This window comes from Pectobacterium quasiaquaticum, from assembly GCF_014946775.2.
GTDB classification, from domain to species: domain Bacteria; phylum Pseudomonadota; class Gammaproteobacteria; order Enterobacterales; family Enterobacteriaceae; genus Pectobacterium; species Pectobacterium aquaticum.
In genome coordinates, this window is the sequence record NZ_CP065177.1 from 3,109,677 (window position 1) to 3,225,019 (window position 115,343).

The 115,343-nt window shown below is 52.5% G+C and carries 103 protein-coding genes and 1 riboswitch (1 of these 104 only partly in view); of the genes, 58 read left to right on the top strand and 45 right to left on the bottom strand.

The annotated features are described in order from the left end of the window. Nucleotides 1–309, top strand: partial view of a hypothetical protein gene (locus IG609_RS14255; RefSeq protein ID WP_193400116.1) — the 3' portion only. Its footprint begins 291 nt before the window's first position; the window shows 309 of its 600 coding nt (coding positions 292–600); its start codon lies beyond the left edge, outside the window; it ends in the stop codon at nucleotides 307–309. Nucleotides 310–331: 22 nt separating this feature from the next. On the opposite strand, the gene ubiF is transcribed toward IG609_RS14255, so the two are convergent. Continuing rightward, entirely contained in the window at nucleotides 332–1,498 is a 1,167-nt protein-coding gene (ubiF, locus tag IG609_RS14260) for a 3-demethoxyubiquinol 3-hydroxylase (RefSeq protein ID WP_193400114.1), read from the bottom strand. Nucleotides 1,499–1,726: 228 nt separating this feature from the next. On the opposite strand from ubiF, the gene miaB reads away from it, so the two are divergent. The 9 genes from miaB (at nucleotide 1,727) to IG609_RS14305 (ending at nucleotide 11,217) form a co-directional block, all read left to right on the top strand. Then, nucleotides 1,727–3,151 (top strand): tRNA (N6-isopentenyl adenosine(37)-C2)-methylthiotransferase MiaB, encoded by a 1,425-nt coding sequence (miaB, locus tag IG609_RS14265; protein WP_039466670.1) that lies wholly within the window; start codon nucleotides 1,727–1,729, stop codon nucleotides 3,149–3,151. 257 nt (nucleotides 3,152–3,408) lie between these two features. Further along, the gene (locus tag IG609_RS14270) at nucleotides 3,409–4,467 is read left to right on the top strand and encodes a PhoH family protein (RefSeq protein ID WP_193400112.1); all 1,059 of its coding nucleotides are present in this window, start codon (nucleotides 3,409–3,411) and stop codon (nucleotides 4,465–4,467) included. Then, nucleotides 4,464–4,943, top strand: coding sequence for an rRNA maturation RNase YbeY (gene ybeY, locus IG609_RS14275; protein ID WP_193397485.1), 480 nt, complete (start codon nucleotides 4,464–4,466; stop codon nucleotides 4,941–4,943). The genes IG609_RS14270 and ybeY overlap by 4 nt, the downstream gene beginning before the upstream one ends. Nucleotides 4,944–5,071: 128 nt before the next feature. Beyond that, on the top strand, nucleotides 5,072–5,950 hold the full coding sequence (gene corC, locus IG609_RS14280) for a CNNM family magnesium/cobalt transport protein CorC (protein WP_039301990.1): 879 nt from the start codon (nucleotides 5,072–5,074) through the stop codon (nucleotides 5,948–5,950). A gap of 7 nt (nucleotides 5,951–5,957) precedes the next feature. Next, a complete protein-coding gene (lnt, locus tag IG609_RS14285; RefSeq protein WP_193397603.1) occupies nucleotides 5,958–7,487 on the top strand; it encodes an apolipoprotein N-acyltransferase in 1,530 nt (509 codons plus the stop codon). A gap of 451 nt (nucleotides 7,488–7,938) precedes the next feature. Further along, nucleotides 7,939–8,835 carry an amino acid ABC transporter substrate-binding protein gene (locus IG609_RS14290; RefSeq protein WP_102116690.1) on the top strand — a complete coding sequence of 299 codons (897 nt, stop codon included), beginning with the start codon at nucleotides 7,939–7,941 and terminating at the stop codon, nucleotides 8,833–8,835. Between the two features lie 238 nt (nucleotides 8,836–9,073). After that, nucleotides 9,074–9,814 carry an amino acid ABC transporter permease gene (locus tag IG609_RS14295; protein ID WP_010285409.1) on the top strand — a complete coding sequence of 247 codons (741 nt, stop codon included), beginning with the start codon at nucleotides 9,074–9,076 and terminating at the stop codon, nucleotides 9,812–9,814. Nucleotides 9,815–9,817: 3 nt separating this feature from the next. Beyond that, nucleotides 9,818–10,492: a glutamate/aspartate ABC transporter permease GltK gene (gltK, locus tag IG609_RS14300; protein WP_116163021.1), complete on the top strand. Its 675-nt coding sequence runs from the start codon at nucleotides 9,818–9,820 to the stop codon at nucleotides 10,490–10,492. Then, entirely contained in the window at nucleotides 10,492–11,217 is a 726-nt protein-coding gene (locus IG609_RS14305) for an amino acid ABC transporter ATP-binding protein (RefSeq protein ID WP_193397486.1), read from the top strand. Before gltK ends, IG609_RS14305 begins: the two co-directional genes overlap by 1 nt. Nucleotides 11,218–11,265: 48 nt before the next feature. Here IG609_RS14305 and IG609_RS14310 read toward each other — a convergent pair whose 3' ends face one another. After that, nucleotides 11,266–11,748, bottom strand: coding sequence for a zinc ribbon-containing protein (locus tag IG609_RS14310; protein WP_193397487.1), 483 nt, complete (start codon nucleotides 11,746–11,748; stop codon nucleotides 11,266–11,268). 310 nt (nucleotides 11,749–12,058) lie between these two features. Here IG609_RS14310 and leuS point away from each other — a divergent pair, with 310 nt between their 5' ends. From leuS to lipA, 13 genes are all read left to right on the top strand, one after another. Next, nucleotides 12,059–14,641 carry a leucine--tRNA ligase gene (gene leuS, locus IG609_RS14315; protein ID WP_193397488.1) on the top strand — a complete coding sequence of 861 codons (2,583 nt, stop codon included), beginning with the start codon at nucleotides 12,059–12,061 and terminating at the stop codon, nucleotides 14,639–14,641. A 14-nt stretch (nucleotides 14,642–14,655) separates the two neighbouring features. Then, a complete protein-coding gene (gene lptE, locus IG609_RS14320) occupies nucleotides 14,656–15,210 on the top strand; it encodes an LPS assembly lipoprotein LptE (protein ID WP_039275328.1) in 555 nt (184 codons plus the stop codon). Continuing rightward, nucleotides 15,207–16,232: a DNA polymerase III subunit delta gene (holA, locus tag IG609_RS14325; protein ID WP_193400110.1), complete on the top strand. Its 1,026-nt coding sequence runs from the start codon at nucleotides 15,207–15,209 to the stop codon at nucleotides 16,230–16,232. The genes lptE and holA overlap by 4 nt, the downstream gene beginning before the upstream one ends. After that, nucleotides 16,199–16,888, top strand: a complete 690-nt coding sequence (nadD, locus tag IG609_RS14330; protein ID WP_193397490.1) for a nicotinate-nucleotide adenylyltransferase — start codon at nucleotides 16,199–16,201, stop codon at nucleotides 16,886–16,888. The genes holA and nadD overlap by 34 nt, the downstream gene beginning before the upstream one ends. Before the next feature lie 194 nt (nucleotides 16,889–17,082). Further along, entirely contained in the window at nucleotides 17,083–17,400 is a 318-nt protein-coding gene (gene rsfS, locus IG609_RS14335) for a ribosome silencing factor (protein WP_010284049.1), read from the top strand. A 1-nt stretch (nucleotide 17,401) separates the two neighbouring features. Next, nucleotides 17,402–17,872, top strand: coding sequence for a 23S rRNA (pseudouridine(1915)-N(3))-methyltransferase RlmH (rlmH, locus tag IG609_RS14340; RefSeq protein WP_005976291.1), 471 nt, complete (start codon nucleotides 17,402–17,404; stop codon nucleotides 17,870–17,872). A 33-nt stretch (nucleotides 17,873–17,905) separates the two neighbouring features. Next, entirely contained in the window at nucleotides 17,906–19,810 is a 1,905-nt protein-coding gene (gene mrdA, locus IG609_RS14345) for a peptidoglycan DD-transpeptidase MrdA (RefSeq protein WP_102116697.1), read from the top strand. Between the two features lie 9 nt (nucleotides 19,811–19,819). Beyond that, a complete protein-coding gene (gene mrdB / locus IG609_RS14350; protein WP_102116698.1) occupies nucleotides 19,820–20,932 on the top strand; it encodes a peptidoglycan glycosyltransferase MrdB in 1,113 nt (370 codons plus the stop codon). Nucleotides 20,933–20,945: 13 nt separating this feature from the next. Next, entirely contained in the window at nucleotides 20,946–22,070 is a 1,125-nt protein-coding gene (rlpA, locus tag IG609_RS14355; RefSeq protein WP_193397491.1) for an endolytic peptidoglycan transglycosylase RlpA, read from the top strand. Between the two features lie 166 nt (nucleotides 22,071–22,236). Beyond that, entirely contained in the window at nucleotides 22,237–23,448 is a 1,212-nt protein-coding gene (gene dacA, locus IG609_RS14360; RefSeq protein ID WP_010284040.1) for a D-alanyl-D-alanine carboxypeptidase DacA, read from the top strand. 149 nt (nucleotides 23,449–23,597) lie between these two features. Then, entirely contained in the window at nucleotides 23,598–23,861 is a 264-nt protein-coding gene (ybeD, locus tag IG609_RS14365; protein ID WP_102116700.1) for a DUF493 family protein YbeD, read from the top strand. 159 nt (nucleotides 23,862–24,020) lie between these two features. Next, nucleotides 24,021–24,704, top strand: coding sequence for a lipoyl(octanoyl) transferase LipB (gene lipB, locus IG609_RS14370; protein ID WP_193397492.1), 684 nt, complete (start codon nucleotides 24,021–24,023; stop codon nucleotides 24,702–24,704). Between the two features lie 227 nt (nucleotides 24,705–24,931). Next, the gene (gene lipA, locus IG609_RS14375; RefSeq protein WP_193397493.1) at nucleotides 24,932–25,897 is read left to right on the top strand and encodes a lipoyl synthase; all 966 of its coding nucleotides are present in this window, start codon (nucleotides 24,932–24,934) and stop codon (nucleotides 25,895–25,897) included. Between the two features lie 82 nt (nucleotides 25,898–25,979). Here lipA and tatA read toward each other — a convergent pair whose 3' ends face one another. After that, on the bottom strand, nucleotides 25,980–26,177 hold the full coding sequence (gene tatA / locus IG609_RS14380) for a Sec-independent protein translocase subunit TatA (RefSeq protein ID WP_193397494.1): 198 nt from the start codon (nucleotides 26,175–26,177) through the stop codon (nucleotides 25,980–25,982). Between the two features lie 230 nt (nucleotides 26,178–26,407). Further along, nucleotides 26,408–26,511, top strand: a riboswitch (Fluoride riboswitch). An 84-nt stretch (nucleotides 26,512–26,595) separates the two neighbouring features. Here tatA and crcB point away from each other — a divergent pair. Further along, a complete protein-coding gene (gene crcB / locus IG609_RS14385; RefSeq protein ID WP_193397495.1) occupies nucleotides 26,596–26,979 on the top strand; it encodes a fluoride efflux transporter CrcB in 384 nt (127 codons plus the stop codon). Between the two features lie 81 nt (nucleotides 26,980–27,060). Here crcB and cspE read toward each other — a convergent pair whose 3' ends face one another. Continuing rightward, nucleotides 27,061–27,270: a transcription antiterminator/RNA stability regulator CspE gene (gene cspE / locus IG609_RS14390; RefSeq protein ID WP_005976270.1), complete on the bottom strand. Its 210-nt coding sequence runs from the start codon at nucleotides 27,268–27,270 to the stop codon at nucleotides 27,061–27,063. A 217-nt stretch (nucleotides 27,271–27,487) separates the two neighbouring features. Here cspE and IG609_RS14395 point away from each other — a divergent pair, with 217 nt between their 5' ends. Then, nucleotides 27,488–28,192, top strand: coding sequence for an aspartate/glutamate racemase family protein (locus IG609_RS14395; protein ID WP_193397496.1), 705 nt, complete (start codon nucleotides 27,488–27,490; stop codon nucleotides 28,190–28,192). Nucleotides 28,193–28,362: 170 nt separating this feature from the next. On the opposite strand, the gene ypfM is transcribed toward IG609_RS14395, so the two are convergent. Next, the gene (gene ypfM / locus IG609_RS20645) at nucleotides 28,363–28,422 is read right to left on the bottom strand and encodes a protein YpfM (RefSeq protein WP_145962348.1); all 60 of its coding nucleotides are present in this window, start codon (nucleotides 28,420–28,422) and stop codon (nucleotides 28,363–28,365) included. Nucleotides 28,423–28,655: 233 nt separating this feature from the next. Between ypfM and IG609_RS14400 the strand changes: the two genes are divergently transcribed. The 4 genes from IG609_RS14400 to IG609_RS14415 are packed head-to-tail and all read left to right on the top strand — an operon-like array spanning nucleotide 28,656 to nucleotide 31,030. Beyond that, nucleotides 28,656–29,033, top strand: a complete 378-nt coding sequence (locus tag IG609_RS14400) for an ArsC family reductase (protein WP_193397497.1) — start codon at nucleotides 28,656–28,658, stop codon at nucleotides 29,031–29,033. 1 nt (nucleotide 29,034) lies between these two features. After that, a complete protein-coding gene (dapE, locus tag IG609_RS14405) occupies nucleotides 29,035–30,162 on the top strand; it encodes a succinyl-diaminopimelate desuccinylase (protein WP_193397498.1) in 1,128 nt (375 codons plus the stop codon). Beyond that, nucleotides 30,159–30,833 carry a M15 family metallopeptidase gene (locus IG609_RS14410; protein ID WP_193400108.1) on the top strand — a complete coding sequence of 225 codons (675 nt, stop codon included), beginning with the start codon at nucleotides 30,159–30,161 and terminating at the stop codon, nucleotides 30,831–30,833. Before dapE ends, IG609_RS14410 begins: the two co-directional genes overlap by 4 nt. A gap of 2 nt (nucleotides 30,834–30,835) precedes the next feature. After that, entirely contained in the window at nucleotides 30,836–31,030 is a 195-nt protein-coding gene (locus IG609_RS14415; RefSeq protein ID WP_010309028.1) for a YpfN family protein, read from the top strand. A 92-nt stretch (nucleotides 31,031–31,122) separates the two neighbouring features. Here the strand turns inward: IG609_RS14415 and IG609_RS14420 are convergent, their stop codons facing one another. From IG609_RS14420 to dapA, 8 genes are all read right to left on the bottom strand, one after another. Continuing rightward, complete coding sequence (locus IG609_RS14420; protein WP_193397500.1) at nucleotides 31,123–32,793, bottom strand: methyl-accepting chemotaxis protein; 1,671 nt, start codon at nucleotides 32,791–32,793, stop codon at nucleotides 31,123–31,125. A gap of 275 nt (nucleotides 32,794–33,068) precedes the next feature. Next, a complete protein-coding gene (gene ypfH, locus IG609_RS14425) occupies nucleotides 33,069–33,686 on the bottom strand; it encodes an esterase (protein WP_193397501.1) in 618 nt (205 codons plus the stop codon). Nucleotides 33,687–33,850: 164 nt separating this feature from the next. Then, nucleotides 33,851–34,078 (bottom strand): DUF1272 domain-containing protein, encoded by a 228-nt coding sequence (locus tag IG609_RS14430; protein ID WP_193397502.1) that lies wholly within the window; start codon nucleotides 34,076–34,078, stop codon nucleotides 33,851–33,853. Nucleotides 34,079–34,125: 47 nt separating this feature from the next. Continuing rightward, nucleotides 34,126–36,168: a tRNA(Met) cytidine acetyltransferase TmcA gene (locus tag IG609_RS14435; protein WP_193400107.1), complete on the bottom strand. Its 2,043-nt coding sequence runs from the start codon at nucleotides 36,166–36,168 to the stop codon at nucleotides 34,126–34,128. 17 nt (nucleotides 36,169–36,185) lie between these two features. Beyond that, nucleotides 36,186–36,638 carry a DUF441 domain-containing protein gene (locus IG609_RS14440; protein WP_039482881.1) on the bottom strand — a complete coding sequence of 151 codons (453 nt, stop codon included), beginning with the start codon at nucleotides 36,636–36,638 and terminating at the stop codon, nucleotides 36,186–36,188. A 219-nt stretch (nucleotides 36,639–36,857) separates the two neighbouring features. Then, nucleotides 36,858–37,571 (bottom strand): phosphoribosylaminoimidazolesuccinocarboxamide synthase, encoded by a 714-nt coding sequence (gene purC, locus IG609_RS14445; RefSeq protein WP_010286515.1) that lies wholly within the window; start codon nucleotides 37,569–37,571, stop codon nucleotides 36,858–36,860. 147 nt (nucleotides 37,572–37,718) lie between these two features. Continuing rightward, the gene (gene bamC / locus IG609_RS14450; protein ID WP_193397504.1) at nucleotides 37,719–38,756 is read right to left on the bottom strand and encodes an outer membrane protein assembly factor BamC; all 1,038 of its coding nucleotides are present in this window, start codon (nucleotides 38,754–38,756) and stop codon (nucleotides 37,719–37,721) included. A 16-nt stretch (nucleotides 38,757–38,772) separates the two neighbouring features. After that, on the bottom strand, nucleotides 38,773–39,651 hold the full coding sequence (gene dapA, locus IG609_RS14455; protein WP_193397505.1) for a 4-hydroxy-tetrahydrodipicolinate synthase: 879 nt from the start codon (nucleotides 39,649–39,651) through the stop codon (nucleotides 38,773–38,775). Nucleotides 39,652–39,950: 299 nt separating this feature from the next. On the opposite strand from dapA, the gene IG609_RS14460 reads away from it, so the two are divergent. From IG609_RS14460 to arsC, 4 genes are all read left to right on the top strand, one after another. Continuing rightward, a complete protein-coding gene (locus tag IG609_RS14460; RefSeq protein ID WP_193397604.1) occupies nucleotides 39,951–40,502 on the top strand; it encodes a glycine cleavage system transcriptional repressor in 552 nt (183 codons plus the stop codon). 75 nt (nucleotides 40,503–40,577) lie between these two features. After that, nucleotides 40,578–41,045, top strand: a complete 468-nt coding sequence (gene bcp / locus IG609_RS14465; protein ID WP_010286501.1) for a thioredoxin-dependent thiol peroxidase — start codon at nucleotides 40,578–40,580, stop codon at nucleotides 41,043–41,045. 169 nt (nucleotides 41,046–41,214) lie between these two features. Next, entirely contained in the window at nucleotides 41,215–42,678 is a 1,464-nt protein-coding gene (gene bepA / locus IG609_RS14470) for a beta-barrel assembly-enhancing protease (RefSeq protein WP_193397506.1), read from the top strand. 14 nt (nucleotides 42,679–42,692) lie between these two features. Next, nucleotides 42,693–43,079: an arsenate reductase (glutaredoxin) gene (gene arsC / locus IG609_RS14475; RefSeq protein ID WP_193400105.1), complete on the top strand. Its 387-nt coding sequence runs from the start codon at nucleotides 42,693–42,695 to the stop codon at nucleotides 43,077–43,079. 61 nt (nucleotides 43,080–43,140) lie between these two features. Here the strand turns inward: arsC and hda are convergent, their stop codons facing one another. From hda to upp, 3 genes are all read right to left on the bottom strand, one after another. Beyond that, on the bottom strand, nucleotides 43,141–43,848 hold the full coding sequence (gene hda, locus IG609_RS14480; protein ID WP_005976214.1) for a DnaA inactivator Hda: 708 nt from the start codon (nucleotides 43,846–43,848) through the stop codon (nucleotides 43,141–43,143). Nucleotides 43,849–43,948: 100 nt separating this feature from the next. Then, nucleotides 43,949–45,238 carry a uracil permease gene (uraA, locus tag IG609_RS14485; protein WP_010286494.1) on the bottom strand — a complete coding sequence of 430 codons (1,290 nt, stop codon included), beginning with the start codon at nucleotides 45,236–45,238 and terminating at the stop codon, nucleotides 43,949–43,951. 351 nt (nucleotides 45,239–45,589) lie between these two features. After that, a complete protein-coding gene (upp, locus tag IG609_RS14490) occupies nucleotides 45,590–46,216 on the bottom strand; it encodes a uracil phosphoribosyltransferase (RefSeq protein ID WP_010307474.1) in 627 nt (208 codons plus the stop codon). A gap of 338 nt (nucleotides 46,217–46,554) precedes the next feature. Here upp and purM point away from each other — a divergent pair, with 338 nt between their 5' ends. Then, nucleotides 46,555–47,592, top strand: a complete 1,038-nt coding sequence (gene purM / locus IG609_RS14495; RefSeq protein ID WP_010286490.1) for a phosphoribosylformylglycinamidine cyclo-ligase — start codon at nucleotides 46,555–46,557, stop codon at nucleotides 47,590–47,592. Beyond that, the gene (gene purN / locus IG609_RS14500; protein WP_193397508.1) at nucleotides 47,592–48,230 is read left to right on the top strand and encodes a phosphoribosylglycinamide formyltransferase; all 639 of its coding nucleotides are present in this window, start codon (nucleotides 47,592–47,594) and stop codon (nucleotides 48,228–48,230) included. Before purM ends, purN begins: the two co-directional genes overlap by 1 nt. A 727-nt stretch (nucleotides 48,231–48,957) precedes the next feature. On the opposite strand, the gene ybbP is transcribed toward purN, so the two are convergent. Both ybbP and ybbA read right to left on the bottom strand, forming a co-directional pair. Next, the gene (gene ybbP, locus IG609_RS14505; RefSeq protein ID WP_193397509.1) at nucleotides 48,958–51,387 is read right to left on the bottom strand and encodes a putative ABC transporter permease subunit YbbP; all 2,430 of its coding nucleotides are present in this window, start codon (nucleotides 51,385–51,387) and stop codon (nucleotides 48,958–48,960) included. Next, on the bottom strand, nucleotides 51,384–52,115 hold the full coding sequence (gene ybbA, locus IG609_RS14510) for a putative ABC transporter ATP-binding protein YbbA (RefSeq protein ID WP_005976200.1): 732 nt from the start codon (nucleotides 52,113–52,115) through the stop codon (nucleotides 51,384–51,386). Before ybbA ends, ybbP begins: the two co-directional genes overlap by 4 nt. Between ybbA and tesA the strand changes: the two genes are divergently transcribed. The 3 genes from tesA to IG609_RS14525 all read left to right on the top strand — a co-directional run bounded on the left by tesA (nucleotide 52,038) and on the right by IG609_RS14525 (nucleotide 54,491). Continuing rightward, on the top strand, nucleotides 52,038–52,721 hold the full coding sequence (gene tesA, locus IG609_RS14515) for a multifunctional acyl-CoA thioesterase I/protease I/lysophospholipase L1 (RefSeq protein ID WP_193397510.1): 684 nt from the start codon (nucleotides 52,038–52,040) through the stop codon (nucleotides 52,719–52,721). The genes ybbA and tesA overlap by 78 nt on opposite strands. 28 nt (nucleotides 52,722–52,749) lie before the next feature. Next, nucleotides 52,750–53,520, top strand: a complete 771-nt coding sequence (locus IG609_RS14520) for an SDR family oxidoreductase (protein ID WP_193397511.1) — start codon at nucleotides 52,750–52,752, stop codon at nucleotides 53,518–53,520. A gap of 110 nt (nucleotides 53,521–53,630) precedes the next feature. Beyond that, nucleotides 53,631–54,491 carry a co-chaperone YbbN gene (locus IG609_RS14525; protein ID WP_193397512.1) on the top strand — a complete coding sequence of 287 codons (861 nt, stop codon included), beginning with the start codon at nucleotides 53,631–53,633 and terminating at the stop codon, nucleotides 54,489–54,491. 445 nt (nucleotides 54,492–54,936) lie between these two features. Here the strand turns inward: IG609_RS14525 and IG609_RS14530 are convergent, their stop codons facing one another. Continuing rightward, nucleotides 54,937–56,130, bottom strand: coding sequence for a nicotinamide mononucleotide deamidase-related protein YfaY (locus tag IG609_RS14530; protein ID WP_193397513.1), 1,194 nt, complete (start codon nucleotides 56,128–56,130; stop codon nucleotides 54,937–54,939). Nucleotides 56,131–56,349: 219 nt separating this feature from the next. Here IG609_RS14530 and tyrP point away from each other — a divergent pair, with 219 nt between their 5' ends. Then, entirely contained in the window at nucleotides 56,350–57,558 is a 1,209-nt protein-coding gene (gene tyrP / locus IG609_RS14535) for a tyrosine transporter TyrP (protein ID WP_193397514.1), read from the top strand. A 143-nt stretch (nucleotides 57,559–57,701) separates the two neighbouring features. On the opposite strand, the gene IG609_RS14540 is transcribed toward tyrP, so the two are convergent. The 7 genes from IG609_RS14540 to menF form a co-directional block, all read right to left on the bottom strand. Then, nucleotides 57,702–58,241, bottom strand: coding sequence for a YfaZ family outer membrane protein (locus IG609_RS14540; RefSeq protein WP_193397515.1), 540 nt, complete (start codon nucleotides 58,239–58,241; stop codon nucleotides 57,702–57,704). A gap of 222 nt (nucleotides 58,242–58,463) precedes the next feature. Then, nucleotides 58,464–59,888: an o-succinylbenzoate--CoA ligase gene (gene menE / locus IG609_RS14545; RefSeq protein WP_193397516.1), complete on the bottom strand. Its 1,425-nt coding sequence runs from the start codon at nucleotides 59,886–59,888 to the stop codon at nucleotides 58,464–58,466. Beyond that, the gene (gene menC / locus IG609_RS14550; protein WP_193397517.1) at nucleotides 59,876–60,847 is read right to left on the bottom strand and encodes an o-succinylbenzoate synthase; all 972 of its coding nucleotides are present in this window, start codon (nucleotides 60,845–60,847) and stop codon (nucleotides 59,876–59,878) included. The genes menE and menC overlap by 13 nt, the downstream gene beginning before the upstream one ends. Continuing rightward, nucleotides 60,847–61,704, bottom strand: coding sequence for a 1,4-dihydroxy-2-naphthoyl-CoA synthase (menB, locus tag IG609_RS14555; RefSeq protein ID WP_010301311.1), 858 nt, complete (start codon nucleotides 61,702–61,704; stop codon nucleotides 60,847–60,849). The genes menC and menB overlap by 1 nt, the downstream gene beginning before the upstream one ends. Before the next feature lie 5 nt (nucleotides 61,705–61,709). Further along, nucleotides 61,710–62,540, bottom strand: coding sequence for a 2-succinyl-6-hydroxy-2,4-cyclohexadiene-1-carboxylate synthase (gene menH, locus IG609_RS14560; protein WP_193397518.1), 831 nt, complete (start codon nucleotides 62,538–62,540; stop codon nucleotides 61,710–61,712). Further along, nucleotides 62,528–64,210 (bottom strand): 2-succinyl-5-enolpyruvyl-6-hydroxy-3-cyclohexene-1-carboxylic-acid synthase, encoded by a 1,683-nt coding sequence (gene menD, locus IG609_RS14565; RefSeq protein ID WP_193397519.1) that lies wholly within the window; start codon nucleotides 64,208–64,210, stop codon nucleotides 62,528–62,530. Before menD ends, menH begins: the two co-directional genes overlap by 13 nt. Nucleotides 64,211–64,376: 166 nt before the next feature. Beyond that, nucleotides 64,377–65,699 (bottom strand): isochorismate synthase MenF, encoded by a 1,323-nt coding sequence (menF, locus tag IG609_RS14570; protein WP_193397520.1) that lies wholly within the window; start codon nucleotides 65,697–65,699, stop codon nucleotides 64,377–64,379. Between the two features lie 343 nt (nucleotides 65,700–66,042). Here menF and IG609_RS14575 point away from each other — a divergent pair, with 343 nt between their 5' ends. The 3 genes from IG609_RS14575 to rcsB are packed head-to-tail and all read left to right on the top strand — an operon-like array spanning nucleotide 66,043 to nucleotide 70,572. Next, nucleotides 66,043–67,212 (top strand): MFS transporter, encoded by a 1,170-nt coding sequence (locus IG609_RS14575; RefSeq protein ID WP_193397521.1) that lies wholly within the window; start codon nucleotides 66,043–66,045, stop codon nucleotides 67,210–67,212. A 16-nt stretch (nucleotides 67,213–67,228) separates the two neighbouring features. Then, nucleotides 67,229–69,913, top strand: a complete 2,685-nt coding sequence (gene rcsD, locus IG609_RS14580; RefSeq protein ID WP_193397522.1) for a phosphotransferase RcsD — start codon at nucleotides 67,229–67,231, stop codon at nucleotides 69,911–69,913. Between the two features lie 8 nt (nucleotides 69,914–69,921). Then, nucleotides 69,922–70,572 (top strand): response regulator transcription factor RcsB, encoded by a 651-nt coding sequence (gene rcsB, locus IG609_RS14585; RefSeq protein WP_102116730.1) that lies wholly within the window; start codon nucleotides 69,922–69,924, stop codon nucleotides 70,570–70,572. Between the two features lie 37 nt (nucleotides 70,573–70,609). Here rcsB and rcsC read toward each other — a convergent pair whose 3' ends face one another. Then, on the bottom strand, nucleotides 70,610–73,465 hold the full coding sequence (gene rcsC, locus IG609_RS14590) for a two-component system sensor histidine kinase RcsC (RefSeq protein ID WP_193397523.1): 2,856 nt from the start codon (nucleotides 73,463–73,465) through the stop codon (nucleotides 70,610–70,612). 115 nt (nucleotides 73,466–73,580) lie between these two features. Continuing rightward, nucleotides 73,581–76,220 carry a DNA topoisomerase (ATP-hydrolyzing) subunit A gene (gyrA, locus tag IG609_RS14595; protein WP_193397524.1) on the bottom strand — a complete coding sequence of 880 codons (2,640 nt, stop codon included), beginning with the start codon at nucleotides 76,218–76,220 and terminating at the stop codon, nucleotides 73,581–73,583. 261 nt (nucleotides 76,221–76,481) lie between these two features. Between gyrA and ubiG the strand changes: the two genes are divergently transcribed. The 6 genes from ubiG (at nucleotide 76,482) to IG609_RS14625 (ending at nucleotide 82,852) form a co-directional block, all read left to right on the top strand. Further along, on the top strand, nucleotides 76,482–77,201 hold the full coding sequence (gene ubiG / locus IG609_RS14600) for a bifunctional 2-polyprenyl-6-hydroxyphenol methylase/3-demethylubiquinol 3-O-methyltransferase UbiG (RefSeq protein ID WP_193397525.1): 720 nt from the start codon (nucleotides 76,482–76,484) through the stop codon (nucleotides 77,199–77,201). 349 nt (nucleotides 77,202–77,550) lie between these two features. After that, nucleotides 77,551–79,836: a class 1a ribonucleoside-diphosphate reductase subunit alpha gene (nrdA, locus tag IG609_RS14605; protein WP_193397526.1), complete on the top strand. Its 2,286-nt coding sequence runs from the start codon at nucleotides 77,551–77,553 to the stop codon at nucleotides 79,834–79,836. 123 nt (nucleotides 79,837–79,959) lie between these two features. Beyond that, a complete protein-coding gene (gene nrdB, locus IG609_RS14610) occupies nucleotides 79,960–81,090 on the top strand; it encodes a class Ia ribonucleoside-diphosphate reductase subunit beta (RefSeq protein WP_193397527.1) in 1,131 nt (376 codons plus the stop codon). A 3-nt stretch (nucleotides 81,091–81,093) separates the two neighbouring features. Next, complete coding sequence (yfaE, locus tag IG609_RS14615; RefSeq protein WP_102116736.1) at nucleotides 81,094–81,354, top strand: class I ribonucleotide reductase maintenance protein YfaE; 261 nt, start codon at nucleotides 81,094–81,096, stop codon at nucleotides 81,352–81,354. Nucleotides 81,355–81,482: 128 nt separating this feature from the next. Next, complete coding sequence (locus tag IG609_RS14620) at nucleotides 81,483–82,397, top strand: SPFH domain-containing protein (RefSeq protein ID WP_039274670.1); 915 nt, start codon at nucleotides 81,483–81,485, stop codon at nucleotides 82,395–82,397. After that, nucleotides 82,397–82,852 carry an NfeD family protein gene (locus tag IG609_RS14625; RefSeq protein WP_193397528.1) on the top strand — a complete coding sequence of 152 codons (456 nt, stop codon included), beginning with the start codon at nucleotides 82,397–82,399 and terminating at the stop codon, nucleotides 82,850–82,852. The genes IG609_RS14620 and IG609_RS14625 overlap by 1 nt, the downstream gene beginning before the upstream one ends. Nucleotides 82,853–82,908: 56 nt before the next feature. Here the strand turns inward: IG609_RS14625 and cueR are convergent, their stop codons facing one another. After that, nucleotides 82,909–83,310, bottom strand: a complete 402-nt coding sequence (gene cueR / locus IG609_RS14630) for a Cu(I)-responsive transcriptional regulator (protein ID WP_193397529.1) — start codon at nucleotides 83,308–83,310, stop codon at nucleotides 82,909–82,911. A 116-nt stretch (nucleotides 83,311–83,426) separates the two neighbouring features. Between cueR and copA the strand changes: the two genes are divergently transcribed. The 3 genes from copA (at nucleotide 83,427) to ybaK (ending at nucleotide 87,692) form a co-directional block, all read left to right on the top strand. Then, complete coding sequence (gene copA, locus IG609_RS14635) at nucleotides 83,427–86,150, top strand: copper-exporting P-type ATPase CopA (RefSeq protein ID WP_193397530.1); 2,724 nt, start codon at nucleotides 83,427–83,429, stop codon at nucleotides 86,148–86,150. Nucleotides 86,151–86,324: 174 nt separating this feature from the next. Beyond that, nucleotides 86,325–87,143, top strand: a complete 819-nt coding sequence (locus IG609_RS14640; RefSeq protein WP_193397531.1) for a TraB/GumN family protein — start codon at nucleotides 86,325–86,327, stop codon at nucleotides 87,141–87,143. Between the two features lie 69 nt (nucleotides 87,144–87,212). Further along, nucleotides 87,213–87,692, top strand: coding sequence for a Cys-tRNA(Pro)/Cys-tRNA(Cys) deacylase YbaK (gene ybaK / locus IG609_RS14645; RefSeq protein WP_014914564.1), 480 nt, complete (start codon nucleotides 87,213–87,215; stop codon nucleotides 87,690–87,692). Between the two features lie 108 nt (nucleotides 87,693–87,800). Here the strand turns inward: ybaK and IG609_RS14650 are convergent, their stop codons facing one another. The 7 genes from IG609_RS14650 to IG609_RS20480 all read right to left on the bottom strand — a co-directional run bounded on the left by IG609_RS14650 (nucleotide 87,801) and on the right by IG609_RS20480 (nucleotide 97,422). Continuing rightward, the gene (locus tag IG609_RS14650; RefSeq protein WP_193397532.1) at nucleotides 87,801–89,183 is read right to left on the bottom strand and encodes a glycoside hydrolase family 28 protein; all 1,383 of its coding nucleotides are present in this window, start codon (nucleotides 89,181–89,183) and stop codon (nucleotides 87,801–87,803) included. Between the two features lie 281 nt (nucleotides 89,184–89,464). Further along, nucleotides 89,465–90,466, bottom strand: coding sequence for a GTPase (gene yjiA, locus IG609_RS14655; protein ID WP_193397533.1), 1,002 nt, complete (start codon nucleotides 90,464–90,466; stop codon nucleotides 89,465–89,467). Between the two features lie 16 nt (nucleotides 90,467–90,482). Next, the gene (locus IG609_RS14660; protein ID WP_005976130.1) at nucleotides 90,483–90,686 is read right to left on the bottom strand and encodes a YbdD/YjiX family protein; all 204 of its coding nucleotides are present in this window, start codon (nucleotides 90,684–90,686) and stop codon (nucleotides 90,483–90,485) included. Between the two features lie 145 nt (nucleotides 90,687–90,831). Beyond that, a complete protein-coding gene (locus IG609_RS14665; protein ID WP_193397534.1) occupies nucleotides 90,832–92,985 on the bottom strand; it encodes a carbon starvation CstA family protein in 2,154 nt (717 codons plus the stop codon). Between the two features lie 310 nt (nucleotides 92,986–93,295). Continuing rightward, nucleotides 93,296–95,302 (bottom strand): discoidin domain-containing protein, encoded by a 2,007-nt coding sequence (locus IG609_RS14670; RefSeq protein WP_193400103.1) that lies wholly within the window; start codon nucleotides 95,300–95,302, stop codon nucleotides 93,296–93,298. A gap of 229 nt (nucleotides 95,303–95,531) precedes the next feature. After that, nucleotides 95,532–97,181, bottom strand: coding sequence for a bifunctional UDP-sugar hydrolase/5'-nucleotidase UshA (ushA, locus tag IG609_RS14675; RefSeq protein WP_193397536.1), 1,650 nt, complete (start codon nucleotides 97,179–97,181; stop codon nucleotides 95,532–95,534). Nucleotides 97,182–97,290: 109 nt separating this feature from the next. After that, the gene (locus IG609_RS20480; protein ID WP_264177015.1) at nucleotides 97,291–97,422 is read right to left on the bottom strand and encodes a hypothetical protein; all 132 of its coding nucleotides are present in this window, start codon (nucleotides 97,420–97,422) and stop codon (nucleotides 97,291–97,293) included. 428 nt (nucleotides 97,423–97,850) lie between these two features. On the opposite strand from IG609_RS20480, the gene ybaL reads away from it, so the two are divergent. After that, nucleotides 97,851–99,536, top strand: coding sequence for a YbaL family putative K(+) efflux transporter (ybaL, locus tag IG609_RS14680; protein WP_193400101.1), 1,686 nt, complete (start codon nucleotides 97,851–97,853; stop codon nucleotides 99,534–99,536). A gap of 103 nt (nucleotides 99,537–99,639) precedes the next feature. Here the strand turns inward: ybaL and hemH are convergent, their stop codons facing one another. The 8 genes from hemH to IG609_RS14720 form a co-directional block, all read right to left on the bottom strand. Further along, nucleotides 99,640–100,602: a ferrochelatase gene (hemH, locus tag IG609_RS14685; RefSeq protein WP_193397538.1), complete on the bottom strand. Its 963-nt coding sequence runs from the start codon at nucleotides 100,600–100,602 to the stop codon at nucleotides 99,640–99,642. A gap of 226 nt (nucleotides 100,603–100,828) precedes the next feature. After that, nucleotides 100,829–101,473: an adenylate kinase gene (gene adk, locus IG609_RS14690; RefSeq protein ID WP_010303043.1), complete on the bottom strand. Its 645-nt coding sequence runs from the start codon at nucleotides 101,471–101,473 to the stop codon at nucleotides 100,829–100,831. Between the two features lie 263 nt (nucleotides 101,474–101,736). Beyond that, the gene (gene htpG, locus IG609_RS14695) at nucleotides 101,737–103,620 is read right to left on the bottom strand and encodes a molecular chaperone HtpG (protein ID WP_180774649.1); all 1,884 of its coding nucleotides are present in this window, start codon (nucleotides 103,618–103,620) and stop codon (nucleotides 101,737–101,739) included. 180 nt (nucleotides 103,621–103,800) lie between these two features. Further along, nucleotides 103,801–104,406, bottom strand: coding sequence for a recombination mediator RecR (gene recR, locus IG609_RS14700; RefSeq protein WP_102116749.1), 606 nt, complete (start codon nucleotides 104,404–104,406; stop codon nucleotides 103,801–103,803). After that, nucleotides 104,406–104,735, bottom strand: coding sequence for a YbaB/EbfC family nucleoid-associated protein (locus tag IG609_RS14705; protein WP_193400099.1), 330 nt, complete (start codon nucleotides 104,733–104,735; stop codon nucleotides 104,406–104,408). The genes recR and IG609_RS14705 overlap by 1 nt, the downstream gene beginning before the upstream one ends. A gap of 40 nt (nucleotides 104,736–104,775) precedes the next feature. After that, nucleotides 104,776–106,842: a DNA polymerase III subunit gamma/tau gene (gene dnaX, locus IG609_RS14710; RefSeq protein ID WP_193400097.1), complete on the bottom strand. Its 2,067-nt coding sequence runs from the start codon at nucleotides 106,840–106,842 to the stop codon at nucleotides 104,776–104,778. 74 nt (nucleotides 106,843–106,916) lie between these two features. After that, nucleotides 106,917–107,471 carry an adenine phosphoribosyltransferase gene (gene apt, locus IG609_RS14715; protein WP_193400152.1) on the bottom strand — a complete coding sequence of 185 codons (555 nt, stop codon included), beginning with the start codon at nucleotides 107,469–107,471 and terminating at the stop codon, nucleotides 106,917–106,919. A 217-nt stretch (nucleotides 107,472–107,688) separates the two neighbouring features. After that, nucleotides 107,689–108,084, bottom strand: a complete 396-nt coding sequence (locus IG609_RS14720) for a DUF454 family protein (RefSeq protein WP_102116751.1) — start codon at nucleotides 108,082–108,084, stop codon at nucleotides 107,689–107,691. Between the two features lie 208 nt (nucleotides 108,085–108,292). Between IG609_RS14720 and priC the strand changes: the two genes are divergently transcribed. Continuing rightward, on the top strand, nucleotides 108,293–108,829 hold the full coding sequence (priC, locus tag IG609_RS14725) for a primosomal replication protein PriC (RefSeq protein ID WP_102116752.1): 537 nt from the start codon (nucleotides 108,293–108,295) through the stop codon (nucleotides 108,827–108,829). Nucleotides 108,830–108,866: 37 nt separating this feature from the next. After that, on the top strand, nucleotides 108,867–109,037 hold the full coding sequence (rsmS, locus tag IG609_RS14730; protein WP_193397540.1) for a pleiotropic regulatory protein RsmS: 171 nt from the start codon (nucleotides 108,867–108,869) through the stop codon (nucleotides 109,035–109,037). A 56-nt stretch (nucleotides 109,038–109,093) separates the two neighbouring features. On the opposite strand, the gene acrR is transcribed toward rsmS, so the two are convergent. Then, nucleotides 109,094–109,735, bottom strand: a complete 642-nt coding sequence (gene acrR / locus IG609_RS14735; RefSeq protein ID WP_102116754.1) for a multidrug efflux transporter transcriptional repressor AcrR — start codon at nucleotides 109,733–109,735, stop codon at nucleotides 109,094–109,096. A gap of 165 nt (nucleotides 109,736–109,900) precedes the next feature. On the opposite strand from acrR, the gene IG609_RS14740 reads away from it, so the two are divergent. From IG609_RS14740 to ykgO, 4 genes are all read left to right on the top strand, one after another. Then, nucleotides 109,901–111,094, top strand: a complete 1,194-nt coding sequence (locus tag IG609_RS14740; protein WP_193397541.1) for an efflux RND transporter periplasmic adaptor subunit — start codon at nucleotides 109,901–109,903, stop codon at nucleotides 111,092–111,094. A gap of 28 nt (nucleotides 111,095–111,122) precedes the next feature. Beyond that, entirely contained in the window at nucleotides 111,123–114,251 is a 3,129-nt protein-coding gene (locus IG609_RS14745) for an efflux RND transporter permease subunit (protein WP_193397542.1), read from the top strand. A gap of 232 nt (nucleotides 114,252–114,483) precedes the next feature. Further along, nucleotides 114,484–114,732 carry a type B 50S ribosomal protein L31 gene (locus tag IG609_RS14750; protein ID WP_102116757.1) on the top strand — a complete coding sequence of 83 codons (249 nt, stop codon included), beginning with the start codon at nucleotides 114,484–114,486 and terminating at the stop codon, nucleotides 114,730–114,732. A 17-nt stretch (nucleotides 114,733–114,749) separates the two neighbouring features. Continuing rightward, complete coding sequence (gene ykgO / locus IG609_RS14755) at nucleotides 114,750–114,893, top strand: type B 50S ribosomal protein L36 (protein ID WP_072012464.1); 144 nt, start codon at nucleotides 114,750–114,752, stop codon at nucleotides 114,891–114,893. The last annotated feature ends 450 nt before the right edge of the window (nucleotides 114,894–115,343 follow it).

A 115,343-nucleotide genomic window follows, 5' to 3' on the forward strand; every position in this document is an offset into this window, starting at 1 on the left:
ATTGGGTCGGTAGAGAGTAAAAGCCAACAGCTTAATGGAATCTTGCTACTCAACGCCGCGTCAGAATCCGCAGAAGCAACAAGACAGAATCTGCAAATCGTTACAGCCGCATTTTCTGCGCTATTGGGTGAGAACACGTCATCAGGTGAAAATAGTATCGAAAGCCCTGAAGTGACCGAGATGATGTTCGGCCTGCTTCATGATAGTCAGGCCTCAGGTAAAGGCGTTCGGCAGATAGGACATGTTCGCTTTACAGCAACGACTAATGAGGACACCGATATTATCTTCACCGCCGAGCCCGTGCTGTAGCGGGCGGCGTCCTCATTATTCATCAGACGCCAATGGCATATTTCAATGCGCGCTGTTTTAACACGCCAGCGCGCTGTGCAACCATCAGCGCCATATTGCGCGCAAAGCTCAGCGGCGGTAACGCATTACTGAACGCGTTATAGAAGAGGTCCATCCCGCTTTGCATCATCAGATTATCCGGCATACGGCGGCACTGATAGCGGCGTAACACGCGCTCAGAAGCCCATCCTTCTCCTGCATTACGCGCATTAATTAACTCGTCCAGCAGCGCCTCAACGTCGCGATACCCCAGATTAACCCCCTGCCCTGCCAACGGATTGATAGTATGCGCGGCATCACCCAACAGCACCAAGCCTGGCTTGATATAGGTTTGTGCATGGCGTCTGACCAGCGGGAATGACCCAGCGGAGAGCGCCTTAACCGTGCCCAATCGCTCAGGAAACGCAGCCGCAATTTCTTTATCCAATTGTGTAAGCGGCATCGCCTGAAGCTGATGAATACGCTGCGGACTGTCGTACCACACCAGCGATCCCCACTGGTCAAACAGCGGCAAAAATGCACGCGGGCCGCTTGGCGTAAACTGTTGCCAGGTCACATCCTGCTGGGGCTGCGAGGTCTCAACGCCGATCAACATACAAGACTGACGGTACTGCCAGCCGTTGATACCAATCCCCGCCCACTGGCGAACCTGAGAATTCGCGCCATCGGCTCCAATCACCAGCGAAGCCATCAGTTGCTGCCCATCGGCAAGCTGTAAGCACCAGCCATCATCGGTGCGTTGCAGGTTCTGCGGCGTAGCTGGGCAATAGCATTGGCAGCGTTCCTCTTCCTGCAAACTTTCCCAGAGCGCCCGTTGCAGCACGCGGTTTTCCACCATAAAACCCAGCTCGGGCAGGTGAATGTCGGCAGCATCGAAAACGACTCTAGCATTCGCCCATTCCCAGGTTTCCAACCGACGGTAAGGCGCGCTGCGCATCTGCTGCACTCGCTGCCATGCGCCCAGTTCTTTCAATAGCGCAACCGACGCATAGCCAATCGCCGAGATCCGTAAATCAGGCGGACTGGCGGCATCAAACGGCGTCGGCATTTCCTGCTCAACCACGGCAACCTGAAATCCTTGCTGTGCCAACCCAAGCGCCGCGGCCGCGCCGACCATACCACCGCCAACCACAATCGCATCGTAATGCATATTGGCTTTATCCTCTCTGGTTCTGATTTATTCACACCAGTAAAAATGCATGAAAATAGTGTACTGGATTTACGGGTAATTTTTCAGAAAAGCCGCATTTTTATAGAAAGTAAGGCGTTATCAAATCAGCGTGGTTTCCGGCGCTGGTCACAACGTCGGCGAGCGATTACAATACCAACCCCAAATGAGGGGGAATCTTTCTTATCCGCACTGAGTAATGGTAAGTCGATGACAAAAAAACTGCATATTAAAACCTGGGGCTGTCAGATGAATGAGTACGATTCATCGAAGATGGCTGATTTACTGGGAAGTACGCACGGCTATGAGCTGACTGAAATCGCTGAAGAAGCCGATGTCCTGCTGCTCAATACCTGTTCGATCCGTGAAAAGGCGCAGGAAAAGGTCTTCCATCAACTTGGCCGTTGGAAAACGCTGAAAGATCTCAATCCTAACCTGATTATTGGTGTTGGTGGCTGCGTGGCCTCACAGGAAGGCGCGCATATTCGTGAACGTGCGCACTACGTTGACGTTATTTTTGGCCCGCAAACCTTGCACCGCCTGCCGGAAATGATTAATCACGTACAGGGCACCCGTAGCCCTATAGTGGATATCAGTTTCCCTGAAATCGAAAAATTCGACCGCCTGCCAGAGCCACGAGCCGAAGGGCCAACCGCTTTCGTCTCCATCATGGAAGGCTGCAATAAATATTGCACATTCTGCGTGGTGCCTTATACCCGCGGCGAAGAAGTCAGCCGCCCGTGCGATGATGTGTTGTTCGAAATCGCTCAACTGGCCGCGCAGGGCGTGCGTGAAGTCAACCTTCTTGGGCAGAATGTCAACGCCTATCGCGGCGAAACCTATGACGGTGAAATCTGCACCTTTGCTGAGTTGCTGCGCCTGGTCGCGGCTATTGACGGGATCGACCGCGTCCGCTTTACCACCAGCCATCCGATTGAATTTACAGACGATATTATCAGCGTCTATGAAGATACGCCGGAACTGGTCAGCTTCCTGCATTTGCCAGTACAAAGCGGTTCCGACCGCGTGCTGACGATGATGAAACGCCGCCATACCGCGCTGGAATACAAAGCGATCATCCGTAAACTGCACAACGCACGTCCGGGCATTCTGATCAGTTCTGACTTTATCGTCGGTTTCCCTGGCGAAACGCAGGCTGACTTTGAACAGACGATGAAGCTGATTACCGATGTGAATTTCGATATGAGCTATAGCTTTGTCTATTCCGCCCGTCCCGGAACACCGGCCGCAGATATGGTCGATGATGTGCCAGAAGAAGAGAAAAAACAGCGTCTATACCTTCTGCAAGAGCGCATCACCCAGCAGGCCATGCGATTTAGCCGCCTCATGTTGGGCACCGTCCAGCGTATTCTGGTTGAAGGCACCTCACGTAAGAGCGTGATGGAGCTGTCTGGCCGTACGGAAAACAACCGCGTCGTCAACTTTGAAGGCACGCCAGATATGATTGGTAAATTCGTCGATGTGGAAATCGTTGATGTTTATACCAACTCGCTGCGCGGCATCGTGGTGCGCACCGAAGATCAAATGGATCTGCGCGTACATGAATCACCGTCTTCCGTGATTGCGCGTACCCGCAAAGAGAACGAGATCGGCGTCGGGTTCTATCAGCCGTAACCGATGTACGTTTCAGTCTCAGCGTGATTGATGGGTGGCTCTGCCACCCATTTTTTATGGCAGGCTATCCGCTTCAATTTCATGCCGCTTACATTTGCTTTTGCGAGGCGGCATCCCAATATCATGATTGTGACTTGCACCATCGGGCATTCACGATGAATAATTCACTCATAGGGCGGACACATCAGGCCGTCTGACAACTGTTCACTTTGTGCGGGCAGGATGGAGCCAGCACAGTAACGCTCAAGAGGAATAATTTGAACGTAACGACAAAAGAAATTGCCCTTGAACCTGCGGATAACCAACGCCTGCTCAGCCTTTGCGGTCCATTTGATGACAATATTAAACAGTTAGAGCGTCGTTTAGGCATCGAGATCAATCGCCGCGATAACCAATTTAAGCTGGTCGGTAAAAACCTGCTCACGCAAGCTGCCGCCGATATCCTGCAACGTCTGTATGTCGATACGGCCCCGGTACGTGGCGTCATCGGTGATATCGATCCTGAGCAAATCCACCTAGCGATTAAAGAATCTCGCGTACTGGAGCAGTCTGCGGAACACGTTCCTGACTATGGCAAAGTGGTCAACATCCGCACCAAACGCGGCGTGATCAAACCGCGCACGCCGAATCAGGCGCAGTATGTCGCCAATATCCTCGATCACGACATCACATTTGGTGTTGGCCCTGCGGGAACGGGTAAAACCTACTTAGCTGTCGCTGCCGCCGTAGATGCGTTGGAGCGCCAGGATATTCGCCGTATTCTGTTAACGCGCCCAGCCGTCGAAGCGGGTGAAAAACTGGGTTTCCTGCCGGGCGATCTGAGCCAGAAAGTCGATCCTTATTTACGCCCACTTTATGATGCCCTGTTTGAAATGCTGGGCTTTGAGCGCGTAGAGAAGCTTATCGAACGCAACGTCATTGAAGTCGCGCCACTGGCTTACATGCGTGGACGAACACTGAACGATGCCTTTATCATTCTGGATGAAAGCCAGAACACTACCATCGAACAGATGAAAATGTTCCTGACACGCATCGGGTTCAACTCAAAAGCGGTCATCACTGGTGACGTCACGCAGATCGACTTGCCGAAGAATCTGAAATCCGGCTTACGCCACGCGATAGAAGTACTGGCCGATGTGGAAGAGATCAGCTTTAACTTTTTCAACAGCGAAGACGTGGTGCGCCATCCGGTGGTCGCGCGGATTGTGAATGCCTATGAAGCGTGGGAAAATGCCGAACAGAAACGTAAAGACGCCTTAGCAGAACAGCGTAAGCGTGAAGCACAGGCTGCGGCATCAGATCAGGAGCAAAAATGAGTCAGGTGATTCTGGATTTACAAATCGCCAGCGAGCAAGCACAAGGGCTACCGGAAGAAAAAGACTTTCAGCGCTGGCTGGAAGGCGTTCTGCCACAGTTTCAGGATGTCGCTGAAGTCACGATCCGTATCGTGGATGAGGCAGAGAGCCGCGACCTGAATAACACCTATCGCGGTAAAGACAAGCCGACCAACGTGCTATCGTTTCCTTTTGAGGCACCGCCTGAAGTCGAGCTTCCTTTGCTTGGCGATTTAATCATCTGCCGTCAGGTTGTCGAGCGTGAAGCTGCAGAGCAGGAAAAAACCGTAGAAGAGCACTGGGCGCACATGGTTGTCCATGGTAGCCTGCATCTGCTAGGGTACGACCATATCGAAGACAGTGAAGCCGAAGAAATGGAAGCGCTGGAAACCGAGATTATGCAGGGCATGGGCTATGCCGATCCTTACCTTGCAGAAAAAGATGGCCTCACCGAATAAATAGAAATACATTTTGTATAGCCCGAGATCGGGAAGATATCGGGTACTAATCTGCTCCACGTCAGCCGCTGTGTCGATTCCAACGGCTGGCAATAATCCCTTAACAAGAGTGATGTTAATTAAAACGCATGAGCGACGACCATTCTCAAAACAGCGATGCACCCAGTCCCAAAAAGGGCTTCTTTTCTCTTATTCTTAATCAGCTTTTTCACGGCGAGCCAAAAGATCGTAACGGTTTACTCACTCTGATTCGTGATTCCGAACAGAATGAACTGATCGATCCTGAAACACGAGATATGCTCGAAGGCGTCATGGATATCGCCGACCAGCGTGTACGCGACATCATGATCCCTCGCTCGCAGATGATTACGCTCAAGCGCGATCAAACGCTGGAAGAGTGTCTGGACGTGATTATCGAATCCGCCCATTCTCGTTTCCCCGTGATTAGCGAAGATAAAGACCATATTGAAGGCATCCTGATGGCGAAGGATTTGCTGCCGTTTATGCGCAGCGATTCCGAGCCCTTCAGTATGGATAAAGTTCTGCGTTCAGCCGTGGTTGTGCCGGAAAGTAAACGCGTTGATAGGATGCTGAATGAGTTCCGCTCGCTGCGTTATCACATGGCGATTGTCATCGATGAGTTTGGTGGCGTATCCGGCCTGGTCACGATTGAAGATATTCTTGAGCTGATTGTCGGCGAAATTGAAGACGAATACGACGATGAAGAAGACAGAGATATTCGTCAGCTTAATCGCCAGACTTACACCGTTCGTGCGTTAACCGATATCGAAGATTTTAACGAGGCTTTCGGTACACGGTTCAGCGATGACGAGGTCGACACTATTGGTGGCTTGGTTATGCAGTCTTTCGGCCATCTTCCTGCCCGTGGCGAAACCATCAACATAGAAGGTTACCTGTTTAAAGTTGCGATGGCGGACAGCCGCCGTATTATTCAGGTTCATGTCAGAATCCCTGACAATGCCCCTCAACCAAAATTGGAAGAATAATTTGGCAATGGTTGTCGCTTCTTTTCTACAACGCCAGCAGGTCAAAGCCCTGCTGGCGCTCTTATTTGGTGCCAGTGGCACGCTGGCATTTTCTCCCTTTGATTTCTGGCCTGCGGCGATTATCTCGCTCATGGGTTTACAGGCACTGACGCTCAACCGTACGAGTCGTCAGTCAGCCTCGATAGGGTTTTGCTGGGGACTGGGTCTGTTCGGCAGCGGCGTTAACTGGGTTTACGTCAGCATCGCGCAGTTTGGCGGAATGCCGGGCGCTGTCAATGTTGCGCTGGTCGTTCTGCTCGCCGCCTATTTGTCGCTCTACCCTCTGCTGTTTTCTGCCCTACTCTCACGCTTGTGGCCGAAAACAACACTGTGGCGTCTGGCGCTTGCCGCTCCTGTGCTCTGGCAGTTAACCGAATTTTTGCGCGGCTGGGTGCTCACCGGTTTTCCTTGGCTGCAATTCGGCTACAGCCAAATTGACGGACCGCTGAAAGGCATCGCGCCTATTCTGGGTATCGACACCATTACCTTCCTATTGATGAGCCTAAGCGGGCTACTCGTTTATGCCATCAATCAACGAAAAATCGCACCAGCAGCCATTGCCATCGGCGTTTTCGTTTTATTATGGCCGCTGCGCAACGTGCAGTGGTACACCCTGCAACCTGAACGCGCCGTCAATGTCGCGCTGGTACAGGGTAACATCCCTCAGGCCATGAAGTGGGAACAAGATGAGCTGTTGAACACGCTGAAAATCTATCTGGATAACAGCCTGCCCTATATGGACAAGGCCCCTATCGTTATCTGGCCAGAAACGGCGATTCCTGATATTGAAAGCCGTCAGGGTGCCTATTTAAAGCAAATTGACGACATTCTGCATAGCCGTAATAGCAGCCTGATTACGGGTATTGTCGATATCCGACGTGAGGGTAATAAAACCGATTTTTATAACTCAGTGATCGTTTTGGGTGACAAAGATCCGTATCACTACCCCACAACGAACCGTTACAACAAAAACCATCTGGTACCTTTTGGCGAGTTTGTCCCGCTGGAAACGTTGTTACGCCCGCTGGCACCCTTCTTCGATCTCCCGATGTCGTCGTTTAGCCGTGGAGACTATGTTCAGCCCCAGCTTTCCGTTCATGGTTTCAAGCTTAATGCCGCCATTTGTTATGAAATCATCTTAGGCCAGCAGTTGCGTGATAACTTCCGGCCAGACACCGATATGCTGCTGACCATCTCGAACGATGCCTGGTTTGGTCATTCAATCGGCCCATGGCAACACTTCCAGATGGCCCGCATGCGCGCACTGGAATTAGGCCGCCCTCTGGTTCGTAGCACCAATAACGGCGTCACCGCGGTGATTACGCCAGATGGCGAAGTCACCGCCAGTCTGCCGCAGTTTACGCGTGCGGTGCTAAGCACGCAGGTCGTGCCAGCAACGGGGATAACACCTTATGCGCGCTTCGGTTCCTGGCCGCTCTGGATCATTACGTTACTGGGCGGTGGCGCTGCCGCTTTCTTCGGTTTGCGTCGCCGATAGTTGTCCCCTCCTCACATCCCTAAAGGCATGCTTTTGCATGTCTTTTTTATTTATGGCACGGTATTTGCCTCTTATTACCCTGTAAAGGGTTGTTTCTGTATTTTTTTGGATATTACGTCGGCGTAAAGCGCTCTATTGGGGCAAGTGACGCACCAAATCGGTGCCACCCTGTGACATTGCTACCATTTGGTGCGGCGGATATCGCAAAAAACAAACATTCCTATTTCAATCTATTTACAATCAGCTACTTTTTAACTGTATAGACAGTAACTTCGCGCTTTAACGGTGCAGCGTTATCACTGAGAAGTAGCAAAGTATTATGAGTGATGCAGCGATCCGCTGTTTACCTTGAAGACAATGTTAACTTGAAGATAACGGGCACATTAACCATACGGTTATTAATGACAGCGCTATCACTATTGCACTGTAACGACAGCAAAGGAGTTAGAACATGCAAATGCGTAAACTGGCATTATCACTGCTTCTGCTTGGCACCGCCGCCAGCGTAGCTCAGGCTGAAGATCTAGCCGGTACATTGAAAAAGGTCAAAGATAATGGCGTGATCGTCATTGGACACCGCGAATCGTCCGTGCCTTTCTCTTACTATGACAACACGCAAAAAGTGGTCGGCTACTCTCAAGCCTACTCAGACAAAATTGTCGAAGCGGTTAAGAAAAAACTGGATGCGCCTAACCTGCAGGTCAAGCTACTCCCTATCACCTCTCAGAATCGTATCCCGCTGTTGCAGAACGGTACCTTTGATTTTGAATGTGGTTCAACGACTAACAACCTGGAACGTCAGAAACAAGCCGCGTTCTCTAACACCATTTTCGTGGTCGGTACACGTCTGTTAACCAAAAAAGATTCCGGCGTAAAAGACTTCCCAGATCTGGCGGGTAAAACCGTCGTCGTGACTTCCGGTACGACCTCTGAAGTTCTGCTGAACAAGCTGAATGAAGAAAAACAGCTGAAAATGCGCATCATCAGTGCGAAAGACCACGGCGACTCCTTCCGTACGCTGGAAAGCGGTCGTGCGGTTGCCTTTATGATGGATGATGCGTTGCTGGCGGGTGAACGTGCGAAAGCGAAAAGCGCCGATCAGTGGGATATCGTCGGCAAAGCGCAGTCTGAAGAAGCCTACGGCTGTATGCTGCGTAAAGATGACCCACAATTCAAGAAACTGGTTGATGACACCATCGCTGAAGTTCAGACCTCCGGTGAAGCTGAAAAGTGGTTCGATCGCTGGTTCAAACAACCGATCCCACCAAAAGATCTTAACCTGAACTTTGCACTGTCAGACGAAATGAAAGCGCTGTTCAAAGCGCCAAATGACAAAGCACTAAACTAATTAATAATGAGAATAAGGGCAGAGCTATCTGCCCTCTGATTGCTGATTCGTGGCAGGACAGACAGGCATGTGATGGTCGTTCCCCATCACATGTTGCCCCGAGAAATTTCGATAAACAGGAAAATAAACAATACGTCTGTAGTTTGAAACAGACGCCTGTAGTTTGAAAAAGAACGGGATATGGCCGCTCATCAATCTTCAGGGTAGCTTCGCTACCCTTTTTTTACCGGAGTTCGTTATGTCAATAGATTGGAACTGGGGCATATTTTTACAAGCCGCCCCCTTCGGCAACACAACCTACCTCGGGTGGATTTTGTCCGGCCTGCAAGTCACCGTCACATTATCTATCTGTGCCTGGATTATCGCTTTTCTTATTGGTTCTTTATTTGGAATCCTGCGTACCGTCCCAAATCGTTTTCTTGCGGGTATTGGCACCTGCTACGTCGAACTATTTCGCAACGTTCCACTGATTGTCCAGTTTTTTACTTGGTATCTGGTGGTTCCCGAGCTGCTTCCCGTCAACATCGGAATGTGGTTTAAAGCCGAGCTAGACCCGAATATTCAATTCTTCCTGTCATCGATGATTTGCCTGGGGCTCTTCACCGCAGCGCGCGTTTGTGAGCAGGTGCGTGCGGGGATTCAGTCTTTACCACGCGGACAAAAAGCCGCAGGTCTGGCAATGGGCCTGACGCTGCCGCAAACCTATCGCTATGTATTACTGCCGAATGCGTACCGCGTGATTGTTCCGCCGCTGACGTCAGAGATGCTGAATCTGGTAAAAAACTCGGCTATCGCGTCCACAATTGGTCTGGTGGATATGGCGGCACAGGCAGGGAAACTGCTGGACTACTCCGCCCACGCGTATGAATCCTTTACCGCTATCACGCTGGCGTACGTTGGCATCAATGCCATCATTATGTTGATTATGCAGGTCGTTGAGCGAAAAACCCGTTTGCCGGGCAATATGGGGAGCAAATAAATCATGCATGAATTTGACTGGAGCTCAATTGGGCCAAGCATGCCGTACCTGATTCAGGGGATGGTCGTCACACTCAAAATTACGCTGACAGCGGTGGTATTCGGGATTGTCTGGGGCACAATTCTGGCGGTGATGCGCCTGTCGCCGATAAAGGCCGTTAGTTGGTTTGCCAAACTGTATGTGAACCTGTTCCGCTCCGTTCCACTTGTCATGGTGCTGCTGTGGTTCTATCTGGTGGTTCCTAGCTTATTACAAAATGTACTTGGGCTATCGCCGAAAACCGATATTCGACTGATTTCAGCTATGGTAGCCTTCTCGCTGTTCGAAGCAGCCTATTATTCGGAAATCATTCGTGCGGGTATTCTCAGTGTGTCACGCGGTCAATCCTCCGCAGCGCTAGCATTAGGCATGACGCACTGGCAATCCATGAAGCTGGTTATTCTGCCGCAGGCATTCCGCGCCATGGTGCCATTGCTGCTGACGCAGGGGATTGTTCTGTTCCAGGATACCTCACTGGTTTACGTGCTCAGCCTCGCTGATTTCTTCCGTACCGCCTCAACCATCGGCGAGCGTGACGGAACACAAGTTGAAATGATCCTGTTTGCCGGGTTCATTTATTTTCTCTTCAGCATTACTGCCTCAATGCTGGTCAGTTACCTGAAAAAAAGGACGGTTTGATGATTTCCCTGAAAAATGTTTCTAAATGGTACGGCCAATTTCAGGTGCTAGCCGACTGCTCCACAGAAGTAAAAAAAGGTGAAGTCGTGGTCGTCTGCGGGCCTTCTGGCTCTGGTAAATCAACCCTGATCAAAACCGTAAACGGTCTGGAACCGATCCAACAAGGTGAAATTACCGTCAATGGCATTGCCGTTAACGATAAGAAAACCAATTTGGCTCAGTTGCGTTCCAAAGTCGGGATGGTGTTCCAACACTTTGAACTTTTCCCGCATTTATCAATTATCGAGAACCTGACGCTGGCGCAGGTGAAAGTGCTGAAACGTAAGCGTGAAGACGCCAAAACTAAAGCGCAGAAGCTGTTGGAACGCGTTGGGCTGGCGGCGCACGCCAACAAATACCCAGGGCAGCTTTCCGGCGGTCAGCAACAGCGTGTCGCCATCGCCCGCGCGCTGTGCATGGATCCTATCGCGATGCTATTTGACGAGCCAACATCCGCGCTTGACCCAGAGATGATCAACGAAGTGCTGGACGTCATGGTTGAATTGGCGCAGGAAGGCATGACCATGATGGTCGTCACCCATGAAATGGGCTTTGCCCGTAAAGTAGCACACCGCGTGATCTTTATGGATGAGGGTAAAATCGTTGAAGACACCCGCAAGGATGATTTCTTCAATAACCCACAGTCCGAACGCGCGAAAGACTTCCTGGCGAAAATCCTGCATTAATAATCAGATACAGCGTGCCGCAAGGCACGCTTATTTCCCCCCAACAGCCTACGGCTGAAACGGCTGACGGTGGAACAGGTCATGCGAGCATTTCGGGCAGAGTGGTAAAACCTCCGGCGTGTAGAATGCAATATGATGATGGCAGTTCTCACACACCAAGTTACCTAGCCCCACCACTTCACCGCTATGATACACCCCGTGATGATTCACATCTTTGAAGATCTCACGCCACTCTAGCTGCGTTTTATCCGTAATATCCGCCAGCTCCTGCCACAGGCTTTCCTTGATGACTCGCATAAACACGCTGTCAGTAAACTCATCCTGACTTTCGTTATAGCTGCGGGCAAATTCTTCCAGATCGCGCTGAACAGCCTGAATCACCTGCTCGATTTCTTTCTGCGTCAGTTCCGAGCTTTCCTGCAAGGTTTTGCGGGCGCTCTGCACCAGACTGTCGAGATCGCGTTCACCAGTGTTCAGCCGGGCCGTCACTGAAGCCATTAACTCGCGGTAATAGCGGGCTAGTTTATTCATGCTTCCTCCTGAATTAAGCGGGTTGAAAGGTGATAAAGCACGCATATTCGCCGTCTGGCACACTGAGCCAAAAACCGATACATTGCCTATCTCTCTCTATTTTAGATTATTTTTTCGGTACGCCTGATAAATTGTCGCCAATTTGCGCAACGCCTCGCAGTATGTCGCTCACCGATCAGAAATATTCCTCAGTCGGACGCTGGGTGTTGTTGCCCGCGCCGCTTACGGCTATGCTATGCGGATCTTTTGTTATGAATCAGAACAGGCTACTCACGTAGCGATTCTTCACTAAACAGGACCCCTGGCAGCCATGCAAGAGCAATACCGCCCAGAAGAGATAGAAGCGGACGTCCAGCTTCACTGGCAAGAGAAGCAGACATTTAAAGTCACCGAACAGCCCGGCAAGGAAAAATACTATTGCCTTTCCATGCTGCCTTACCCTTCTGGCCGACTACATATGGGCCACGTCCGTAATTACACCATCGGCGACGTGATCTCCCGTTATCAGCGCATGCTGGGCAAAAACGTTCTGCAACCGATCGGTTGGGATGCCTTTGGTCTACCGGCAGAAGGCGCAGCGGTTAAAAACAACACCGCGCCAGCCCCCTGGACCTACGCCAATATCGACTACATGAAAAACCAGCTCAAACTGCTGGGCTTTGGCTATGACTGGGATCGTGAAGTCGCGACCTGCAAACCAGACTACTACCGCTGGGAACAGTGGTTCTTCACCAAGCTGTACGAGAAAGGTCTGGTTTATAAAAAAACCTCCGCCGTTAACTGGTGCCCGAACGACCAGACCGTACTGGCGAACGAACAGGTTATCGACGGCTGCTGCTGGCGTTGTGACACCAAAGTCGAACGCAAAGAAATTCCACAGTGGTTTATCAAAATCACCGCTTACGCAGACCAACTGCTGAACGATCTGGATACGCTGGAAAGCTGGCCTGAGCAGGTCAAAACCATGCAGCGTAACTGGATCGGCCGTTCTGAAGGTGTGGAAATCACCTTTGACGTGGCAGACAGCGATGAGAAACTGACCGTTTACACCACGCGCCCGGATACGTTCATGGGCGTGACCTACGTTGCCGTTGCCGCTGGTCACCCTCTCGCTGCGCAGGCTGCCGCAACCAACCCAGCACTGGCCGATTTCATTGCAGAATGCCGTAATACCAAAGTTGCCGAAGCCGATATGGCGACGATGGAGAAAAAAGGCATGGCCACTGGCCTGTATGCGATTCACCCGCTGAACGGTGAGAAAGTCGCTATCTGGGTCGCCAACTTCGTCCTGATGGAATACGGTACGGGCGCAGTGATGGCCGTTCCGGGCCACGACCAGCGCGACTGGGAATTTGCCACCAAATACGATCTGTCCATCAAGCCAGTTATTCTGAATGCCGACGGCAGCGAGCCCGATCTGTCCGCTCAGGCGATGACGGAAAAAGGCAACCTGTTCAACTCTGGTGAGTTTGACGGTCTCGATTTCGAAGCCGGGTTCAACGCCATTGCCGATAAGCTGGTAGAAAAAGGCATCGGCGAGCGTAAAGTCAACTATCGCCTGCGCGACTGGGGTGTCTCCCGTCAGCGCTACTGGGGCGCACCAATCCCAATGGTGACGCTGGAAGACGGTACTGTTATACCGACACCAGAAGATCAGTTGCCGGTGATCCTGCCGGAAGATGTCGTGATGGATGGCATCACCAGCCCGCTGAAATCTAACCCGGAATGGGCGAAGACAACCGTTAACGGCCAGCCAGCGCTGCGTGAAACCGACACGTTCGACACCTTTATGGAGTCGTCTTGGTACTACGCGCGCTATACCTGCCCGCAGTACGATCAGGGAATGCTGGATCCGGCTGCCGCCAACTACTGGCTGCCCGTTGACCAATACGTTGGCGGTATCGAACACGCCATCATGCACCTGATGTATTTCCGCTTCTTCCACAAACTGATGCGCGACGCCGGTCTGGTTACCTCTGATGAACCTGCCAAACGCCTGCTGTGTCAGGGCATGGTGCTGGCCGATGCCTTCTATTATCTCGGTAATAACGGCGAGCGCATCTGGGTTTCTCCGACCGACGTGACCGTTGAGCGTGATGAGAAAGGACGCATCGTCAAAGCCGTCGATAACGAAGGCCGTGACGTGGTTTACGCGGGCATGAGCAAAATGTCGAAGTCTAAAAACAACGGCATAGACCCGCAGGTCATGGTAGAGAAATACGGTGCAGATACCGTTCGTCTGTTCATGATGTTTGCTTCTCCGGCAGAAATGACGCTGGAATGGCAGGAATCCGGCGTAGAGGGCGCAAACCGCTTCCTTAAACGCGTCTGGAGACAAGCATTCGAGCATACCGAGAAAGGTGCGGTAACGGCTCTGGATATCGCTACACTGACGGAAGATCAGAAATCACTGCGCCGCGATCTGCACAAAACGATTGCTAAAGTGACCGATGATATCGGCCGTCGCCAGACCTTCAACACCGCGATCGCTGCCATCATGGAGCTGATGAACAAGCTGGCGAAAGCGCCGCAGGACAGCGATCAGGATCGCGCACTGACGCAGGAAACGCTGCTGGCCGTCGTTCGTATGCTGTATCCGTTCACGCCGCACGTTTGCTTCACGCTGTGGCAGGCGCTGCAAGGTGAAGGCGACGTTGATACTGCGCCGTGGCCGGTTGCAGATGAGAACGCGATGGTTGAAGATTCCAAGCTGGTCGTTGTTCAAGTTAACGGTAAAGTACGTGGTAAAATCACCGTTGCCGCTGACGCAAGCGAAGAACAGGTGCGCGAACGCGCTGCACAGGAACCGCTGGTCGCGAAATATCTGGACGGCGTCACGGTTCGTAAAGTGATTTATGTCCCTGGCAAACTGCTTAACCTGGTTGTGGGTTAAGGCAAGGAGGAACTGTGCGACATCGTCTATTCACGTTGTTGCTGGGGCTGGCGGTGTTAATCACCGCTGGCTGCGGTTTTCATCTGCGCGGCACGACACAAGTGCCTGCGCAGTTACAAACACTGGTGCTCGACAGCAGCGATCCTTATGGTCCGCTAACGCGTGCAGTACGTGAGCAGCTCCGTCTCAGCGATGTGAAAATCGTTGACGATGCGACGCGTCAGGATATCCCGTCTCTGCGGGTACTGGGCTCAAGCGAAACGCGCGATACCGTCTCTATTTTTCAGGACGGTAAAACAGCGGAGTACCAGATGGTGCTGACGTTGCAGGCGCAGGTGCTGATGCCGGGTGAAGATATTTATCCGCTCAGCGTGACGGTGTTCCGCACGTTCTTTGATAACCCGCTGGCTGCACTGGCGAAAGATGCCGAACAGGACATCGTCCGTCAGGAAATGCGTGAGCAGGCTGCCCAGCAGTTGGTGCGTAAGTTGCTGACCGTCAACGGTAGTCAGAAAGTCAAAAATCGGCTGCAGTCTACCGATTCCACCGCTGCCGCCACGCGTTCATGATTCGGCTTTACCCCGAACAACTCACCGCTCAGCTCCATGAGGGGCTGCGCGGTTGTTATTTGGTCTTCGGTTCAGACCCGCTGCTGCTACAGGAAAGTCTCGACAGTATCAAACGGGTTGCTCAACAGCACGAATTCAGCGAGCATTTCAGCTTCATTCTGGATCTTCATACCGACTGGGATGCCATTTTCAGCACCTGCCAGGCGCTCAGCCTATTCGCCTCACGCCAATCGCTCTTACTGGTTTTGCCGGAAAACGGCCCAAATGCCGCGATGGGTGAAAATCTGGTTAAGCTCTCTGGATTATTGCACCCCGACATTTTGCTGATTCTGCGCGGTCATAAGCTGACCAAAGCGCAGGAAAACAGCACCTGGTTTAAAGCGCTGGCGCAAGACAGCGTCTATATCAATTGTCTGACGCCGGAACAGGCCCAGCTCCCTCGCTGGGTTGCTCAGCGAGCCAAGTCCATGAAGTTAACGCTGGATGACCAGGCCACGCAGCTCATTTGCTATTGCTATGAAGGCAACTTGCTCGCACTGTCTCAGGCGTTAGAGCGGCTGGCACTGCTTTATCCCGATGGCAAGCTGACCCTGCCGCGCGTGGAAAGTGCGGTCAATGATGCCGCTCACTTCACCCCGTTCCACTGGCTTGATGCGCTGCTGGCAGGCAAAGGCAAACGCGCCTGGCACATTTTGCAGCAGTTAAAACAGGAAGATTGCGAGCCTGTCATTTTACTGCGCACGCTACAGCGTGAACTATTACAGCTGTTGGCGCTAAAACGGCGTATGTCAGACACGCCGCTGCGTACGCTCTTCGATCAGCAAAAAGTGTGGCAAAACCGGCGTGACCTGCTCACTCAGGCACTGCAGCGGCTTTCTCTTCAACAGCTACAGCAGGCCGTACGATTGCTAACGCAGGTGGAAATAACCTTAAAGCAAGACTATGGTCAGTCCGTTTGGTCTGAACTGGAATCGCTTGCCATGCTGCTGTGCGGCAAAGCCTTGCCGGAGGCATTCATCTGAATACGTCACCCGCAGCGCCATCCCTGACCGCGTTTTTTGGCGGCACGTTCGACCCCATTCATTACGGTCACCTTCAGCCAGTGACCGCACTGGCAAAGCGCGTGGGGCTGACTCACGTCGTCCTGATGCCCAACAACGTTCCGCCGCACCGGCAGCAGCCCGAAGCCAGTTCTCGGCAGCGTTTTCATATGGCTGAGCTGGCCGTGGAAGGCAACCCGCTGTTTACCGTAGACGATCGTGAACTGCAACGGCAAACGCCCTCCTATACCATCGATACGCTGGAAGCACTGCGGGCTGAAAAAGGCCATGATGCGCCGCTGGGCTTTATCATCGGGCAGGACTCGCTGCTGACGCTACATTATTGGCATCGCTGGCAAGATCTGCTTAACGTTTGTCATTTGCTGGTATGCGCTCGGCCCGGCTATCGCTCGACGTTGGAAACACCCGAATTACAGCAGTGGCTGGACGATCATCTGACCCACACGCCGGACGATCTTCATCAGCAACCGCAGGGACGGATTTTTTTAGCAGACACGCCGCTGGTCACCATTTCCGCCACGGACATTCGCCAGCGTCGCCAGCAAGGTCTGGACTGTCGCGATTTATTACCTCCCGCCGTGCTCAGCTACATCGACGAAAGCGGCCTGTACCAATAACACCGCTTTTCCTGCCCATCAACCACGGGCTTTATACCACTCGGTAAAAGTGCGTGATATACTCCGCGGCTGGTTTCAATCACCGAGAAACACGAAAATTCTCGGCAATTACTCGGTGATTTACCTTTTTCCTAAACAATTCAGCGCCACACGCGTTCGTCAGTTGCTGACAAAACGCCATTGAGGGGGAACCTTTGCAAGGTCAAGCACTCCAAGACTTCGTTATTGATAAGGTCGATGACTTAAAAGCCCAGGATATTGTTGCACTTAACGTGCAGGGTAAGTCCAGCATCACCGATTACATGGTTATCTGTACGGGTACCTCTACGCGTCATGTCGCGTCTATCGCCGATCACGTCGTGCAGTCTTCACGCGCCGCGGGTCTGATTCCACTCGGTGTTGAGGGCGAAAGCGCTGCTGACTGGGTTGTTGTCGATTTAGGTGACGTGATGGTTCATGTCATGCAAGAAGAAAGCCGCCAGTTGTACGAATTAGAAAAATTGTGGGGCTAGTATGAAGCTGCAACTGGTCGCCGTTGGCACCAAAATGCCCGACTGGGTGCAGACTGGTTTCACCGATTATCTGCGCCGTTTCCCAAAGGACATGCCTTTCGAATTACTCGAAATTCCGGCGGGGAAACGGGGTAAAAATGCGGACATCAAACGCATTCTGGAGCGCGAAGGCGAACAGATGCTAGCCGCAGTAGGCAAAGGCAACCGCATTGTTACGCTGGACATACCCGGGACTCGCTGGGAGACGCCGCAGTTGGCACAACAGCTAGAGCGCTGGAAACAGGACGGGCGCGACGTCAGTTTGCTGATTGGCGGACCTGAAGGACTTTCGCCGGAGTGCAAAGCCGCAGCAGAACAAAGCTGGTCACTCTCGCCATTAACGCTGCCGCACCCGCTTGTTCGTGTACTGGTGGCGGAGAGCCTGTACCGTGCATGGAGCATTACGACTAATCACCCTTACCATCGGGAGTAAGGCGATACGATGAAACCTGTGAAATAACGCTGGATGAAAGTAGAACGTAAACCCTTTCGTGATTATACGGCTGAGTCCGCCCTGTTTGTGCGCCGTGCTTTGGTAGCCTTTCTGGGCATTTTGCTGCTTTCCGGTGTATTAGTCGCTAATCTTTATCATCTGCAAATTGTGCGTGTTGATGACTATCGCACGCGTTCTAACGAGAACCGCATTAAGCTGGTCCCTATCGCGCCAAGTCGTGGCATCATCTATGACCGTAACGGCACGCCGCTGGCGTTGAATCGCACTATCTATCAGTTAGAACTGGTGCCAGACAAAGTCGACAACCTTAAAGATACGCTAGAAGCCCTGCGCCCCGTCGTCGATCTGACCGATGACGATCTGGAAAATTTTGAAAAAGAGCGTAAGCGTTCACGCCGTTTTACTTCTATCCCCGTAAAAACTGGGCTCGATGAGATTCAGGTCGCCCGCTTTGCCGTCAACCAATACCGCTTCCCCGGTGTTGAAGTTAAAGGCTACCAGCGCCGCTATTATCCTTACGGTTCTGCGCTGACGCACGTCACCGGCTATGTCTCGAAAATTAACGATAAAGACGTAGAGCGACTAACCAAAGAAGAAAAAATTGCCGATTATGCCGCCACGCGTGACATCGGTAAGCTAGGTATTGAACGCCATTACGAAGATCTGCTCCACGGTAAGCCAGGCTATGAGGAAGTTGAAGTTAACAACCGCGGGCGCGTGATCCGTCAGCTCCACGAACAGCCACCGCAGGCTGGGCGTGATATTTATCTGACGCTGGATCTGAGCCTGCAAATCTACATCGAGAAGCTGCTGGAAGGCAGCCGTGCCGCCGTGATTGTCACCGATCCACGCGACGGTGGTATTCTGGCGATGGTTTCCACCCCCAGTTACGACCCCAACCTCTTTGTCGACGGGATTTCCACCAAAAATTACGCAAAACTGCAAAGTGACCCCGATCGTCCGCTGATCAATCGCGCAACACAGGGGATTTATCCCCCCGCTTCCACGGTTAAACCTTATATCGCGGTTTCTGCCCTGACGGCGGGCGTGATCACCACGAATACTAGCCTGTTCGATCCCGGCTGGTGGCAATTACCCGGTTCCGAAAAACGCTTCCGCGACTGGAAAAAATGGGGACATGGCCGCCTTAACCTCACCAAATCACTGGAAGAGTCTGCGGATACCTTCTTCTATCAGGTCGCTTATGACATGGGGATCGATCGCCTATCAGAATGGATGAATAAATTTGGTTATGGCGAGAAAACCGGCATTGATATTTCGGAAGAAAGCGCCGGCAACATGCCAACCCGCGAATGGAAACTCAGGCGATTTAAGAAACCCTGGTATCAGGGAGATACCATTCCTGTCGGGATCGGCCAAGGCTACTGGACGGCAACCCCTCTCCAGATGAATAAGGCGCTGGTGACACTGATCAACGACGGCCAGGTCAAAACGCCACACCTGCTTTATAGTTCGCGGGAAAATGGCGTTATCGTGCCTTTCCGACAAACTGAGAATCTACAGATTGGCAATGTCCATTCGGGCTATTGGGAAGTAGCGAAGGATGGAATGTATGGTGTGGCTAACCGTGCTAACGGCACCGCACACAAGAGTTTCGATGATGCGCCTTATAAAATTGCGGCAAAATCCGGTACAGCACAGGTTTTCGGGCTGAAAGAAAACGAAACCTATAATGCACACAAGATCGCAGAGCATCTGCGTGACCATAAATTAATGGTCGCATTTGCCCCGTATAAAGACCCAAAAGTTGCGATGTCGATTATTCTGGAAAACGGTGGCGCAGGCCCGACCGTTGGCACCATCACCCGCCAGATCCTTGACCATATTCTGCTGGGCGATAACAATACCGATTTACCCAGTGCGCCTCCTGCGCCACCAGGTAGCGAGAGTGAGTAACAGACAGTCATGACCGATAGCCAACAAAAGGGGTCGTTCTGGGCGAAAATCCACATCGATCTTCCGTTTCTTCTCTGCATCCTGGCACTGCTGGGCTATAGCCTATTTGTCTTATGGAGCGCCAGCGGGCAGGACGTCGGCATGATGGAGCGAAAAGTCATTCAAATCGTGCTGGGGTTTACGGTAATGATCGTGATGGCGCAAATTCCCCCGCGCGTTTACGAAGGCTGGGCTCCCTACCTCTACATCGTCTGCGTAATTCTGCTGCTCATCGTGGATATTTTTGGGCAAATCAGTAAAGGCGCACAGCGCTGGCTGGATCTGGGTTTTATCCGCTTTCAGCCGTCAGAAATTGCCAAAATCGCCGTACCGCTGATGGTCGCACGTTTTATCAACCGTGATATGTGCCCACCCTCGCTAAAAAATACGGCAATCGCGCTGGTGCTGATTTTTGTCCCTACACTGCTGGTTGCCGCACAGCCCGACTTAGGCACCTCAATTCTGATCGCGCTATCAGGGCTATTTGTGCTTTTTCTCGCGGGTATGAGCTGGAGCTTAATTGGCATCGCCGTCCTACTACTCGCCGCTTTTATTCCTATACTCTGGTTTTTCCTGATGCATGATTATCAGCGCGCTAGGGTCATGATGCTGCTCGATCCGGAAACCGATCCGCTCGGGGCAGGGTACCATATTATTCAGTCGAAAATTGCGATAGGCTCCGGTGGCCTGTCTGGGAAAGGCTGGCTGCATGGCACACAGTCTCAGTTAGAGTTTCTGCCAGAGCGCCACACCGACTTTATCTTTGCCGTGCTGTCAGAAGAGCTCGGCTTAATCGGCGTATTGATTCTGCTCACCATGTACCTGTTCATGATCATGCGCGGTCTGGTCATTGCCGCGAATGCGCAAACGTCGTTCGGCCGAGTGATGGTCGGCGGGCTGATGTTGATTCTGTTTTTCTATGTGTTCGTCAATATCGGGATGGTCAGCGGTATACTTCCCGTCGTTGGCGTGCCGCTGCCGTTAGTCAGCTACGGTGGGTCGGCGCTGGTCGTCTTAATGGCGGGGTTCGGTATCGTCATGTCGATACATACTCACCGCAAACTGCTATCTAAGAATTTATAACACGAGGTGAGCAATGCGTAAGGATTGGCTTTGGGTCGGCGTAGCAACTCTGGCGCTTGCGGCCTGTACCACAACGGAACAGCGGCAGCCTGCGCCGCCCGTGACTCAGGTTTACAGCGGACCGACAGAAGAAATCGGTGGCGCAGAGCCGCGTTATGAACCCTACAACCCAGGCACGCTGCAAGACTACAACATCAAAGGCAAGAGCTATAAGATTGTCCAAAATCCGCAAAATTTTAGCGAGACAGGCTTAGCGGCATGGTATGGCGAAGAAGCTAACGGCAACCGCACGTCAACTGGCGAAACGTTTGACCCTAATGCGATAACCGCCGCCCACCCAACGCTGCCGCTACCAAGCTATGTCCGCGTGACCAACCTGAGTAATGGTCGCCGTCTGGTGGTGCGTGTGAACGATCGCGGGCCGTATATGCCGGGCAGAATTATCGATCTGTCGAAGGCCGCAGGCGATCGGCTGAATATCTCGAACAATACCAAAGTAAAAGTGGACTTCATCAACGTCGCACCAGACGGTACGCTCTCCGGCCCCGGAACCGTCGGCACCACCGTCGCTAAGCAAAGCTTCGCACTGCCGGAACGCCCAAGCTTCGGTGCCAGCGGGCTGGGCACACCGATGATGGAAACGACGTCGCCAACGCCCAACAGCGCCGTGCGCCCGATCAGCAATAGCAGCCTGAGTGCACCAGCAGAAAGCACACAGCCGCAGAGCAGCGCACCGTCGCACAGCGGTGGTTTTCTGGGCGCCCCTTCCGCCCTGCGTGCTGGCGTGGTTGAGTCCAGCGTGACGCCAGCGGTAGCGCCATCGTCATCCGCAGCACCAATGCACGCCGCGCCAGTTGCAGCTGCAACGGTTGCCGCTCCCGCGACTGCAACGCCATCTGCCACGGGTCGCTATGTGGTTCAGGTCGGTGCATTGAGCGATCAACAGCGCGCGCAAACCTGGCAGCGCAGCCTGAGCGAACGCTTCCGCGTGGCCGGAAAAGTCACCGCGAGCGGCGGCCTGTATCGTATCCAACTGGGGCCATTCCAGAATCGCCAGCAAGCCGTTGAACTTCAACAACGTTTGTCAGTCGAAGCTCAGCAGCAATCGTTTATTACCGCGGCGCCCAGCCCCCTCTAGTAACGGATAATCGGCAGACTCACTCAGCGAAAACGGCGGCTATGGCATTGAACATACCGCCCTTTTGCAAAATCACGTAACGTAATGTCTGATGCCTGCCTATTTCCCATCTGCTATAGTGTGGCTCGTTTTTTAACTCATACCCACGGATGTTGTTGTTCCAATCATGAATACTGTAAACACGTCTCGTTTTACTAAACGTACTGCGCTTGGCGCACTGCTCGCCATTAGTGCCTCTTCCTTTGCTTATGCCGAAGATATCAATCTTAAAACGATGATCCCTGGCGTCCCGCAAATCGATGCTGAATCCTACATCCTGATTGATTACAACTCTGGGAAAGTGTTGGCGGAAATGAATGCCGACACGCGCCGCGATCCGGCCAGCTTAACGAAAATGATGACCAGCTATGTGATTGGTCAGGCCATTAAATCAGGAAAAATCAGCCCGAATGACATCGTTACTGTCGGTAAAGATGCCTGGGCAACCGGCAACCCGACTTTCCAGGGCTCTTCCCTGATGTTCCTGAAGCCGGGCGACCGCGTTCCTGTCTCCCAGTTAAACCGTGGCATTATCCTGCAATCTGGCAACGATGCCTGCGTCGCCATGGCCGACTACGTTGCTGGCAGTCAGGATGCCTTCGTTAACCTGATGAACGGTTACGTGAAAGCACTGGGGCTGAAAAATACCAATTTTGAAACCGTGCACGGTCTTGATGCGCCGGGCCAGTTCAGTTCGGCACGCGATATGGCTCTGATCGGTCAGGCGCTGATCCGCGATGTGCCAGAAGAATACGCGACCTACAAAGAGAAAGAGTTCACGTTCAACAATATTCGTCAGCCTAACCGTAACGGTTTGCTGTGGGATTCCAGCCTGAATGTTGACGGCATCAAAACGGGCCATACATCATCAGCAGGCTTTAATCTGGTCGCCTCTGCAACAGAAGGCCAGATGCGCCTGATTTCTGCGGTACTGGGTGGACGTAACGCCAAAGGCCGCGAATCAGAAAGTAAGAAACTGCTGACCTGGGGCTTCCGCTTCTTTGAAACCGTCGCGCCATTGAAAGCAGGCAAAGAATTCGCGTCTGAGCCCGTCTGGTTTGGCGACAGCGACCGCGTTGCGCTGGGCGTTGAGAAAGATGCCTACCTGACTATTCCGCGCGGCCGTATGAAAGATTTGAAAGCCAGCTATGTTCTGGACAACACGGAACTGCATGCGCCGTTAGCCAAAAATCAGGTTGTGGGTTCCATCAACTTCCAACTGGATGGCAAAACCATCGATCAGCGCCCGCTGGTGGTCATGAACGAAGTGAAAGAAGGCGGGATCTTTGGCCGCATGATCGACTACATCAAACTGATGTTCCATCACTGGTTCGGCTAATCCCCCTTGTGTGGGGCCAAAACGTCCCCATATAGATACCATCCATAACTCCCGCAGAACGCGGGAGTTAGCTTTTTTAGTATACTGTACTGATGTCAGTGCTAATACCGTCGGAATGATGCCGACGTATTACCCTCTCTGGAGCGCAAATGAAAACCAAATTAAACGAACTGCTTGAATTCCCATGTATTTTTACCTACAAGGTCATGGGCGAGGCAAAACCAGAGTTGGTCGATCTGGTCGTTGAAGTGGTACAGCGTCATGCGCCAGGCGACTACACGCCGCAGATCAAGCCCAGCAGCAAAGGGAATTATCACTCTGTTTCCATCACCATCACTGCGACACACATTGAGCAGGTGGAAACGCTATACGAAGAACTGGGCAACATCGACATCGTGCGTATGGTTCTGTAAAGCATAGAATTCTGTAAGACCTAGAGTTCTGTAAAAGTCATATGTAATCAAAACGGACGGGAAAACTGGCGAGTGCGGCAGAGTTTTGTGATTTTGCAAAGTGCTGTTCGCTGAGGCTTCCCGCCGTTATAATCCCCCCCACCTTTCCTTAACCTGAAGATGACACACTTGCTACAGGATAAGATCATCGTACGCCAATTTGACGTACAGCCGTATGAACCCGTCTCTCTGGCGATGCATAATTTCACCGACCGACGTGATGATAAAACCCCAGATGAAATATGGCTGGTTCAGCACCCTCGCGTATTTACGCAGGGTCAGGCAGGCAAAGCCGAGCATCTCCTCATGCCCGGTGATATTCCCGTGATTCAGAGCGACAGAGGCGGCCAGGTGACCTACCACGGCCCCGGTCAGCAGGTCATGTACGTGTTGATTGACCTGAAGCGTCGCAAGTTCGGCGTTCGTCAGCTCGTCACCGCCATCGAAAATACCGTGATTGGCACACTGGCACATTTCCATATTGAAGCCCATGCACGCCCTGATGCGCCCGGCGTCTATGTCGGTGAGCGTAAAATCTGTTCGCTAGGGCTGCGTATTCGCAAAGGCTGCTCTTTCCACGGGCTGGCGCTCAATATTGCCATGGATCTCTCCCCTTTCCTGCGTATCAACCCGTGCGGTTACGCCGGAATGGAGATGACGCAACTCAGCGATCTGGTGCAAGGCGTCACAGTGGATGACACCGCTCCTGTGCTGGTGAACACCTTTTTGCAGTTAGTCGGCTACTACGCCCCGGAATTTGTTTCGTGGAATCTGGACGTTCAGGGTGAGCCGCTTCCTGGTTAATGTATTTCATCCTGTTAATAAAAATCAGTCAGGTAGACGATCGTTTTTTGATAAATTACATTTTATTCACATAATTTCTTCATTTTGATCGCGCAAAGGCTGATTGTGGTTAGGCAAGATGATATAATTTTTATAGTTTTTTAAAAAAAAGTTTAACTAAAAACATAATCCTTTGAATTTGAATTACAAATTTAAAGAAACGATTCAGAACTGGAACTTACGCAAACATGAGTAAACCGATTCAGATCGAACGCGGCGTTAAATACCGCGATGCCGATAAGATGGCGCTAATCCCAGTACGTACCGTCGTCACCGAACGCCAGGAGCTTCTGCGCAAACCTGAATGGATGAAGATTAAACTTCCGGCAGATTCAAGCCGTATTCAGGGAATCAAAGCGGCCATGCGCAAAAACGGGTTGCACTCAGTTTGCGAAGAAGCGTCCTGTCCGAATCTGGCGGAATGTTTCAACCACGGTACCGCCACCTTCATGATCTTGGGTGCCATTTGTACCCGTCGCTGCCCGTTCTGTGACGTTGCCCACGGCCGCCCGCTTACGCCGGATGCCAATGAGCCGGAGAAACTGGCACAGACGATCCATGACATGGGCTTACGCTATGTCGTGATCACCTCCGTTGACCGTGATGATCTACGCGACGGTGGTGCACAGCACTTTGCAGACTGTATCAGCGCCATTCGCCGCAAAAACCCGAGTATCCGCATCGAAACGCTGGTGCCAGACTTCCGTGGTCGTATGGATCGCGCGTTAGAGATCCTGACCGCCACGCCGCCAGATGTGTTCAACCACAATCTGGAAAACGTACCACGCGTTTACCGTCAGGTTCGTCCTGGTGCGAACTATGAGTGGTCACTGAAGCTGCTGGAAAACTTCAAGAACGCACATCCAAATATCCCGACCAAATCTGGCCTGATGGTTGGATTGGGGGAAACCAATGCGGAAATCGTGGAAGTGATGCGTGACCTGCGTCGCCACGGTGTGACGATGCTGACGCTGGGACAATATTTACAGCCGAGCCGCCATCACCTGCCAGTACAGCGCTACGTCAGCCCAGATGAGTTCGATGAGATGAAAGCCGAAGCGATGGCGATGGGCTTTACCCATGCTGCCTGCGGCCCATTTGTTCGTTCCTCCTACCATGCCGACCTACAGGCAAAGGGCATCGAAGTAAAATAAGCGTTCATACATATTTACACATTTTTTATGTGGCATAAAAAACGGACGGCAATCGCCGTCCGTTTTGCTGTGTGAGATGCGATCAGGGTTCTTTACGAGATGAATCATGCAGCGCTACCGTATCATCCGTCTTTGCCGGCTGCTCGTCATTCATCGCCTTCTTAAAGCCTTTAATCGCCGCGCCCAAGTCACCGCCGAGGCTACGAAGTTTATTCGTACCGAACAGCAGAATGATTAACGCGCCAATCACCAACAGCTTGGCAATACTGATACCTTCCATACAAACCTACCTGATTTAGATGCTGGAGACGCCAGCGGACGAGAACGATTTCTATTGAAAATAATTCTTTTACTCTATGACCTCTATCTAAGACCTTATGCAGCGCGGCACAATTAGCATATGTAACAAAGTAAGACTCGACAAAAGCGCTTTCTCGCGCATTCAAATTGCTTTACAACTTTCACCTCGGCACCACTACAAAAATGCCTTCTGACGGCGTAAACTTTCTTGACTAAAGCGGAGATAACATTCCTCCCTACCCTCGCGCAGCCAAAACACTGACAGCCTTAAAACAGGGTACAACCGCCACTCGGCTAATGATGTCTACGTTCACTCGCAGAGAGGGCGTGGCGTCTTACCCAACACTCTCCGAGATCGCAAAAACAATTCAGGTAATACAACACAAAGAAAGGTTTCTATGTTTAGTACATTACTCGCGGTATTTATTGGTGGCGGAGTCGGTAGCGTTGCGCGCTGGCAGCTAAGCATTAAGTTTAACAATCTGTATCCAACGTTGCCGCTAGGTACTCTGCTTGCCAACGTGATCGGGGCTTTTGTTATTGGCGGTGCGCTCGCTTTCTTCCTGCGCCATCCTCATCTCGATCAGGACTGGAAAATATTGATTACCACCGGGCTGTGCGGCGGTTTAACGACGTTTTCGACCTTTTCCGCAGAAGTCATCATGTTCCTGCAAAGTGGGCAGCTTGCGGTGGCGGGGTTACACCTACTATTAAATCTGGTGGGTTCGTTGCTCATGACCGCGCTGGCGTTTGCGCTGGTCACGTGGGTGACAACACACTGAGGTCACACGAAAATTGATAGCATGTGGAAAATGAAGCAAAAAAAACCCGCCATAGGCGGGTTTTTCACGAAATCGGTATAATTAAATAGCGTTAACGTTAGCAGCTGAAGGACCTTTGGCACCGTCAGTGATTTCGAACTCTACACGCTGACCTTCAGCCAGAGTTTTGAAACCATTGCTCTGAATGGCAGAGAAGTGTACGAACACGTCTTTGCTACCATCTTCAGGAGTGATGAAACCGAAGCCTTTAGACTCATTGAACCACTTAACACTACCTTTAATCTTAGACATCAAACTTACCTTTACATGAATGAAAGACACAAAATCTGTGTCAGGTACAGTACAACAATAGATTGACCTTTTGTCCAGTTGAAGTTGGGCAAAAAGTGATAAAAGTCGCTAAAAATGTATACCGCGCAACTCTGGTGTCCTATTTTAACCCGATGCAGAACGCAGAGAGCTCAGTTCTGGCCAATTCATCACTTTTTACGATATGAAGGAAAGCATCATGGTAAGCAAAACGCTGGGTCTGATCGGGGGCATGAGTTGGGAATCTACCATCCCGTATTACCGCATTATCAACGAGTATGTGAAAAGCCAACTTGGCGGCCTGCACTCAGCAAAAATCATCCTGCACAGCGTCGATTTCCACGAGATCGAACGGTTGCAGTCACAAGGTGATTGGGAGCAGTCAGCCGCTGTACTCAGCAATATCGCAGTAGGATTACGTCAGGCGGGAGCAGAGGCGATCGTCATCTGTACCAACACCATGCATAAAGTGGCCGATGACGTTGAACGCGCCTGCCAGCTTCCTCTTTTGCATATTGCCGATGCCACTGGCGCCAGCCTGAAACAGCACAAATTGAAGAAAGTCGGTTTGCTTGGAACCCGCTACACAATGGAGCAGGATTTCTATCGCAAACGCATTCAGGAACGATTTGGCATGGAGGTGGTAGTTCCTGACCATGAGGGAAAAGAATCCGTTAATCGCATCATTTACGATGAACTGTGTCTGGGAAACGTTAACGACGCATCGCGGCAGGTCTATAGGGACATTATCCAGCAGCTTGAACAGCAAGGTGCAGAAGGCATCATTCTGGGGTGTACGGAGATTCCGTTATTAATCAGCGCCCAAGATGCGGAAGTTCCTCTTTTTGATACCAGCAGGCTCCACGCGATTGCCGCTGCGAAATTTGCGCTTAACCAGTCATGACTATGAATTAATTCGATAAAATAAAATTCATACGCAAACTAATAATAGCCTCTTTTATTCACTCAAGTTTCCCCTTTTCACAAAGAAAAAAAGCAGTATTGAGAGACCCAATACTGCTTTTTCACATGATTTTATTCCTGGTATGGAATGACTAACAGTACTTCTCGTTATTATTTACGTAGCATTGTTTCAATAAAATCTTTCCAAGTACTCACTTCTACTTCTACCATACGAACCTCTTGGTGATTAACAGCGACGTATTATACGCATATTTTTTAATCAAGTGAAAGTACCGTGGCAGTATAAAAAGCGTACTAATATTTATTTCTGCTACACAGTTCACAGTAGATCTCCCCGCCTTTTTTCGGCATGCTGGGCTATCGCACGATTAGGCTCAGTCAGGCAGTACTGTCCTGCACAGCAATCGTCATGCAACCCAATAAGCAGAAAGGATTTTATCCCTATGACGCTGACCATGTATGGTATCAAAAACTGTGACACTATAAAGAAAGCGCGCCGTTGGCTGGACGATCAACAGGTGGTGTATCGCTTCCATGATTACCGTGCCGACGGTCTGGATGAACAGTTGCTACAGCGTTTTATCGACCAACTGGGGTTTCAGGTCTTACTCAACACACGCGGAACCACCTGGCGTAAACTCAGCGAAGACCTGCGTGAACGGATCAACAGCGATACCAGCGACAGCGCAGAGGCAGCCAAAAACTTAATGCTGGAGCAGCCAGCGGTGATTAAACGGCCGTTACTGATGACCGATGACGGCCACGCGCTGCTTGGCTTCAGTATCGACAGCTACCAGAAATTTATTGCGGAGAACAAATAACGTGTCTTGCCCAGTCATAGAACTCGCTCAACAGTTAATTAAACGCCCTTCCCTCAGCCCGAATGACGAGGGTTGCCAAGCGCTCATGATTGAACGCCTGACGGCGATTGGCTTTACCGTCGAAGCGATGGATTTTGGCGATACCCAGAATTTCTGGGCATGGCGCGGCACAGGGAAAACGCTGGCCTTCGCCGGACACACCGATGTGGTTCCCAGCGGTGATGAAAGCCACTGGCAGCATCCACCGTTTGACCCCATCATTCGTGACGGCATGCTGTATGGTCGCGGCGCCGCTGACATGAAAGGTTCACTGGCGGCAATGGTAATTGCCGCCGAGCGTTTTGTCGCCACCCACCCTAATCATCAAGGGCGTCTGGCGTTCCTGATTACCGCGGACGAAGAAGCCAGCGCCGTTAATGGCACCGTAAAAGTGGTTGAGGCGCTGATGGCACGTAACGAGCGATTGGACTACTGTCTGGTCGGCGAGCCTTCCAGTACGCATGTTGTGGGTGATGTGGTCAAAAATGGCCGTCGTGGTTCTATCACCGCGAATCTCCGCGTACACGGCGTGCAAGGGCACGTGGCTTATCCTCATCTGGCGGACAATCCCGTTCATCGCGCAGCACCGGCGCTTAACGAGCTGATCGCCACCGAGTGGGATCAGGGCAACACCTTCTTCCCACCGACCACGATGCAAATCGCCAATATTCAGGCAGGCACCGGCAGCAATAACGTCATCCCCGGCGAGTTATTTGTGCAGTTCAATTTCCGCTTCAGCACCGAATTGACAGATGTGTTAATCCAGCAACGCGTGGCGGAATTACTGGATCGCCACCAGCTTAATTACACCATCGACTGGAAGCTCTCCGGCCAGCCATTCCTGACCGCACGCGGCGAACTGGTCGATGCTGTGGTGAATGCCGTTAAACATTACAACGAGGTTACCCCAGAGCTGCTGACCACCGGCGGCACCTCCGATGGCCGTTTCATTGCCCGCATGGGCGCACAGGTCGTTGAACTGGGACCCGTGAACGCCACGATCCATAAAGTGGATGAATGCGTCAGCGCGGCAGACCTGCAACTGCTGAGCCGCATGTACCAGCGCATTATGGAGCAGCTCATCGCATGATGACGCCAGCTACGTTAACCGGTAAAAGCGATCAACATCTGGTCGCTTTACAGGGTCATCATCGTCTTCAACCGGAGGCGGTAACCGCGTTTCTGGCGCTACAGCAGGCGGCAAAAACGGCGGGATTTAACCTACAACCCGCTAGCACGTTTCGTGACTTCGAGCGCCAGCGTCAGATCTGGAATGGCAAATTTCGCGGCGAGCGGCCCGTCATGGATGCCAACAGCCAGCCGCTGGACGTGCACTCTCTGGACGAAGGCGAGCGCTGTGAAGCGATTCTGCGCTGGTCCGCTATGCCCGGTTCCAGCCGCCACCATTGGGGCAGCGATCTCGATATCTACGATCCCGATTTATTACCCGCAGGCCGTTCGCTCCAGTTGGAGCCGTGGGAATATGAAGAAGGCGGTTACTTTGCTGCACTGAATATGTGGCTGAGTGCGCACATGCATGAATACGGTTTTTATCGACCTTATGCGCACGATCTCGGCGGTGTCGCAGCCGAACTCTGGCATATCAGCTATTATCCACTCGCACAGTATGCGGAAGAACTGCTAACACCCGACCTCATTCTTGCCGCCTGGCAAGATGAAGACATTGCAGGCTACCCCTGGCTCAGCCAGAACTTGCCGCAGCTGTTTACCCGTTATATTCATAATGTTGATGAGGCGTAACCATGGCATGGCTGGCTGATTACTGGTGGATAATTCTGATTGTCCTGATAGGCATGCTGATTAACGGCATCAAAGAATTGCGCAACGTTGACCATACGCGTTTTCTGCTCAATAAACCGAAATTGCCCCCGCACCGTGACAACAACGACAAGTGGGACAAGGAAGAAGACGAAGACTGGCCGAAGAAAAAACCCTGACACCTATCATCGTCAAACCGCCTGCACACGAGCTAAGCACCGCGCGGCAGGCGGTTTGGATAATTACACTTTCATTAAAACGCTCTCGTCAGCTAAAACGTTTCCCAATTTGCATTCGATGACCCAGCATGAGCGGGTTTAGGTAACAGTGATTTTGGTAATGCAGCAAGCGAAGGTACGCTCTCGGCACGATGTTCCTGCGCTGCGGCTTGATCAAGCTTGAACACCGCCACCGCATTCTGTAAATATCTGGCCTGCTCTTCCAATGCCGCCGCAGCAGACGCGGATTCTTCTACCAGCGAGGCGTTTTGCTGAGTGACACGATCCATTTCATTGACCGCCTGACCAACCTGATCGATCCCGCGGCTTTGCTCATCGGATGCCGACGCGATTTCCCCCATAATATCCGTCACCCGATTCACAGCCCCAACGATTTCTTTCATCGTGTCACCCGCGTCTTTTACCTGCAAAGAGCCGATATTGGTGCGGCTAACCGAATCATCAATCAGCGATTTGATCTCTTTGGCAGCCTGAGCACTGCGCTGTGCCAGCGTTCGTACTTCCCCCGCCACCACGGCAAAGCCTCGACCTTGCTCCCCGGCACGCGCCGCCTCTACTGCCGCATTCAGCGCCAGAATATTGGTTTGGAAGGCGATGCTATCAATCACGCTGGTAATGTGGGCGATTTTTTGTGAACTGTCGGCGATCTCATTCATCGTCTTCACAACATTGTCGACGACAGTACCGCCTTTATTGGCCGTCTCCGACGCATTTTTTGCCAGCAGCGTAGCCTGACGCGCATTGTCTGAGTTCTGCTTCACCGTTGAGGTCAGTTGCTCCATGCTGGCCGCGGTTTCCTGTAGCGATGCAGCCTGCTGCTCCGTGCGCGAAGACAGATCGTTGCTGCCCACCGAGATTTCACTGGCCCCAGCGTGGATGGAGTGGGAGCTGTCGCGCACCAGACTCACGGTGCGGATTAATGATTGCTGCATATGATGTAGCCCCGCCGCAAGCTGGCTCATCTCATTTCGCCCAGCCGTATCAATAGGATGTGTCAGATTGCCTTCGGCAATCGCGCTGATATGCTGCATGAGCGTACGCAGCGGATGCAAAAGAATACGCTGTAACCCGATCCAACTGAGGATAATCACTAGCACGACGACAACGGAAAGTGCGCCCAGAAGCCACAGCATCGTTTCAAATGCGGCGTGGTTTTCCTGTAGCCCGTCATCCGATAGCTGGTTTTGTGCCGCTCGCCACGTAATATAGGCGTCCTGCATGGCCACATTCAGCGGCGTGGCACCGCTACTCAATTTCATCGCCGCCCCCGCTAAACCACCGGAAAGCGAATCCACAATATCATTCAGTAGCTTGTCGTAAGCGGTATAGCTCGCCTCAAGTTTTTTGGATAATGCTTCATCCAACCCGGGCGTATTAGGCAGAGACAAATAGTGTTTATAACTACTCTCTGAGGCGGCCAATTGCGATTTTGCTTGCTGTAAAAGAACCTGCATAGCCTCTTTATCCGCATTCCCCATCATCATGTTTTGTATAATAGAACCGATAGCGATGCGCGTCTGATTCATCATAATCCATGCATCAGTAAAGGCCGCTACATTCTGGTTAGAGCGTTGGGAAACTAGGAATCCGTCTCTGTCATTAGTCAATGCACGAACGGATAGCGCACCGGTTAAAAATTGAGATATTCCCAGCACAAATAATAAGATAACAAGGATGGTAATGACTTTAATACGTTTAAACATGGCACACCCTCTTTTTCCATAAGGATGCGATATTTATATCTGAAAAAATAAGATAAATATTGAACACTCAACACAAATAAAAACATTGCCTATATTATTTAACACCCTGATATGGACTATATTATTTTTCATATGGATAAATTCTCATTCCATAAAATATGTCCTCTTATTTGAATAACGGCAGCGCCGAAAATTCATTTCACACACCATACGTAATGATAACGAACGCTGCCATATCAGGAATAACCAAGAAGATAATCTGATGGAATATACGCTTACTTCAGATAGGCCAGCGCCTGCTTCAGCATCCGTTCATCAATGCCGTGCCCGACAGCGGGCGCAACATCCAACGTAAATGACGTACCCAGTTCCTGAAAGCGCTGCGCGGCAGCATACGCATGTCCAACCACAATCACGCCATCCGCTTCACCGTGAATCAGGTGCACCGCAACATCAGCAAAGGCTTTTTCTGGCAGCACAGCAAAGCGACCGCTGAACGCAATAATGTGCCCAGCCAGCGAGGATTCAGACTTCAACGCCTCCAGTGACATAATGCTGCCTTGCGAGAAGCCCACCAGCACGATTTGTTCCGCGCTCACGCCGCTTTGCACCTGCCAATGGCGCACCGTCTCAATAAAACGCGGCAAGTTTGCTTCAATACGAGATAACCGATTCTCTTCCGTGACACCTTGAACAGAGAACCACTGCCGCCCGTCGCCATAGCCGCTGCTGAACGGTCCAGCAATGCTGATCACCATCGCCTGCGGCAATGCGGCGGCAAAATAGCGCCCAATCTGTGCCATGCCTGCGGCGGTATCGCCCACGCCATGAAACAGCAAGATTAACCGATTTGCTTCCGAAGGCTGCTGAACAACAACATAATCTTGATTCACGTTTCTCTCCTGAAGGCATTCGCCGAAGGCGTCACCTGCCGATATTCGTCATAAAGTACGGTTAGTTCTCACTATACGCCGTGCACTAACAGGAGAAATCGGGAATTACTGAACGAGATGTTCCATTTTTTGCAACGACAGACAGAGATGCTCGCCCCTCCCTGTCAATGCGGTTTGATAATACGGATCGTTGAAGCCGGATCGTTCACCAGACAGCGTGTTGGACGCACAGGCCGTTTAACCAGTTCACCGCCGCAGTTCGGGCAGGCGTGGTGAAAGACAGAATCGGCACAGTCAGGACAGAACGTACACTCATAGGAACAGATATATGTTTCAGCATCCGGCGGCAAATCACAATCGCACTGCTCACAGTTGGGGCGTAATTCCAGCATTGGCTTATCCTGAAAGGCACAGAGTGATTCTTACAACTTATCAGATTTCACAAAATTTGGGAAACCCATCCACGGCACCGTTGCGCATCGAGATCGAGCAGCGCACTGGCGGCTTCTTCACGCCAACGCCTCAGGAGCGCTTTTTTGCCAGTAAGCCCCAGCATCATGGCTATCTGCTCGCTTTCACCCGGTTTTTCCGCCAGCAGGCGTAGCGCAGGCAGCGGCAATGCGGTGTGAACCAACAGGCGGCAAAGCGCGGCGAAGCTGGCCTCCATCGGCCGATGCGCAAACGCAAAACCTGCCAGTTCACGCCAGTCGTCTTCATTCAACGCCATGCTTTCTGTCTGCGGCAGTACGAGGTTAAGTGGAATCAAGCGCTGTAACCAATGCCAGTCACGCGCCAATTGCTGACTTCCCTGCTCCGCCAGTCTATGCCCTGCTTCACTCAGCGGCAGCACCGCCATCGCGCTGTAACAGCCGCTGCTGGCTTCAAGATGGCTGCCAATACGCACCAGTTGAAACCCACACGACTGCCAGAACGCCCACAATTCTGGCTGATAACCGAAGCTAACCGACAGGTAATCCAACGCTTGTCGCTGTGCCTCACGCCGCTGTTCTGCAATAAGCGCACGACCAATACCTTGTCGGCGGTATGTCGATGCCACTGCAATCCGGCTCACGCGGCGTGCACGCAGCATCGGCGCATGCCATAAACCAGCGTGTGCCGCTAGCGACTGCGCCACCAGATTACCGCGCGGGCGTCGCCGTCCTGCCCACACCTCATGAGCCAGCGAGTCCGACAGTCCGCCTTCTTCCACCAGCCACAGCACACCACACATCTCGCCCGCCATCTGTGCGCTGGCAATATGCATACCCGGCGCATCCATCAGGCGGCGCAAATCCAATGGCGAAGTACGGTAATGCGCGCTGCACAAAAGCGCGTAGCACCATGCCAGACGCTCAGGGTGTATTAGCCAGTCGTCGGCACGTTCGATTCGACTTTCCAGCGTAGAAGAGGGAATAGGTCGATCGGGCTGTGGCGGGGACTGAAACGCGTCGGGCTCGTTGAATAGCAGCGCCTGATCCAACACCCGTTCCAGCGGATCGTTCGCGACCCAGCGCAGCGGATCGTCCAGCGTAAACGCCCGCCACTGCGGCAGCATCGCACAAAATTTCAGCAGAAATCCCCGTCCGGTGCCTTCGTACCCCTGTACCGTCGTGGTCATCAGAATGCGGGGAAAATACGGTAACAGCGCGGAGAGCACGGAAGACGGAATCGCCGCCGCTTCATCAATTAACAGCCAGTCGACATTGGGTGCGCCATGAAGGCGGCAGTGTGCCAGCAGCGCATCCGGTGCCCAGAACTGCGTCTCGGTACGTGCGTGCTGTTGCAGAATCTCCGCCGCGGCACGGGAAGGTGCGGTAATCCAGCAGGCACCCCGACTACGCTGAGTCAGCATTCCCGCCAGCGCTGATTTCCCCCGCCCGCGCGGTGCGGTAATCACAAACACACCAGATTCTGCGGCATTCAGCTCATGCAAAATCTGCTGCTGTTGCGTTGTCGGTTCACCGTTCGCAGGCTGCCAGTCCGATCGCGCGGCCAGTGGCCGAATCACGACTTCCTGATCCTGCTGCCAGAGCACCACATCCTCATCGGCCAACAGCTGGCGTTGAAAATGCTGGATAAAGTGCGGGGTAGCAATCGGCTGGTCTTGTTCACTCCAGCGCAGGCTATCTTCATCCGGCAGCGTCAGCCATGTCTGCCACGACGGCACCAGCATAATCAGCCAGCTACCGGCCTGTAGCGTGCCTGATAGCATCGCCAGCGCTTCGACGTCCACGCCTTTGCGCGCATCAAACACCGCGTGAAGAAACTCCCGACCCAGCAGCGTCCGCACTCGACTGGTTGGCAGCACGGTGACGGAATCAGACGCGGACTCGCCGATCCACAGCCAGTCGCCAGACGATTGGCGGCTAAGGGTTAGCGCCTGTTCTTCACACCAGCTCGGTTCGCCGCTCAATACCAGCAATCGCCGGACGCCATAGCGCTGCTGCTGGCGCTGGCTGTGGAGAAAATCATGCAACATCATCACACGCGCCGAATCAATCAGGTCTTGCCAATCAGCAGGGAAAGCAGCCCTGCGGCGATCAGCGGACCAACGGGAACGCCGCGAAACAGCGCCACGCCCATGACCGTACCCACCAGCAGCCCCGCAACCACAGAGGGTTGATTGCTCATCAGCGACACGCCGCGTCCGCCAAGCCAGGACACGGCAACGCCAATGAGAATCGCCAACAGAGATTTCCAGTGCAGGAAGGAATGCATGACTTCACTGGCGGTAATTTTTCCGCTGGCAATCGGTGCCATCACGCCAATCGTCAGAATGACGATACCGATGCTCAGGCCGTATTTTTCCACCCACGGAAAATAGCTGTTCAACGGTGTGATACGTATCGCCAGCAGAACCAGAATTGCCAGCGTGACAGTCATGTTGTGACTGATGATACCCAGCCCCGCCAGGACGAGCAGGATTAACAATGTTGGATCGAGATAGGTCATGGATGCGAATCTGTCGAAAGTCGTCAGGTTGTGCGTTAAGCAAACCGCGATAATAGCATTAATCAGGGTCAGTGGCAGGAATCGAAGTAAGGGCCAAGTGAGCAAATCATTCGGGCTGAGACGAGAATAGAAAGGCAGCTTTTCGAGAGAGAAATGGGCAAAACATTCAGGCCGTCAGCCTATAGCCGACCGGCGACCTGAACGTAAACGATTGCGCAGTTAGTCTAATTTTACGCCAATACGGTGCGCAACTTCTTCATACGCTTCAATCAAGCCACCGAGGCTCTGACGGAAACGGTCTTTATCCATTTTGTTCAGCGTTTCTTTGTCCCACAGGCGGCTACCGTCTGGTGAGAACTCATCACCCAGCACAACTTCACCTTTAAACAGACCGAACTCCAGCTTGAAATCGACCAGAATCAGCCCAGCGTCGCCAAACAGTTTGCTCAGCACGTCGTTCGCCTTGTAGCTCAGCTCTTTCATGCGAGCCAGATTCTCTTCATTCACCCAGCCGAACGTCTTGCAGTAAGATTCGTTCACCATCGGGTCATGCATCTCATCGTTTTTCAGGAACAGATCGAACAACGGCGGGTTCAGCTCGATGCCTTCTTCGATACCCAGACGTTTTACCAACGATCCCGCCGCGCGGTTGCGCACGACACACTCGACCGGCACCATGTCCAGTTTCTTAACCAACACTTCATTGTCAGACAGCAAGCTCACCATTTGCGTTGGGATTCCAGCTTCTTCCAGTTTGCTCATGATGAAATGGTTGAATTTGTTATTCACCATTCCTTTACGGTCAAACTGCTCAATGCGTGCACCGTCTCCTGCTGATGTATCATTGCGGAACTCCAGCACCAGTAGATCGGGATCTTCGGTGGTGTAGACGGTTTTCGCCTTTCCACGATACAGCTCAGCTAGCTTTTGCATCTTTAATTACTCCACACAGTGAGGGTCAACAAGTACGACCCGATATTTAACGCTTCCCCGAACGGTTGCCGATAGCGCCCGTCAATTCGGGTAGAGATTGTTGAATGAAGAAGGGCCGGATAATCCGACCCTTGGTTTATTTATGCGTTATTTACTGAACGCCGCCTGGAATACGGCCACCAGTGCATCGTTCTGAGACTGGGTTAGCGTATGCCCTTTGGAGTCGATAAATTGCAGACTGCTGCGGTTATCTAAATCGCCGACCTGCAATTTGTAATCGCCGTTAGGCAGTTCAGGGTTTTTCGCACCCAGGTCATCCCAGGTTCCACCGCTCGGTGCACGATACGTCACGGAGACAGAACCCTGCGGACGGCTGCGATCGTTAACCTTCATGCCGATTTTGTCCAACGCGACAGGCAGACGATCCCACACCACGGTATACGGGCCACGTACAATCAACAGTGGCAGGCCAGTGTCATCCGCCCCGCTCTGCACATCCAGCGAACCAATAGTGCGGTTTGCCAGCGCGTTTTCACGTTCGGTTGCCTGAGAGTCCAGACCATTACTGAGCGCATTCAGCATCAGGCCGGTGTAGCGCTGAGTCTGATCGCCCGCCGTCACCGGCTGACCGTTCAGCTGTAATCCGATCAGTTTCACGACCAGTGCGACCTGATAGCCCTGCTGCTGCACGGAGATCTGATAACGCCCCTGATATGGGACATCTTCATCTTCACGCGGCCATGAGATCCAGTCGGTCGTCAGCGTTTGGTTGGCATCCTGACGGCTGGCAATGGTGAACGCTTTGTCTTGCAACACGCGGATAACCTGAGACCAGAGCTGGCTGTTTTGCGCACTGTTTTCTAACAACAGCGTTGCCGTATCTCCTGAGGTCTGGGTACGGGAACCATTCAACAAAGCCAATGGCTGCACGGGAGGACGAATATCCAGCTCTTTGCCGACCGCACCATTTAGGGTCACTGGCGGTATATCATAATCCCCGTTCTGTACCGGTAAAATCATCCCGGCAGGCGTATTCAGCGCGTGTAGCGCCGGTGCCTTCAGATAGGATTCATCGCCACTGACCTGGCGCTTATAGCGCTGATCGCTGGAACAAGCCGCCAGCAACATCACGAGTGATATGCCAACAACTTTCGCCACCATCGACTTTTGTAATGAATAACTCATTAAATCTCCCTAACGATTACAGCAAACCCGCTTGCTTAAGTGCTTGCCCCATCACCGTACGACCTGCATCGGTCAGCGGTGTCAGCGGCAGGCGCAGCGTATCGGTCGCCATGAGTCCCAATTCCTTACAGGCCCACTTCACCGGAATAGGATTGGGTTCAACAAATAATTTTTGATGCAGTGGCATCAGGCGCTGATTCAAACGACGCGCTTCAACAAAATTGCCCTGCGCAGCCAGCTTGCAAAGTTCCGCCATTTCACGCGCAGCAATGTTCGCCGTTACGGAAATCACACCGTTACCACCGAGTTGCATAAAGTCCAGACCGCTGGCGTCATCGCCGCTCAGCAAAATGAAGTCTTCACTAACCAGCTCTTGGATCTGGCTTACCCGACTTAAGTTCCCCGTCGCTTCTTTAATTGCGACAATATTTTTCACTTCGGACAAACGGGCAACGGTTTCCGGCAGCATGTCGCAGCCGGTGCGGGAAGGTACGTTATACAGGATTTGCGGCAGATCGGTATGCTCGGCAATCGCTTTGAAGTGCTGGTACAGGCCTTCCTGCGTCGGTTTATTGTAGTACGGTGTAACCGTCAGGCAGCCAACAACACCGGTGCCATGGAAGCGTTTAGTCAGTGAAACGCCTTCAGCGGTAGCATTCGCACCGGTTCCAGCGATGACAGGAATACGTCCGTCGCTCAGTTCCAGCGTCAGCAACACGACATCGCCATGCTCGTCGTGACTCAGCGTGGCGGATTCCCCCGTTGTGCCGACAGAGACAATCGCCGATGTACCGCTAGCGACATGATAATCAATCAGTTTTTTCAAGCTCGCCCGATCGACGGCGCCTTTGGCGTCCATCGGCGTAACTAGCGCAACAATACTTCCCGTAAACATTGGCCATCCCCTCCACAAACAAGTGCTTCATGGTACTTTTGACTTCTATGCAAAAGCAAGCGGACAAGGGCGTTGTAGGTGCCTGACGCAGGTTTTTTTATGACGCAGTAAACGAAATTAAAAATGCTTCTGATGTTTTTGGGAAATAGGCTAGTAAGGATAGCCAACATTGCTCCCGTTTTTTACGGTGGGCTATCTCTGCCCACCGCCCTTCGGGCCGCCGCGAGCGGCGTTAAAAATTGCTCCAAGCAATTTTTTATGTTTACCATGTATTCATGGGAAAAAAGACAGGAAGCATGATGTTGCCAAGCTCACAAGAATACTATCTGGTTATTACCGCACTGGGGGTGGATCGCCCTGGTATTGTCAATGCGATTACCCGCCACGTCAGCAGCTGTGGCTGCAATATCGAAGATAGCCGTCTTGCCATGCTGGGCAAAGAGTTCACCTTCATTATGTTACTGTCCGGTAGCTGGAACGCGATAACGCTGATCGAATCAACCCTGCCGCTGAAAGGCGCAGAGATGGATCTGCTGATCGTGATGAAGCGGACGGAATCACAGGCTAGCCAGCCGACGCCCTCTACTGTCTGGGTGAAGGTTGACGTTGCCGACTCCCCTCACATCATCGAGCGTTTTACTGATTTGTTCGATTCTCACCAGTTAAACATTGCTGAGCTGGTTTCCAAAACCCAGCCTGCCGAGGGTGACAAGCCGCCGCAGTTGTATATTCAGATTGCCGCGCACAGTTCGGCCACGCTTGATAGCTCAATTATTGAGCCAGCCTTTCATCAGCTATGTACAGAATTGCACGCACAAGGCAGTATTAGCGTCGTTAACTATGCCCACTAGCATAACGTTGCCATTATTATTGCAAATAGCATGGGTATATCCACAGCATGAAGAGACACAAGACGGAGAGTCGTGATGAACACACTGAAAGCCGGTGATATTGCACCGAAATTTAGCTTGCCCGACCAAGATGGCGAACAAGTAAATTTAACCGACTTCCAGGGACAGAAAGTGTTGGTGTATTTCTACCCTAAAGCGATGACGCCAGGATGCACCGTTCAGGCTTGCGGACTGCGCGATAATATGGACGATTTGAAAAAACATGGCGTTGAAGTTCTCGGTATTAGCACGGACAAATCAGAAAAGCTGTCCCGCTTTGTCGAGAAAGAAGTCTTAAATTTCACGCTGCTTTCTGATGAGGATCATCAGGTTTCAGAAGGATTTGGTGTTTGGGGAGAAAAAACCTTCATGGGGAAAACCTATGACGGTATTCATCGCATCAGCTTCTTGATCGACGAAAACGGCAAGGTAGAGAAGGTTTTTGACGACTTCAAAACCAGCAACCACCACGACATCGTTCTCGATTATCTGAAAAACGCCTGATTCGCAGTTTTCAGCTCGTCCACCGGCACCGTCATACGTGCCGGTTTTTCCTGCCATTCTCTCTCTTAACCACGTTTTTCCCGCTCGGGCATTTCTTTGTCTGCCATCGCTGGCTAAGATAGTCAGCAGAATGTTTTCACGTTAGCTGTTGATAAGGTTATCTTCCGTTATGTCTATTCGGTTAAGAAAAACGGTCATGTCCGTCCTGTTTGGGGCGCTATTGGCTGGCAACCTGCCCCTTGTTCAAGCCGACACGCAGGATCGGCTGCCGGATATCGGCACCACCGCAGGCGGAACGCTCAGTATCAATCAGGAGCTGGCGATGGGCGATTTTTACGTCCGCCAACTGCGGGCGGGTGCGCCGCTTATCAACGATCCGCTGCTGTCCAATTACATTAATCAGCTCGGTAACAGATTGGTCAAACAGGCTGATTCGGTGCGTACACCGTTCCATTTTTACCTAATCCGCAATGACGACATCAATGCCTTCGCCTTCTTCGGCGGCAACGTAGTGCTGCATTCCGCGCTGTTCCGCTATGCCGATAGCGAAAGCGAGCTAGCTTCGGTGCTGGCGCATGAAATCTCTCACGTTACCCAGCGCCATCTGGCACGCAGCATGGAATCCCAGCAGCGTAGCGCTCCGCTCACCTGGGTCGGCGCGCTCGGTTCTATTCTTCTGGCGATGGCCAACCCACAGTTGGGAATGGCGGCACTCAGCGGCACACTGGCGGGCGCGCAGCAGGGCATGATTACGTTCACTCAGTCGAATGAACAGGAAGCAGACCGCATCGGTATTCAGGTGTTGCAGCGCGCGGGCTTTGATCCTCAGGCCATGCCGAATTTCCTGCAAAAGCTGGCGGATCAATCTCGCTATGCCTCCAGACCGCCGGAAATGTTGCTGACTCACCCCTTGCCGGAAAGCCGCCTGTCCGATGCCCGCAACCGCGCCAACCAGATGCGCTCAACGCCAGTGCAATCTTCTCAGGATTTCCTGTTCGCCAAAATACGCACCTTTGGCATGTATGGATCACCGGAACGACCGCTGAACAACGATCTGCTGGAGCAATGGGAAAAAGGCAATGTGCGGGAGCAACTGGCCGCGAAATATGGCCGCGCGATACAGCTTTATCAGGCGAAGAAGTACGATGAAGCCCGTAATGCGCTGCAACCGCTGCTAAGCAGCGCGCCTGAAAATCCGTGGTTTCTGGATATGATGACTGATATCGATCTGGGACAAAGCCGCGCGACACAGGCTATCGCCCGTTTACAAAACGTGCCTGGAATGCAGGCGAACCCGGTACTTCAGCTTAATCTGGCGAATGCTTATGTAGAAGGGAAACAACCTGCTGCCGCCAGCAAAATACTGTATCGCTACACCTATGCGCACCCTGACGATTCGAACGGCTGGGATCTGCTGGCACAAGCCGCAGCAGCACAAGGACAGCGGGCAGAAGAACTGGCCGCGCGAGCGGAGAGTCTGGCCCTCAGCGGTCAGCTCGATCAATCTATTCGGTTACTGAGCAACGCGAGTTCACTGGTAAAATTGGGGAGTCTGGAACAGGCGCGTTACGACGCCCGCATTGACCAGCTCCGCCAGTTGCAGCAGCGCTTCCGCCAGTACCAGAAATCCTGATAAGGAGCATAACGATGACACAATCTCCAACTCAACTTTATTCACCCAAACCAGCCGTGACGATTTACCACAACCCGCGCTGCTCCAAGAGCCGTGAAACGCTGGCGCTGTTGCAGGAACACCATGTCACGCCCGACGTCGTGCTCTATCTCGACACGCCGCCCGATGCCGCGACGCTGGCTCAGCTTATTCAACAATTGGGCTTCAACAGCGCACGCGAGTTGATGAGAACCAAAGAAGAGAGTTATCAGCAGTTGGGGCTGTCCGACGCCGCGCTAACGGAAGCGCAGCTGATTCAGGCGATGATCGACAATCCTAAGCTCATCGAGCGACCTATCGTCGTGGCACAGGGTCAGGCACGTATTGGTCGTCCGCCGGAACAGGTGCTGGAAATACTGTAGTTGTAGGTAAAACGATAGCCGTAAGCGATCCTCAACGACGATCGTTAATAACGATCGTCAACTACAGCCCGAGGATCTCTTTCACAAAAGGAATGGTCAGCTTGCGCTGGGCGGTAATGGAAGCGTGGTCAAGCTGATCGAGCGTCATAAATAACGTGCGCATTTCCCGATCCAGACGCTTAAGCAGAAACCGGCTGACGTCTTCCGGCAATTCGAACCCGCGCAATCTGGCACGCAGCTGTAGCGCTTCCCCTTTTTCGTCATCCGACAGCGGCTGCAGCTTGTAGATTTGTCCCCAATCAAGGCGAGAAGCCAGATCGGGCAGACGTAAATTCAACTGGCGTGGCGGACGATCGCCAGTAATCAACAGCCGAGCACGCCCTGTTTCCTGAATGCGGTTATACAGATTAAACACCGCCATTTCCCACTCTTCATCGCCCGCGATAGATTCGATGTTATCGATACACACCAGCGCCAGTTGCTCCATCCCTTCCAGCACATCGGGTACAAAGTAGGCACGTTTATCCAGCGGCACATAGCCCACCGCACGTTCCTGACGCGACAATTCGGCGCAGGCAGCATGCAGCAGATGGCTGCGCCCGCCCCCTTCGCGTGACCAGAAATAGATGTAGCTACCATGCTCCTGATACAAAGCATTATTGACGGCGGCAAGAAGAGACGCGTTTTCACCCGGATAGAAACTGGCAAATGTTTCGTCATCGGGTAAGTAGAGTGGCAATGAAAGCTGTGCCGGCGTGTTCAGAATCACCTCAAGCAAAACGGGCAGGAAACGGATCGAGTTTATCACAGAAACCGGCCCCTGTTGAGGACGCGATACGCACGGCCTCAACAGGGGAGGAATGACGCGGTTATGAACGCGCGTCGTTCTCTTCCGGCGCATCGAGGATCTCTTCCTCTTTGCGGAACAGGCTGATGACCTTAAACACCAGACTCATGCCGATACCAACAACCGTCGCCAGCGCCATGCCCTTCAATTCGGTCGAGCCCAGATGCACTTTCGCACCGCTGACGCCGATGATCAGAATCACGGAGGTCAGGATCAGGTTCTGCGCTTTGTTGTAATCCACTTTGGATTCAATCAGCACGCGAATACCGGATGCACCAATTACGCCGTACAGCAGCAGCGACACGCCGCCCATAACAGGGACCGGTACAGCCTGAATCGCCGCTGCCAGTTTGCCCACGCAGGAAAGCAGAATCGCCAGGATCGCCGCACCGCCGATCACCCAGGTGCTGTACACTTTGGTAATCGCCAGCACGCCGATGTTTTCACCGTAGGTTGTGTTCGGTGTGGAACCGAAGAAGCCAGACAGCACAGTAGAAATGCCGTTGGCGAACATAGAGCGGTGCAGCCCCGGTTCACGCATTAGATCTTTCTTCACGATATTCGCCGTCACCACCAGGTGACCAACGTGTTCCGCGATCACCACCAGCGCCGCAGGCAGAATCGCCAGAATGGCAAACCACTCAAAACGTGGCGTATAGAATGTCGGCATCGCGAACCAGTGCGCTTCACGAATCGGAGTCAAATCCACCACGCCTAGCGCGAACGACAGCGCATAGCCAGCCAGTACCCCGATCAGAATCGGGATGATCGCCAGAAAGCCGCGAAACAGCACCGAGCCCAGAATGGTGATTGCCAGCGTCGCCAGTGAAATCGTCACCGCGGTAGAATCGACAGAAGTGCCATCGGCAGGCAGCAACCCAGCCATTCCCGCTGCGACACCCGCCAGTTCAAGACCGATAACGGCGACAATCGCCCCCATCGCCGCAGGCGGAAACAGCACATTCAGCCAGCCGGTGCCCGCTTTCTTAACAATCAGCGCCACCAGACAGAACAACACGCCACACATGATGAAGCCACCCAGTGCAACTTCATACCCCAGCGGCAACAGCAGCAAAACCGGGGAAATAAACGCGAAGCTCGACCCCAAATACGCCGGGATTTTGCCCTTACAAATGAATAAATAAAGCAGCGTACCTACACCGTTGAATAACAGTACGGTTGCCGGATTGATCTTGAACAGAATGGGTACCAGAACGGTAGCGCCAAACATCGCGAACAGATGCTGGAAACTCAACGGGATGGTTTGTAACAAGGGTGGTCGTTCACTTACCCCGATGGCGCGACGAGTCATCTTCAATATCCTCTGTAGTGTTGTTATCTAGTGTTGCTATTTATGTGTGCAGGTATACCCACACTTCTTATGACAGCCAAACTCATCCAACCCCACCGTAGTGAAGCAGGAACATGTTGACTGCTGATGTATAAAAGAACTGCGTGTGACGTAACACAGGCCGTGGCACACCATAGGCAATACCGATACCCTAAATAATTCGAGTTGCGTGAAGGCGGCAACCGCACGAATCTCCAAGAGCTTACACAAGTAAGTGACTGGAGTGAGTAAGGGCGGCCAACGCACAAGCAGCTTGAAGTATGACGGGTATCCTTGCGCCAAAAAAAAGCCGACTATAAGTCGGCTTACCTGTTATTTAGTACCAAATATTTTATCGCCCGCATCACCCAGACCCGGCATGATGTAGCCCTGCTCGTTGAGGCCTTTATCGATGGATGCCGTGTAAAGTTCGACATCTGGGTGGGCTTTTTCCAGTGCGGCAATCCCTTCTGGCGCCGCGACCAATACCAGTACCTTAATGCTGTGACAACCTGCTTTTTTCAGCAGATCGATCGTCGCAATCATTGAGCCACCGGTTGCCAGCATGGGGTCAACCACCAGCGCCATGCGCTCTTCGATATTGGAAACCAGCTTCTGGAAATAAGGAACAGGCTCCAGCGTCTCTTCATCACGGTATATGCCGACAACGCTGATACGCGCGCTAGGCACATTTTCCAGCACGCCGTCCATCATCCCCAACCCTGCACGCAGAATCGGTACGACGGTAATTTTCTTGCCTTTGATCTGATCGACTTCAACCGGACCGCACCAACCATCAATGGTGACTTTTTCGGTTGCCAGGTCAGCCGTCGCTTCGTAAGTCAGCAAACTTCCCACTTCGGAAGCCAGCTCACGAAAACGCTTCGTGCTAATATCGTTCTCACGCATCAAACCCAGTTTGTGTTTGACGAGTGGGTGTTTCACCTCGACGATCTTCATCATTATCTCCCCATCGGCTAAGTGGACGGACAAAAACGCCAAGCGCGTTTTTAAACACCGCTTGCGGCGGCCCGCAGGGCGGCGGGCATGAGAGCCCGTCGTAAAAAAAATCGCGGGATTATACCGCCTTTTTTACTTAGCGCCATATGATTAAGCCTGATCCAGATCAACCGAGGAAAGAAATTGTCGCCATTAACGAAAAATAGCCAGCCGATGACTCATCACTCGCAAACGATTGCCTACACTGTTAGAATTAGCGCGCATTATTTTTACCACAGTATGTTTTCTAAATACCGTGTTTTCTGAATACGACCCGTAACCTTCGTGGGGACTCAGCAGTGACCGACAAAACCTCTCTCAGCTATAAAGACGCAGGCGTGGATATCGATGCGGGTAATGCATTGGTAGACCGTATCAAAGGTGTAGTGAAACAGACCCGTCGCCCGGAAGTTATGGGTGGATTGGGTGGTTTCGGTGCCTTGTGCGCCTTACCGCAAAAATACCGCGAACCGATTCTGGTTTCCGGCACTGACGGAGTCGGCACCAAACTGCGCCTGGCGATGGACCTGAAACGCCACGATACCATTGGTATCGATCTGGTTGCGATGTGTGTGAACGATCTGGTCGTTCAGGGCGCTGAACCGCTGTTCTTCCTCGACTATTACGCTACAGGCAAGCTGGATGTTGACACCGCAGCCAGTGTGATTACCGGTATCGCGGAAGGCTGTAAGCAATCAGGCTGTGCGCTGGTCGGTGGTGAAACCGCCGAAATGCCGGGTATGTATCACGGCGAAGACTACGACGTTGCTGGCTTCTGCGTCGGTGTGGTAGAAAAATCAGAAATTATTGACGGCAGCAAAGTTCAGAACGGCGATGTTCTGGTTGCCCTCGCTTCCAGCGGCCCGCATTCAAACGGCTATTCGCTGGTGCGCAAAGTGCTCGAAGTCAGCAAAACCGATCCAGAGCAGTTCGAGCTGGAAGGTAAATCACTGGCCGATCACCTGCTGGCCCCGACCAAAATCTACGTGAAATCTATACTGTCCCTGATTGAGAAAGTCGATGTCCACGCCATTTCTCACCTGACCGGCGGCGGCTTCTGGGAAAATATCCCACGCGTACTGCCAGAAGGCATGCAGGCGACGATCGACGAATCCAGTTGGCAATGGCCTGCCGTTTTCAACTGGCTGCAACAGGCAGGTAATGTCAGCCGTCACGAAATGTATCGTACTTTCAACTGCGGTGTTGGTATGATCATCGCACTGCCAGCCGAACAGGCAGACGAGGCCGTTGCATTACTCAACAGCAGCGGCGAAAACGCATGGAAAATCGGCGTCATTACTCAAACCGATGCCGGAGACGCAGTGGTTATTAACTGATGAAAAACATCGTTGTGCTGATTTCAGGTCATGGAAGCAACTTACAGGCGTTGATTGACGCCTGTAAGAACGGACGCCTTAAAGGAAAGATCGTCGCCGTATTCAGTAATAATGCGGAGGCTTACGGGCTAGAACGCGCACAGGATGCGGATATTCCTACGTGCGTCCTGAATCCTGAAGACTTTGCCGACCGCGCCGCATTTGATGCCGCACTGGCAAATGAAATTGAGCAATATGAGCCGGCGCTGGTGGTTCTGGCAGGTTACATGCGGATTCTTAGCCCAGAATTTGTTGCCCAGTTTGCCGGCAAAATGCTGAACATTCATCCTTCTCTGCTGCCCAAATATCCCGGCCTGCATACACACCGCAAGGCGCTGGAAAATGGCGATCGGGAACATGGGACATCCGTCCATTTCGTCACCGATGAACTGGACGGCGGCCCACTGATTCTGCAAGCGAAAGTGCCTGTATTCAATGACGACACGGAAGAAAGCCTGAGCGAGCGCGTAAAGACGCACGAGCACACGATTTATCCAATGGTCATCAACTGGTTCCTGAACGGCAGACTGGTGATGCGGGATAATGAAGCCTGGCTGGACAGCGTTCGCATCCCGCCACAGGGCTATGCTGCCGAGTGATGTTGTCAGCTCATCGCTTCATCATAGAGTAAGGCTCCCCTGCGGAGCCTTACTCTTTATTACTTGTTCACTTCTTTATTTCTTTCGACACCAACTCGCTAGTCATCATCATTTTTTCTCCCCTCTTTATGCGTTAAGTATTTACGAGTTCTCATTGAACATTCTACACAGAACGCACCGCCGCTATACTCGCGTTGGTATCATCATGCCAGCGTGATCTCGGTAACCACGGTTCACGTCTCTTTATATTAATTAAGGATTTACTATGTCCGGTACGAGCAATTCCGTTCAGCTACGACCGCTGGAGCGTGACAATCTCACTTTACTATCTGGCGAAACACAAAACCGTGACGGGAACCGGCGGCGAAGCACCGGGAAGTTCTATCAGTCAGTGAGGTAAAAAGATCGAGTTTCTCTGTTATCCGGCATCAAAAATTATGCAGCGGTGAGCTTGACCGCCGAGTGAGCGACAGGACGTCGCGAAAGCCAGTGCCGCGTAGGGAACGCGTCACTGGCGGCTCGGTTAGCGGTCATGAACACCGATGGAACCGCGTAGCGGCATAATTTAGCCAGAAGCCAGGGTTCGCAGGGCTGCGGCGCTTGAGCGCCCTGCGTCGGGCGCTTATAAGGTTTTGCATAAACGTGGCGGCGGTACTGCGCACGAAACTTTCTCTGTGTTTACATAGCAATTCGTCTCAGAGAAAATGGCGTATTCTTATACGCAATATTACCCAGCGAACTGCCGGAACAGTGCTTTACCACGTAAGAGTCGTAGCCCCAGCCAGCCGCCGCAGAGCGACAAAAGGAACGCCGCGATTAACGGCAGTGCTATCCACATCCCGATATTCGGTTCCCAGGCAAAGTTAAAGACCTTGCGCTGCAACAGCCACAGGGCCGACTCTGCGCCAATCGCCGCCGCCGTTCCCGCAACCAGGCCCAGCACCGCGAATTCACACCACAGCGTGGTACGCAGCAGGCGTAGCCCAGCCCCCAGCGTTCGATACACCATCAGTTCCTGACGTCGCTGACGCATCCCGACCTGAATCTGAGCCAGCAACAGCAGCACGCCACAGAACAGTACCAGGATGACCATAATCTCCAGCGCACGACTCACCTGCTGCAAGACCTGCCCAACCTGACGTAGAATACTGCCAATATCCAGCACGCTCACCGTCGGGAACTGGCGATTCAGTTGCGTAATCATCTTCTCGTCACCATCGTAGCGGAAGCTGGTCAGCCAGGACTGCGGCTGGTTATCCAACGCCCCCGCAGGGAAAATAAAGAAGAAATTCGGACGCAGGCTTTCCCAATCCACCTGACGGAAACTGGTCACCGTGGCGCTAAACGGCTGCGTGTCGCCGGTGAAGGTCAGCGTATCACCAATCTTGATCCCCATCTTTTTGGCTTCTTTCTCTTCCATCGAGACTTCGCCCATCTTCGGTGCTTCACCTTCCACCAGCACATTGTGTTGCGGGATCCCGTTCATCCAGGTCAGGTTCAGCTCACGGTTCACCGTGTTACCCCCCGGATCGTCCTCATGGATCACTTCCGTCGCAACCTGCTGATTAATCTCCGTCAGGCGCGCACGAATAATGGGGAAGAACTGCTCCGGTATCACCTCATGCTGAGAAAGGAAATCCCTTATCTGTGGCACCTGATCTGCCGTGATATTCAGCAGGAAATAGTTCGGGCTACCCGGCGGCAACTGCTGCTGCCAACGTTCAAGCAAATCACCGCGCATCACCAGCAGCAGCGCCAATAGCATGAAGGACAGCGAAAACGCAGCCAGTTGACTGAGCGTCGACCACGGCTGGCGCAACAGGCGATTAATCGCCAGACGCAACGCCAGTCGTTTAACCGTCAAACGCCGTAGCAGCAGCAGACCGCCCCAACCAATGACACCCAGCAATAGCGACAGCACTGCCACGCCGCCAAGCAGCGACCACAGCAGTACGCCGCCACCGGACAAGACGGCCAGCAGCCCGACGACAATAATCAAGACGATCGGCAGGTAATAGCGCAGCGGCCACACGTTCGCCACCACATCCTGACGCAACACGCGCAGCGGCTGTGTCGCCAGCAGCAGTCGATAAGGACGCAGCCCAACCAGCAGTGAGATCAGCACCAGCGATCCCTGCGCCCATACCCACGGCCACAGCCCGGAGGCAGGCAGTGTCGCAGGCAGCACTGGCGCCAGCATTTTCATCAACAGCGCTTCAAACCCCAGACCGAGCACGCTACCGCAAACCGCCGCCAGACCAAGCACGGAAAGCCACTGCCCGATGATTAACCGCCTCAGCGCCTGTTTGCCTGCCCCCAGCGTTTTCAGAATAGCGACCAAATCATAGCGGCTGCGGCAGTAGTGCCCCATCGCCACCGCGACCGCGGCAATAGACAACAGCAGCGTCAGCAACGCCGACAGCAACAGGAACTGCTGTGACCGCTTTAACGACTGGCTCAGCGCCCCTTCAGAATCCTCCATGCCATACCAGCGCTGATCGGGCTTGAGCTGTGGCTTGATGAAGTTGCTAAATTCACTGATCTGTTTCTCGTTGCCAGAAAACATGTAGCGCCAGGTAATGCGCCCCCCCGGCTGAATCGCCCCCGTTTTCTCGACATCATCCAGATTCATCAGAATACGTGGCGCGGTCTCAAACGGATTAAAGCCGGCATCCGGTTCCTGAATCAGTTCACCGCTGATACGCAGCGAGGTATCGCCGACGTCCAGCATGTCACCGACTTTCAGTTCAAGTAAGGCCAGCAGGCGTGGAGCCACCAGCACCGTTCCCGCTTCCGCATGCAGCCCTTCGGGGCGAGTCTGTAAATTGCCGTACAGCGGATAGCGTTGGTCCGTCGCTTTAACCTGTGCCAGCTGCGGCGTATCGCCCGCAAATGTCATGGTCATGAAAGAAATCTGGCGGCTAAGCGTCAGCCCTCGCTGCTCCGCTTCCTGAAGCCAGGTGTCCGCGATAGGCCGTGACGCACGCAGCACGCGGTCGCCCGCCAGAAAATCCCGGCTCTGCTGGCTGAGCCCTTTTTCCATGCGGTCGCTGATCGTGCCCAACGCCAGCACACAGGCCACGGCCAGCGTTAGCGCCAGCCAGACAATCAATAAGGAAGGAGAGCGCCATTCGCGCCAGAACCACCGCCAGATCATGCGTCCTCCCGCAGCTTGCCGTCGACTAAGCGCAGGCGTCGTTCACAGCGCGCCGCCAGTTGTTCATCGTGCGTCACCAAAATCAGCGTGGTGGCATAATCACGATTGAGGGAAAACAGCAGATCAACGATGCGTTCACCGGTTTTACGATCCAGATTCCCGGTAGGTTCATCGGCAAACAAGACGTTAGGACGACCGCTGAACGCGCGCGCCAGCGCCACACGCTGCTGTTCACCGCCGGAAAGCTGAGCAGGAAGATGGTGTAAGCGCTCACCCAATCCGAGCTGCTGTAACAGTTGCTCAGCCTGACCGCGGCTGTGGCTGTCGCTTTCACCGCGCAGCAACGCAGGTAATTGCACGTTCTCCAACGCGTTCAGCGTCGGCACCAGCATAAAAGACTGAAAGACAAAACCAACGTGCTGAGCGCGCAGCGCCGCACGACCTTCTTCATCCAATGCGTTGAGTGACTTGCCCATCAGGCTAACGTCACCTTCTGTGCCATCATCCAGACCAGCAAGAATCCCCAGTAACGTCGATTTCCCCGAACCGGATTCACCAATCAGGGCAATTGTCTGCGCAGGTTTGACAATAAGCTCAACTCCGGTAAGGATGGAAAGCCGATTTTCTCCTTGACCAACGTGCTTACTAAGATGATGAACTTCAAGAATGTTTTCTACGTGCGCAGTTTTGCTTGGCGTAGCACTCGCTGGGCTGGTCTTCGCAAACATGTTTTCGTCCTTTTGCTTCTGGGATTATGCAGCGTACGCGCTTTCGCCGCTGACACATTATTAATTCTGGGCGATAGCCTCAGTGCGGGCTACCAGATGCCGGCCGCTAACGCGTGGCCAACGCTGCTGAACACACAGTGGCAGACGCAGAAAAAAGGTATCGCTGTAGTTAACGCCAGTATTAGCGGTGACACCACCGCACAGGGGCTGGCGCGTATTCCTACCCTGCTGAAACAGCATCAGCCACGTTGGGTGTTGATTGAACTGGGCGGCAATGATGGGCTTCGGGGATTTCCGGCAGCCAATATCGAGCAGGATCTGGCGAAAATCATCACGCTGGTCAAACAAGCTAATGCCCAACCGTTGCTCATGCAGGTTCGTTTGCCGACCAACTATGGCCGCCGCTACACCGAGTCCTTCAGCAATATCTACCCCAAACTGGCGGAGCAGTTTGCGCTTCCTCTGCTGCCTTTCTTTATGGAGCAGGTGTATCTTAAACCGGAGTGGATGATGGAAGATGGCATCCATCCAACCCGAGATGCCCAACCGTTTATCGCAGAATGGATGGCGAAGCAGCTGGAACCCTTAGTTAACCATGAGTCTTAATAAATAGGCTTTTGAATTAGGTAAAGTTATGCAAAAAACGGTCTTCATTACCGGTTGTTCCAGCGGCATTGGCCTGATTGCCGCTCAGGATCTGCAAAAACGCGGCTATCGCGTGATTGCGGCCTGCCGCCGCGCAGAGGATGTCGCTCGTCTGACTACGCTAGGTCTGGAAGCCATTACGCTCGATCTGGATGACAGCGCCAGCGTGGAACAAGCGGCGGCGGAGGTGATCAAACTGACCGATAACCGTCTGTACGGTTTATTTAATAACGCCGGATATGGCCTGTACGGTCCATTGAATACCATTTCGCGCCAGCAGCTTGAACAGCAGTTTTCCAGCAACCTGTTCGGCACGCATCAGCTCACGCAGCTGTTATTGCCTGCGATGCTGCGGCATGGTGAAGGCCGTATCATCCAGACCAGTTCCGTGCTGGGGTTGGTATCAACGCCGGGTCGCGGTGCGTATGCCGCCAGCAAATATGCGCTGGAAGCCTGGTCAGATGCGTTGCGTATGGAATTACACGGCAGCGGCCTGCACGTCAGCCTGATCGAGCCCGGTCCGATCAGTACACGCTTTACCAGTAATGTCGCACAGACGCAGACGGACAAACCGGTGACCAACCCCGGCATCGCCAAGCGCTTCACGCTGCCGCCGGAAGCGATATTACCGAAGCTCCATCATGCGCTGGAAAGCTCACGGCCTAAATTACGCTATCCCGTGACGCTGGTGGCTCACGCCTTAACCTGGCTGCGTCGTTTGCTACCGGGGTATCTTCTGGATAAGGTATTACGAGGATAACGTCGCAGAGGGCGATGTATTGCGCACTCACCTCTGCACAAGGCTTGTAAGTGACACCGACAGGCCCCATCTAAGAGTCAAATGAATTCAAGAAGTAAGAGAGACTACTCATGTTAGAACAACAAGCGACTATCGTTGACGTCAATGAATCCAACCTGCATCAGGTGTTGGAACACTCCATGACACTGCCAGTCCTGTTTTACTTCTGGTCGGGGCGTAGTCAGCACTGCCTGGAACTGGAACCGGTGCTGGACAAGCTGGCGCAGGAATATGCAGGACAGTTTGTTCTGGCGAAGGTTGACTGTGATGCCGAACAGCGCGTAGCGGCTCAGTTTGGCCTGCGCTCAATCCCAACCGTGTATCTGTTTAAAGACGGGCAGCCGCTGGACGGTTTTCAAGGGCCACAGCCGGAAGAAGCGATTCGTGAACTGCTGAAACGCGCGCTGCCGAAAGAAGAAGAGCTGAAAGTCGCGCAGGCGCAGCAGCTGATTCAGGAAGACAAACTGCCGGAAGCGATGCAACTGCTGAAAGACGCCTGGCAACTCAGCCAGCAGCGCAGCGACATCGGTCTGATGCTGGCAGAAGTACAGATTCAAATTAAACGCAGTGAAGATGCGGAAGCCGTACTGGCCACCATTCCTTTGCAAGATCGAGACACGCGTTACCACAGCCTCATGGCGCAGATTGAATTGCTGAAACAGGCGGCAGATACGCCGGAAATTCAGCATCTACAGCAGCAGTTGGACGCCGATCCGCAAAATGCGGATCTCGCGGTACAGCTAGCGCTGCAACTGCATCAAGTCGGCCGTAATGAAGAAGCGCTTGAACTGCTGATGGGCTTTCTGAAGAAAGATCTGGCCGTCGCTAACGGCAGCGCACGTAAAACGCTGATGGACATCATGGCCGCCCTCGGCACCAGCGACGCCCTCGCCGCCCGCTACCGCCGCCAGCTCTATTCGTTATTATATTGATTTATCTTGTGAAAAAGGCCAGAACATTGATTCTGGCCTTTTTATTTGCAGGCGAGTATTAGCCATCGGCTTATAGACTTATCGTCTTATGCTAGATTGATATGATGGTTTCGGGCGTGCTAACTCGGCGTAAAAAATTATGCTGAGGAGATAGCAGGCTTAGGATGAGCCGCAGGACGCGGCGAAAGCTTGCGCCACGTCGGGAACGTGTCGCGAGCGGTCCGTTGAGCCTGATACCGACGAAGGCACCGCGTTAGCGGCATAATTTCCGCCGAAAAGCCTGGGGTCAAGGGGCGAGCGGCGTTTGAGCCGTCCCTTGTCGGGCGCGAGCTACGAGGTAGCATGAAAATAACGGTATCATCGCGCACGAAACTAACCCCGAAAGCCGAATAGAAATGTGGCTAAGAGGCAGGTTAAGGATAAGATCCTCGGTAATTCCCGCTGACTACAGCGTCTTCAGCACCGTAATCCAGCCGTGTCCGCCGTACACTGACCAGCCGTTTAGCCAGCGGCGCAGCATGTTCATCGCCAGCATCGCAACGACTTCCTGATGGGTTTTCAGGCTGTAGCGCTGTACGTTGAACTGTATCGTTTGGGCGAAAGATCCTTCCGGCGTATGCAGCGCTAATGACAGCTCCGCATCATTCCGATTACCCACGACCAGCGCTAACGATGCCCCCTGACGCTCCGTCAGATGGCGAGCATAGTCCACAAGCCCAGACAGGCTGGTATCCTCAACCTTTGCCAGCAGTTCTCCGCCCTCCAGCGGAACATTTGCCGACTGGAGCTGCCAGTTGAGCAATCCTGCCGTGAAGTGTTCACTCACTGCCAGCGTCATATCACGCTCGGCCAGACGCCGTGCCAGCTGTGCCGGTAACCCTTCGGTTCCTTCAAAGAGGGTATTTTCCCCTGCCACGGTGCGCACCGTTTCCCACAGTTGCTCCATATTTTCCTGCTGTGCAGCAGGGCCGGTCAGCTTCAGCTCGATAATCGGCATAGAAGAACGGTAGCCCAGCACTACACCCGGCGGTAACGCCATACCATCCAACTGGCTTGCAAGATCGCTCTCGGAGCGCCCAAAGGTGGTCAGGCGCAGGCACAGCGGGGCATCGGCGACAGCAAAACGCTCACGCAGGCGCGGCATAATTTGCTGATCGACCATGACCTTAAACTCAGACGGCACGCCCGGCGTAAAAAACATCAGGCACTTGTTCAATTGCAGCGCAAAACCACAGGCGGTGCCCACCGGGTTATCCACCATTTCCGCCCTGGCGGGAATTTGTGCCTGTTTGCGGTTGCTCGGTGCCATCACTCTTCCACGCTCAGCAAAGAAAGCCTCCATACGCGCCAGCCATTCCGCGTGCTCAACCAACCCTTCTCCTGCGGCGGTGGCCGCCGCCAATGCGCTGAGATCGTCGCTGGTCGGCCCTAGGCCGCCGTTCACAATCAGGATATCGGCAATCTGGCTACGCTGCGTTATCGCAGTCACCAGCGCATCGAGATCGTCCCCCACCGTCATCCGGCTGGTCATCGGTAATCCCTGCTGAAACAGATAATCCGCCAGCCAGGCCGCATTGGTATCAATAATCTGACCATGCAGCACTTCATCGCCGGTACATAACATCTCGACCCTAAGCATTTTTTATTCCTCGTGACGATCCTGAAACCACTTTAAAAAGTCGCATGAACAAACACAATGTTTCTTTCTGCCTGCCCAATGACATATCACCTCCGACGCCCTCACTCCAGTGTAAATATAAAATTACACCCCTCGTAACGGCGTTTTGACAGAAATCACTGAATACTCTACCCTGCTGCCAAAAATATCTGGATAGCCACGCTATTTATAGAGGAATAGGTGAAAAATCGTACTCTTGGCAGCATTTTTATCGTTGCAGGCACCACTATTGGAGCTGGAATGTTGGCGATGCCGCTAGCAACCGCCGGCGTCGGGTTTGGTACTACATTGATGATATTAATCGGTTTGTGGGCACTGATGTGTTACAGCGCCTTATTGCTGGTTGAAGTATATCAACATCAGCCCTCGCACACCGGGCTGGGCACGCTGGCAAAAATCTACCTCGGCCGCTGGGGACAGTGGATCACCGGTTTCAGTATGCTATTTCTGATGTATGCGCTCACGGCAGCGTATATCAGCGGCGCAGGCGAACTGCTCGCCAGCAGTATCAGCCAGTGGAGTGGCTATTCACTTCCATTGCCCGCAGGCATTCTGCTCTTTACGCTGGTTGCCGGCGGCGTCGTCTGTATCGGGACATCCTCCGTCGATTTATTTAACCGCATCCTGTTTAGCGGCAAAGTACTGATGCTTGTCATTATGCTGGCCGTCGTGGTGCCGCATATTCAGCGCGTCAACCTACTAACGCTGCCGTTGCAACAGGGTCTGACGCTCTCAGCATTACCCGTTATCCTGACGTCGTTCGGCTTTCACGGCAGTATCCCCAGTATCGTGCACTACATGGGTGGCGACAGTCGTAAGCTGCGCCGAATATTCCTTATCGGTAGCGTGATACCGCTGATTGCCTATATTTTCTGGCAGCTTGTGATGCTAGGCAGCCTCAGTTCTTCAACATTCAACGCTATTTTGGCCGATCAGGCGGGATTGAATGGGTTGATGCAGGCGATTCGCACGCTGGTTGCCTCTCCGCACGTTGAACTGGCCGTCCACCTGTTTGCCGATCTGGCACTGGCGACCTCTTTCCTCGGCGTGGCGCTGGGGCTGTTCGATTATTTAGCCGATCTGTTTAAGCGCAAAAATAGCGTCATCGGGCGTGCGCAAACGGGGTTGCTGACCTTTATTCCCCCGCTGGTGTTTGCCCTCTTTTATCCGCAAGGGTTCGTGATGGCACTGGGCTATGCGGCGATCGCGCTGGCCGTGCTGGCACTGCTTATTCCCGTTCTGCTGAGCTGGCAGGTGCGCAAACAGCGTCCTGAAATACGCGCAACGCGCGGTGGCGCGCCGGTCCTGGCACTGGTCTTCGCCAGCGGCGTAGCGATTATCCTGATCCAACTGGCGATGGTAGCAGGCTGGCTACCGTCGATTAGTTAACCTTCTCATTGGTTAATCCAAGACATAAAAAAACGCTGGGAGCGTTTTTTATGCTCGTAGGGTGACGGACAAGGATGTCCGTCATAAAAAAAGAGCGTGAACTCAACATTCACGCTCTTTTTCTTTCTAACTTCAGAGAACTATTAGAAGCTCAGACCAACGCCGATATAGGCAGAATCCGCCAGTCTGTTATCTGGGCCGTTCTCACGCGCCATATTGATATAGCGGTAGCCGACATCAACGCTCAGCGGCGCAAAGACCTGCCAGCGAACGCCCGCTTTCCCTTCAACATAGTGGTCGACATGGCTGGAGAAGGAATCTGGTGAATAGTAACCTTCACCATACAGCGAGAACTGACGGCTCAGCGGCCACTGCACGCCACCGCCCAGTGCGACGCCATAACCATCATTGCCGTGATCCTGATTCAGGTACAGCGCTTTGCCACCCAGCGTCAGCTTGAGTGGGCCAACAGGAATGGTGTACCCCAGGCCAAAACCGTATACATCATTGCTGTTGTCGCCGTGGGCATAGCTCACATTGCCCGCAAGCCCAGGAATGCCCAGACCGAAGCCTGCATTGGCACCAGCGTAATCGCGACCTGCTTCCCCGGAAAGGCTAATGGCATGTACAGAAGCACTTGCAAGTAACAGGCTTCCCGCACAGGCAATCACAAACTTTTTCATTTTCAATATCCTTAAAACCGTCGTTAAACGCGCGTGTAAAGATGCTATCGTTGCCGATTCTACCCGAAACGTCCTCTCACTCCAGCATGAAATTGCCCTGAGCAGCGATTTATTCTTTTAGTCATCGTGAACATTTTTATCAAGAAAAGTTAGCACGATTTGAACACGAAACCAGTACGAGCATGGAGGATGCATTGCGTATGGTTGGGAAATTCTACCTTTTTACTGGTGATAAATTGTATTGACCCAGTTTTTCACCTGCTGGCGAGATAGCTTAATCCCGCCATTTTTCAGTTCAGCGGGCAGCGCATAATACGCGACCGGACGCTGAAATCCGGCAAGCTGTGGCTGTAGCCAATCGCGTATTGCATCAAGCGTCGTGGCTTGTGCCACCTCCAATACCGCAACAGGACGGTGGCCGAATTCTGCATCGTCAACGGGCACAATGCAGGCCTGTTGAACATCAGGATGCGCCAACAGTACGGCTTCGATATTCTCGGGCTGAATCCCTTCTCCACCGCTGAAGAATTGGTTATCCAGACGCCCCAGAATATGCCATTCATCCTCGGCAAATCGCCCGCGATCCCGCGAATGGAACCAGCCGTCATCATCGACCAGTGGAATCAGTTTTCCATCACGCCAATAGCCCGCGGCCAGCGTGCTGCCACGCAGCAGAATTTCATCCTCCGCCAGCCGGATCTCTCGCTCATGAAGCGGCAGGCCGACGCCCGAACGCCCGTCAGCACGTTTCGCGCAGACCGTGGACGCCAGTTCCGTCAAACCATAGCCACACCAGCAACTGACGCCTCGCGCCTCCGCCTGTTGCGTCAGCGCCTGCGGAATCATCGCGCCGCCAAGCAATACGGCTTTCAGTGCCGAAGGGAATGTCCCCTCTGACAGCAGTCGCCACAGTTGGGTTGGCACCAGAGAAGCATGGGTGCAATCGCGCAATGCGCTATCCAGAGGCTGATGTGCGCGGACAACGATCGTTGCCCCAGTCGCAAGCCAGCGCCAGACAATGCCCTGCCCAGAAACGTGAAAGAGTGGAAGTGACAACAGCCAGCTGTCGCTGGAGGAAAATGCCATCATCTGCACCACACCTTCCGCACTGGAGAGATGGGCAGCAAATGAATGCACCGCCGCCTTCGGCATCCCGCTGGAGCCGGATGTCAGCGTCAGCGTCGCCAGCCGATTTGCCTGCCAGCGTAATCGATCGATGCAGTGACTTTCTTCGGTATCGCTTGATGGCGAAGAAAGCGTGCGTATCGCATTCGGCCACGGTTTATCATTCAGGCACAGACCATACGTTACATTCAGCGTGGGCAGCAGCGCCTCGGTTAGTGCATCAGGTAACTGTGGATTCAACGGCAACACGAGCACGCCGCACTGTAACAGCGCCAAATAGCTGAACAGCATCTGACCGCTATTTTTCCCGCGTAGCGCGACCGTACTGTCGGCCCTCACGCCCTGCTGTGTGAAATGCTCCGCCAGATGATCCACCCGCTGGGCTAGCGACCGCCAGCTCCAGCGGATTTCGCCGTCAATCAATGCGACAGACTCATTCAACGAAACAGGTTCATTCAACAAAACAAACTGCGGCGTCTGGTTAGCCCAGTGTCGCCACGGCCAGTCAGTCAGGATTGCCATACCACGTCCAGTTGCTCAGCAGCCAGCAGCGGCAACGCGCTCTCCGGCCAGCATTGAATCACCTGCGCCTGCATCAGATCCAACGTGTCCAGCCCTGGGACTGTGTCCGGTGTCAGCCAGTGCGCCAAACGTGCCAGTTGCGTTAAGCCCAGACTGGATTCGATGCTGGAGCTGATCACCGCCGTTAATCCAACCCGATGCGCTTCCTGCACCAGTTGCTGGCAACGTGCGAGGCTACCGACCAGCGTAGGCTTGATCACAATTGCGCTCACGCCCAGCTCGGCTTCTACCCGAAAATCCGCCTCGCGCACGCTTTCGTCCCAGGCAATATTGATGCCCGTTTCCCGCGCAAACTCGCGAGATTCTTCACGGGTTTTGCAAGGCTCTTCAAGAAAGGCAATGCGCGAACGCAATGACGGCGCGACATAACGAGCGAAGCCGTCGGCTTTGGCTCGCGTCCAACTGCGGTTAGCATCCAGACGGAGTTTCAGATCCGGCAAGGCTTCCAGCAGGACGTTAACGATCATGCCATCACGCACCGCCTCGTACAGGCCAACTTTGATCTTCGCCACTTTCTCGCCCGGCATCGCCTGTAGCATGTCAAACAGTTCGTCAGGATCGCCGCTGCACAATGGCGCTTTGCGATAGTCTGCCGCCTGCGGCAGACGCTGATCCAGCTCGGCCTGCGCACAGCTCAAGCCAAAAGCAACAGAAGGCGGAAGATTGTCAGAAAATGCCGCCCCTGCCGCCCACGATGTTAGCTGTTCAAGCGCGGCGGACTCCGCCTCTGCCAGCGTTTCCACGCTAAATTCCGGCAGCGGCGCGATCTCGCCCCAGCCCAATCGCTCGCCGTCTTGCAGGCGAACGATAAGCCCATCGCGGGTTTTCAGACGCTGATTGCGCAGCACCACTCCGGCTTCCATCGGCACGCTGTAACGATAGAGAGTGACCTGACGCATTACGGATTCCGTTTGAATTTGCTGAAGTCAGGCTGACGTTTTTCGTTGAACGCGTTACGGCCTTCCTGCCCTTCGTCCGTCATGTAGAACAGCATGGTGGCGTTCCCCGCCAGTTCCTGCAAACCAGCCTGACCGTCGCAGTCTGCGTTCAGTGCCGCTTTCAGGCAACGCAGCGCCATCGGGCTGTTTTGCAGCATTTCACGGCACCAGCGCACCGTCTCTTTTTCCAGATCGGCCAGCGGAACCACGGTGTTCACCAGCCCCATATCCAGCGCTTGCGCCGCATCGTACTGGCGGCACAGGAACCAGATTTCACGCGCTTTCTTCTGACCTACGATGCGCGCCATGTAAGACGCGCCCCAGCCGCCGTCGAAAGAACCGACACGTGGACCCGTTTGACCGAAGATGGCGTTCTCTGCCGCAATCGTCAGGTCGCACATCATGTGCAGAACGTGTCCGCCACCGATGGAATAGCCCGCGACCATCGCAACAACCGGCTTCGGACAGGTACGGATCTGACGTTGGAAATCCAACACGTTCAGGTGATGCACACCGCTGTCATCCTGATAACCGCCGTAGTCGCCGCGTACTTTCTGATCGCCGCCGGAGCAGAATGCCTTATCGCCAGCGCCGGTCAGAATGATCGTCCCGATGCCGTCGTCGTGACGGGCATTATCGAGCGCCTGAATCATCTCTTTTACCGTTTGCGGACGGAACGCATTGCGAACCTGAGGACGGTTAATCGTGATTTTGGCAATGCCATCGATGGATTTATGGTAGAGAATATCGGCGAAGTCGCCGCTGCAATCGTGCCATTCAATCGGTGCGTAAAGCAGATCTTCACTCGGATAAAGCATAGTTATCAATCCTTAACGTGATGCAAAAGAAAAGAGCGAACCCGCTCAGCATAGGCCGTTGGATTCGCCTGATGAGCATTATGACCCGCCTGAACCACGCTCAGTAACGGCAGGCCGTATTGCGCCGCCAGCGTTTGAAACTTCACGTCGCTGGCACCGCATAAGTAAACAAAAGGTATCGACAGGTGCCGGAGGCGTTTCGCTAAAAAGGGCTGTCGCCCCAGCGAGGTCGCTTCCAGCATTGCCGCAACAGATGCACCGTGATTCGCGCTGCGGCGCGCGATCAGCTGTTCACGCTGCGCTGAATCCAGATCGGCAAACACCGCCTGCTGATACCAATCCTGCAAGACCGCTGGCAGCGGCTCCTGACGAAAGCGCTGCGCCCAGCGTGCATCATGGTGGATACGCTCCGTACGCAATTCCGGCGTTGCCAGACCGAGATGACCGCCTTCGACCATCAGCCCCAGCATGCCGTCATGTTGTCCGTTGCAGGCGTGATACATCGCGATACGCCCACCGAGCGAATAGCCTAGCAGCCAGTAATTCTCAATGCCTTGATCCAACAGCGTCTTGCTTAACTGGCGGCTGACATCGGCAAAACCGGTTGTGGAAATCGTTCGCGATGCACCGTGTCCGGGTAAATCCACCAGCAACACCGGCCAGTCACGACAAAACGGTAGAACGGGTAGCCAGTCTTCGCCACTGCCTAATAAACCATGCAGACACACCAGCCACGGCTGCCTCGGAGCCACCGCGCCATGCGTCACTTTCTGGCAGCTTAGCTTTTGAAAACTTGGTCTCTGAAAAACCAGCCTCTGGGAATCTAGTGCGCCCATGTCGCCACCTGCGCGACCAGTTCATTGAGCGTTTTCGCGCCGTCTTTCGGTTCAACCACCACTTCCAGCAGCGTGACGCCGCCCTGAGTCCAGCAATCCGCCACCGTATTCGCCAGCTGTTCCCAGCTCTCGGCGCGCACGTAATTCAGGCCAAACATCGCGGCCGCGTGGCCGAATTCCACATTTTGTGGCATGCAGTAAAATGCTTCGCGCTGTGCAACCGGCGTCGGCAGCAGGGAAAATATCTGGCCGCCGTTATTGTTCACCACAATCAGCACCAGCGGTGCGGGAGCCTGACGCAGCAGCGCCAGCGCATTCAAATCGTATAACGCAGAAAGATCGCCGACGATGCCCAGCGTGGCTTTTGACGTGGCACGCTGTACACCGGCCAGCGTGGAGATCAGACCATCAATACCGCTGGCACCACGGTTACCGTACACCGGATATCCCTGTGGGAGTTGAGCCAATGCGTCGATCAGGCGAACAACAAGGCTGTTGCCGACAAACAGCTGCCCGCCCGGCGGCAACAGCGCCGGTATGCGCTTCGCCAACTGCGCTTCACCAAAACGGGAAGCCAGATGCGCGTCGACCTGCCGCTGTGTTCTGTCGGCGATATCCGCCAACAACTCCGCCCACGGCGCTTGTTTATGCGCCGGATGCGCAGACAGCCATTCGCTCACGTCCGCCACCAGACGACGCCCGCGATGGTGAGCCGGATCCAACCGTCCCGGTAAATCGTCAATTAACCAGAATTCTTGCGGCTGGCACTGTTCCTGCCATTGCAGCAGGCGCTTACCCGTCAGGCTACCTCCGAACTGCAAGACAATGTCCACCTGCTGTAAGCGAGCCGCTGCGTCAGGATGCGCCAGCCAAATATCCGCACAGGGTAACGGCTGTCCGCTTTGTGACAGGACATCACCAATCAACGGCCAGCCCAGTTCGTTCGCCCACGCCGCGAGTCGCGTACCTTGTTCTGGCGTCACGCGACCGGCGAGAACAACACCCCGTTTATCTCGCCACTGCGGCCAGTCCGGCTGCACCGCCAGCGTGCTCTGGCGCATTTCACGCAGCCAGGGTTCACGGCTGTTCCACCAGTCGCCCAGCGTCATTAACCAGTCCTGATACGCCGTGCCGTCATCGGCACCGTACAGCGGTTCAGCAAAGGGGCAGTTAATGTGCAACGCGCCGTGCGTCAGTCGCGCCATTGCACTATCCACAGAGGAAACCAGCCAGCTAGCCGGAATGTCGGGCGTGGGGCGCGGTAAATCGAGCGCCAGCGTGGGGTGTGAAGCATACAGTGCATGTTGGCGAATCGCCTGATTCGCACCGCAATCAATCAGCTCCGGCGGGCGGTCGGCTGTCAGCACCACCAGCCGTTCTCCGGTCAGCCCAGCTTCGATGATGGCAGGATAAAGGTTCGCCGCGGCGGTGCCTGACGTCACGATAATCGCAACCGGCTCACGTGAGGCTTTTGCCAGCCCCAGCGCCAGATGCCCAAGCCCCCGCTCATCGAAATGCGTGTGGCAAATCAGTGCATGATTATCCGCCGCAGACAGCGTCAACGGGGTGGAGCGAGAACCAGGCGCGATGCAGACATGCCGGACACCGTGGCGGGTCAGCGATTCCAGCAGTAATGTAGCCCAGCGGCGATTAAATACACTTGTTGACATGTTGTACTCAACAACTCAGGTTGCAGGTTATAAACAAATAATAATGATCAAACTGTTGGCGGCCTGGTGCACGTCAGCAAACATCGAGATCAGCCTTATTATATTTTTTTTTATCACGCTGACTTTGATATAAACCAGTACCTCGCACAACAACCCTAAAACAAAACTATGACATATCACCGTCTAACAGGGATCTTAGCCCTGCTGCTTTGTTTTCTAACTCCTGCCATTCTTGTTCTGGATCAGAACCCGCCACAATTCCGGCACCGGCATAGAGCGTTAAAACATGATCTCGCACTTCGGCCGAACGTAGCGCCACGCTGAATTCAGACTGCTGACGCGAAAGGTAACCTGCGGAACCCGCGTACCAACCACGTTCAAACGGTTCATGTTCAGCAATAAAACGGCGAGCCTCTTGCCTCGGCAGGCCCGCCACGGCGGCCGTGGGCTGTAACGCATTCAGGCACGCGCTATCGGATGCAGTGCGCAGCGTGGCGTGAATGGTACGGCGCAGATGCTGTACTTTACGCAGACTCACAATTTCCGGCGGCATGACATCCAGCGACAGCGCGGACTGCTGTAGCCGCTGGCAAATATCATCCACCACCAGCATGTTCTCGCACTGATTTTTGGTGTCATTCATCAACCAGTCGGCCAGTTCCGCAGCTTTGCGCGCATCGCGGTCGCTTGCCACCGTTCCCGCCAGCGCTTCCGTTTCCAGTTCGCTACCCCGACGGCGATAAAGCCGCTCTGGGCTGGAGCCAAGAAACGCATGGCGCGCATCGTGCGCCAGCATGAAATGGAAACAGTGGTGATTTGCCGCACGGCTGGCGGCCATAAAGGTGGTGGCCTGTAGCGGCTGCGTCAACGTGAGTGTGGTCGCCCGCGCCAGAACCACTTTTTCCATCAGCCCAGCATTGATGTCATGCAGCGCCCGCTGGAGCAAATCGATCCATCCCTGACGCTCCGGCTGATGCCCGACGGACTGCACTTCCGCATGTAAAAGAGGCTGTGGAGCGGGCGGCAGAAGCAGGTTAATAAACGCCGAGGCTTCAATGGCATCCTGCTGCAATGACGTGTCACTGAACAGGTTAATAGTCAGGCTAAGCGTATCATCCTGACGCCGCAGTTCCGCACGGGGCAAAAACAGGTAGCCGGGTGAAGAAGCCCCGTCCTCTTTCGTTTGATTAAACGCGTTCAGCCCCCAGATGCGCACATCGGGATCGCACTGCTGCTGAACGAGGAATGCCTCAGCATCCTGAATGTGGCGAAATCCGCACACGTTGCCGCACACGGCGGCTTCTTCACGATCCTGACGGTGTTGCCAATAGAACTGGGGGTACACTGGCTGAGTCGCCAACCACGGCAATAGCTCAGACGTTTCGCTAAGACGTAATGAACGCGTTATTTGTCTGAAACCTGCGCATTCAGGCTGTGGCTCGCGCAAAGCCTGCTGCAGATGCCGCAGCAAGTCGGAAAGTTGTTTCACCGTTACCCCGGAGACCTAACACAAAGTGGGGGATTATACGGGAAAAAAACACGCCGTGGGTGAGAGGTTACGCAAGACCATAACGGTGAGCACGGACTGAAATCGCACCAAACGGCAAAACGGGTCGCGCGCATCGCTTTAAAATCCCACTCCATCATCATTATTGCTTCAATTGACCGATTCTTTTGCCGATTATCTAATCGGCATTTTTTTGTCCGCCTCACTGCCCCACGCTTCTCTTCTTCCCTTGCGCCAACACCGCACACCAGGATTCTTTTCATTCAGACCACTAATTATGGTAAACATAGGCCCTTGTTATATCGACCGGATAGCCGCGTTCAGGATGAGTACAACACTGAATACCACCCCGTTATGCATTAATCAGAATCTGCCAGGTAAGAAAGCACAGGCAGCCACGCGCCTCGTTTTCTTTGTTGCGGGCTTTGCTATGGCTTCCTGGGCGCCGCTGGTGCCCTTTGTCAAAACGCGGCTGGCTATCAGTGATGCCTCTTTGGGGATGTTGCTGCTTTCTCTCGGTATTGGCTCACTCTTAGCCATGCCGCTGACCGGTTTTCTCACCAGTAAACTCGGGTGCCGCAGCGTTATTTTGCTGGCAAGTGTGCTGCTTTGTCTGGTATTGCCCGCGCTGACACAGGCGGAAACGCTACCTCTGATGGCGATAACGTTGCTCTTTTTCGGCGCATCCATGGGGATGATTGATGTCGCGATGAATATTCAGGCTGTCATCGTCGAACGGGCCAGCGGCCGGGCGATGATGTCAGGCTTTCATGGTTTCTTTAGCATCGGAGGGATTGTCGGTGCAGGGGGTGTTAGCGCTCTGCTGTGGCTTGGCCTGTCTCCGCTTATGGCAATTCTGGCGATTGTCGCACTCATGCTGATAGTGATGGCAACCGCGCACAAACACCTGCTGCGCACCACAAATCAAGATGACGACGGCCCGCTGTTTGTCATCCCGCGCGGTTGGGTGATGTTCATTGGCTCACTGTGCTTCATCATGTTTTTAGCCGAAGGGTCCATACTGGACTGGAGCGCCCTCTTTTTAACGGTTGAACGCCACCTGAGTGGCGCGCAGGCGGGCATGGGCTATGCGGCATTCTCCGTCGCGATGACGCTGGGCAGGCTGAACGGCGATCGCATCGTTAATGCGCTCGGCCGCTATGCGATTCTGACCGGTGGCAGCCTCTGCGCCGCACTCGGTCTGGTGTTAACGATCAGCATTGATAATGCGATCACCGCCGTTCTTGGCTTTGTGATGGTGGGCATCGGCGCATCGAATGTGGTGCCGATCCTGTTCAGCGCAGCGGGGAATCAAAAGATCATGCCGCCGAATCTGGCCATCGCCTCCATTACCACGGTGGGCTATGCAGGTATTCTGATCGGCCCGACCATTCTTGGCTTTATTGCACAGTTCAGCAATTTGGCTACCGCATTCGGGTTTGTCGCACTGCTATTGCTGGGCGTTAGCGCCAGCGCGCGTGCCGTTATCCGCTAATCAGGAGCGTTAATTGATGCCAGCCATGATTCTGCGTTATTTTTCACTCCTTACGGTGCTCTCGCTCCTGATTACCGGAACGTTCGGCTATAGCCACATCACCGATTTGCTGGCGGACAAAAAACACTCGCTGACGACCATCGCCCAGGGCATACAAAAACGCGTCGATACCTATCGTTTTTTCACCTATCAAATATATGGCAGCCTGAACAGCGAACCGGCCGCGAGCGACACCAACATTACCGCGATTAATTTAATGCCGAATATTTTCTACGTAGAAAAAAACGGTCAGAAAACGGATGCATTGATTTTTGGGCAACACGATAAAGGGACGCTCACCTCGGTTCGCCGGATATCACGTTATCTTGATATTCTTTGGGGTGCGGAGAATAGCGTCTATTCCATGTATTACCTGAATGGCATCGACAACAGCCTGACGATGATTTCCACACAGACGCTGAAAGATATCTCCTCGCAGTTCCGCGGGAATTATATTACGGTCATCGCCGAAGCCCGTCGGACAGAAATGCTGCAACAGGCGAATGTATTAGACGAACGCGAAAGTTTTTCCCCGCTGCGTAAATTACGTTTCTATAACGACTACTATTTTACGCTGCGCACCACATTCAATCAGCCGGGCCATCTGGCGACGATTCTGGCGTTCGATTTACCGATTAACGATTTAATCCCAGACACCATTCCGCGTGAGCATCTTATGCTGAAGCCGGATACGCCAGCGGCCAGCAATACGGATAACAATAATGGCGAAGGCACGGCTGACGTGCAGCTTCACGGCTCGAATCTTGAAATTTCCGCCACGCTCGTGAATGCGCCGCTAAAAATTGTTTTTCAGGTGCCAATAAAAGTCCTGATTATTGATTCATTGCGTAATAACGTCTGGTTTCTGCTGCTGAATCTGGTTCTGCTGTGTTTGTCCATCGTCGGCTTTTATCTTTTCCGTCGACAGTATGCGCATCCCAGCGAAGATGTCTCGCATCAGTTGGAAAAGACGCTGGATATTTACCGCGAAACAACGGGCAGAATCCCGATGGGCGTGCTGGTTTATGATTTCAATAACAATAAAGTCGTCATACAGAATGAGCGCGCAGAGCAGTTGCTTCCGCACCTGAGCCTGCAAAAAATCACCAATATGGCGGACGAGCATCAGGGCGTCATTCAGGTCACAATTAATAATGAGATGTATGAAATACGTCAAATCCGCAGCCAATATTCACCTGACTATTGCCTCTTCCTGCTGCGTGAACAGGATAAAGAAATTCTGGTACAGCGGAGATTGTTGCTCGCACAGCGTGAATACGAAAAGAATATTCATGCCAGAAAACGGTTATTCCAAAATCTGCTCAGCGAATTCAAACAGCCGCTGATTTCACTACGACAACATATTCAGGCGCTACGCCACAGCGAGACAGCAACCGTACCAACACCTACGCTGGATCAGCTAACGGCGGATACCCGCTGTGCGATTGAACTGCTGGAAAATATCGCCTTGCACGAAAAGCTGGAAGCGCAGGAATGGAACGTGGTCAACGAGAGTTTTTCACTGCTGACGGTTATCGACCAAGTTCTCCTTGAGCTGCTGCCACGATTGAATCAAAAAGGTCTGACCCTATTCCATCATTACAATCTGGATATGAATCAAACCTACGTGGGCGATGCCGAGCTGTTGAAAAAGACGCTGGCGCTGTTGCTGAATTATTCGGTGACCAATACGGATTACGGCAAGATTACGGTGTCGATTGATAGAAAAAATAATGAGTCGGATACGCTGATTATTCAGATCAGCGATACGGGAACGAATGTTTCAGGCAAAGAGCAGGAAAATATTCGGCACCCTTTCCTCCATCCTGCGACGTCCGATCGTTTCGGACAAAATTCAGGATTGACCTTATTTTTGTGCAATCAACTCTGTAATAAACTGGGCGGCGCGTTAACTATCAACAGTAAGGCCGGATTAGGTACACACTATATTCTGACGCTAAAACTGGAGCCGGAAGCGCTTCCCGTTGAGGAAGAAAAGCTGCTGGATGGTATTACCGTTCTGCTGGATGTGACGTCTGATGAAGTACAGCATATTGTCGGCAATATGCTGACGGGCTGGGGTGCCAATTATCTGGTTAGCGATGAACGCCAGATTAATCAGGAAGCAGATATCTGCATGACTGACGACCCGGAGAAAAAAGCAGATTATACGCTGCTGTTGAGTCATGACGATAACACAGTAACGCCTTTGGGCCCGCGCCGTTTGCGGGTGAATTATAATATCAGCCACCTCCTGCTGGAGGCATTACTTAAGCTGATTGAGCTACAACTGGAAACATCACCCGATGCGCTACAGGAAGGGGAACCGGATAATGTCGAATTTTACGCCGCACAATTAGCAGCAAGCGACTATTACTCGCTGTTCGTGGAGACAGTACCGGATGATTTAAAGAGGCTGTATACTGAAGTGGAAGCAGGCGATTTTCCGTCGCTTTCACAGACGGCACACCGGCTGAAAGGCGTGTTTGCCATGCTTAATCTGCATCCTGGCAAACAGTTGTGTGAACAGCTTGAACAGCATATTACCGCGCATGATAGTGAACAGATCGAGGCTAACCTTCATGAAATTGAGAGGTTTGTCAGTGCATTACTATCCCCAGTAGAACCTAAAGGGCAGCAAGGTAGCCAACAAGATGAGTAACCAAAACGATGAGTAACTTAAACGTAATTATTGCCGACGACCATCCTATTGTTCTTTTTGGCATCAAAAAATCGCTTGAGCAGATTGAATGGGTCAATGTGGTTGGCGAATTTGAAGACTCAACAGCGCTGATCAATAACCTACCTAAGCTGGACGCTAATGTTTTAATCACCGATTTATCCATGCCAGGCGATAAATACGGCGATGGTATTACCCTCATTAAATACATTAAGCGCCATTTTCCCCATCTCTCTATTATTGTTCTTACCATGAACAATAATCCGGCGATTCTGAGCGCGGTACTGGATTTGGATATCGAAGGCATCGTATTGAAACAGGGTGCGCCGACCGATTTACCCAAAGCGCTGTCTGCCCTGCAAAAAGGGAAGAAATTCACGCCGGATAGCGTATCCAAAGTGCTGGAAAAAATCAGCGCCAGCGGCTACGGCGACAAACGCCTGTCCCCGAAAGAAAGTGAAGTGCTGCGTTTGTTTGCAGAAGGCTTTTTGGTTACCGAAATCGCCAAAAAACTGAATCGCAGTATCAAAACGATTAGTAGCCAGAAGAAGTCAGCCATGACCAAGCTGGGCGTCGAGAACGATATCGCCCTGCTGAATTACCTGTCCTCCGTTAACGGCGGTGCGACGCAGGTAGACTAAGGATTTCCTCTCCTGCACTGGCAGCCGCTGGTGCAGGTTATTTCACAGAGGTTCTCGCCTGACGCGCCACGTTACTGTAATGCGCCAACGCCTGCTGTAACGTATCCAGCGTAACCGGTTTTGACAAACAGTGATCCATACCAGCCCCGAGGCAACGCTCTCTTTCTTCTGCCAACGCATTTGCCGTCACGCCGATAACAGGGAAACGTAACCCCTGCTTGCGCATACGTCGAGTGAACAAATAACCATCCATATTCGGCATGTTGACATCCGTTAGCACGATATCAATATGATTTTTACTCAACACGCTCAGCCCATCTACGCCATCATTCGCCGTCATCGCCTGATAGCCCAGAGAACCGAGCTGATCCGCCAGCAGTCGACGGTTGATAGGGTGATCGTCAACCACCAGAATCATAATGTCACCATTCTCAACCCGTACGTAGTTGGTCAGCGGCGGGGAAATCTCGGCGCGAGCCCTATCCTCGCTTTCTGAGCGATAGATTTTCTCTAGCAAATCAGGCAGATGTTGAGGTGTGGACGTCCCTTGCACCCAGTGCCCGTCGCTCACTTCCTGTGCTAACCCAGTATGTGCGCCACTCATCACGATATGCGCCCGAACGTTAACGGCCTCTTCTGACACGTAATCGCTAATCATCACATCCTCAGGCGACACGGCTTGATTCTGATAACGCACCACCTGCAACCCCTGTTCCTGCAACAGCGTCAGCAGATAAGCCTCCAGCCGAGCATTGCGTATCCTCAACCAGCACATTTTTCCTTGCAGGCTGGCGTTGATCGCCACGGGAGCATAATGCGCTTTATACAGCGGAATTCTGACACCAAACAGGCTGCCGAGCCCAGGTTCCGACTCAATGGTAATATCGCCATCCATCAGATTGACCAGTTTTTCACAAATCGCCAGCCCTAAGCCCGTCCCCTGAAAATGACGCTGAACACCGCTCCCAGCTTGGAAGAACGGGTCAAACAGCTTCACCGCCTCGCGCGGCTGAATGCCCACGCCGGTATCACGCACCACAAATTCCAGATAACCATCGCGGCAGCCGACTTCGAAAATGATGCAACCCGTGTCCGTAAACTTGATGGCATTACTCAATAGGTTAGATAACACCTGCTGTAAACGTACGGGATCGCCAAACAGGCTGACTGGTACGTTGGGATCGATAAAGCAGTACAGCGTCAGGCGTTTTTTGACCACCAGCGGAAGATAGTTGCTGGTGATGTGGCTGATGACTTCATGCGGTGCAAACTCACACGCTTCGATCTTCAACTGCTCCGACTCAATCTTGGAAAAATCGAGGATATCGCTGATGATTTTCAGCAGCAATGAGGAAGAGTTGTTCATCGCGGCAACCAGACGATTGGCATCCTGCGGCAGCGATTTGGTTTGCAGTAAATCCAGGTTACCGATAATCCCGTACAGCGGCGTACGTAATTCATGACTGACGGTAGCCAGAAACATCGATTTAGACTGGTTTGCCTGCTCGGCGGCATTCGCCATCTCCTGTAGCGACTCTTCCATTTTGACGCGCGCACTGACGTCCAGCAGCACACAAATCGCCACATTTTCATTACGATAGCGTGAATGGACAAAGCTGATTTGCAGGTGATGATTACGGCTGGTCATGACATCCACAAACTTGGACTGCTGCTCACAAATGATGCGGGTAATTCGCAGCCTATCCTCATGGGTAAGCAGGTTAAGATAGTTGTGCGCCAGCTCGTTACTGAGAATATTTGTGCCGTCATTAATACGCAGGATACAAATCCCTACCGGTGCTGACGCCACGATTTTGCGGTTGAATTGCTCATTCTCTTCCAGTTGGAATGCATTCACCTCCGCAGGCAACAGCATTTTCCGCTCGAACACTAGCGCCAGTACAAACAGCAAAATAGCCGAAAGTGTATTCAGCACGATCATGTTGATCATCAGTGCGCTGATATGGGAAAGCAGCACCTTAAACGGCAGCGAATACACGATGCTGAAGGACGTCGGCGGCAGCAGCTTCTTCAGAATGAGTTCATCATAGCCATTCACATAGCCAAAATAGTTATGATCGGAGGGATAGCTGTCTACCGAAGAAACGTAGCGCTCTTTGTTATCGGAAAACTGTAAAACCACCTGATTATATTGATCCAGCAGCCTGGCATTGATCGGAAATTTACCCATGGTGACGAAGTTATCTAGGCGGATCGTCTGTTCAATCCCCATGATGACTTCCAGCTTATTATCTACATAAATCGGCGTCAGGGCATATAAATAGCCAACATCGGGGATAGACGCGGGCGTGATCCAATAAAGCGTTTCATCACGTCCAGTTTGGGTTCGATTCTTTTTCTGTTCCTGAAACCGATCCTGCACGTTTTTAAGCAAATTATCGCGATCGATCGACGGTTTACGAATGCCAAAATCAATCATACAGCGCCGATCGCCGCCGACAAAAAAAACCCGGTTAAGATCGTAGACAGCAGAGAAATTATCCTGCCAGCCGTTGAAAAAATGACTCAACGAGAGCAGTGCCGCATTCCCGCCATATTGCGTGGAACAGGTTGCGCCAGGAGCAAACGCGTAGGCAGAAACACTGGGACCGTCTTCCGTTGTCGGTTCTGCTTTTTCTCTTGCCAGCACTAGGCGATTTGCCGCCAGATACTGGAGTTCACGCACAATATCCGATGCGTGTCGGATGTAACCCTGCGACTGATCAAAGCTTAGATTATACGCCTGCCGCAGCTCTGACTCTTTTTCATTCAATATTTTAGTGACATAAAAAATGGATATCAACGCCCCCAATACCCACAACATGACCGCCAGAACCCGAAATAAATAGCGGGAAACTTTTAATGTGGTGTGGAATGAGGCGAGATATTTCAAGTGGATACCGTTGAATTATGGGAGAACCCGTTGGCTGATACACTACCGAGAGTCGATAAAAAAAGCCAGCGCATCGCGCTGGCTTACTCTACTCGTTCCGGCTTAAGAAAAAGACTTATTCGTCATCTTCAGCAATATCATCATCGCCATCAATGTCGTCGATAGCATCATCGTCTTCGGCGATTTCGCCTTCAACGGTTACTACACCATCTAACTCTTCATCTTCTACCGGTTCGGCAACGCGTTGTAGGCCGACAACATGCTCGTCTTCCGCCGTACGAATCAGCGTGACACCCTGTGTGTTACGGCCAACAATGCTGACTTCAGACACGCGAGTCCGCACCAGCGTTCCGGCATCGGTGATCATCATGATCTGGTCTGCGGTATCAACCTGGACCGCGCCAACCACTTTACCGTTACGTTCGCTGACCTTGATAGAGATAACCCCTTTCGTCGCACGCGACTTGGTAGGGTACTCATTGACAGCAGTTCGCTTACCAAAGCCATTTTGCGTGACGGTCAGGATATCACCCTCGCCGCGAGGAATGATCAGAGAAACGACGCGATCTTCGCCTTGCAGGTTGATACCACGGACGCCCGTTGCCGTACGGCCCATCGAGCGCACCGCCTGCTCGGAGAAGCGAACCACTTTGCCTTCCGCAGAGAACAGCATCGCTTCATCACTACCGTCGGTCAAGTCAACACCAATCAGCTCGTCACCTTCGTTCAGGTTAACCGCGATGATCCCCGCGCTGCGTGGACGGCTGAATTCCGTCAACGCCGTTTTCTTCACGGTACCGCTCGCGGTGGCCATGAAGATATGGCGGCCTTCTTCGTATTCACGAACCGGCAGAATCGCGGTAATACGTTCATTCGGCTCAAGCGGCAACAGGTTGACGATCGGACGACCGCGCGCACCGCGGCTGGCTTCCGGCAGTTGGTAGACCTTCATCCAGTACAAGCGACCACGGCTGGAGAAGCACAGAATCGTGTCGTGAGTGTTGGCCACCAGCAGACGATCGATAAAGTCTTCTTCTTTAATACGAGCAGCAGACTTGCCACGACCACCGCGACGCTGGGCTTCATAGTCGCTCAGCGGCTGATACTTCACGTAACCTTGGTGAGACAGCGTGACGACAACATCTTCCTGGTTGATCAGATCTTCGATGTTGATGTCAGCGGTGTTCGCCGTGATTTCCGTACGACGCTCGTCGCTGTATTGCGTTTTGATCGCTTCCAGCTCTTCGCGGATGACTTCCATCAAGCGCTCAGGGCTATTGAGGATATAAAGCAGCTCAGCGATCTCCGCCAGCAGCGCTTTATATTCATCCAGCAGCTTCTCGTGCTCCATGCCGGTCAGCTTCTGCAAACGCAGATCCAGAATCGCCTGCGCCTGCGGTTCCGTCAGGTAGTAGTGACCGTCACGGATACCGAACTCTGGCTCCAGCCACTCTGGACGCGCAGCATCATCGCCGGCACGTTCCAGCATCGCAGCCACGCTGCCCAATTCCCAGGCTTGTGCGATCAGCGAGACTTTCGCTTCAGCAGGTGACGCCGCGCGGCGAATCAGTTCGATAATCGGATCGATGTTCGCCAGCGCAATAGCTAGACCTTCCAGAATGTGGGCACGGTCACGGGCTTTACGCAGTTCAAAAATGGTACGACGCGTCACCACTTCACGACGGTGGCGCACAAATGCGGCCAGAATGTCTTTGAGCGGCATGATCTTCGGCTGGCCCTGATGCAGAGCGACCATGTTGATGCCGAATGACGTCTGAAGCTGCGTCTGAGAGTACAGATTATTCAGTACCACTTCGCCCACAGCGTCACGCTTAATCTCGATGACGATACGCATACCGTCTTTATCGGATTCGTCACGCAGCGCGCTAATGCCCTCGATACGCTTATCTTTGACCAGCTCGGCAATTTTCTCGATCAGGCGCGCTTTGTTCACCTGATACGGAATTTCATGCACGATGATGGTTTCACGTCCAGTTTTCGCGTCCGCTTCTACTTCAGCACGCGCACGGATGTAAATTTTACCGCGCCCGGTACGATAGGCTTCTTCAATGCCGCGTCGGCCGTTGATGATCGCCGCCGTCGGGAAATCTGGGCCTTTGATGTGTTCCATCAACCCTTCAAGGCTAATGTTTTCATCGTCGATATATGCCAGACAGCCGTTCACGACTTCTGTCAGGTTGTGCGGTGGAATGTTCGTTGCCATCCCGACAGCGATACCGGAAGAACCGTTAACCAGCAGGTTGGGAATACGCGTTGGCATGACGTCAGGAATCTGCTCGGTGCCGTCATAGTTGGGCACAAAATCGACCGTCTCTTTTTCGAGGTCGGCCAGCAGTTCATGAGCAATTTTCGACATGCGAATTTCGGTATAACGCATCGCCGCAGCGGAGTCGCCATCAATCGAACCGAAGTTGCCCTGACCATCGACCAGCATGTAACGCAGTGAGAAAGGCTGCGCCATACGTACGATGGTTTCATAAACGGCAGAGTCGCCGTGCGGGTGGTATTTACCGATGACATCCCCGACGACACGGGCGGATTTTTTATACGGTTTGTTCCAATCGTTGCCCAGTACGCTCATCGCATACAGTACGCGGCGGTGTACCGGTTTCAGTCCATCTCGAACATCTGGTAATGCACGCCCGACAATAACGGACATCGCATAATCCAGATACGAGCTTTTCAGCTCTTCTTCAATGTTGACCGGTGTGATTTCTCTGGCAAGGTCGCTCATGGAGCCGCTATCCCTCTATTTAGGCATCTACCCGTGTTCAGAAACGTGAACCGTTCAGATAAGGTGAACTGTTCAAAAGGTGAAAAATTATATCACAAACCGCCGTTTCGGGGGAAACTCCCTTCCGCGCTGAACAGACTGTTTTCCCAATCGACTTCATTCCTCAGATATCCTTTAGAGAAAACGGACACGGCTGCATGTTGCCGCGCGAAGGGAGTATACTCGCGGCAGGATAAAGATGACGAAAGGCAGTGATGACACATGAATGCAGAAAATCAAACTCCGAACGTTGACCATCAGGAGATTGCCAAATTTGAGGCTATCGCTTCACGCTGGTGGGATTTAGAAGGTGAATTCAAACCCTTGCACCGCATTAACCCGCTGCGTCTGGGCTATATTTCTCAGCATGCGGAAGGCCTGTTCGGCAAGAAAGTGCTGGATGTCGGCTGCGGTGGCGGCATTTTAGCCGAAAGCATGGCGCGTGAAGGCGCGGACGTCACCGGGCTCGATATGGGCGCAGAACCGTTGCAGGTCGCTCGTTTGCATGCGCTGGAAAGCGGTGTCGCCGTCGATTACGTGCAGGAAACGGTAGAAGCGCATGCACACGCGCATCCGGGCCTCTACGATGTCGTCACCTGTATGGAAATGCTGGAGCACGTTCCCGACCCGCAATCCGTGGTGCAGGCCTGCGCCAAGTTGGTCAAACCGGGCGGGCACGTCTTTTTTTCCACCATCAACCGCAATGCGAAAGCGTGGATGATGGCCGTTATCGGTGCTGAGTACGTGCTAAAAATGGTGCCGCGCGGCACGCACGACATTAAAAAGTTCATTCGACCAGCAGAGCTGATGCACTGGGTTGACAGTACACCACTGCGTGAAAAGCATATCACCGGGCTGCACTACAACCCGCTGACGGACCATTTTAAACTGGGTCCAAACGTGGACGTGAACTACATGCTGCACACTCGGCACGATAAATAGAACCGATTAAGAACACTCTTAAAAATTGCGTGGTTTTTCACCGCGCAATTTTCTAGGTTTTACCTGAAAAACCAACAAAACGACCACGACTTATTTTTTTTACAGAATATTGACATCCTCTTAGCCCTTACAAAATCAGGATTTCGAGAAACCAACGGTTCGGCAACCTGAAATTAACACCAAAATCAAGCCTTGTACTCAAACGAATCCAGACTAAAATACTCACCATGTAGTAGCCATTTATTAAAAAATATCTATATCTAGTATTTATCCACAGAGTTAGTCACAGAGGCACGTCTGTGAATAAACAGGGGATATTTTTTATTTTCACCAATAGGTAAATCCCAACATGAACCAGAGCTTGCTCGTTACCAAGCGCGATGGCAGTAAAGAAAAAATCAATTTGGATAAAATCCACCGCGTCATTACCTGGGCCGCAGAAGGTTTACACAATGTCTCCGTTTCTCAGGTCGAACTGCGTTCACACATTCAGTTTTATGACAGCATCAAAACCTCTGATATCCATGAAACCATCATTAAGGCCGCAGCCGATCTGATCTCCCGCGAAAGCCCAGATTATCAATATCTGGCTGCGCGTCTGGCTATCTTCCATCTGCGTAAGAAAGCCTACGGCCAGTTTGAGCCGCCTGCTCTGCTGACCCACGTCACCAAAATGGTCGATCTGGGCAAATACGATAAGCACCTGCTGGAAGATTATAGCCAAGAAGAATTCGCCCAGATGGACGCTTTCATCGATCACTGGCGTGACATGAATTTCTCCTATGCGGCGGTAAAACAGCTGGAAGGGAAATACCTGGTACAAAACCGCGTCACCGGTGATATCTACGAAAGCGCCCAGTTCCTGTACATTCTGGTCGCCGCCTGCCTGTTCTCCGGCTACCCACGCGAGACGCGTCTGAATTACGTTAAACGTTTTTATGACGCGATCTCGACGTTCAAAATTTCTCTGCCGACGCCAATCATGGCGGGCGTGCGTACGCCAACACGTCAGTTCAGTTCTTGCGTGCTGATTGAATGCGGCGACAGTCTGGATTCCATCAACGCGACCTCCAGCGCGATCGTAAAATACGTTTCCCAGCGTGCCGGTATCGGCATCAACGCGGGCCGCATTCGTGCGCTCGGCAGCCCAATTCGCGGTGGTGAAGCCTTCCACACCGGCTGTATTCCTTTCTATAAACACTTCCAGACAGCAGTGAAATCCTGCTCTCAGGGCGGCGTACGCGGCGGGGCTGCCACGCTGTTCTATCCGCTGTGGCATCTGGAAGTGGAAAGCCTGCTGGTACTGAAAAACAACCGTGGCGTAGAAGGCAACCGCGTTCGTCACCTCGACTACGGCGTGCAGTTGAACAAACTGATGTATCAGCGTCTGGTAAAAGGTGAAGAGATCACGCTGTTCAGCCCGTCTGACGTGCCGGGACTGTACGATGCTTTCTTCGCCGATCAGGATGAATTCGAGCGTCTGTATGTGCAATATGAGCAGGATAGCAGCATCCGCAAACAACGCATCAAAGCAGTCGAACTGTTCTCCCTGATGATGCAGGAACGCGCGTCTACAGGCCGTATCTATATCCAGAACGTTGACCACTGCAACACGCACAGCCCGTTCGATCCGCAGATTGCCCCCGTTCGCCAGTCCAACTTGTGTCTGGAGATCGCATTACCGACCAAACCGTTGAATGACGTGAATGATGAAAACGGTGAAATCGCGCTGTGTACGCTGTCTGCTTTCAACCTCGGCGCCATCAATAGCTTAGACGATTTGGAAGATCTTGCGACGCTGGCCGTGCGTGCGCTGGATGCGCTGCTGGATTATCAGGATTACCCGATCAAGGCCGCAGAACGTGGTGCGATGGGTCGCCGTACGTTGGGTATTGGCGTCATCAACTTCGCCTACTATCTGGCGAAAAACGGTGTGCGCTACTCCGACGGCAGCGCCAACGGTCTGACACACAAGACATTTGAAGCTATTCAGTACTATCTGCTGAAGGCGTCGAATGTGCTGGCACGCGAACAAGGTGCTTGCCCGTGGTTCAATGAAACCACCTATTCGCAGGGTATTTTGCCTATCGATACCTATAAACGCGATCTGGATGCGATTTGCAACGAACCGCTGCATCTCGACTGGGAAGCGCTGCGTAACGACATCAAAGAGTACGGTCTGCGTAACTCCACGCTGTCTGCACTGATGCCGTCTGAGACCTCATCTCAGATCTCCAACGCCACCAACGGTATTGAACCACCGCGCGGCCACATCAGCGTCAAAGCGTCCAAAGACGGCATTCTGCGCCAAGTGGTGCCGGAATACGAAACGCTGAAGGATTCTTACGAACTGCTGTGGGATATGCCAAATAACGACGGCTATCTGCAACTGGTTGGTTTGATGCAGAAGTTTGTCGATCAGGCGATCTCTTCCAACACCAACTACGATCCATCACGTTTCGCATCAGGTCGAGTCCCGATGAAACAGCTGCTGAAGGATCTGGTCACGGCCTACAAATTCGGCGTTAAAACGCTGTATTACCAAAACACCCGTGACGGCGCGGAAGATGTACAAGACGACCTGCTGGCAGAACCGCAGGACGACGGCTGCGAAGGCGGCGCGTGTAAGATTTAAGCCAATAATGAAAGGCTGCCGATGCAGCCTTTCTCTTTTATCGCAAACGTCGCTGCCCGCCCTTTATGGGTGCTTCACTCGCGGCGTTAAAAAATGCTCTCGGCATTTTTTTTGGAGAGACTCATGGCCTATACCACTTTTTCACAGAATAAAAATGACCAGTTGTTAGAACCCATGTTCTTCGGCCAGTCGGTTAACGTTGCGCGTTTCGATCAGCAAAAATATGAAATTTTCGAAAAACTGATCGAAAAACAGCTGTCCTTCTTCTGGCGTCCAGAAGAAGTCGACGTGTCCCGCGATCGCATCGACTATCAGGCACTGCCCGACCATGAAAAGCATATCTTCATCAGCAACCTGAAATACCAAACGCTGCTGGATTCGATTCAGGGGCGTAGCCCAAACGTAGCGCTGCTGCCGCTGATTTCTATCCCTGAGCTGGAAACCTGGGTGGAAACCTGGGCTTTCTCGGAAACCATTCACTCACGTTCCTACACACACATCATTCGTAATATCGTGAACGATCCATCGCTGGTGTTTGACGATATCGTAACAAACGAAGAAATTCTGAAGCGTGCCAAGGATATCTCCAGTTACTACGATTCGCTGATTGAGATGACCAGCTACTATCACCTGCTGGGTGAAGGGACACATCAGGTTAACGGTAAGACCGTGACCGTGGACCTGTATGCACTGAAAAAGCAGTTGTATATCTGTCTGATGAGCGTAAACGCGCTGGAAGCGATTCGCTTCTACGTTAGCTTCGCCTGCTCGTTTGCTTTTGCAGAACGCGAGCTGATGGAAGGGAATGCCAAAATCATCAAGCTGATCGCCCGCGACGAAGCGCTGCACCTGACCGGCACGCAACACATGCTGAACCTAATGCGTTCCGGCCATGACGACCCAGAAATGGCCCAAATTGCCGAAGAGTGTCAGCAAGAGTGTTATGACCTGTTCGTGCTCGCTGCTCAGCAAGAAAAAGAGTGGGCTGAATACCTGTTCCGCGACGGTTCGATGATTGGCCTGAACAAAGATATTCTGTGCCAGTACGTGGAATACATTACCAACATCCGCATGCAGGCGGTTGGGCTGCCGCTGCCGTTCCAGACGCGCACGAACCCCATCCCCTGGATCAACGCCTGGCTGGTGTCCGATAACGTGCAGGTCGCACCACAGGAAGTCGAAGTCAGCTCCTATCTGGTCGGTCAGATCGATTCAGAAATCAGCGACGACGACCTAAGCGATTTCCAACTGTAATTTATGAGCAATCCAACGATCACGCTGCGCACATCCGGTGCGCAGTTTTCCTGTTCAGACGACGGCCCTTCCCTGCTGGATGTGCTGGAATCCAACCGAGTCAGCATTGAATATCAGTGCCGCTCAGGCTATTGCGGTTCCTGCCGTCTACGTCTGATAAAAGGCAGAGTGGCATATCGTCAAACCCCACTGGCCTGTATCCAACAGGATGAAATCCTCCCCTGCTGCTGTATGCCGCAGGGCGACATTGAACTCGATATCTAATTCCCGCCACTCCCCCTACAGCTCTCGCTGGCGGGCGCATTTCCTGCCCGCATTCATACTCAAGTGCGTTACACTATCTGCAGACATTGTCTTTCGACTGATATAAAACAGCTTGGAGGTTTTAAAACATGCTTACCGTCATTCCTATTTTGATCTTTGTTGCACTCATCATCGTCTGGTCAGGCATCAAAATCGTACCTCAGGGATACCAATGGACTGTGGAACGGTTTGGTCGCTATACCAAAACGCTGATGCCAGGGCTGAATCTGGTCGTGCCGTTTATGGATCGCGTTGGTCGTAAAATCAACATGATGGAACAAGTATTAGACATCCCCTCTCAGGAAATTATCTCACGCGATAACGCCAATGTGGCTATTGATGCCGTGTGTTTTATTCAGGTGATCGATCCCGCACGAGCCGCCTATGAAGTTAGCAATCTGGAACAGGCTATCGTGAACCTCACCATGACCAACTTCCGTACGGTGCTGGGTTCCATGGAGCTGGACGAAATGCTGTCTCAGCGCGATAGCATCAACACCCGCTTGCTGCACATTGTTGATGAAGCCACAAACCCGTGGGGCGTGAAAATCACCCGTATTGAAATCCGCGACGTCCGCCCGCCCGCGGAACTGATTGCAGCCATGAATGCGCAGATGAAAGCAGAGCGTAACAAGCGTGCCGATATTCTGGAAGCCGAAGGGGTGCGTCAAGCCGCGATCCTGAAAGCTGAAGGGGAAAAACAGTCGCAGATTCTGAAGGCCGAAGGCCAGCGCCAATCCGCCTTCCTGGAAGCCGAAGCACGTGAGCGTGCAGCCGAAGCGGAAGCGCAGGCGACTAAAATGGTGTCCGAAGCCATCGCAGCAGGTAACATTCAGGCGATTAACTACTTTGTTGCCCAGAAATATACTGACGCGTTGCAACAGATTGGTTCTTCCAATAACAGCAAAGTGATCATGATGCCACTGGAAGCCAGCAATCTGATGGGCGCCATTGGCGGGATTACGGAGCTGATTAAAGACAGCAAAGATAGCAGAGGTCACTAATGGGCATTGAACTGGTGATGGAAAATGCGCACTGGTTCTGGCTGTCGCTTGGCGGCCTGCTGTTAGCCGCCGAAATGCTGGGCGCCAGTGGCTATTTGCTGTGGAGCGGTTTATCAGCGGTATTGGTTGGGCTACTAACGTGGGTCATGCCGATGGGCTGGCCATGGCAGGGAACGATTTTTGCCATTCTGACGATCGTTACGGCACTGCTCTGGTGGTATTGGCTGCGCAAACGGACGCTGTCACGCCCGCAATCGACACTCAACCAGCGCGGGCAGCAACTGATTGGCCTGCGCGCTACGCTGACCGATCCAGTGATCAACGGTTTCGGCCGAGTAAACATCGGCGACAGCAGTTGGCGCGTGAAATCAGAGCAAGATCTGCCCATCGGCACGCGGGTTGAAGTGGTTGCCGTTGACGGTATCACGCTGCATGTGCACCCGACCACGCACTAACATAACCCATTATTTGGGGGAGCCTGTCTCCCCTTTGTGACACTAGCCTTTTTGACCTAGTCTTTTTGACAACAGCCCGCCAGATTGTTGATTATCGGACACTCCGAGCCACCATCTCCTGGGCACTGTTCCGCCAGGGCCAGTAAATGTTCACGCATCGTTTTCAGCTCTTCGATATGCATCTCGATTTCCTGCACTTTCTGCAAGGTTCGCGCTTTTACATCCGCACTTCGCCGCAGCGGATCGTTAAATAACGTCACCAGCTCTCGGCATTCATCCAGATTAAAACCAACCTGACGCGCCTGACGCAGCAGCGTCAGCTCTTCGACATGATGTTCGTCGTAGCTGCGGTAACCATTTTCAGAACGCAGCGGCGTAGTCAGAAGTTCTTTCTCTTCATAGAAGCGAATGGTTTTACTGCTAAGACCGGTTTTTTTCGCAACATCACTGATATTCATGATTTCCCCCTTGACCCTCCCCTTGCTAGAAGGTTTACCTTACCCAATAACTAGTAGAAATCAGATGGCCGGTCAACGTCTTTCACCGCCGGCTGTGATCACGGGAGAAAATTATTATGTCTCAAACTATCGTGTTGTCATTGCAGGGACTGACCTGCGGACACTGTGTCCAACGCGTTAAAAAAGCATTGGATGCGCTGCCTGCGGTCGAACAAACCGACGTCACCCAACAGTACGCCAGCGTCAGCGGCAACATTGATTCGCAGACGTTGATCGACACCATTGAACAGGCCGGCTACGAAGCACAGCTTGCTACCACGCCGGATGTGTCCCTCCAGCTTTCCGGCCTGAGTTGCAATCACTGCGTCGCCGCTACGCGTAAAGTGCTGGAAGCCATTCCCGGCGTCGTGGCGACGGATGTCACCAAAGAGCAGGCAACCGTGTACGGCAACGTTGAGGCCACGACACTAATTAGTGCCATTGAAGAAGCCGGCTATCACGCCAGCGTGCAGGAGAACGTTCACCCAAAAACTGAGCCGCTGGCACAGGTAGCGACGACGCCGGAAGCGCTGCCAGCGGCCGAGAGTACTCTTCCGGCAACAACAATACATGCCCCCCGCGATGACGACAGCGTGCAGCTCCTGCTTCAGGGCATGAGCTGCGCCAGCTGCGTAAACCGTGTACAGACAGCGCTGCAAAACGTCAGCGGCGTCACACAGGCGCGCGTCAATCTGGCCGAGCGCAGCGCGTTGGTCAGCGGTCACGCCGAACCGGAAGCGCTGATTGCTGCCGTTGAGCAAGCGGGTTATGGCGCGGAAATTATTCAGGACGAAGAAGAACGCCGCGCGCGCCAGCAGCAGACGTCTCAGCAGGCTATTCGCCGTTTCCAATGGCAGGCCGCGCTGGGATTGCTGCTCGGTGTACCGCTAATGCTGTGGGGCGTGCTGGGCGGCAGCATGAGTCTGACGCCAGAAAGCCAAACGCCGTGGCTGGTCATCGGTATTTTGACGCTGGCGGTGATGGTGTTCGCTGGCAATCATTTTTACCGTAATGCCTGGCGCAGCCTGAAAAATGGTACGGCAACCATGGATACACTGGTCGCGCTGGGAACGGGTGCCGCCTGGCTTTACTCTATTACCGTTAACCTGTGGCCGGATCTTTTCCCGATGGCGGCGCGTCACCTTTACTATGAAGCCAGCGCCATGATCATCGGTTTAATCAACCTCGGTCATGCGCTGGAACAGCGCGCTCGTCAGCGATCTTCTCGTGCGCTGGAACGGCTGCTGGATTTGACGCCCCCCACCGCCCGCGTCGTGACGCTGGAAGGTGAGAAATCCATTCCGCTGTCCGACGTGCAGTCCGGCATGACGCTGCGCCTGACAACCGGCGATCGTATTCCTGTCGACGGTGAGATTTTGCAAGGTGAAGTGTGGGTGGATGAAGCCATGCTGACCGGTGAACCGATCCCGCAAGCCAAAACGTCCGGCGATACGGTTCACGCCGGCACGCTGGTTTCCGACGGCAGCGTCCTTTTTCGTGCAGACGCAATCGGCAACCAAACCACCCTATCGCGAATCATCCGACTGGTCAGGCAGGCGCAAAGCAGCAAACCCGCTATCGGCCAGTTGGCGGATCGTATTTCTGCCGTGTTTGTTCCCGTCGTCGTGGCTATCGCGCTTCTCAGCGGTGCAGTCTGGTTCTTCGTGGGGCCGCAGCCACAGATGGTCTACACGCTCATTATCGTCACGACCGTCCTGATCATTGCTTGCCCTTGTGCGCTTGGGCTGGCAACGCCGATGTCGATTATTTCCGGCGTCGGACGTGCCGCGGAGTTTGGCGTGCTGGTGCGTGATGCCGATGCCTTGCAGCAGGCCAGCACGCTGGATGTGCTGGTGTTTGACAAAACCGGCACGCTAACCGAAGGGCAGCCTCGCGTCGTGGCAGTTCATACTTTCGGTGACGTAACGGAAGCACAGGCGCTGGCCTGGGCGGCTTCGCTGGAGCAAGGCTCGAATCACCCACTGGCAAAAGCGATTCTTGAACGCGCAGAGAATTTGACGCTCACCCCAGCCGAACAGTTCCGTACGCTGCGCGGCCTCGGCGTCAGTGGCAAGATCGGCGACGCCGATCTGCTGCTGGGGAATCCGGCACTGCTCAAACAGCATCAGATCGATATCACTGCAGGTGAAGCGCTGATCAATGAACAGGCTCAGCACGGCATCACACCGGTACTACTTGCGGCGAATGGTCACATCATTGCGGTGTTATCTATCCACGATCCGCTGCGAACGGATAGCGTCAGCGCCTTACAGCGTCTCCACCAGCAGGGCTATCAGCTCGTCATGCTAACGGGGGACAATCCGCTTACGGCGAAGAGCATCGCGAAAGACGCGGGTATCGATCAGGTGATCGCTGGGGTGCTGCCAGACGGCAAAGCAGAGGCCATCAAAAAGCTACAGGCTCAGGGCAAACGTGTGGCGATGATTGGCGATGGAATCAACGATGCACCGGCACTGGCACAGGCCGATGTCGGTATCGCAATGGGCGGCGGCAGCGATATCGCGATTGAAACCGCCGCTATCACGCTGATGCGCCACAGCCTGCACGGCGTCGCCGATGCGCTGGCGCTCTCCAATGCCACGTTGCGCAATATGAAGCAAAACCTGCTGGGCGCGTTTATCTATAACTCGCTGGGGATTCCCATTGCCGCAGGCGTACTCTACCCGCTGACGGGAACGCTACTTAGCCCGGTGGTGGCCGGTGCCGCGATGGCGCTCTCCTCCATCACGGTAGTCAGCAACGCCAACCGCCTGCTGCGTTTTAAACCTAAACGTCAGTAATGCAAACGCGGCACGTCTCAACAACGTGCCGCGTTTTCCTTTGCTAAATATCGTCACGATTTTTCTCGCCTGTAGCCAGACCAATTCAACCGCGCTCATTCCAGCTTCGGTATACCTTGTATTGTTCCGCGTCTAGCGTTTAGCATAGTTATTCCATATCAGGAGACGGAACCCATGGGGCAACTGCTGCGTAGAATCGCGACTTTTTTTGGCTTTATCTCACCGCTGGCTTATGCCTACCCGGCGATAGACGTTCAGCTTGCCAATGAACGGCAACTGCATCTGGTCGGTAGTATTCATATGGGTAGCAAAGATATGGCACCGCTGCCCGATACGCTGCTGCAACAGCTCCGGCAGGCGACCGCACTTATCGTCGAAGCTGATATATCCGATTCACATTCCCCCTTCGGCCACAGTGACGCCGAGTCGCCGCTCATGCAGCGCCTTAGCTCGGAAAACTACCACCAACTGCAAAAAATTTGTGAGTCGCTTTCTTTCGATGAGAGCAATATCAGTACGCTGCCGGCCTGGCAGGCCGCACTGATGCTGCAAGCGAGACAGGCGCAGCTGCTGGGCTTACGTCCCGACTACGGCATCGATTATCAGTTAATCAACGCCGCGAAATCTCACGGTATTCAGGTTATCGAGCTGGAAGGTCAGCAGACGCAGGTTGATTTATTACAACAACTGCCGCAGGGCGGCCTGCTGTTGCTAGAGGATACGATTAAACACTGGCGCACCAACGCGCATTTGCTACAAACGATGGTCGGTTGGTGGCTAGACAGCAGGCCCGGCAAATATACGCCGGATATCCCCGCGACGTTCAGCAATGAAATGACCGACCTGCTGATGGGTCAGCGTAACCGCCGCTGGCAACAGCAGCTTCAGGCGTTACCACCCGGCAATTACGTTGTGGCCGTAGGCGCATTGCATCTGTATGGCGATGAGAATTTACCCACGCTGCTCAAAAACGGTCATACCGCAACTCCATGAAAAACACGTTATGGCGCGTAACCGCGTCCGCAAGATAAAGCCCGCTACAGGGTTAAGGATAGTGAAATCATGACACCCGCAGTCAATCTGCTCGAAAAGAACAAAGTCGCCTTTACGCTACACAGCTACCACCACGACAGCGACGAAACCAATTTTGGCGAAGAAGCGGCCAGAAAGCTGGGGCTGAATAAAGAACAGGTGTATAAAACGCTGCTCGTTTCTCTGAATGGTGATGCAAAAAATCTCGCCGTGGCCGTCACGCCAGTCGCCGGCATGCTGGATCTCAAGAAAGTCGCTCGCGCGCTGTCGGCCAAAAAAGCGGATATGGCCGATCCGATCATCGCTCAACGAGTCACTGGTTATCTGGTTGGTGGAATAAGCCCGCTGGGGCAAAAGAAACTGCTGCCGACCGTGATTGATGAACCGGCGCGCCAGTTCGGTACTATTTTCATTTCCGGTGGTAAACGTGGGTTGGATATTGAGCTGTCAGCCGACGATCTGGCACGCCTGCTGCGCGCTACTTTTGCCGATATCGCCAAGCATGATTAATGCCCGCCATTAAACGAACATAACCAGCCAGGCGATGTAGCATCAAAGCGAAGCAGATAGCAGAGGACTCCACGGCCAGTGTGTCCCCTGCTACCGCTTCATAATCGATTACTGATCGACTTTCGCCCCTTTATCCAACTGCATCACCGGGCCTTCTTTCACATTCAGCGCCAAGCCTTTGGTTTGCAGTTCCGCATTCCTCACGCGGATACCTTTATCCGCATCGATACGCACGTTATCAAAGTGGAAACCACTGAGCGGCGCTTCCGGTACGCCGATGATATATGCAGCAGCCTTAGTCTTACCGGTCGACTCCAGATTCTCGATCGTCACATTGCTGAAATGCGGCGTCTTGTACTGATCAAACGGCTGCTCTGGATCGGTATCCGGCGGGTAAATTTGCTCCCCCATCGTGAAGCCGCCTTCGGCCAGCATCTTGTCTACTTCAGCCTGCACAATCGGCGCAGCTTTGTAGTAAGCGGCAAAGACCAGCGGGATTTCAACATCCACCATTTTGATATTACGGTAAGTGATGTTTTTCACTTCTCCGCCTTTACCACGCAGGGTTTTAATGCGGATACCGTACATGGAACCTTCAAACTGGTTATTTTCAACCAGCACGTTATTCACGCCACCGGAGGTTTCGCTGCCGATAGAGATGCCGCGCCCCTGCTTCAGGATATTGTTGGCGATATAGATGTTATCCACGACGCCATTCGGGAAGCGGCTATCCGGCTTCTCGGCTTTTATCGCGATGTGGTCGTCATTACAATCGATATAGTTGTTGGTAATACGGATATTCTGGCTGTCGATCGGGTCGATAGCATCGGTGTTTGGCGCATGCCACGGCGACAAAATCCGAGTACCGTTCACATCCACATCATGCGAGTAACGCATCACAACGTGGAAACTCGGGGAGTGCGTGAGCGTAACGCCGTCCACCAGCACGTTACTAGAGCTTTTGATATAAATCAGACGTGGACGATCGGTGCCGCCTTTCTTACCGGTTGCACGAATATTCTCGCGCCAGCGTTCCCACCAGACAGCGCCTTGTCCATCAATCGTGCCCTGCCCAGTGATAGCCACATTCTGTGCATCGGCAATACTGATAAAGGGAAGCCAGCCATTTTCCGCTTCAGCGTACTTGGTTTGTTCCGTCGCGCGATACGCCGCCACTTCGGTCGATGCAACGATGGTCGCATCTTTTGCCAGATCCAGTCTGATGTTACTTTTCAGGAACAGCGGATCGACCAGATAGTTACCGCGAGGAACATGTACCGTTCCGCCGCCGGCCGCAGCACAATCATCAATCGCTTTCTGGAAGGCTTGGGTATTCAGTGCGATCTGTAGGCGGTGGCCCTCGGCCCCGTATTGCGTGACGTCACAGATTTTATCCGGGAATTTTACGGAACTGGCCGCTTGTGCCGAACCAGCCTGAATACCCAACGTGATGCAGGAAGCCATTAATGACAGAGCAAGACCACTACGCATACTTAACCCCACTAAATAATGAAATATCGTTTTAATAAAATACCACCAACATTCCATTAAAAAGTAAGAGGCGATCACGTTTTAGATGTATTCGTAATAATTACAATAAGGTAGGTTTTTTTTCGTGCAATTGCCCTATTTCCATCCTGCGAATCTGCCTATGGCAGAAGCCCCCCCTTGTCAGGCCGCGCGTCGCGTAAGCAGATCAAGGGATGTAAAAGAAAGTAGGATCGGGGGAGTGGTGCTGGCCTGAACGACCAGCACAGAGAAAATAAATAGCGTCATACCGTCAGGCAAGCGAAAGCGTCTCGGATTTCCTGTTCAGGTAAATCGACGCCAATAAACACCAGCACACTCTTTCTTTCTTCATCAGGCTGCCATTCTCTGTCCCAGTCAGCGCTATACAAGCGCTGAACGCCCTGAAACAGCAGGCGACGCTCATCACCGTTGATGGCCAGAATACCTTTATAACGCAGCAGATTATCGGAGAATTGCAGTAGCAGGTTTTCCATCACATCGGAAACAGACTGAAGCTCAACCGCCTTATCGAGATACACAACGATTGATTGCACGTTATTTTGCGTAGGAGCAACAAAGCGAAATACGGGCGTTTTCACGTCCAGCTTGTCGCTGAGGACATTATCGCCAAGAACAAAACCATCGATGTTAAACAGCACGCTCAGATCGATATCGCCGTGTACCACAGGGTAGATCGGTGCACGCGCATTGATCCGCTGAAGACGCGGTAGCAGCGTTTCGTCTTCGGCTGCCACGTCGGTTTTGGTTAGCAGTATGCGGTCGGCATAGCCAATCTGCGACTGGGCGATAGTGAACTGATCGAGCTGTTGCTGCGCATGTACGGCATCCACCAGCGTAATAATCCCGTCCAGCACAAAGCGTTCACAGATAACGTCATGCGAGAAGAAGGTCTGCGCCACCGGCCCTGGATCGGCCATACCGGTGCATTCAATGATGACGTGATCAAAATCCAACGTACAGTTATCCACGCCATCGACCAGATCGAGCAGCGCATCGGCCAGTTCATTAGACTGCGTGCAACAGATGCAGCCGTTGCTCAGCGTCGTAATCTGGCTCGCCCGTTCGCCGATTAACGTATTATCAATCGGGACTTCGCCGAATTCGTTTTCAATTACGGCAATCTTGTAGCCGTGCTCGGCATTCAGAATATGCCGTAATAAGGTCGTTTTTCCTGCACCGAGAAACCCGGTCAGAATAGTGACATACACGGGTTTAGCCACATCAGATGATAAAGGTTGAGTCATAACAGGTCCCAAGTCGTTAACAGCAGCGCATCCCGCCTTTGCCGTCTCCACCGTAGCGCGCCTGCTGGCGTTCGCGGAAGAATTCTTCGTACGTCATCGCAGGTTTATCGGGATGATTAGTCTGCATATGCTGCACATAGGTATCATAATCTGGCATACCGACCAGCATACGCGCCGCCTGGCCCAAATATTTTCCTGCTTTTCCCAGATTGCCAAACATCATTACCTCCAGACCATCGCCTGCAATAGCGGCTAGATAAAAAATACCCTGTATAACGTTATACATTATACAGGGTATCTGTACCCGTCATCTTTCACGTTCAGCCTTGCTAGCTGTCTCGCAAAATCTGACGGGCGCGAATCACTTAGTGGCCGGAAGAGACTTTCACGCCACCTTCAGGAACCGGAACATACGGGGTTTCCTGATCGGTACGCTCAGCCACTTTACGTGCAGCCAGTGCCGCTTTAATACCGTACGCAATAATACTGTACACCACGATCAGGAACAGAATGCTCAGACCAGCGTTGGTATAGTTATTGGTCACGATGTGGTTCATGTTCGAGATCTGCTGCGCGCTCAGATTGGCACCACCTTCCGCAATTTTGCCCTTGAACATGTTCGCCATGTAGAAGAAGCCTTCCAACTGAGGATTGTCGCTGAACAGTTTCAGACCCAGCGCCCAGGTAGTACAAATCAGCAGCCAAATCGCCGGAACCAGCGTTACCCAGATGTACTGCGTACGTTTCATCTTAATCAGGATAACCGTACCCAGAATCAGCGCCACGGCAGCCAGCATTTGGTTAGAGATACCGAACAACGGCCACAGACTCTTCACACCGCCCAATGGATCAACCACGCCTTGATACAGCAGGTAGCCCCACAGACCGACGCAGCCCGCCGTACCGATCATACCGGCAATCAGAGAGTCGGTTTTCTTCAGGAACGGAACGAAGTTACCCAACAGGTCTTGCAGCATGAAGCGACCTGCACGCGTCCCCGCATCCAGCGCCGTCAGAATGAACAGCGCTTCAAACAGAATACCGAAGTGATACCAGAAGCCCATGTTGGCACCAGGAATGATCTGGTGGAACACGTGTGCGATACCGACAGCCAGCGTAGGTGCACCGCCTGCACGGTTCAGAACGGAAGGTTCACCGATGTCTTTCGCCGTTTGCATAATCTGCTCAGGAGAAATAACGAAGCCCCAAGAGCTCACGGTCGCCGCCGCGTGTGCGGATACGTCCTGCAGTTGTGCCAGAATCATCGGCGCATCTGCTGTGCCCAGACGATGCAGATCCGGCATCGTAATACCCAGCGCCGCTGGCGGGGTATTCATCGCGAAGTACAGACCCGGTTCGATGATAGACGCCGCAACCAGCGCCATCACTGCCACGAAAGATTCCATCAGCATGGCACCGTAACCGATGAAACGCGCATCGTTTTCGTTAGCCATCAATTTCGGCGTAGTACCGGAAGCTATCAGCGCGTGGAAGCCAGATACGGCACCACAGGCAATAGTAATAAACAGGAACGGGAACAGCGTACCTTTCCAGACTGGACCGGTACCATCCACAAACTGCGTTACCGCTGGCATTTTCAGATCAGGATTCAGAATCACGATACCAATCGCCAGACCGACGATGACACCAATTTTCAGGAAGGTCGCCAGATAGTCACGCGGCGCCAGAATCAACCATACTGGCAGCAGTGCGGACACGAAGGCATAGCCAATCAACGTGTAGGTGATGGTGGTATCTTTGAATGTCAGCGCTGGGCCCCAGTACGGGTCATGTGCCACTACGCCACCAAACCAGATTGCCAGCACAAGCAGCACGATACCGATCACCGAGATTTCACCGACTTTACCCGGACGGATAAAGCGCATGTAAACGCCCATAAACAGCGCGATCGGCACCGTAGAACACACGGTAAAGACGCCCCATGGACTTTCTGCCAGTGCTTTCACCACGATCAGCGCCAGCACGGCAAGAATGATGATCATGATAAGGAAGCAGCCGAACAGCGCAATCGTACCCGGTACCGGGCCTAATTCCTTCTTAACGATTTCGCCTAACGACGCGCCGTTACGACGGGTCGAAATAAACAGCACCATGAAGTCCTGCACAGCACCTGCCAACACCACGCCGCCCAGCAGCCATAAGGTGCCCGGCAAGTAGCCGACCTGCGCAGCCAGTACCGGCCCAACCAGCGGACCCGCCCCTGCGATAGCGGCAAAGTGGTGTCCAAATAGGACGTTACGGTTCGTCGGCACATAGTTAAGACCGTCGTTATTCACAACGGCGGGGGTTGCTCTGGTCGGATCTAACTGCATGACTTTTTGTGCGATATACAGGCTGTAGTATCGATAAGCCACGAGGTAAACAGCGACAGAAGCAACAATAATCCATAATGCACTGATATGCTCACCGCGACGTAGTGCGACTACGCCGAGGCAAGCAGCCCCGATGATTCCAAGAATCATCCAAGGGATGTGTTTAAGCATGGCGTTGCTCTTCATAAGACATCCTTCAATTAAAAATCACAATCGTTTGATTTTGTTAGCTGTAGAAAAATAAACCCTGGTAATGCGTTGTGCGATAACGCGGGTTATCGCACATTTCGATAAAGAAAAATTTCGATAAAGGAAAATAGTGGCGGCACAATACGTCATCGCGTACGCGCGTAGAGGGGGTATTTAGGTAGGCGGTAAAATAGCGTACTAAGCGGTTAGAATGACGCCGTGAGTGGCGGGAAAGAAATTGGGCGGCATCAAAAAAAGAAAAGGCCGCGACGTCAGCGGCCAGTAGAGTGTTGAATGTGGTGAACGATTACGGAACCTGATACGCCAGTTTGTAATTACCTGCCGTTACGGTGCGGAATGTCACGCTGTCAGTACGCCAGCGGATTTCCACTTCCGCAGGCGACTGCACCTTCCAACTGGACGCATCGTTGACGTTCAGCACCAGTCGATCAATGGTCGCAACATCGGTGACCGGATCGGTGATATCGAGTGCAAACGCAAACGCGAGTGAGTCCGGCACACCATTATTGGATGCAAACAGCTGCGTCCACTGTGCCGCAGTAATAGCGCCGAGCTCGGCTGGCGTCATACCGTCCGCAATCAGTGCTTCTGCGCCTGCGGTATCGGCTGAAAGCGTACCCACATCAACCCACGCCCCGTTCCGCAAGGCATGCCAGTTAATCAGATCCCGTGTCACAGCGACACGCACCTTGCCGTTGCCCGTCTGCGTTGCGGTTAGTGTGGCGGCATTGATCTGTGCCCATGAACCCGCAGAGGCAGATAATAGAGATTTACTGATAACGATTTGTGAATTCGGGAGATACGTCAATTTAATATTGCGCTGATTCTCTGCGTGTACTGAGAACGGAGAAATAGCGGAAAAATCAGAGCCATTAATAGTTCCAGATGATGAAAATCCACGACTAAAGTCAGCCGTTGCAATATTCTCCAGCAATCCATTATTAACCGTATACCATGCATTATCATTGCCATTAATCAGCATGCGGCCATGGGGGAATAATTTAATGTTTTGTATAACAACATAGTTAGTATTTGGATTTGATTCAGTGATAATAATTCGGTATGACGCATACGCTACTGATGAGGATATTCTGTACTCTCTGATAATCCCAGCGTTACTATTCGTATCATTATTAACAGAATGAAGGGATTCCCATGTAATCCCATCATGACTGCCCTCAAATCGCCATGATCGTGGACTACTGATAACAGATGATAATCGATTCTGGATTGAATAACCGCCGATAGCTTCTGGGTTCGGTAGATCTACCCGCAGCCACTGAGGTTCTTCAGCTGTTGGTCCAACTTCAGAATTCCAAAAACCAGGATTGGTCGACGAAAACGCCATCCACCCAGAATATGCTGGAGTGTATATCGATGATGAAGAAATCGTATATCCGCTCGGAGATACATTTGATTCCATTTCAGGGATAATGGACGTTGTTTCCGTATCATCGATTGATAACGCTTTAGCTCCAGGTTTTATATCTGCAAAATATTCTCCACCTGATTCAACCAATTCGACAACCCCACCCATGTATGGCTGTGCTTGCCCATCAAAAATAACCGCATTCGTCGCGTTATAATTCGGCTCACTCGATGCATTAAAGTCATCAACAACGTAAGTTTGATTTACCGCACCTGCCTCTTCTTTCAGCGCGTACGCTGCAAGATTAAACGTATTTTGTGGACTAATGCTGAATGCGTGGTTTTCCCCTGCCGTTGCGCCCTGACGATCGGCAACGATATAGCCAGAACCGCCGCTGCCGGAACCACCAGCAGCACTGATGATGGTTTTCTCATTCACCGGGTTATAGCTCAGCGTCACACCGGCACCCGCTTCCAGCGAGGAATGGATAAGCTGTTTCGTTTTTTGCGTATAGTCGGTGATGTCCGCTGTGGTGTGCGTGTGATCTGCGGCCGCAACCCCCATTTGCGCTGGCGTCGGTGAAAAATCACCGCTGCCCAGCAGCGATTGACCAAAGAGCGTGCGGATAGTGGTGCCAGAAACTAGTGCATCCTGCTTTGCATTCCAAACTGCTTTTTCATCCGGTGAGGCAAATTTTCTGGTGGCGGTTTCGGTAATCTGATCGGCCGTATAGTCGCCGAGCTGTGCGGTTACAACGCCAGTTCGCCCAAATACTGAGGTAACGCCGGAAACACTGGGTTGCGGTTCGCATTCGTTATTTGAATGACAGCAGGAATGAGGATCAACTTGAATAGGAGGGTGAATGGTACACGTTGATTTTCCTGTACTGTCACAGACGTTGATTTCAATATTTACGCTTTGCATAGTGTTAATAACTCCGTTGATAAAAGACATCAGGAGTATCGATCGTTTGGCAGGGATATTATTTTAATGCACTTTAGTAAAGAAAATCTTTTCAACAAATAAAACAAGATAATTATATTATTTTACCTCTAATAATTACGTGCTTAATGCAGCAGTATTTCTCAGAAAAGCCTCAAGAAAATGGCGGTTTATGTCACCAGCAAAGAGACAAAACCGCCATTACTATTTATTACTTATAAACAATCTCACCTTTCGGTGCGTAGGCTTCCGCATCCAGCGGTGAATGCTTCTCGATATATTGCTTCAGCACTTCAGCATCGACAAAGCCGGTGTTTACATAGCCCGGCAGATTATCAAGACGTGGGTAGCCATCGCCGCCCATCGCATTAAAGTTCAGCGTTGCCATCCGGTAAACTTTATCTGCCTGCAACGGCTCACCTTTAATTTTAACATTCTGCACACCCTGCCCATCTGCCGTTAGGCTGACGTTAAGAAATTGCGCATAGGCACCAGAATCCACCTTTTTATTGGCGGCTACGGCCAGATACTTTTCGACGTCGCTGCCTTTCATATCCACATAGACCAGCGTGTTGGCAAACGGTTGAACCTTCAGTACATCTTTATAGGTGATATCACCGGATTCAATTGAATCACGTACACCGCCGCCGCTCATGATGGCAAAATCAGCCCCAGCACGTTCAAGCTGTGCAGACAGCAGCACGTGCGCCAGATTGGTCTGACGGAAACGCACCTGATTGCGATCGCCTTCCAGCTTGCCTTTCACGCTACCGATCTTGATGCCCAACTGCGCCTGCCCTTTTTCCTGGAACGGCGTCAGCATTTTCATAACGTCAGCATTCTGCGTGATTTCATGCGTATAGAAAACACGTTCGGTTTTTCCGTCTTTCTCTACCTTTTTCTTCAAGTTGATCGGAATCAGTTGATAATGCTCAAGCTTCAACTCACCATTGCGGAATGTGAAATCAGCACGGCCGACATATTTACCCCACTCATGCGCCTGAACAATCCAGGTACCGTTCTGACGATCGGGAGCACAAGGCGTGCCCGGCACATAACCCACCTGCTTTTTATTTTCCTGCGCCATACAGACCGGATCCTGCGAGTGGCCGCCAACAATCATGTCCAGATATCCAGCAGGCAAGCTACGTGCCATTTCCACATCACCCGGCGCATTAGAACCATGATTACCGTCGTCATAGTGCCCCATGTGCGTCGCAGCAATAATCACATCCGGCTTTTCGCTCTTACGCAATTGCTCAACAACCTGCTTCGCTTCCGTAGAAGGGTTACGGAATTCAATATCGGTAAAATACTCAGGATTGCCTAATTTGGCCGTATCGTCCGTTGTCAGGCCGATAACCGCGATTTTCACACCTTGCTTGTCGAACAGGGCATAGGGCTTAAATAAGCGCTGACTAGTGCTTTTTTGGTAGATATTGGCCGATAACAGCGGGAATTTCGCCCATTTCTCCTGCTGACGCAGGACAGACAGCGGATTATCGAATTCATGGTTGCCGAGTGCCATTGCATCATAGCCGACCATGTTCATACCGCGGAAATCTGGCTCGGCATCCTGCAAATCGGACTCAGGCACACCGGTATTAATATCACCACCGGAAAGCAGCAGGACACTGCCACCTTTACTCGCCACTTCCTGACGAATCTGATCGACCAGCGTTTTTTGTGCGGCCAATCCATATTCACCGTGATCGTTATGCCAGAAGTGGCCGTGATGGTCATTGGTATGCAAAATAGTGATAGCGTATGTTTTGTCTTTTTCCCAAGCCATTGACATCACAGGTGTTAGCGCGAGCGATACCGCCATCGCACATCCCAGAGCTTTTACTGAAAAGCGCATGATAAATCTCCGTTTATTTTAAAGACCCAGTGGAACCACTAAGAAATTCACCACACAAATTAGCACAGCAAGATGAACAATGCGCGAAGCGCATTCACGCCGCCCGTCATCAATGCGCGATAGCCGACAAAATCAGATTAGGTATCGCAGCCAGAGTAATATCACGCTGGCTTGGTGCCGTCGTCATGCTGTCACGAATTCTTGCTAATATGGATACTTCATCGGAATAATCCAACAACATACTGTTTATCCCCTATTTCCCGAGGTTTTACGCAGGTGGATAAAACCATTCCACTGAATACATGAGAAAGTCGCGGGAAATTACAGCCTATAACATCAGGAAAAAATAATAATTATGCATGTTTATCAATACCAACCATGAGAAATCATCATTAAATCTATGCTAGACTACCTTTTACTGGATAAAATTGATATTTTTTATAAAACACCACTTTTATCCAAGCAACATTTCGCTATATGCAATAGATTTTATCTATACTCGGAATCATTGGCGTTGCAGTCAAACAGCAAACGAACGAATCCCAATACACTTTTCGGTACATAATAAAAGTCATAAGGGTACGTAAGTGCTGCTAACCATGCAGTAACGTCAAAGCAAAAAGGGTAAATCCGCTCAATGACGTTTCACCTATGGCACAAGGAGTTGGGATGCATGCTGCAACACCGCTAATTTCTACTATCGCTGGGGGGCTGGTTCTTGCCTTCATCCTTGGTATTCTGGCACACCGCCTGCGTATCTCCCCCCTTGTTGGGTACCTTGCAGCAGGCGTTCTTGTCGGTCCTTTTACACCCGGCTTTGTCGCCGATGCCTCACTGGCATCAGAACTCGCTGAACTTGGTGTTATCCTGTTGATGTTTGGCGTTGGTCTGCACTTCTCGCTGAAAGATCTCATGGCGGTAAAGTCCATCGCCATTCCCGGTGCGATAGCCCAGATTGCCGTGGCAACGCTGCTTGGAATGGGGTTATCCACCATGCTGGGTTGGAGCCTGGCGAGCGGCCTGGTTTTCGGCCTTTGCCTCTCAACCGCCAGTACCGTAGTGCTGCTACGCGCGTTGGAAGAAAGACAACTGATTGATAGCCAGCGTGGCCAAATCGCCATCGGCTGGCTGATTGTGGAAGATCTGGCAATGGTCCTTACGCTGGTTCTGCTACCGGCCTTCGGCGACATGATCGGCGCTGAGCATGCCGACACCAGAAAACTGCTGACCGATTTAGCCTGGACCATCGGTAAAGTGATTGCGTTTATTACCCTGATGATTGTCGTCGGTCGCCGTCTGGTGCCGTGGGTATTGGCAAAAAGCGCCAGCACCGGCTCACGCGAGCTTTTCACGCTGGCGGTGTTAGCCATGGCACTCGGAATCGCCTTTGGCGCAGTGAAACTGTTTGATGTCTCCTTTGCACTGGGCGCCTTCTTCGCCGGAGTGGTATTGAACGAATCTGAACTCAGCCAGCGAGCAGCGCACGACACGCTGCCGCTGCGCGATGCCTTCGCCGTACTGTTCTTCGTTTCCGTCGGTATGCTGTTTGATCCGATGATCCTGCTGAACGACCCCATTTCCGTGCTGATCACGCTGGCCATTATCGTGTTCGGTAAGTCAGCCGCCGCTTTCGTGCTGGTTCGACTCTTTGGTCACTCCAAGCGGACAGCATTAACGATTTCGGCCAGTCTGGCGCAGATCGGTGAATTTGCCTTTATTTTAGCCGGGCTCGGTATTGTGCTGGGGCTGCTGTCCGAAGAAGGACGGAATCTGGTACTGGCCGGTGCCATTCTCTCCATCATGATAAACCCGCTGCTGTTTACGCTGCTTGAGCGCTATCTGGCGAAGCATGAAACCATCGAAGAGCAGATCGTGGAAGAAGCGATTGAGGAAGAGAAACAGATTCCTGTCGATATGTGCAACCACGCATTGCTGGTCGGCTATGGTCGCGTTGGTAGCCTGATTGGCGCCAAGCTGCATCAGGCCGGAATTCCCATCGTTGTCATTGAGAATTCGCGTACACGGGTTGATGCACTGCGCGAGCAGGGAATTAAAGCCGTATTGGGCAACGCCACCAAGCCTGAAATCATGGATATTGCGCGTCTGGACTGCGCCCGTTGGTTATTACTGACGATTCCGAACGGCTATGAAGCGGGAGAAGTCGTCGCGGCAGCTCGTGAGAAGCGTGCAGACCTAGAAATTATTGCCCGCGCGCACTATGACGATGAAGTCAGCTACATTATCGAGCACGGTGCCAACGAGGTGGTGATGGGGGAACGGGAAATCGCCAATAGCATGATCACACTGCTGAAGTTGGATGACATTCCACCCGCACCTCAGGCGTGCCCTATCTAAATGGCTACACGTTAGAGACCAAAATGGCGGGCAATATGAGCACGCCATTTTTTACGCTATGCGGTATGTCTGCAAACGTCGCCAGACAAAAAACCGTCTTTCCCTACTCTGCTTTACTCACTAGCTGTTCCAGCAGATCGATGTGCAGCGGATCGTCATTGAGCGCAGGAATATAGTGAAATGCCTCTCCGCCTGCGTGCAGGAAAATTTCACGGTTCTGTTCCTGAATCTCCTCCAACGTTTCCAGACAGTCAGCGGAAAAACCGGGGCACATAATCTGAATGTGCTTGATTCCCTGCGCGGGTAGCCCCTGCATGGTTTCATCCGTATATGGCGTCAGCCAAGGTTCACGGCCAAAACGTGACTGGAAGGTCATCATTATTTTGCCTTCCGGCAGCCCCAGCGCAGCAATCAGCGCCTCTGTGGTCGCCCGACAACGTTGTGGATAGTCATCCCCTTCGTTGGCATAACGTACTGGGATGCCATGATAGGAGATCACTAATCTGTCCGGTTCACCGTGTTCAGCAAAAGACTGCTCGACACGGTGCTTCAACGCCGCAATATAAGCAGGATGTTCGGCGTAATCACGGATAAAACGAATCGCAGGTAGTTGACGATTATCACGCAACTGCGCCGCTAATCCATCCCACACGGCTGCGGTTGTCGAGCAGGAATACTGCGGATACATCGGCAATACCACCAACTGCGTGACACCCTGCGCCAGTAACTTATCCAGCGCCGAACGCAGGCTGGGTGAGCCATAGCTCATCCCCAGTTCCACAGGCGTTTCCGGCATGCGCGCAGCTAATGCCTGCTGCTGTCGGCGGCTAATCACCAACAGCGGCGATCCCCCCTCCATCCAGACCGACTGATAGAGCTTCGCCACTCGCGGTGAGCGGATTGGCAGGATGATACCGCGCAGCAGTGGCCACCATAGCAGGCGCGGCGTATCGACTACGCGTCGGTCGCTTAGAAACTCCGCCAGATAACGCCTCACCGCCTGCGGCGTCGGGGCATCGGGTGTCCCTAAGTTCACCATCAGCACGCCGTATTTCTCTTGTTTCATCGCCGTCTTCCTTTTATGGAGAAGCAGGCTTTCTCTCAGCCCGCCCGTGCGTAACATCAAATGCCTATTGTAGCGAAAAAAAGCTAAACAAATACGGATAGATAGCAGGGGTAACGCCGATGCTATCAATAGAGGAAACAAAGTAAATGAGGATCTCAGATCGAAAAAATGCCAGATGGTCGTCTGGCATTCAGATAGCGGAGTATGATTCGCTTAGTTAGAAAGATTAGCCCAGAATGGTTTCCAGTTCTGCGCGAACTTCTTCCACTTTACGCGTGCCTTCCACTTTGAAATAGCGCGTGTTACCCGCGTCAGCTTCTTTCTGATAGTAAGAAACCAGTGGTGCCGTTTGCTGATGGTACTCAACCAGACGCTTACGCACGGTATCTTCCTGATCGTCTTTACGAATAGTCAGATCTTCGCCCGTCACGTCGTCTTTGCCTTCAACTTTAGGCGGATTGAATTTTACATGATAGACACGACCGGACGCCGCATGAACGCGACGGCCAATGATACGATCGATGATCAGTTCATCAGGAACGGCAAATTCGATAACGTAATCCACATTGATGCCTGCATCTTTCATCGCATCAGCTTGTGGAATGGTGCGTGGGAAACCATCCAGCAGGAAACCGTTACGGCAATCCTCCTGGGCGATGCGCTCTTTAACCAGAGCAATGACCAGTTCATCAGTGACCAGTTTACCTGCGTCCATGATTTCTTTAGCCTGCTTGCCCAATTCAGTACCCGCTTTTACCGCTGCACGCAGCATGTCACCCGTGGAAATCTGCGGAATACCGTATTTCTCCATGATGAATTGAGCCTGAGTACCTTTGCCTGCGCCCGGAGCGCCCAGCAGAATAATACGCATCGCGTAAATCCCCTTGCTATGTAATATTTATAAAATAAATTTGAAAAACGCTAAACCATACCATTCCAGACGCTTATGCTCAAGGAACGGGCTCGCTTCAGCAACGCGCAGGCAGATGAAAAAAAGCAAGATACCTAAAAATACGGTTTGCCGTCTGCCCAATGTTGCCATTCAGTGTAGACGAAGAAACGCCCAATAACGGAAGGAAACGTAAAATCGGGGGGAAGACCCCGGTTAACACCGGGGTCTGGAGGATAGCACTATCAGGCACTTAACAGCTGATTCATACGGCGGATGAACAGGTTCGGATCGTCCAGCGTACCGCGTTCGGCCAGCAGAGCCTGATCCAGCAGCAGCTCGACCCACTCGCCAAACTCCGCTTCATCAGAAACGTCAGCCGCACGTTTAATAAGCGCATGCTCCGGATTCAGTTCAAAAATGTACTTCACTTCCGGTGCTTGCTGGCCCGCTGCGGCGAACAGTTTCGCCATCTGCGTGCTCATCTCGTCCGCATCCGTTACGACAATCGCAGGCGTATCGGTCAAACGGTAGGTGAAACGCACATCTTTAACGCGCTCGCCCAGCAGGGTTTTCACACGCTCAACAAACGGCTCCAGCGCTTTTTGTGCTTCTTTCTGCGCATCGTTTTCTTCATCAGCCAGTTTATCCAGCGTATCATCCGCTTTGCTGACTGACTGGAAGGATTTACCGTCGAACTCGGTCAGGTAGCTCATCATCCACTCGTCAATACGCTCGGACAACAGCAATACCTCGATACCTTTCTTACGGAACAGCTCCAGATGTGGGCTGCTCTTCGCCGCCGCATAGCTGTCTGCGGTGATGTAATAGATCTTGTCCTGACCTTCCACCATCCGGCTAACGTAGTCTTCCAGCGATACCGTCTGTGCAGAACTGTCGGATTGCGTGGTGGCAAAGCGCAGCAGTTTCGCGATCGCTTCGCGGTTGCTACCGTCTTCCGCCGGGCCTTCTTTCAGCACCAGACCAAACTGTTGCCAGAACGTCTGGTATTTTTCCGCGTCGTCTTTCGCCAGTTTATCCAGCATTTGCAGCACACGCTTAGTCAGCGCATTACGCAAATTCTGCGTCACGCGGCTGTCCTGCAAAATCTCACGGGAAACGTTCAACGGCAGATCGTTGGAATCAATCAGGCCACGAACAAAACGCAGGTAGTTCGGCATGAACTGCTCAGCGTCATCCATAATAAAGACGCGCTGAACGTACAGTTTCAAGCCGTGTTTATGATCGCGGTTCCACATATCCCACGGTGCACGCGCAGGGATGTAAAGCAGGCTGGTATATTCCTGCTTACCTTCCACACGGTTGTGGCTCCAGCTCAGCGGATCGGTAAAGTCGTGGGAGATATGTTTATAAAACTCATTGTACTCTTCATCGCTGACTTCTGATTTGCTGCGCGTCCACAGGGCCTGTGCCTTGTTAATTTTTTCCCAGCTAACGGTGGACTCACCGCCTTCTTCTTCGCTTTCCGTCTGGGCTTCAATTTCTACTGGCAACGCGATATGGTCGGAATATTTGCTGATGACGGAACGCACACGCCAGTCATCCAGGAACTCGTCTTCACCTTCGCGCAGATGCAGAGTAATTTCCGTACCGCGATCGTCTTTGGTGATGTCAGCGATGGTGTAGTCACCTTCGCCGGCAGATTCCCAGTACACGCCCTGATCGGCATTCGCACCCGCGGCACGGGTACGCACAGTCACTTTATCCGCCACGATGAAGGCGGAGTAGAAACCCACGCCGAACTGGCCAATCAGTTGGCTATCTTTAACCTGATCGGAACCCATAGATTCCAGAAAAGCCTTGGTGCCGGATTTCGCAATCGTACCCAGATTATCAATGACTTCGTCACGGCTCATGCCGATACCGTTGTCAGAAATCGTCAGCGTACGTTTTTCTTTATCCGTAGACACCCGCACGCGCAGGTCGCCATCGCCCGCATACAGTTCTGGTGCGGACAGCGCACGAAAACGTAATTTGTCTGCCGCATCGGAGGCGTTGGAGATCAATTCACGCAGAAAAATTTCTTTGTTGGAATAGAGCGAATGGATCATCAAATGCAGGAGTTGCTTAACTTCGGACTGGAACCCGCGAGTTTCTTGGCCTTTCATACTCATTGTTGCTTACCTCAATCCTAATATTATTCAGGCTGATTAAACTGACGATAAGTAGCAAATGGGGATAAACCAAGCTGATTTCAAGGGGTAAATTTCAGCGAAAAAAGAAAACGGTGAGAGGAAAGAGGAAAACAAGACTGCGGCTGCCAGATAATCCTACTGGCAGCCGACAGATTAAAACCGGAAGGGCTGACGACCTGCAAGCGAATGGGAAAGAGTGGTGCCATCGACCATTTCCAGCTCACCGCCAACGGGAACACCGTGTGCAATGCGGCTGGCCATCACGCCGTGCTGTGCGCACAGTTCAGCGATATAGTTTGCCGTCGCATCGCCTTCTACCGTCGGGTTAGTCGCCAGAATCACTTCGCTTATCGATTCCACCTGCAGGCGCTCTTCCAACCGCCCCAAACCGATATCGTCCGGGCCAATGCCATCCAGCGGCGACAAATGCCCCATCAGTACAAAGTACCGACCAGCAAACTGCCCCGTCTGTTCAATGGCATGAATATCAGCCGGGCTTTCTACCACGCAAATCTGCCCATTTTGCTGACGGCGCGGGTTCGAGCAAATCGCACAAACGTCCTGCTCGGTGAATGTCCGACAATCGCTACAGTGGCCGATTTCGGACATCGCCCGCGTCAACGCCTGCGCCAGACGCATACCGCCACTGCGGTTACGTTGCAGCAGTTGAAACGCCATGCGCTGCGCCGACTTGGGCCCAACGCCTGGCAGACAACGCAGCGCTTCCACCAGTGATTCAAGAAGCGGACTGGTCTGCATCAGAACGGCATCTTGAAGCCCGGCGGCAGTTGCATACCGCTGGAAACCGACGCCATTTTCTCTTTTTGCGTTGCAGCAATACGACGAGCGGCATCGTTGAACGCCGCAGCGATCAGGTCTTCCAGCATCTCTTTGTCGTCTTCCATTAGGCTTGGATCGATCTCAACACGGCGGCAGTTATGCGCACCGTTGATCGTGATTTTCACCAGACCTGCACCCGATTCGCCCGTGACTTCCAGATTCGCCACTTCTTCCTGCATCTGCTGCATTTTTTCCTGCATCTGCTGGGCTTGCTTCATCAGGTTGCCAATTCCACCTTTACCAAACATAGTTTTCTCTCTATCACGTCGGGCTGCACACTCGCAGCGGTTAAACAGGGCGGATACTTTCTTCGTCCAGTTCCGCATCAAAGAAACGCCGCAGCGTTTGAATCGTTGTATCGGCCAAAATTGACTGACGCGCCTGCGCCAGCTTTTCTTCATAGATAGCCTGACGCCACTCCAGCGGCGTCCGTACCGCGGGGTTGTCGTCTTCAGTAATCAGTAATTCTACAGGATGCCCGTAGTGAGCCGTCAATGCGTCCAACAGCGTCTTTTGCGCCGCAGGCGAATTAAGATGCCGCTGGGATGAACGCAGATGCAGATGGATCTTACCTGCTTCTTCGCTCTCTTTAAACGCATTAAGTGCCAGCTGTTGTACCAGCTTTGGCAACGTCAGACGATGGATTTCCGCCGCCCATGCATCCCGCTCCAGTGACTCTTCCGCTAGCCGTGCCGCCAGTTCAGGTGTTTTTTCGTGCTCTAATGCTGAACGCAACGCTTTTGGCGTCGCTACATCGGCCTTCTCTTCTTCGACTTTATTCTGCGCCCGCCAACGATACGCTTCCGGCTTTTTGGGCTCGGAGGGAGACGTTTTCGCATTTTGCCGTTGAATGCTGCGCTCAGTCACCGAAGCCAATCGCTCCAGCGCTGAGGTTGCCGGCCGCGTGTTGTCAGACGCTGCCGGATCAGCCTTTTTTGGTGGCGTACTCCCCTGTTTTCGCAAGAGCTGACTACGCGCCTGTAATAGCTGAGACGTCGCATCAGGCAATTCGCTCTCATCATGCTGCTCCGCTGAAGCAGGCGCTTCCCCTAACGGCGGCGCATAGGCAGAGGCATCCATCGGCGGCTCGGGAGAATAGGATGGCGGCGGCATATCTTCGGGAACTGCTGTATTTTGTGGCACTGGCGCACGGACCGTCGCCGATACCGTCGCAACGGGCTGCTGCTGCACAGGAGGCTGAATAGAAGGCACACGCGCAGTTTGAGCTGGCGCAGCGCTCACCGGCGCTACAGGCTCGGCGATAATCTGGCTGGGATGAAACGCCAATGCTCTCAGTAGCGTCATTTCAACGCCCATCCGACGATCGGGCGCAAAAGGCAACTCTTTGCGACCAATGAGCATCGTCTGGTAATAAAGCTGCACGTCCGTAGGCGGCAGCGCACGCGCTAACTCTCGCATACGCGCTTCAACTGCGGCGTAATCATCGCCCAGCGCAGCGGGCAGCAGTTGGACCATCGCAATGCGGTGTAACAGCGTCTGGGTTTCTACTAGCAGCGATTCCCAATCCACACCTCGTGCCGCGACCTGATCTAACAGCGACATGACCTGTGCCCCATCGCCTTTCGCCAACGCCTCAATGAGTGCCAACGGCTGCTCATCGTCCAGCGTTCCCAGCATTTGGCTGACGGAAGCGGTCGTGACCTGCCCCTGTCCCATGGCAATGGCCTGATCGGTCAGACTCAGCGCATCACGCAAGCTCCCATCGGCAGCACGTGCCAGAAGCTGTAGCGCACGCGGCTCACTGACGAGATTTTCTGCCTGTAATACCTGCTCCAGATGCGCGCGAATCTGTTCGACATCCAGCGCTTTGAGATGAAATTGCAGACAGCGCGACAGAATAGTCACCGGCAATTTTTGCGGATCGGTAGTCGCCAGCAGAAATTTAACGTGCGGAGGCGGCTCTTCCAGCGTTTTCAGCAGCGCATTAAAGCTGTGGCGCGATAGCATGTGAACTTCGTCAATCAGGTACACCTTGAATCGCCCCCGCGCAGGAGCGTACTGCACATTATCCAGCAGATCGCGCGTGTCCTCGACTTTAGTGCGAGACGCGGCATCGATTTCGATCAAATCGACAAAACGACCCTGCTCGATTTCACGGCAGTTGTCACACTGACCACAGGGCGTTGCCGTCACGCCCTGTTCGCAATTCAGCCCTTTTGCCAACAAACGGGCAATCGACGTTTTCCCGACACCGCGGGTGCCGGAAAACAAATAAGCGTGATGGATTCTGCCTAGGGAAAGGCCGTTAGCCAACGCGGTCAGGACATGCTCCTGACCGACAACATGGGAAAAGGTTTGGGGACGCCACTTACGGGCAAGAACCTGATAGCTCATCAATACCGCAACAGTCGAGTTATTGAGGCGATCATGCTAACACAGCCACGCCGCTATCGGCGAGACTGTTATGATTAATGTCCGGGGAAGTCAACCAGGCTATAGCAGGTGATACCCATCTCGGTCAGGCGCTGCTCGCCACCCAGATCGAACAAATTGATGATAAACGCAGCATCATTGACCGCCCCCCCCAGACGACGGATCAATTTCACCGTGGCCTCGAGCGTACCGCCAGTTGCCAACAGATCGTCGATCACCAGCACATTGTCGCCAGCGGAGATCGCATCTGCATGAATTTCCAGCGTATCTGAACCGTATTCCAGTTCATAGCTTTCACTGATAGTCGGACGTGGCAGCTTGCCCGGTTTACGCACGGGAACAAAACCTACGCCCAGCGCCAACGCAACCGGAGCGCCAAACAGGAAACCACGCGCTTCCGTACCAACAACCTTCGTCACGCCAGTGTTGCGGTAACGGTTTGCCAGCATCTCAATACTGGCTGCATAGGCCACAGGATCTTCCAGCAGGCTGGTGACATCACGGAACAGTATGCCCAGCTTCGGATAATCGGGGATGCTTTTGATACTGTTTTTAATTAATTCTGCCTGCTGTTGCGCTGTTACGGTCATCATAGTTGTGCCTGATAAAACGTTCTGAACATACCAATGCCGGTCACCACAAGGCTTTCATCATCGCATGAGGTGATGAAGAGGCATTATGACAAAGAGGAAAATGGCGACCCGCGCACGAAAACGGTAAAATTTAGTCAAAGTTACGGGCAAATGCAACTATCCGCACTCTGGGTGCGTATTTTTTGTATTCCCGTCACAGAGGCCGCCGCTTACGCTATCTTTTCGGATCTGCGCCCTGTGTTTGTTGTTCTGGATCAACCACGGGTAAACGAAGCATGAAGGTCAGCAAAATAACCAAAATGACCAACAACAAAATCCTGACCCATACCAGCTTAACCAGCCAGAGCGACAATGCGAACGTTAATAGAATCATGGTTACAGCCTTCCATTTTGCCCCAGGCGGCAGCGCCCGATGTTGCTGCCAATGACGCAGATAGCTGCCAAACCAGGAACGGTACAGTAGCCAGTCATGGAAACGCGGGGACGAGCGGGCAAAGCACCAGGCGGCCAGTAGCAAGAAAGGCGTTGTTGGTAATAAAGGTAACACGACGCCCAACGTTGCCAGCACAACGGAAACCCACCCCAATATCATCAGCAACACGCGATACATATTCACCTTTATACTTTGTTCACTACTACTATGTGTTGTCTACTCAATATGCTTTGTCTACGACAATATCCATCACACTTTATCACCACCTTGTCCGATGAATTAGTTAAGATATCCTCATGCTGTGTATTAAGGCGACACAGACTCACTGTGCCGATCTACCACGCGCCGACTCGCTGAATCATCAGCCTGACCGTAAGGGAAAAAAGTGAACACGCACCGATTGCTGCAAGCACTTGAACAACAAATTAACACGCTAGCGAAAGCACTTGAGCCGCTGGCGGATAAAGCTGTGCCGCAATCACGCTTTGATCGTCAGCTTTTTAGCAGCTATGGCACTCGGCTACGTGATTATCGCGCCGAAGTTGAACAAAACCTGCACGTAATAAAGCAATTAGTCGCAGAGCAACGCACCGAACGTGTAGCGTTTCTGGCTGAAAAATTGGTCAGCCAGATAGCCGCATTGCAGCGTGAGCTGGCAACGCAACCATTGCGCAGGCAAGAGCAACGAGCAGCACCAGAGCAGGAAGATATGTATCACAAGCTGGCGGAACATCAGGATTATGAACGCCGTCTGCTTTCTATGATTCAGGATAGAGAAAGCCTGCTCATCACTCAGACGCTCTTCAGCGAGCAACAGCGGCTGCAAAAAGAGCTGGCAGCGCTGGAAGGACGGCTGTCACGCTGCCGTCAGGCGCTATCGCGACTGGAGCGGAAGATAGAACGCCGAGAGCAAGAACCATAGCACGGCGGATTCACCAAGAAAAAAGAGGAACGGGTTCATGTCACTTGAAAATGCCCCACCCGAGGTCAAGCTGGCGGTCGATTTGATTATGTTGCTGGAAGAAAACCAGATCGAACCACGTATCGCGCTTGCCGCCTTGGAGATTGTACGGACCGATTTTGAAAAGAAGCGTTCACAAGAAGACGGTGGCGCTAAATACTCTGCCTAAGGCAAAAATAACTCAGCACGTAAAGGCAACTTGTGTTAGCACCGTCGATCAACAGCTTATTCAGCGGGTTTACGTAGCGCCGGACTAAAATGCAACATATCGATAAAGGCATCCACCAGCGCAGGGGCTTCCTGATCGAGATCGAAACTTTCCGGCATAAATAGCCAGTTTTCCATCACGCCAGAAAAATAAGCACGCAACGCAATCGCCGCACGACGGGGATAAATGTCCGTCGGCAACATCCCCACTCGAATGCACTTAATCAGGTTTTCTTCAATATCAACATAACAGGAGAGATAGAGCTCTTTGCGCGCATTGTACGATTGCAACATTTCACCGACAAACTCACATTTGTGAAAAACGATTTCCATAATGGAGCGCCAATGTGTATCACTAACGGTTAAACGCAGCATATAAATCAATAATTCACGCATCACGCGGAGTGGATTATCAGGGAATTTTGTCTGATACTCTATTTCAAACTCGCTGATTTTTGACTCTGACAACGCCCAAATCTCATCAAAGATTTCGGCTTTGTTCTTAAAATGCCAATAAATAGCACCCCGAGTCACACCAGCAGCAGTCGCAATGTCAGACAATGAAGTCGCGGACACTCCATGTTCAGAGAAGACTCTTAACGCAGTATCCAGTATATGTTGTCGAGTTTCCTGAGCCTGTTTTTTGGTTTTTCGTGCCATGATAATTTGGATTTTCGTGCCATATCGCTGTATTTGAAGGAAAGCGTGATTTACATACATTCGAGAATGTATGTAACATAGCATGAACATAAGACTATAGCAGCAATGGGTTTTTAAGCTTGTGATCCATTGGTCAATTTCAAATCGGACACTTGAGGTTTATCTATGAACAAAAACAGAGGGCTAACGCCTCTGGCGGCAGTTCTGATGCTTTCTGGCGGCTTAATACTCGCAGGATGTAATGACAGCAACAATCAGCAGGGCAGCGCACAGCGGCAGATGCCTGAAGTGGGTATTGTGACGTTGAAAACGGAAGCGCTGAATGTCATGACCGAGCTGCCAGGCCGCACAAGTGCTTACCGCATTGCTGAGGTTCGCCCACAGGTTGGCGGGATTATCCTCAAACGCAATTTTGTTGAAGGGTCTGACGTCAAAGCTGGCGCATCGCTGTATCAGATCGATCCTGCGACATACCAGGCAAACTACAACAGCGCCAAGGGTTCACTCGCTCAGACTCAGGCTCAGGCAGAAATTGCCCGTCTGACCGTTAATCGCTATAAACCGCTGCTAGGCACCAACTACGTCAGCAAGCAGGATTACGATCAGGCTGTTGCCACCTCTCGTCAAGCTGATGCTGCGGTTCAGGCAGCTAAAGCGGCGGTTGACACCGCGCAAATCAATCTGGCTTACACCAAAGTCAATTCGCCAATCGAAGGCCGTGTAGGTAAATCAACGGTAACGGAAGGCGCATTAGTGGCAACCGGGCAAGCAACGGCATTAACGACCGTCCAACAGCTTGATCCGATCTATGTTGACGTCACGCAGTCCAGCAATGATTTTCTACAACTGAAGAAAGAGCTGGAAAACGGCACGCTGAAACAAAGTGAAGGCAAAGCAAATGTCCGCCTGCTTTTGGAAAACGGTACTGAATATACTGAGGCAGGTACATTAGAATTCTCTGATGTTACGGTAGACGAAACCACCGGTTCCATCACACTGCGCGCTATTTTCCCGAACCCACAGCACAACCTCCTTCCCGGAATGTTTGTACGAGCGCGTCTCGATTCCGGCGTGAACCCAACAGCCTTGTTAGTTCCTCAGCAAGGTGTTACCCGCGATCCACGTGGTCAAGCCACGGCGATGGTGGTTGGTGAAGGCGATAAAGTCGAGCCTCGCACGCTTAAAACCAGTAAGGCAGTTGGTGACAAATGGTTGGTTACCGAAGGCTTGAAAGCGGGCGATCGCGTTATCGTCACCGGACTGCAAAGAATTAGGCCCGGTGCGCAGGTGAAAACGAAAGAAGTCGCTCCAGAAAATCAGCAGGCGCCGCAAGCGTCAGCAGAACCCGCGAAGTCTTAAGACGTTCTAACAGGAGCCGGTATAATTCATGGCTAAGTTTTTTATAGATCGACCCATTTTTGCATGGGTGCTCGCCATCATGGTGATGCTGACGGGATTGCTAGCAATAGTTAAATTACCTATTGCTCAGTATCCAACGATCGCACCACCTGCGATTGAAATAACAGCAAATTATCCAGGGGCCGATGCATCAACGCTGCAAGATTCCGTGACGCAGGTTATCGAACAGAATATGAACGGTATCGATAACCTGATGTACATGTCATCAAGCAGTGACTCTTCTGGTACGGTACAGATTACGCTGACCTTTGACGCAGGTACCAATCCGGATATCGCACAGGTCCAGGTGCAGAACAAACTGCAACTGGCTATGCCACTGCTGCCGCAGGAAGTACAGCAGCAAGGGGTTAACGTTCAGAAATCAAGCAGCAGCTTCCTCATGGTCGCCGCCTTCATCAGTGAAGACGGTAAAATGTCACAGGAAGATATCGCTGACTACGTGGCTGCTAACGTTAAAGATCCCATCAGCCGTACGTCTGGCGTCGGTGACGCACAGCTGTTTGGTGCACAGTACGCCATGCGTATCTGGCTCGATCCGAACAAACTGAACAACTATCAGTTAACCTCAGGTGATGTCACTGCGGCGATCAGAGTCCAAAACAACCAGATCGCGGCAGGACAACTGGGGGGATCGCCACCTGTTCCCGGCCAGCAGTTGAATGCGTCGATCATTGCTCAAACCCGACTGAATTCAGCAGAAGAATTCTCTAAAATCCTGCTGAAGGTTAACGCTGACGGCTCTCAGGTTCGTCTTAAAGATGTTGCCCGCGTTGAGTTGGGCGCAGAAAGCTATGACACGATTGCACGTTACAATGGTCAGCCCGCTGCTGGTATCGGTATTAAGCTGGCGACAGGCGCGAATGCGCTGGATACCGCAACTGCCGTAAAAAATTCACTAACAAAACTGGAAGAGTACTTCCCTTCTGGCATGAAAGTGGTTTACCCGTATGATACAACGCCCTTCGTTAAGATCTCGATCAACGAAGTCGTGAAAACGCTGGTGGAAGCCATCGTACTGGTATTCCTGGTTATGTATCTGTTCTTGCAGAACTTCCGTGCCACGCTGATCCCAACCATCGCGGTACCCGTCGTCTTGCTGGGGACGTTTGCTATCCTCTCCGCGTTTGGTTATTCCATTAACACTTTGACGATGTTCGCTATGGTCCTCGCCATCGGGCTTCTGGTGGATGACGCCATCGTCGTCGTGGAAAACGTTGAACGTGTCATGGCGGAAGAAGGTCTGCCGCCTAAAGAAGCGACAAAACGTTCCATGGAGCAGATCCAAGGTGCGTTAGTCGGTATTGCGCTGGTACTGTCCGCGGTATTCGTCCCGATGGCGTTTACTGGTGGCTCCACAGGGGCAATCTATCGCCAGTTCTCCATCACTATCGTTTCTGCGATGGTGCTGTCGGTTCTGGTCGCATTAATTTTGACACCTGCTCTCTGCGCAACGCTGCTAAAACCGATTGTCAAAGGCGATCACGGTGAGAAGAAAGGCTTCTTCGGCTGGTTCAACAGACTGTTCGAGAAAAGCACCAATCACTACACCGATAGCGTGGCAAATATCCTGCGCAGCACGGGTCGTTACCTGGTCATCTATCTGCTGATTGTTGTAGGTCTGGCACTGTTGTTCTTACGTTTGCCGACGTCTTTCCTGCCAGACGAAGATCAGGGGGTTCTCCTGAACATCGTTCAACTACCTTCAGGTGCGACGCAAGAAAACACACAGCAAATTATGGACAGAATGACGAACTACTATCTCGATAATGAGAAAAGTAACGTCAAGTCTGTGTTTACCGTGACGGGCTTCGGATTCTCTGGCCGTGGGCAGAACGTCGGTCTGGCTTTCGCTAGCCTAAATGACTGGAGTGAACGAAGCGGTACAGAAAATAAAGTTCTGGCGATTGCAGCAAGGGCAAACGCGGCCTTTAGCCAGTATAAAGAAGCGATGGTTTTCGCAGTCAACCTTCCTGCGATTATCGAACTGGGTACCGCAACAGGTTTCGACTTCCAGTTGATTGACCAAGCTAACCTTGGGCATGCAAAACTGACAGAAGCACGTAACCAACTGCTAGGCATGGCAGCACAACACCCTGACACACTGGTACAAGTTCGTCCTAACGGGATGGAAGATACGCCACAGTTCCGTCTTGATATCGATCAGGAAAAAGCTCAGGCACTTGGCGTGTCACTATCAGATATCAGCTCAACGTTGGCAACCACGTTAGGCGGTTCTTATGTGAATGACTTTATCGATCGTGGTCGTGTGAAAAAAGTGTATGTCCAGGCCGATGCGCCTTTCCGTATGCTGCCAGATGACATTAAAAGCTGGTACATCCGAGGTAACAACGGACAAATGGTGCCATTCTCCGCATTCACCCAGAGCCACTGGGAACACGGATCACCGCGTCTAGAACGTTATAACGGTCAACCATCCATGCAGATACAGGGCGAAGCGGCTCCAGGTAAGAGTACCGGTGAAGCCATGGCGTTAATGGAAGACTTCGTTACTAAATTACCGCAGGGTATCGGATACGAATGGACGGGTATGTCCTATCAAGAGCGGTTATCAGGCAACCAGGCACCGGCAATCTATGCCATTTCATTGATTGTCGTGTTCTTATGTCTGGCGGCACTTTATGAGAGCTGGTCAATTCCGTTCTCAGTGATGCTGGTGGTTCCATTGGGGATTATCGGTGCATTGATTGCAGCAAATATGACAGGTCTTGAAAACGACGTTTACTTTAAGGTAGGCCTGCTAACAACCATTGGGCTATCCGCGAAGAACGCCATATTGATTGTCGAATTTGCTAAAGATCTGATGGAAAAAGAAGGGAAAGGACTGATTGAAGCAACACTCGATGCCGTTCGTATGCGTTTGCGTCCAATCCTGATGACATCACTAGCCTTTATCCTCGGTGTCATGCCGTTGGTTATCAGTAGTGGTGCAGGTTCAGGTGCACAGAACGCCGTTGGTACTGGCGTAATGGGCGGGATGGTTACCGCAACCGTGCTGGCTATCTTCTTCGTTCCTGTATTCTTTGTTGTTGTCCGCCGTCGCTTCGGCAAGAAAGTGGACGACACAATAGCGCACTAAGATTGGATCTCTTCCTATATACTCGAAAAGGCCGCCTCCTAGCGGCCTTTTTTACATCCCTGCCCCGTACGACTAATCCGAGCTAAGAAGCACTATGCGCTGTTTAGCTCAGATTAGTCGTATCTATAGTGGCTTAGAGAATGTTGACGTCTGCTACAACATAATGGTTGATCCTGATGTCAAAAAAGCGCAACATAATAGATATGTTATAACATAACAAATTGGAGTAGCTATGAAAGCAGGTATTCATCCTGACTATCGCATGGTGGTGTTTCATGACACCAGCGCGGATGTCTATTACAGGACGGGGTCAACCATTAAAACCGAGCGAACCATTGAGCTTGAGGGTACACATTACCCTTACGTCCCCATTGACGTTTCTTCGGCATCGCATCCCTATTACACTGGGAAGCAAAAAGAATATGCCAAAGAAGGCAGCACAGCGCGCTTCCAGCAGCGCTTTGGCAACTTCTTCAAGTAATCAGAGAGGGCTATTAAATGCAGGTGCTTAGTTCGCTACGTTCAGCAAAGAATCGTCATAAAGATTGTATTGTGGTCCGCCGTCGCGGGCGAATTTACGTTATATGCAAATCCAACCCGCGCTTTAAAGCCGTGCAAGGCGGGAAAAAGAAAAAAGGTTAATCTTCCTCACTCCCATCCCGATACAGTCAGTGTTATAACGCTAACAAGACTGTACGGGATGATTTGCATGAAAAAAACCACAGAAACAATAAGATAACGGAGTACCAATCCCCCTATCCGTTGAGTAATCTCTTCGTATTCCGTCTGCCATTTCTCATATTTTCAGATAGAAATAATTAAATAATCAGCAGCCGAGTTTATTCTATGCTCATTGTTACAACAAGAATGATGAGGATTAATCAAAATAAAGGGCAGTGAAAACCTTACCTATCATCCGCGAAGTTTACGAACACCTTTGCTATAATCATATATAGAATGACGTAACCGGAACCAGCATGGTATAGCTATACTTAAGGTTAATTCATGAGATGTTGGTATTTACGCCAGCGCGATTTCGCGACATAGTAGATACTAGGAGGGACGATAATCACTGTTTTCTCATTCATTACA

Coding starts and splice junctions, on each gene's coding strand:
- IG609_RS14305 (WP_193397486.1), top strand. CDS start 10,492: ATGATTTCCCTGAAAAATGTTTCTAAATGGTACGGCCAATTTCAGGTG.
- leuS (WP_193397488.1), top strand. CDS start 12,059: ATGCAAGAGCAATACCGCCCAGAAGAGATAGAAGCGGACGTCCAGCTT.
- rcsB (WP_102116730.1), top strand. CDS start 69,922: ATGAGTAACTTAAACGTAATTATTGCCGACGACCATCCTATTGTTCTT.
- tesA (WP_193397510.1), top strand. CDS start 52,038: ATGATGAACTTCAAGAATGTTTTCTACGTGCGCAGTTTTGCTTGGCGT.
- IG609_RS14525 (WP_193397512.1), top strand. CDS start 53,631: ATGTTAGAACAACAAGCGACTATCGTTGACGTCAATGAATCCAACCTG.
- copA (WP_193397530.1), top strand. CDS start 83,427: ATGTCTCAAACTATCGTGTTGTCATTGCAGGGACTGACCTGCGGACAC.
- dnaX (WP_193400097.1), bottom strand. CDS start 106,842: ATGAGCTATCAGGTTCTTGCCCGTAAGTGGCGTCCCCAAACCTTTTCC.
- IG609_RS14705 (WP_193400099.1), bottom strand. CDS start 104,735: ATGTTTGGTAAAGGTGGAATTGGCAACCTGATGAAGCAAGCCCAGCAG.
- mrdB (WP_102116698.1), top strand. CDS start 19,820: ATGACCGATAGCCAACAAAAGGGGTCGTTCTGGGCGAAAATCCACATC.
- mrdA (WP_102116697.1), top strand. CDS start 17,906: ATGAAAGTAGAACGTAAACCCTTTCGTGATTATACGGCTGAGTCCGCC.
- menC (WP_193397517.1), bottom strand. CDS start 60,847: ATGCGTCAGGTCACTCTCTATCGTTACAGCGTGCCGATGGAAGCCGGA.
- ubiG (WP_193397525.1), top strand. CDS start 76,482: ATGAATGCAGAAAATCAAACTCCGAACGTTGACCATCAGGAGATTGCC.
- bamC (WP_193397504.1), bottom strand. CDS start 38,756: ATGAGTTATTCATTACAAAAGTCGATGGTGGCGAAAGTTGTTGGCATA.
- IG609_RS14740 (WP_193397541.1), top strand. CDS start 109,901: ATGAACAAAAACAGAGGGCTAACGCCTCTGGCGGCAGTTCTGATGCTT.
- tatA (WP_193397494.1), bottom strand. CDS start 26,177: ATGGAAGGTATCAGTATTGCCAAGCTGTTGGTGATTGGCGCGTTAATC.
- ybeY (WP_193397485.1), top strand. CDS start 4,464: ATGAGTCAGGTGATTCTGGATTTACAAATCGCCAGCGAGCAAGCACAA.
- rlmH (WP_005976291.1), top strand. CDS start 17,402: ATGAAGCTGCAACTGGTCGCCGTTGGCACCAAAATGCCCGACTGGGTG.
- IG609_RS14640 (WP_193397531.1), top strand. CDS start 86,325: ATGGGGCAACTGCTGCGTAGAATCGCGACTTTTTTTGGCTTTATCTCA.
- cueR (WP_193397529.1), bottom strand. CDS start 83,310: ATGAATATCAGTGATGTTGCGAAAAAAACCGGTCTTAGCAGTAAAACC.
- ykgO (WP_072012464.1), top strand. CDS start 114,750: ATGCAGGTGCTTAGTTCGCTACGTTCAGCAAAGAATCGTCATAAAGAT.
- arsC (WP_193400105.1), top strand. CDS start 42,693: ATGACACAATCTCCAACTCAACTTTATTCACCCAAACCAGCCGTGACG.
- IG609_RS14650 (WP_193397532.1), bottom strand. CDS start 89,183: ATGCGTAGTGGTCTTGCTCTGTCATTAATGGCTTCCTGCATCACGTTG.
- miaB (WP_039466670.1), top strand. CDS start 1,727: ATGACAAAAAAACTGCATATTAAAACCTGGGGCTGTCAGATGAATGAG.
- IG609_RS14620 (WP_039274670.1), top strand. CDS start 81,483: ATGCTTACCGTCATTCCTATTTTGATCTTTGTTGCACTCATCATCGTC.
- bepA (WP_193397506.1), top strand. CDS start 41,215: ATGTCTATTCGGTTAAGAAAAACGGTCATGTCCGTCCTGTTTGGGGCG.
- acrR (WP_102116754.1), bottom strand. CDS start 109,735: ATGGCACGAAAAACCAAAAAACAGGCTCAGGAAACTCGACAACATATA.
- IG609_RS14625 (WP_193397528.1), top strand. CDS start 82,397: ATGGGCATTGAACTGGTGATGGAAAATGCGCACTGGTTCTGGCTGTCG.
- IG609_RS14530 (WP_193397513.1), bottom strand. CDS start 56,130: ATGCTTAGGGTCGAGATGTTATGTACCGGCGATGAAGTGCTGCATGGT.
- IG609_RS14420 (WP_193397500.1), bottom strand. CDS start 32,793: ATGTTTAAACGTATTAAAGTCATTACCATCCTTGTTATCTTATTATTT.
- menB (WP_010301311.1), bottom strand. CDS start 61,704: ATGCTTTATCCGAGTGAAGATCTGCTTTACGCACCGATTGAATGGCAC.
- ybaL (WP_193400101.1), top strand. CDS start 97,851: ATGCATGCTGCAACACCGCTAATTTCTACTATCGCTGGGGGGCTGGTT.
- yfaE (WP_102116736.1), top strand. CDS start 81,094: ATGAGCAATCCAACGATCACGCTGCGCACATCCGGTGCGCAGTTTTCC.
- IG609_RS14670 (WP_193400103.1), bottom strand. CDS start 95,302: ATGCAAAGCGTAAATATTGAAATCAACGTCTGTGACAGTACAGGAAAA.
- corC (WP_039301990.1), top strand. CDS start 5,072: ATGAGCGACGACCATTCTCAAAACAGCGATGCACCCAGTCCCAAAAAG.
- hemH (WP_193397538.1), bottom strand. CDS start 100,602: ATGAAACAAGAGAAATACGGCGTGCTGATGGTGAACTTAGGGACACCC.
- IG609_RS14410 (WP_193400108.1), top strand. CDS start 30,159: ATGATGACGCCAGCTACGTTAACCGGTAAAAGCGATCAACATCTGGTC.
- IG609_RS14400 (WP_193397497.1), top strand. CDS start 28,656: ATGACGCTGACCATGTATGGTATCAAAAACTGTGACACTATAAAGAAA.
- ushA (WP_193397536.1), bottom strand. CDS start 97,181: ATGCGCTTTTCAGTAAAAGCTCTGGGATGTGCGATGGCGGTATCGCTC.
- upp (WP_010307474.1), bottom strand. CDS start 46,216: ATGAAGATCGTCGAGGTGAAACACCCACTCGTCAAACACAAACTGGGT.
- ybbA (WP_005976200.1), bottom strand. CDS start 52,115: ATGTTTGCGAAGACCAGCCCAGCGAGTGCTACGCCAAGCAAAACTGCG.
- IG609_RS14750 (WP_102116757.1), top strand. CDS start 114,484: ATGAAAGCAGGTATTCATCCTGACTATCGCATGGTGGTGTTTCATGAC.
- IG609_RS14295 (WP_010285409.1), top strand. CDS start 9,074: ATGTCAATAGATTGGAACTGGGGCATATTTTTACAAGCCGCCCCCTTC.
- crcB (WP_193397495.1), top strand. CDS start 26,596: ATGTTTAGTACATTACTCGCGGTATTTATTGGTGGCGGAGTCGGTAGC.
- purC (WP_010286515.1), bottom strand. CDS start 37,571: ATGCAAAAGCTAGCTGAGCTGTATCGTGGAAAGGCGAAAACCGTCTAC.
- holA (WP_193400110.1), top strand. CDS start 15,207: ATGATTCGGCTTTACCCCGAACAACTCACCGCTCAGCTCCATGAGGGG.
- IG609_RS14520 (WP_193397511.1), top strand. CDS start 52,750: ATGCAAAAAACGGTCTTCATTACCGGTTGTTCCAGCGGCATTGGCCTG.
- ubiF (WP_193400114.1), bottom strand. CDS start 1,498: ATGCATTACGATGCGATTGTGGTTGGCGGTGGTATGGTCGGCGCGGCC.
- htpG (WP_180774649.1), bottom strand. CDS start 103,620: ATGAAAGGCCAAGAAACTCGCGGGTTCCAGTCCGAAGTTAAGCAACTC.
- purN (WP_193397508.1), top strand. CDS start 47,592: ATGAAAAACATCGTTGTGCTGATTTCAGGTCATGGAAGCAACTTACAG.
- ybaK (WP_014914564.1), top strand. CDS start 87,213: ATGACACCCGCAGTCAATCTGCTCGAAAAGAACAAAGTCGCCTTTACG.
- IG609_RS14290 (WP_102116690.1), top strand. CDS start 7,939: ATGCAAATGCGTAAACTGGCATTATCACTGCTTCTGCTTGGCACCGCC.
- gyrA (WP_193397524.1), bottom strand. CDS start 76,220: ATGAGCGACCTTGCCAGAGAAATCACACCGGTCAACATTGAAGAAGAG.
- IG609_RS14720 (WP_102116751.1), bottom strand. CDS start 108,084: ATGTATCGCGTGTTGCTGATGATATTGGGGTGGGTTTCCGTTGTGCTG.
- rlpA (WP_193397491.1), top strand. CDS start 20,946: ATGCGTAAGGATTGGCTTTGGGTCGGCGTAGCAACTCTGGCGCTTGCG.
- IG609_RS14310 (WP_193397487.1), bottom strand. CDS start 11,748: ATGAATAAACTAGCCCGCTATTACCGCGAGTTAATGGCTTCAGTGACG.
- IG609_RS14395 (WP_193397496.1), top strand. CDS start 27,488: ATGGTAAGCAAAACGCTGGGTCTGATCGGGGGCATGAGTTGGGAATCT.
- menH (WP_193397518.1), bottom strand. CDS start 62,540: ATGGGCGCACTAGATTCCCAGAGGCTGGTTTTTCAGAGACCAAGTTTT.
- bcp (WP_010286501.1), top strand. CDS start 40,578: ATGAACACACTGAAAGCCGGTGATATTGCACCGAAATTTAGCTTGCCC.
- rcsD (WP_193397522.1), top strand. CDS start 67,229: ATGCCAGCCATGATTCTGCGTTATTTTTCACTCCTTACGGTGCTCTCG.
- menD (WP_193397519.1), bottom strand. CDS start 64,210: ATGTCAACAAGTGTATTTAATCGCCGCTGGGCTACATTACTGCTGGAA.
- IG609_RS14660 (WP_005976130.1), bottom strand. CDS start 90,686: ATGTTTGGCAATCTGGGAAAAGCAGGAAAATATTTGGGCCAGGCGGCG.
- IG609_RS14460 (WP_193397604.1), top strand. CDS start 39,951: ATGTTGCCAAGCTCACAAGAATACTATCTGGTTATTACCGCACTGGGG.
- apt (WP_193400152.1), bottom strand. CDS start 107,471: ATGACCGTAACAGCGCAACAGCAGGCAGAATTAATTAAAAACAGTATC.
- rsmS (WP_193397540.1), top strand. CDS start 108,867: ATGTCACTTGAAAATGCCCCACCCGAGGTCAAGCTGGCGGTCGATTTG.
- lnt (WP_193397603.1), top strand. CDS start 5,958: ATGGTTGTCGCTTCTTTTCTACAACGCCAGCAGGTCAAAGCCCTGCTG.
- adk (WP_010303043.1), bottom strand. CDS start 101,473: ATGCGTATTATTCTGCTGGGCGCTCCGGGCGCAGGCAAAGGTACTCAG.
- lipB (WP_193397492.1), top strand. CDS start 24,021: ATGACACACTTGCTACAGGATAAGATCATCGTACGCCAATTTGACGTA.
- ybeD (WP_102116700.1), top strand. CDS start 23,598: ATGAAAACCAAATTAAACGAACTGCTTGAATTCCCATGTATTTTTACC.
- IG609_RS14745 (WP_193397542.1), top strand. CDS start 111,123: ATGGCTAAGTTTTTTATAGATCGACCCATTTTTGCATGGGTGCTCGCC.
- IG609_RS14415 (WP_010309028.1), top strand. CDS start 30,836: ATGGCATGGCTGGCTGATTACTGGTGGATAATTCTGATTGTCCTGATA.
- gltK (WP_116163021.1), top strand. CDS start 9,818: ATGCATGAATTTGACTGGAGCTCAATTGGGCCAAGCATGCCGTACCTG.
- yjiA (WP_193397533.1), bottom strand. CDS start 90,466: ATGACTCAACCTTTATCATCTGATGTGGCTAAACCCGTGTATGTCACT.
- IG609_RS14575 (WP_193397521.1), top strand. CDS start 66,043: ATGAGTACAACACTGAATACCACCCCGTTATGCATTAATCAGAATCTG.
- menE (WP_193397516.1), bottom strand. CDS start 59,888: ATGGCAATCCTGACTGACTGGCCGTGGCGACACTGGGCTAACCAGACG.
- lipA (WP_193397493.1), top strand. CDS start 24,932: ATGAGTAAACCGATTCAGATCGAACGCGGCGTTAAATACCGCGATGCC.
- IG609_RS14435 (WP_193400107.1), bottom strand. CDS start 36,168: ATGATGTTGCATGATTTTCTCCACAGCCAGCGCCAGCAGCAGCGCTAT.
- recR (WP_102116749.1), bottom strand. CDS start 104,406: ATGCAGACCAGTCCGCTTCTTGAATCACTGGTGGAAGCGCTGCGTTGT.
- IG609_RS14540 (WP_193397515.1), bottom strand. CDS start 58,241: ATGAAAAAGTTTGTGATTGCCTGTGCGGGAAGCCTGTTACTTGCAAGT.
- IG609_RS14665 (WP_193397534.1), bottom strand. CDS start 92,985: ATGAAGAGCAACGCCATGCTTAAACACATCCCTTGGATGATTCTTGGA.
- IG609_RS14440 (WP_039482881.1), bottom strand. CDS start 36,638: ATGACCTATCTCGATCCAACATTGTTAATCCTGCTCGTCCTGGCGGGG.
- nrdA (WP_193397526.1), top strand. CDS start 77,551: ATGAACCAGAGCTTGCTCGTTACCAAGCGCGATGGCAGTAAAGAAAAA.
- ybbP (WP_193397509.1), bottom strand. CDS start 51,387: ATGATCTGGCGGTGGTTCTGGCGCGAATGGCGCTCTCCTTCCTTATTG.
- IG609_RS14430 (WP_193397502.1), bottom strand. CDS start 34,078: ATGCTGGAATTACGCCCCAACTGTGAGCAGTGCGATTGTGATTTGCCG.
- cspE (WP_005976270.1), bottom strand. CDS start 27,270: ATGTCTAAGATTAAAGGTAGTGTTAAGTGGTTCAATGAGTCTAAAGGC.
- uraA (WP_010286494.1), bottom strand. CDS start 45,238: ATGACTCGTCGCGCCATCGGGGTAAGTGAACGACCACCCTTGTTACAA.
- nrdB (WP_193397527.1), top strand. CDS start 79,960: ATGGCCTATACCACTTTTTCACAGAATAAAAATGACCAGTTGTTAGAA.
- IG609_RS20480 (WP_264177015.1), bottom strand. CDS start 97,422: ATGTTGTTGGATTATTCCGATGAAGTATCCATATTAGCAAGAATTCGT.
- dacA (WP_010284040.1), top strand. CDS start 22,237: ATGAATACTGTAAACACGTCTCGTTTTACTAAACGTACTGCGCTTGGC.
- dapA (WP_193397505.1), bottom strand. CDS start 39,651: ATGTTTACGGGAAGTATTGTTGCGCTAGTTACGCCGATGGACGCCAAA.